This is a genomic window from Carnobacterium sp. FSL E2-0243 (assembly GCF_038003605.1).
GTDB classification, from domain to species: domain Bacteria; phylum Bacillota; class Bacilli; order Lactobacillales; family Carnobacteriaceae; genus Carnobacterium; species Carnobacterium maltaromaticum.
In genome coordinates this window covers 634,386-749,728 of sequence record NZ_JBBOPM010000001.1, presented here as the reverse complement: position 1 = coordinate 749,728, position 115,343 = coordinate 634,386, and the positions used below count along the sequence as shown (strand labels likewise).

At 34.1% G+C, this 115,343-nt stretch carries 109 protein-coding genes, 4 pseudogenes and 2 other annotated features (2 of these 115 cut by a window edge); of the genes and pseudogenes, 35 read left to right on the top strand and 78 right to left on the bottom strand.

Annotated features, from left to right (window positions below; genetic code table 11):
- Positions 1 to 586, top strand: partial view of a helix-turn-helix domain-containing protein gene (locus MHI00_RS03410; protein WP_341111096.1) — the final stretch only. It extends 887 nt beyond the left edge of the window; the window shows 586 of its 1,473 coding nt (coding positions 888-1,473); its start codon lies beyond the left edge, outside the window; the stop codon is at positions 584 to 586.
- Between the two features lie 133 nt (positions 587 to 719).
- Here MHI00_RS03410 and MHI00_RS03405 read toward each other — a convergent pair whose 3' ends face one another.
- The 6 genes from MHI00_RS03405 to MHI00_RS03380 form a co-directional block, all read right to left on the bottom strand.
- Positions 720 to 1,142, bottom strand: a complete 423-nt coding sequence (locus MHI00_RS03405) for a methylglyoxal synthase (RefSeq protein ID WP_010051348.1) — start codon at positions 1,140 to 1,142, stop codon at positions 720 to 722.
- Positions 1,143 to 1,777: 635 nt separating this feature from the next.
- On the bottom strand, positions 1,778 to 3,007 hold the full coding sequence (locus MHI00_RS03400) for an MFS transporter (RefSeq protein WP_010051347.1): 1,230 nt from the start codon (positions 3,005 to 3,007) through the stop codon (positions 1,778 to 1,780).
- Positions 3,008 to 3,062: 55 nt separating this feature from the next.
- Entirely contained in the window at positions 3,063 to 3,824 is a 762-nt protein-coding gene (aroD, locus tag MHI00_RS03395; RefSeq protein ID WP_119906859.1) for a type I 3-dehydroquinate dehydratase, read from the bottom strand.
- A 32-nt stretch (positions 3,825 to 3,856) separates the two neighbouring features.
- On the bottom strand, positions 3,857 to 5,062 hold the full coding sequence (locus MHI00_RS03390; protein WP_010051345.1) for an MFS transporter: 1,206 nt from the start codon (positions 5,060 to 5,062) through the stop codon (positions 3,857 to 3,859).
- 81 nt (positions 5,063 to 5,143) lie between these two features.
- Complete coding sequence (locus tag MHI00_RS03385; RefSeq protein WP_057001280.1) at positions 5,144 to 6,013, bottom strand: shikimate dehydrogenase; 870 nt, start codon at positions 6,011 to 6,013, stop codon at positions 5,144 to 5,146.
- Between the two features lie 138 nt (positions 6,014 to 6,151).
- Positions 6,152 to 8,188 (bottom strand): oxidoreductase, encoded by a 2,037-nt coding sequence (locus tag MHI00_RS03380; RefSeq protein ID WP_341111088.1) that lies wholly within the window; start codon positions 8,186 to 8,188, stop codon positions 6,152 to 6,154.
- Between the two features lie 165 nt (positions 8,189 to 8,353).
- Here MHI00_RS03380 and MHI00_RS03375 point away from each other — a divergent pair, with 165 nt between their 5' ends.
- Complete coding sequence (locus MHI00_RS03375; protein WP_010051342.1) at positions 8,354 to 9,265, top strand: LysR family transcriptional regulator; 912 nt, start codon at positions 8,354 to 8,356, stop codon at positions 9,263 to 9,265.
- A 50-nt stretch (positions 9,266 to 9,315) separates the two neighbouring features.
- Here the strand turns inward: MHI00_RS03375 and MHI00_RS03370 are convergent, their stop codons facing one another.
- Positions 9,316 to 9,762, bottom strand: coding sequence for a GNAT family N-acetyltransferase (locus MHI00_RS03370; RefSeq protein ID WP_341111086.1), 447 nt, complete (start codon positions 9,760 to 9,762; stop codon positions 9,316 to 9,318).
- Entirely contained in the window at positions 9,749 to 10,063 is a 315-nt protein-coding gene (locus MHI00_RS03365) for a MerR family transcriptional regulator (protein WP_016356603.1), read from the bottom strand. Before MHI00_RS03365 ends, MHI00_RS03370 begins: the two co-directional genes overlap by 14 nt.
- Positions 10,064 to 10,413: 350 nt before the next feature.
- On the opposite strand from MHI00_RS03365, the gene MHI00_RS03360 reads away from it, so the two are divergent.
- Complete coding sequence (locus MHI00_RS03360; protein WP_229252221.1) at positions 10,414 to 11,001, top strand: hypothetical protein; 588 nt, start codon at positions 10,414 to 10,416, stop codon at positions 10,999 to 11,001.
- An 84-nt stretch (positions 11,002 to 11,085) separates the two neighbouring features.
- Here the strand turns inward: MHI00_RS03360 and MHI00_RS03355 are convergent, their stop codons facing one another.
- From MHI00_RS03355 to MHI00_RS03315, 9 genes are all read right to left on the bottom strand, one after another.
- A complete protein-coding gene (locus tag MHI00_RS03355) occupies positions 11,086 to 12,015 on the bottom strand; it encodes a D-ribose ABC transporter substrate-binding protein (RefSeq protein WP_010051340.1) in 930 nt (309 codons plus the stop codon).
- A gap of 22 nt (positions 12,016 to 12,037) precedes the next feature.
- Positions 12,038 to 13,006 carry an ABC transporter permease gene (locus MHI00_RS03350; protein WP_087115393.1) on the bottom strand — a complete coding sequence of 323 codons (969 nt, stop codon included), beginning with the start codon at positions 13,004 to 13,006 and terminating at the stop codon, positions 12,038 to 12,040.
- A gap of 2 nt (positions 13,007 to 13,008) precedes the next feature.
- Positions 13,009 to 14,490, bottom strand: coding sequence for a sugar ABC transporter ATP-binding protein (locus MHI00_RS03345; protein WP_229252220.1), 1,482 nt, complete (start codon positions 14,488 to 14,490; stop codon positions 13,009 to 13,011).
- A gap of 107 nt (positions 14,491 to 14,597) precedes the next feature.
- On the bottom strand, positions 14,598 to 14,993 hold the full coding sequence (gene rbsD / locus MHI00_RS03340) for a D-ribose pyranase (protein WP_010051336.1): 396 nt from the start codon (positions 14,991 to 14,993) through the stop codon (positions 14,598 to 14,600).
- Positions 14,968 to 15,873: a ribokinase gene (gene rbsK / locus MHI00_RS03335; protein ID WP_229252219.1), complete on the bottom strand. Its 906-nt coding sequence runs from the start codon at positions 15,871 to 15,873 to the stop codon at positions 14,968 to 14,970. The genes rbsD and rbsK overlap by 26 nt, the downstream gene beginning before the upstream one ends.
- Positions 15,870 to 16,850: a LacI family DNA-binding transcriptional regulator gene (locus tag MHI00_RS03330; RefSeq protein ID WP_056999374.1), complete on the bottom strand. Its 981-nt coding sequence runs from the start codon at positions 16,848 to 16,850 to the stop codon at positions 15,870 to 15,872. Before MHI00_RS03330 ends, rbsK begins: the two co-directional genes overlap by 4 nt.
- A gap of 187 nt (positions 16,851 to 17,037) precedes the next feature.
- Positions 17,038 to 17,652, bottom strand: a complete 615-nt coding sequence (locus MHI00_RS03325; protein ID WP_341111075.1) for a hypothetical protein — start codon at positions 17,650 to 17,652, stop codon at positions 17,038 to 17,040.
- Between the two features lie 67 nt (positions 17,653 to 17,719).
- Positions 17,720 to 18,709, bottom strand: a complete 990-nt coding sequence (locus tag MHI00_RS03320; RefSeq protein ID WP_341111073.1) for an alpha/beta hydrolase — start codon at positions 18,707 to 18,709, stop codon at positions 17,720 to 17,722.
- Positions 18,710 to 18,733: 24 nt separating this feature from the next.
- Positions 18,734 to 19,312 carry an alpha/beta hydrolase gene (locus MHI00_RS03315; RefSeq protein WP_332481444.1) on the bottom strand — a complete coding sequence of 193 codons (579 nt, stop codon included), beginning with the start codon at positions 19,310 to 19,312 and terminating at the stop codon, positions 18,734 to 18,736.
- Positions 19,313 to 19,354: 42 nt separating this feature from the next.
- Here MHI00_RS03315 and MHI00_RS03310 point away from each other — a divergent pair, with 42 nt between their 5' ends.
- From MHI00_RS03310 to MHI00_RS03300, 3 genes are all read left to right on the top strand, one after another.
- Positions 19,355 to 20,329, top strand: a complete 975-nt coding sequence (locus MHI00_RS03310; protein WP_341111068.1) for a VOC family protein — start codon at positions 19,355 to 19,357, stop codon at positions 20,327 to 20,329.
- A gap of 5 nt (positions 20,330 to 20,334) precedes the next feature.
- Positions 20,335 to 20,874 (top strand): DUF924 family protein, encoded by a 540-nt coding sequence (locus tag MHI00_RS03305; RefSeq protein WP_341111067.1) that lies wholly within the window; start codon positions 20,335 to 20,337, stop codon positions 20,872 to 20,874.
- A gap of 124 nt (positions 20,875 to 20,998) precedes the next feature.
- Entirely contained in the window at positions 20,999 to 22,267 is a 1,269-nt protein-coding gene (locus MHI00_RS03300; RefSeq protein ID WP_341111065.1) for an MFS transporter, read from the top strand.
- 82 nt (positions 22,268 to 22,349) lie between these two features.
- On the opposite strand, the gene MHI00_RS03295 is transcribed toward MHI00_RS03300, so the two are convergent.
- Positions 22,350 to 22,481: a hypothetical protein gene (locus MHI00_RS03295; protein ID WP_015077345.1), complete on the bottom strand. Its 132-nt coding sequence runs from the start codon at positions 22,479 to 22,481 to the stop codon at positions 22,350 to 22,352.
- A gap of 219 nt (positions 22,482 to 22,700) precedes the next feature.
- Between MHI00_RS03295 and MHI00_RS03290 the strand changes: the two genes are divergently transcribed.
- On the top strand, positions 22,701 to 23,438 hold the full coding sequence (locus MHI00_RS03290) for a helix-turn-helix domain-containing protein (protein ID WP_010051320.1): 738 nt from the start codon (positions 22,701 to 22,703) through the stop codon (positions 23,436 to 23,438).
- 464 nt (positions 23,439 to 23,902) lie between these two features.
- Positions 23,903 to 25,117 carry a chloride channel protein gene (locus MHI00_RS03285; RefSeq protein ID WP_341111060.1) on the top strand — a complete coding sequence of 405 codons (1,215 nt, stop codon included), beginning with the start codon at positions 23,903 to 23,905 and terminating at the stop codon, positions 25,115 to 25,117.
- A 126-nt stretch (positions 25,118 to 25,243) separates the two neighbouring features.
- Here the strand turns inward: MHI00_RS03285 and MHI00_RS03280 are convergent, their stop codons facing one another.
- The 4 genes and pseudogenes from MHI00_RS03280 to bsh form a co-directional block, all read right to left on the bottom strand.
- A complete protein-coding gene (locus MHI00_RS03280) occupies positions 25,244 to 25,606 on the bottom strand; it encodes a hypothetical protein (RefSeq protein WP_010051317.1) in 363 nt (120 codons plus the stop codon).
- A gap of 1 nt (position 25,607) precedes the next feature.
- Positions 25,608 to 25,958 (bottom strand): annotated as a pseudogene (locus MHI00_RS03275) (helix-turn-helix domain-containing protein); the annotation flags it as partial.
- A 392-nt stretch (positions 25,959 to 26,350) separates the two neighbouring features.
- On the bottom strand, positions 26,351 to 26,977 hold the full coding sequence (locus MHI00_RS03270) for a DNA alkylation repair protein (RefSeq protein ID WP_341111057.1): 627 nt from the start codon (positions 26,975 to 26,977) through the stop codon (positions 26,351 to 26,353).
- 28 nt (positions 26,978 to 27,005) lie between these two features.
- Positions 27,006 to 27,980, bottom strand: a complete 975-nt coding sequence (gene bsh / locus MHI00_RS03265) for a choloylglycine hydrolase (protein WP_087115382.1) — start codon at positions 27,978 to 27,980, stop codon at positions 27,006 to 27,008.
- A 323-nt stretch (positions 27,981 to 28,303) separates the two neighbouring features.
- Between bsh and asnA the strand changes: the two genes are divergently transcribed.
- The 4 genes from asnA to MHI00_RS03245 all read left to right on the top strand — a co-directional run bounded on the left by asnA (position 28,304) and on the right by MHI00_RS03245 (position 34,245).
- Positions 28,304 to 29,308: an aspartate--ammonia ligase gene (gene asnA, locus MHI00_RS03260; RefSeq protein ID WP_087115381.1), complete on the top strand. Its 1,005-nt coding sequence runs from the start codon at positions 28,304 to 28,306 to the stop codon at positions 29,306 to 29,308.
- A gap of 601 nt (positions 29,309 to 29,909) precedes the next feature.
- The gene (licT, locus tag MHI00_RS03255; RefSeq protein WP_010051309.1) at positions 29,910 to 30,761 is read left to right on the top strand and encodes a BglG family transcription antiterminator LicT; all 852 of its coding nucleotides are present in this window, start codon (positions 29,910 to 29,912) and stop codon (positions 30,759 to 30,761) included.
- Positions 30,762 to 30,884: 123 nt separating this feature from the next.
- Positions 30,885 to 32,783 (top strand): beta-glucoside-specific PTS transporter subunit IIABC, encoded by a 1,899-nt coding sequence (locus tag MHI00_RS03250; protein ID WP_010051306.1) that lies wholly within the window; start codon positions 30,885 to 30,887, stop codon positions 32,781 to 32,783.
- A 28-nt stretch (positions 32,784 to 32,811) separates the two neighbouring features.
- Positions 32,812 to 34,245, top strand: coding sequence for a glycoside hydrolase family 1 protein (locus MHI00_RS03245; protein WP_341111052.1), 1,434 nt, complete (start codon positions 32,812 to 32,814; stop codon positions 34,243 to 34,245).
- Positions 34,246 to 34,487: 242 nt separating this feature from the next.
- Here the strand turns inward: MHI00_RS03245 and MHI00_RS03240 are convergent.
- The 12 genes and pseudogenes from MHI00_RS03240 to MHI00_RS03195 all read right to left on the bottom strand — a co-directional run bounded on the left by MHI00_RS03240 (position 34,488) and on the right by MHI00_RS03195 (position 46,542).
- A pseudogene (locus MHI00_RS03240) lies at positions 34,488 to 35,775 on the bottom strand (tyrosine-type recombinase/integrase).
- Between the two features lie 241 nt (positions 35,776 to 36,016).
- On the bottom strand, positions 36,017 to 36,724 hold the full coding sequence (locus MHI00_RS03235) for a tyrosine-type recombinase/integrase (protein ID WP_341111050.1): 708 nt from the start codon (positions 36,722 to 36,724) through the stop codon (positions 36,017 to 36,019).
- A gap of 18 nt (positions 36,725 to 36,742) precedes the next feature.
- The gene (locus tag MHI00_RS17705; RefSeq protein ID WP_445662550.1) at positions 36,743 to 36,973 is read right to left on the bottom strand and encodes a hypothetical protein; all 231 of its coding nucleotides are present in this window, start codon (positions 36,971 to 36,973) and stop codon (positions 36,743 to 36,745) included.
- 231 nt (positions 36,974 to 37,204) lie between these two features.
- On the bottom strand, positions 37,205 to 37,597 hold the full coding sequence (locus MHI00_RS03230) for a DUF3173 family protein (RefSeq protein WP_341111048.1): 393 nt from the start codon (positions 37,595 to 37,597) through the stop codon (positions 37,205 to 37,207).
- 1,123 nt (positions 37,598 to 38,720) lie between these two features.
- On the bottom strand, positions 38,721 to 40,421 hold the full coding sequence (locus tag MHI00_RS03225) for a DUF262 domain-containing protein (RefSeq protein WP_341111046.1): 1,701 nt from the start codon (positions 40,419 to 40,421) through the stop codon (positions 38,721 to 38,723).
- On the bottom strand, positions 40,421 to 41,377 hold the full coding sequence (locus MHI00_RS03220; RefSeq protein ID WP_445662549.1) for a restriction endonuclease subunit S: 957 nt from the start codon (positions 41,375 to 41,377) through the stop codon (positions 40,421 to 40,423). The genes MHI00_RS03225 and MHI00_RS03220 overlap by 1 nt, the downstream gene beginning before the upstream one ends.
- 59 nt (positions 41,378 to 41,436) lie before the next feature.
- The gene (locus tag MHI00_RS03215; protein ID WP_341111044.1) at positions 41,437 to 43,386 is read right to left on the bottom strand and encodes an HsdM family class I SAM-dependent methyltransferase; all 1,950 of its coding nucleotides are present in this window, start codon (positions 43,384 to 43,386) and stop codon (positions 41,437 to 41,439) included.
- 124 nt (positions 43,387 to 43,510) lie between these two features.
- Positions 43,511 to 43,738, bottom strand: a pseudogene (locus tag MHI00_RS17700) (DNA methyltransferase); the annotation flags it as partial.
- 237 nt (positions 43,739 to 43,975) lie between these two features.
- The gene (locus MHI00_RS03210; RefSeq protein ID WP_341111042.1) at positions 43,976 to 44,245 is read right to left on the bottom strand and encodes a hypothetical protein; all 270 of its coding nucleotides are present in this window, start codon (positions 44,243 to 44,245) and stop codon (positions 43,976 to 43,978) included.
- A 19-nt stretch (positions 44,246 to 44,264) separates the two neighbouring features.
- Complete coding sequence (locus MHI00_RS03205) at positions 44,265 to 44,576, bottom strand: hypothetical protein (RefSeq protein ID WP_341111040.1); 312 nt, start codon at positions 44,574 to 44,576, stop codon at positions 44,265 to 44,267.
- A complete protein-coding gene (locus MHI00_RS03200; protein WP_341111038.1) occupies positions 44,573 to 45,202 on the bottom strand; it encodes a DUF4767 domain-containing protein in 630 nt (209 codons plus the stop codon). Before MHI00_RS03200 ends, MHI00_RS03205 begins: the two co-directional genes overlap by 4 nt.
- A gap of 116 nt (positions 45,203 to 45,318) precedes the next feature.
- Positions 45,319 to 46,542 (bottom strand): LysM peptidoglycan-binding domain-containing protein, encoded by a 1,224-nt coding sequence (locus MHI00_RS03195; RefSeq protein ID WP_341111036.1) that lies wholly within the window; start codon positions 46,540 to 46,542, stop codon positions 45,319 to 45,321.
- A 156-nt stretch (positions 46,543 to 46,698) separates the two neighbouring features.
- Between MHI00_RS03195 and MHI00_RS03190 the strand changes: the two genes are divergently transcribed.
- The 6 genes and pseudogenes from MHI00_RS03190 (at position 46,699) to MHI00_RS03165 (ending at position 50,040) form a co-directional block, all read left to right on the top strand.
- Positions 46,699 to 47,022 (top strand): helix-turn-helix domain-containing protein, encoded by a 324-nt coding sequence (locus MHI00_RS03190; protein ID WP_341111034.1) that lies wholly within the window; start codon positions 46,699 to 46,701, stop codon positions 47,020 to 47,022.
- A 303-nt stretch (positions 47,023 to 47,325) separates the two neighbouring features.
- The gene (locus tag MHI00_RS03185; protein ID WP_341111032.1) at positions 47,326 to 48,303 is read left to right on the top strand and encodes a phage/plasmid replication domain-containing protein; all 978 of its coding nucleotides are present in this window, start codon (positions 47,326 to 47,328) and stop codon (positions 48,301 to 48,303) included.
- Positions 48,304 to 48,331: 28 nt separating this feature from the next.
- Entirely contained in the window at positions 48,332 to 48,604 is a 273-nt protein-coding gene (locus MHI00_RS03180; RefSeq protein ID WP_341111030.1) for a hypothetical protein, read from the top strand.
- A 108-nt stretch (positions 48,605 to 48,712) separates the two neighbouring features.
- Positions 48,713 to 48,847: pseudogene (locus tag MHI00_RS03175) on the top strand (DUF3173 family protein); the annotation flags it as partial.
- Complete coding sequence (locus MHI00_RS03170) at positions 48,840 to 49,037, top strand: Arm DNA-binding domain-containing protein (RefSeq protein ID WP_341111029.1); 198 nt, start codon at positions 48,840 to 48,842, stop codon at positions 49,035 to 49,037. The pseudogene MHI00_RS03175 and the gene MHI00_RS03170, both read left to right, overlap by 8 nt.
- Before the next feature lie 25 nt (positions 49,038 to 49,062).
- Positions 49,063 to 50,040 (top strand): tyrosine-type recombinase/integrase, encoded by a 978-nt coding sequence (locus MHI00_RS03165; RefSeq protein WP_341111028.1) that lies wholly within the window; start codon positions 49,063 to 49,065, stop codon positions 50,038 to 50,040.
- Between the two features lie 75 nt (positions 50,041 to 50,115).
- Here the strand turns inward: MHI00_RS03165 and MHI00_RS03160 are convergent, their stop codons facing one another.
- The 3 genes from MHI00_RS03160 to coaA form a co-directional block, all read right to left on the bottom strand.
- Positions 50,116 to 50,892, bottom strand: coding sequence for a toll/interleukin-1 receptor domain-containing protein (locus MHI00_RS03160; RefSeq protein ID WP_341111026.1), 777 nt, complete (start codon positions 50,890 to 50,892; stop codon positions 50,116 to 50,118).
- A gap of 114 nt (positions 50,893 to 51,006) precedes the next feature.
- On the bottom strand, positions 51,007 to 52,545 hold the full coding sequence (gene guaA / locus MHI00_RS03155) for a glutamine-hydrolyzing GMP synthase (RefSeq protein ID WP_179206359.1): 1,539 nt from the start codon (positions 52,543 to 52,545) through the stop codon (positions 51,007 to 51,009).
- A 132-nt stretch (positions 52,546 to 52,677) separates the two neighbouring features.
- Positions 52,678 to 53,601 carry a type I pantothenate kinase gene (gene coaA, locus MHI00_RS03150; RefSeq protein ID WP_015077363.1) on the bottom strand — a complete coding sequence of 308 codons (924 nt, stop codon included), beginning with the start codon at positions 53,599 to 53,601 and terminating at the stop codon, positions 52,678 to 52,680.
- A 383-nt stretch (positions 53,602 to 53,984) separates the two neighbouring features.
- Between coaA and mvk the strand changes: the two genes are divergently transcribed.
- The 5 genes from mvk (at position 53,985) to MHI00_RS03125 (ending at position 59,344) form a co-directional block, all read left to right on the top strand.
- Positions 53,985 to 54,932: a mevalonate kinase gene (gene mvk / locus MHI00_RS03145; protein ID WP_341111023.1), complete on the top strand. Its 948-nt coding sequence runs from the start codon at positions 53,985 to 53,987 to the stop codon at positions 54,930 to 54,932.
- 1 nt (position 54,933) lies between these two features.
- Positions 54,934 to 55,923: a diphosphomevalonate decarboxylase gene (gene mvaD, locus MHI00_RS03140; protein WP_101702413.1), complete on the top strand. Its 990-nt coding sequence runs from the start codon at positions 54,934 to 54,936 to the stop codon at positions 55,921 to 55,923.
- Complete coding sequence (locus MHI00_RS03135) at positions 55,923 to 57,011, top strand: phosphomevalonate kinase (protein ID WP_010051294.1); 1,089 nt, start codon at positions 55,923 to 55,925, stop codon at positions 57,009 to 57,011. Before mvaD ends, MHI00_RS03135 begins: the two co-directional genes overlap by 1 nt.
- Positions 57,012 to 57,017: 6 nt before the next feature.
- Positions 57,018 to 58,082, top strand: coding sequence for a type 2 isopentenyl-diphosphate Delta-isomerase (fni, locus tag MHI00_RS03130; RefSeq protein WP_229251721.1), 1,065 nt, complete (start codon positions 57,018 to 57,020; stop codon positions 58,080 to 58,082).
- 263 nt (positions 58,083 to 58,345) lie between these two features.
- A complete protein-coding gene (locus MHI00_RS03125; protein ID WP_341111017.1) occupies positions 58,346 to 59,344 on the top strand; it encodes an oxidoreductase in 999 nt (332 codons plus the stop codon).
- Positions 59,345 to 59,367: 23 nt separating this feature from the next.
- Here MHI00_RS03125 and MHI00_RS03120 read toward each other — a convergent pair whose 3' ends face one another.
- The 3 genes from MHI00_RS03120 to MHI00_RS03110 are packed head-to-tail and all read right to left on the bottom strand — an operon-like array spanning position 59,368 to position 61,412.
- Complete coding sequence (locus tag MHI00_RS03120; protein WP_051926737.1) at positions 59,368 to 60,027, bottom strand: Type 1 glutamine amidotransferase-like domain-containing protein; 660 nt, start codon at positions 60,025 to 60,027, stop codon at positions 59,368 to 59,370.
- Positions 60,028 to 60,048: 21 nt separating this feature from the next.
- Positions 60,049 to 60,831 carry a GNAT family N-acetyltransferase gene (locus MHI00_RS03115; RefSeq protein ID WP_056999392.1) on the bottom strand — a complete coding sequence of 261 codons (783 nt, stop codon included), beginning with the start codon at positions 60,829 to 60,831 and terminating at the stop codon, positions 60,049 to 60,051.
- Positions 60,832 to 60,851: 20 nt separating this feature from the next.
- Complete coding sequence (locus tag MHI00_RS03110) at positions 60,852 to 61,412, bottom strand: acyl-CoA thioesterase (protein ID WP_010051282.1); 561 nt, start codon at positions 61,410 to 61,412, stop codon at positions 60,852 to 60,854.
- Between the two features lie 168 nt (positions 61,413 to 61,580).
- On the opposite strand from MHI00_RS03110, the gene MHI00_RS03105 reads away from it, so the two are divergent.
- On the top strand, positions 61,581 to 62,138 hold the full coding sequence (locus tag MHI00_RS03105; protein ID WP_057001398.1) for an SGNH/GDSL hydrolase family protein: 558 nt from the start codon (positions 61,581 to 61,583) through the stop codon (positions 62,136 to 62,138).
- 140 nt (positions 62,139 to 62,278) lie between these two features.
- Here the strand turns inward: MHI00_RS03105 and MHI00_RS03100 are convergent, their stop codons facing one another.
- The 11 genes from MHI00_RS03100 to gpmA form a co-directional block, all read right to left on the bottom strand.
- Entirely contained in the window at positions 62,279 to 62,506 is a 228-nt protein-coding gene (locus MHI00_RS03100; protein ID WP_010051280.1) for a hypothetical protein, read from the bottom strand.
- Between the two features lie 26 nt (positions 62,507 to 62,532).
- Positions 62,533 to 63,000 carry a hypothetical protein gene (locus tag MHI00_RS03095; protein WP_317912474.1) on the bottom strand — a complete coding sequence of 156 codons (468 nt, stop codon included), beginning with the start codon at positions 62,998 to 63,000 and terminating at the stop codon, positions 62,533 to 62,535.
- On the bottom strand, positions 62,984 to 64,453 hold the full coding sequence (locus tag MHI00_RS03090) for a helix-turn-helix domain-containing protein (protein WP_015077371.1): 1,470 nt from the start codon (positions 64,451 to 64,453) through the stop codon (positions 62,984 to 62,986). The genes MHI00_RS03095 and MHI00_RS03090 overlap by 17 nt, the downstream gene beginning before the upstream one ends.
- Positions 64,454 to 64,551: 98 nt before the next feature.
- The gene (locus MHI00_RS03085) at positions 64,552 to 65,652 is read right to left on the bottom strand and encodes a DUF916 and DUF3324 domain-containing protein (RefSeq protein ID WP_341111000.1); all 1,101 of its coding nucleotides are present in this window, start codon (positions 65,650 to 65,652) and stop codon (positions 64,552 to 64,554) included.
- A 75-nt stretch (positions 65,653 to 65,727) separates the two neighbouring features.
- On the bottom strand, positions 65,728 to 66,468 hold the full coding sequence (locus MHI00_RS03080) for a WxL domain-containing protein (RefSeq protein WP_010051276.1): 741 nt from the start codon (positions 66,466 to 66,468) through the stop codon (positions 65,728 to 65,730).
- A gap of 57 nt (positions 66,469 to 66,525) precedes the next feature.
- Positions 66,526 to 67,305, bottom strand: coding sequence for a WxL domain-containing protein (locus MHI00_RS03075; protein ID WP_010051275.1), 780 nt, complete (start codon positions 67,303 to 67,305; stop codon positions 66,526 to 66,528).
- Positions 67,302 to 67,661: a hypothetical protein gene (locus MHI00_RS03070; protein ID WP_015077375.1), complete on the bottom strand. Its 360-nt coding sequence runs from the start codon at positions 67,659 to 67,661 to the stop codon at positions 67,302 to 67,304. Before MHI00_RS03070 ends, MHI00_RS03075 begins: the two co-directional genes overlap by 4 nt.
- 282 nt (positions 67,662 to 67,943) lie before the next feature.
- Positions 67,944 to 70,340 (bottom strand): lectin-like domain-containing protein, encoded by a 2,397-nt coding sequence (locus tag MHI00_RS03065; protein ID WP_341110995.1) that lies wholly within the window; start codon positions 70,338 to 70,340, stop codon positions 67,944 to 67,946.
- A gap of 335 nt (positions 70,341 to 70,675) precedes the next feature.
- Entirely contained in the window at positions 70,676 to 71,005 is a 330-nt protein-coding gene (locus MHI00_RS03060) for an AzlD domain-containing protein (protein WP_010051269.1), read from the bottom strand.
- On the bottom strand, positions 71,002 to 71,712 hold the full coding sequence (locus MHI00_RS03055; protein WP_187958816.1) for an AzlC family ABC transporter permease: 711 nt from the start codon (positions 71,710 to 71,712) through the stop codon (positions 71,002 to 71,004). The genes MHI00_RS03060 and MHI00_RS03055 overlap by 4 nt, the downstream gene beginning before the upstream one ends.
- Positions 71,713 to 71,881: 169 nt before the next feature.
- Positions 71,882 to 72,565, bottom strand: coding sequence for a 2,3-diphosphoglycerate-dependent phosphoglycerate mutase (gene gpmA / locus MHI00_RS03050; RefSeq protein ID WP_015077378.1), 684 nt, complete (start codon positions 72,563 to 72,565; stop codon positions 71,882 to 71,884).
- A 169-nt stretch (positions 72,566 to 72,734) separates the two neighbouring features.
- Here gpmA and MHI00_RS03045 point away from each other — a divergent pair, with 169 nt between their 5' ends.
- On the top strand, positions 72,735 to 72,941 hold the full coding sequence (locus MHI00_RS03045) for a pyrimidine-nucleoside phosphorylase (protein ID WP_229251714.1): 207 nt from the start codon (positions 72,735 to 72,737) through the stop codon (positions 72,939 to 72,941).
- A gap of 51 nt (positions 72,942 to 72,992) precedes the next feature.
- Here MHI00_RS03045 and MHI00_RS03040 read toward each other — a convergent pair whose 3' ends face one another.
- From MHI00_RS03040 to MHI00_RS03025, 4 genes are all read right to left on the bottom strand, one after another.
- Positions 72,993 to 73,751, bottom strand: a complete 759-nt coding sequence (locus MHI00_RS03040) for a formate/nitrite transporter family protein (protein WP_010051262.1) — start codon at positions 73,749 to 73,751, stop codon at positions 72,993 to 72,995.
- A 1,289-nt stretch (positions 73,752 to 75,040) separates the two neighbouring features.
- Positions 75,041 to 76,480, bottom strand: a complete 1,440-nt coding sequence (locus MHI00_RS03035) for a hypothetical protein (RefSeq protein WP_341110981.1) — start codon at positions 76,478 to 76,480, stop codon at positions 75,041 to 75,043.
- Between the two features lie 56 nt (positions 76,481 to 76,536).
- Positions 76,537 to 76,583, bottom strand: a sequence feature (sodium ion sensor (DUF1646 type); this cis-regulatory element may regulate processes involved in with the transportation of sodium ions).
- A gap of 187 nt (positions 76,584 to 76,770) precedes the next feature.
- Positions 76,771 to 78,597 carry a bacterial Ig-like domain-containing protein gene (locus tag MHI00_RS03030; protein WP_341110979.1) on the bottom strand — a complete coding sequence of 609 codons (1,827 nt, stop codon included), beginning with the start codon at positions 78,595 to 78,597 and terminating at the stop codon, positions 76,771 to 76,773.
- A gap of 54 nt (positions 78,598 to 78,651) precedes the next feature.
- Positions 78,652 to 78,870, bottom strand: coding sequence for a hypothetical protein (locus MHI00_RS03025; RefSeq protein ID WP_057001405.1), 219 nt, complete (start codon positions 78,868 to 78,870; stop codon positions 78,652 to 78,654).
- A gap of 113 nt (positions 78,871 to 78,983) precedes the next feature.
- On the opposite strand from MHI00_RS03025, the gene MHI00_RS03020 reads away from it, so the two are divergent.
- Positions 78,984 to 79,124 (top strand): recombinase family protein, encoded by a 141-nt coding sequence (locus MHI00_RS03020; protein ID WP_267495074.1) that lies wholly within the window; start codon positions 78,984 to 78,986, stop codon positions 79,122 to 79,124.
- A 66-nt stretch (positions 79,125 to 79,190) separates the two neighbouring features.
- A complete protein-coding gene (locus tag MHI00_RS03015) occupies positions 79,191 to 79,331 on the top strand; it encodes a hypothetical protein (protein ID WP_229251711.1) in 141 nt (46 codons plus the stop codon).
- Positions 79,332 to 79,737: 406 nt separating this feature from the next.
- Here MHI00_RS03015 and MHI00_RS03010 read toward each other — a convergent pair whose 3' ends face one another.
- The 8 genes from MHI00_RS03010 to MHI00_RS02975 all read right to left on the bottom strand — a co-directional run bounded on the left by MHI00_RS03010 (position 79,738) and on the right by MHI00_RS02975 (position 84,026).
- The gene (locus MHI00_RS03010; RefSeq protein ID WP_229251710.1) at positions 79,738 to 79,914 is read right to left on the bottom strand and encodes a hypothetical protein; all 177 of its coding nucleotides are present in this window, start codon (positions 79,912 to 79,914) and stop codon (positions 79,738 to 79,740) included.
- Between the two features lie 310 nt (positions 79,915 to 80,224).
- The gene (locus tag MHI00_RS03005; RefSeq protein WP_341110971.1) at positions 80,225 to 80,377 is read right to left on the bottom strand and encodes a hypothetical protein; all 153 of its coding nucleotides are present in this window, start codon (positions 80,375 to 80,377) and stop codon (positions 80,225 to 80,227) included.
- Positions 80,378 to 80,413: 36 nt separating this feature from the next.
- Positions 80,414 to 80,593 (bottom strand): hypothetical protein, encoded by a 180-nt coding sequence (locus MHI00_RS03000; RefSeq protein WP_057001407.1) that lies wholly within the window; start codon positions 80,591 to 80,593, stop codon positions 80,414 to 80,416.
- A gap of 357 nt (positions 80,594 to 80,950) precedes the next feature.
- Complete coding sequence (locus MHI00_RS02995; RefSeq protein WP_341110967.1) at positions 80,951 to 81,370, bottom strand: acyl-CoA thioesterase; 420 nt, start codon at positions 81,368 to 81,370, stop codon at positions 80,951 to 80,953.
- Between the two features lie 99 nt (positions 81,371 to 81,469).
- Positions 81,470 to 81,895: a DUF3887 domain-containing protein gene (locus MHI00_RS02990; protein WP_057001408.1), complete on the bottom strand. Its 426-nt coding sequence runs from the start codon at positions 81,893 to 81,895 to the stop codon at positions 81,470 to 81,472.
- Positions 81,896 to 81,989: 94 nt separating this feature from the next.
- Positions 81,990 to 82,637, bottom strand: a complete 648-nt coding sequence (locus MHI00_RS02985; RefSeq protein WP_341110965.1) for a permease prefix domain 1-containing protein — start codon at positions 82,635 to 82,637, stop codon at positions 81,990 to 81,992.
- A 130-nt stretch (positions 82,638 to 82,767) separates the two neighbouring features.
- Positions 82,768 to 83,091, bottom strand: coding sequence for a PadR family transcriptional regulator (locus MHI00_RS02980; protein ID WP_010054592.1), 324 nt, complete (start codon positions 83,089 to 83,091; stop codon positions 82,768 to 82,770).
- A 110-nt stretch (positions 83,092 to 83,201) separates the two neighbouring features.
- Complete coding sequence (locus MHI00_RS02975; protein WP_341110964.1) at positions 83,202 to 84,026, bottom strand: LssY C-terminal domain-containing protein; 825 nt, start codon at positions 84,024 to 84,026, stop codon at positions 83,202 to 83,204.
- Between the two features lie 147 nt (positions 84,027 to 84,173).
- Between MHI00_RS02975 and MHI00_RS02970 the strand changes: the two genes are divergently transcribed.
- Both MHI00_RS02970 and MHI00_RS02965 read left to right on the top strand, forming a co-directional pair.
- Complete coding sequence (locus MHI00_RS02970; protein ID WP_341110962.1) at positions 84,174 to 85,001, top strand: AraC family transcriptional regulator; 828 nt, start codon at positions 84,174 to 84,176, stop codon at positions 84,999 to 85,001.
- A 12-nt stretch (positions 85,002 to 85,013) separates the two neighbouring features.
- Positions 85,014 to 85,427, top strand: coding sequence for a DUF2000 domain-containing protein (locus MHI00_RS02965; protein WP_229251707.1), 414 nt, complete (start codon positions 85,014 to 85,016; stop codon positions 85,425 to 85,427).
- A gap of 79 nt (positions 85,428 to 85,506) precedes the next feature.
- On the opposite strand, the gene MHI00_RS02960 is transcribed toward MHI00_RS02965, so the two are convergent.
- The 3 genes from MHI00_RS02960 to MHI00_RS02950 all read right to left on the bottom strand — a co-directional run bounded on the left by MHI00_RS02960 (position 85,507) and on the right by MHI00_RS02950 (position 91,116).
- Entirely contained in the window at positions 85,507 to 86,637 is a 1,131-nt protein-coding gene (locus tag MHI00_RS02960) for a 5-methyltetrahydropteroyltriglutamate--homocysteine S-methyltransferase (protein WP_341110959.1), read from the bottom strand.
- 74 nt (positions 86,638 to 86,711) lie between these two features.
- Positions 86,712 to 86,981: a binding site (T-box leader), on the bottom strand.
- A gap of 87 nt (positions 86,982 to 87,068) precedes the next feature.
- Positions 87,069 to 88,187, bottom strand: a complete 1,119-nt coding sequence (locus MHI00_RS02955) for an AI-2E family transporter (RefSeq protein ID WP_332635290.1) — start codon at positions 88,185 to 88,187, stop codon at positions 87,069 to 87,071.
- 262 nt (positions 88,188 to 88,449) lie between these two features.
- Complete coding sequence (locus tag MHI00_RS02950) at positions 88,450 to 91,116, bottom strand: cation-translocating P-type ATPase (protein WP_010054583.1); 2,667 nt, start codon at positions 91,114 to 91,116, stop codon at positions 88,450 to 88,452.
- Positions 91,117 to 91,496: 380 nt separating this feature from the next.
- On the opposite strand from MHI00_RS02950, the gene MHI00_RS02945 reads away from it, so the two are divergent.
- Positions 91,497 to 91,958, top strand: coding sequence for a DUF6884 domain-containing protein (locus MHI00_RS02945; protein ID WP_056999976.1), 462 nt, complete (start codon positions 91,497 to 91,499; stop codon positions 91,956 to 91,958).
- A gap of 123 nt (positions 91,959 to 92,081) precedes the next feature.
- Here the strand turns inward: MHI00_RS02945 and MHI00_RS02940 are convergent, their stop codons facing one another.
- Positions 92,082 to 92,522: a DUF3955 domain-containing protein gene (locus tag MHI00_RS02940; RefSeq protein ID WP_010054581.1), complete on the bottom strand. Its 441-nt coding sequence runs from the start codon at positions 92,520 to 92,522 to the stop codon at positions 92,082 to 92,084.
- A 545-nt stretch (positions 92,523 to 93,067) separates the two neighbouring features.
- Here MHI00_RS02940 and MHI00_RS02935 point away from each other — a divergent pair.
- Positions 93,068 to 94,009 (top strand): peptide ABC transporter permease, encoded by a 942-nt coding sequence (locus MHI00_RS02935; protein WP_341110955.1) that lies wholly within the window; start codon positions 93,068 to 93,070, stop codon positions 94,007 to 94,009.
- Positions 93,996 to 94,844, top strand: a complete 849-nt coding sequence (locus MHI00_RS02930; RefSeq protein ID WP_341110953.1) for an ABC transporter permease — start codon at positions 93,996 to 93,998, stop codon at positions 94,842 to 94,844. Before MHI00_RS02935 ends, MHI00_RS02930 begins: the two co-directional genes overlap by 14 nt.
- Positions 94,845 to 94,936: 92 nt before the next feature.
- Here MHI00_RS02930 and MHI00_RS02925 read toward each other — a convergent pair whose 3' ends face one another.
- The 3 genes from MHI00_RS02925 to licT (MHI00_RS02915) all read right to left on the bottom strand — a co-directional run bounded on the left by MHI00_RS02925 (position 94,937) and on the right by licT (MHI00_RS02915) (position 98,625).
- Positions 94,937 to 95,623: a histidine phosphatase family protein gene (locus MHI00_RS02925; RefSeq protein WP_010054577.1), complete on the bottom strand. Its 687-nt coding sequence runs from the start codon at positions 95,621 to 95,623 to the stop codon at positions 94,937 to 94,939.
- 90 nt (positions 95,624 to 95,713) lie between these two features.
- Complete coding sequence (locus MHI00_RS02920) at positions 95,714 to 97,597, bottom strand: beta-glucoside-specific PTS transporter subunit IIABC (protein ID WP_010054576.1); 1,884 nt, start codon at positions 97,595 to 97,597, stop codon at positions 95,714 to 95,716.
- 194 nt (positions 97,598 to 97,791) lie between these two features.
- The gene (gene licT / locus MHI00_RS02915; RefSeq protein ID WP_010054573.1) at positions 97,792 to 98,625 is read right to left on the bottom strand and encodes a BglG family transcription antiterminator LicT; all 834 of its coding nucleotides are present in this window, start codon (positions 98,623 to 98,625) and stop codon (positions 97,792 to 97,794) included.
- A gap of 447 nt (positions 98,626 to 99,072) precedes the next feature.
- Here licT (MHI00_RS02915) and MHI00_RS02910 point away from each other — a divergent pair, with 447 nt between their 5' ends.
- Positions 99,073 to 99,699 (top strand): type 1 glutamine amidotransferase family protein, encoded by a 627-nt coding sequence (locus tag MHI00_RS02910; RefSeq protein ID WP_332489876.1) that lies wholly within the window; start codon positions 99,073 to 99,075, stop codon positions 99,697 to 99,699.
- Between the two features lie 113 nt (positions 99,700 to 99,812).
- Here the strand turns inward: MHI00_RS02910 and abc-f are convergent, their stop codons facing one another.
- The 4 genes from abc-f to rlmN all read right to left on the bottom strand — a co-directional run bounded on the left by abc-f (position 99,813) and on the right by rlmN (position 105,577).
- Positions 99,813 to 101,384, bottom strand: a complete 1,572-nt coding sequence (gene abc-f / locus MHI00_RS02905) for a ribosomal protection-like ABC-F family protein (protein WP_341110948.1) — start codon at positions 101,382 to 101,384, stop codon at positions 99,813 to 99,815.
- A 324-nt stretch (positions 101,385 to 101,708) separates the two neighbouring features.
- Positions 101,709 to 103,100 carry a dGTP triphosphohydrolase gene (gene dgt, locus MHI00_RS02900; protein WP_056999983.1) on the bottom strand — a complete coding sequence of 464 codons (1,392 nt, stop codon included), beginning with the start codon at positions 103,098 to 103,100 and terminating at the stop codon, positions 101,709 to 101,711.
- A 167-nt stretch (positions 103,101 to 103,267) separates the two neighbouring features.
- Positions 103,268 to 104,389 carry an alpha/beta hydrolase gene (locus MHI00_RS02895; protein WP_341110945.1) on the bottom strand — a complete coding sequence of 374 codons (1,122 nt, stop codon included), beginning with the start codon at positions 104,387 to 104,389 and terminating at the stop codon, positions 103,268 to 103,270.
- A 117-nt stretch (positions 104,390 to 104,506) separates the two neighbouring features.
- Positions 104,507 to 105,577, bottom strand: coding sequence for a 23S rRNA (adenine(2503)-C(2))-methyltransferase RlmN (gene rlmN, locus MHI00_RS02890; RefSeq protein WP_341115050.1), 1,071 nt, complete (start codon positions 105,575 to 105,577; stop codon positions 104,507 to 104,509).
- Positions 105,578 to 105,868: 291 nt separating this feature from the next.
- Between rlmN and MHI00_RS02885 the strand changes: the two genes are divergently transcribed.
- On the top strand, positions 105,869 to 108,502 hold the full coding sequence (locus MHI00_RS02885) for a cation-translocating P-type ATPase (RefSeq protein WP_056999986.1): 2,634 nt from the start codon (positions 105,869 to 105,871) through the stop codon (positions 108,500 to 108,502).
- A 618-nt stretch (positions 108,503 to 109,120) separates the two neighbouring features.
- Here the strand turns inward: MHI00_RS02885 and MHI00_RS02880 are convergent.
- From MHI00_RS02880 to MHI00_RS02865, 4 genes are all read right to left on the bottom strand, one after another.
- Positions 109,121 to 111,037: an ABC transporter permease gene (locus tag MHI00_RS02880; protein WP_341110939.1), complete on the bottom strand. Its 1,917-nt coding sequence runs from the start codon at positions 111,035 to 111,037 to the stop codon at positions 109,121 to 109,123.
- Positions 111,034 to 111,807 carry an ABC transporter ATP-binding protein gene (locus MHI00_RS02875; RefSeq protein ID WP_341110937.1) on the bottom strand — a complete coding sequence of 258 codons (774 nt, stop codon included), beginning with the start codon at positions 111,805 to 111,807 and terminating at the stop codon, positions 111,034 to 111,036. Before MHI00_RS02875 ends, MHI00_RS02880 begins: the two co-directional genes overlap by 4 nt.
- Before the next feature lie 130 nt (positions 111,808 to 111,937).
- Complete coding sequence (locus MHI00_RS02870) at positions 111,938 to 112,144, bottom strand: hypothetical protein (protein WP_135056790.1); 207 nt, start codon at positions 112,142 to 112,144, stop codon at positions 111,938 to 111,940.
- A gap of 298 nt (positions 112,145 to 112,442) precedes the next feature.
- Positions 112,443 to 113,765 carry a MucBP domain-containing protein gene (locus MHI00_RS02865; protein WP_341110933.1) on the bottom strand — a complete coding sequence of 441 codons (1,323 nt, stop codon included), beginning with the start codon at positions 113,763 to 113,765 and terminating at the stop codon, positions 112,443 to 112,445.
- A 443-nt stretch (positions 113,766 to 114,208) separates the two neighbouring features.
- Between MHI00_RS02865 and MHI00_RS02860 the strand changes: the two genes are divergently transcribed.
- Positions 114,209 to 115,343, top strand: partial view of a helix-turn-helix domain-containing protein gene (locus tag MHI00_RS02860; protein ID WP_015077414.1) — the 5' portion only. Its footprint extends 377 nt past the window's final position; 1,135 of the gene's 1,512 nt are visible here — the first part of the coding sequence; it begins with the start codon at positions 114,209 to 114,211; its stop codon lies off the right edge, out of view.

Genomic DNA, 115,343 nt, shown 5'->3' with positions numbered 1-115,343 from the left:
TTCAAAAAAATTAGCTATTAATTTAACAAATCAAGATGAACTTGTTTTAAACCTTTATAATCTTGACTCTCTTTATTATGGAAAAACTTATATTCTATACGATAAATACCAATCATTTCTTGAATCTGTTACACACGATTACTCTGACTTTTATCAATTTATTCAAAATGAAATTAACTTAGATCCCTATATTAAGAAAAAAAATTGGTCGCAGGATGCGATAAATTCTTTTTTCTATATGTTAATCACTCACTGGCCTGATTTAGCCAATGAAATTGAAAAGAGTATTAAGGTTTTCTCCGTTGGAGTCTTCTTTTCTTCTGATATTGAACATACAAAAATGCTTTATGATCAACTTTCTCATTTATTTCAAGATAGATTAAATTTCACTATTATAAATGCACTAACCGTTAACGAACTAAAAAAACAAGCAAAAAATTATGATATTCTTCTAACCGATTTGTTTAATGTTTATATAAAAGATACCGTCACTATCGTACTCCCACTTGCTCCACACCCCTCTGAATTCAAAAAAATTGATACTGTTTATCGAAATTTACTACGTCAATCAGAAATAAATTCATAAAAAAATGTTCTAAAGTCATCATCAAATAAACACAAAAATGAAGCAAAGAAATTAGGCTCTTTGCTTCGTTTGCGCTTTATTAGCTATTATTTTTTTATTTTTAGAATTTTTTTCTAATGACTTTCTCTATATATTAGATATCTAAAATTTCACCTTCACTCTTATTTTTCAGATTACGCCAGTCGGCAAAACCGGATTTTAGCCCTCTTAGCAATATTTCAGCAGTTCCAATATTCGTTGCCAATGGAATCTCATAAACATCACTTAAACGAATTAGTGCTGTAACATCAGGCTCATGGGGCTGCGCTGCTAATGGATCTCTTAAAAATATAACCATATCCATCTTATCTTCAGAAATAAGTGCACCAATTTGCTGATCACCACCTAATGGACCAGATTTAAACCGATGCACAGGTAAACCCGTTGCTTCTATCACACGTTTACCGGTTGTTCCTGTGGCATATAAAGTATGCTCTTTTAATATTTCACGATAAGCAATTGCAAGCTCAATCATTAATTCTTTTTTTCGATCGTGGGCAATTAATGCGATATTCATTAATTTTCATCTCCTTATTGAAAGCATTTTCTTAATCATACCATATTCTCTCCTAAAAGATGTAGTCTAAATGCTGCTTGATTAAATAGTTATTTTTAAGCATTTAAAGGTTGATAAGACAATCATTATACTCCTACATTAGAATAATGTTAAAGTAAAGAAGCTCACTTATCATTAAATTATCACCAAATTTAGTGAAAAAGATTATGCTGTTATCATTCTCTTATCAGTAAAAGACGCTATACTACATAAGTAGTCCAAACTAAATCTTTTTTATTTTTATACTCTTTTCTCCCCCTATTGAAAAGAGTCACTCCCCCTAGCTACCTCTTTTGAGGTAGCTTTTTTTATTGAGATGTATTCTTAAGAATTTCGCTACTTTTTCATCACACTTTCTTCATATTTATTGAGTATAGTATACATATACCAACAACAACCAACTTTTTCATTTTTCATTAACCGTCAATCTCCTCCAAAGTTTAACGGTTAACCAATCAAAATAGCTTAGTCTATTTTGACTTCACGTTTTAAGTAACGTGACCAACTCCTTTTAGCCACTGTTTACGCAGTGGCTTTTTTTGTTGCTAAAAAAGAAACTCGCTAAAACCAATAATGATTTTAGCGAGCTTCTTTTCTTAAATTTCTTGAAAAACTGATGGAACTTCTACTGCTTTTTTTAGATTGGTTAACTTGCGGTATCGAATAGCAACTAGTACTGCAACAATCACACTTGCTAAAGTAATACCACAGTTAAAAATGAAGACATAAAGAATATTTCTTTCACTTAAATTCCCTGTAATTAACGGAATCAACATCACTGAAAATGAGGTCATTAACGTATAATAGCTAGTCATTCTGCCTTTATTTTCTGGGAAAAACTCCAACAGAATCGCCAAGGCAAGCTGCCAAATACCACCTGATGAAAAGATACCAATACCAAAAGCTGCGATACTACAACCTAATGGTGTTGGAAAAAGGATTACTAGGATTAAAACGATTAAAGAAGCAATAGAACAACTCAGAATCATCGTAATAGGTTGCATCCATTTTTTAATCAAAAATGCCGTAATAAAAACAGAAATCATGGATCCTACACTGTATAAACTCACCAACATTAGTGAGCTAGATTTTGCCATTCCGGCTAACTCTTCTGCGTAACGTGGCAGCCACAATACAATAATATTAAATGTAGAAACTGAAGTAAATCCAAATATAGTTAGGGCTAATCCTTCAACTAAAAAGACTGGTTTTTGGTTAAATTTAGTAGCTTTTTGTTCTTTTTCAACTGCTAAACTAGTCTGGGATAGTTTTGGAAACCGCCTTTTTTGCATAAAAAAGATATTCGCAAAAAGTGCAACTAAACAGAGGATAAAGCTATACCCAAAATAAAGATTATTTGCGATCAAAAAACCAACGACTATCGGTAAAATTAATTGACCTAATGAAATAAAAGCCTTATTTAAGACACTCATAAAACCATTTGCTTCAGGATATGCTTCCATTAAAGCTGGGTATGTACCGGTATCCAAAAGAGCATTGGCAAAACCAGCAAACAGTGTGAAAAAGGTTGCCATCCACATATTTTGGCTAATTAGAATTCCACCAAAAAAAATAACATAGCTAAACATACCTAACCAAACAATCTTTTTTCGTCCATAACGATCAGACATTCGACCGGCAAAATATAAAATTAGAATTCGACCAAAGCCAATACCAGAGATGACGATTGAAATGCCCGCTGCATTTGTATTTAATTGCCCCATTAATGGCACCATATTTTGGGCCAATATGATCGCCGCCATTCCTTGTAGTATATAATTAATATACAGTGCCATCACTGTTGAAAAATAGGAATTTTCAGACATTTTTCTTCATCCTCTCTGGTAACTTTAGTTTCATTAAACCTACGAATAAAACGGATTATTTACTTTTATGCAATAAATCTAATACTGAACGTAATTCTGCTATCGGAACTTGCCCTGGTGCTGAAGCTTTTTTAGCTGCTCCAAAAGTCATCGCTGAACCGAAAGTTTCACCTGCTAAACGACTAACAACACCTAAACCACCCATCGACATCGTCACAATTGGGCGATCCGCAAATTCAGCTTGCATGGTTGCTGTAGCATCTAACAAAACCACCACATCTTGAGATGAGTTAGGCATAACAGCAATTTTACAAATATCTGCATTCAACGTTTGCATTTTCTTCAAGCGTGAAATAATTTCTTCTTTATCTGGTGTTTTATCAAAATCATGGTTACACATCACCACTTTTACATCATGTTGGTGCGCCCAATCTACTGCGGCTAAAATAGCTGTATCTCCCATAAATAATTCAATATCGGTTAAGTCAACTAATCCACTAGCCATCATTTTTTGATTTAACTCAAAATAATAAGTTTCCGAAATTTCACGTTCGCCACCTTCTTTTAAAGTACGGAAGGTAAATAAAATCGGTTTTTGCTTTAAAATAGTTCGGATTTCTGTTGCTGCTTCGATTACTTTTTCTATCTCTTCAACATCGTTAAAAAAATCGACACGCCACTCAACAATATCTAAATCAAGTCCAACTAACTCCGTTGCTTCTTCTTTTAATTCGGTCAGCGTCTTGCCAACCATTGGTACACATATTTTAGGTGCACCCTCGCCTAAAATGACATCTTTAACAGTCACGGTCTTCATTATATCGCCCCCATAGTCTCATACTTATCTATTTAATTTAGTTCATTTGATTTTGTGAATACTTTATTATATCTTACGTAAATCACTAGTGCTAGTAAAAATCCAATAAAAGCAATTCCAACATCAAAAAGAATAATGTTCGCAATATTTGTTTTTGATAATTGTCCTGTAATTAATGGAATCGTAAATGACGCAATACTTCCAGCTGTATAAAATATTCCCGTAACTTTTCCTTTTCCAGCCGGGAACATTTCGGCCATGACTGTTAAGCCTAACTGTAACACTCCTCCTGCTGCTGAAAAACCAATCACAAATGCGGCAATAATACAGACTAAAGGTGTTGGGAATAACCAAAGAATTAGTAATGCTACAAAGGAAATAAAGGTATAAATAACTAAAAATTGAACAGGTTTGTATTTCTTTTTAACTAACGCTGAGGTAAAGAATACACAAACTAAAGAACCAATACTATAGTAACTAATTAGTGCTCTAGACGCCGCATCTCCCATACCTGCAATCTCATTTCCATACTTAGTCAACCATTGGCTAACTAAATAAAAAGTTGCTTGAGCGATATACCCATATAAAATAAAACACACGCCTTCAACAGCAAATTTTACTTTACGAACTGGTTGAGCTAGATTGGCTGATTCTTCTGGTTTATCTGAGATACTCGCCTCTTTATCTGGAAAAGGCTTGTTAAATAGATAGATACCATTTACAACAAAAATTATAATAGCTAAAATAAAGGTCCATCCGTACCACATATTTGTCGACACAATCAATCCAACCATTAATGGCAAAGCAAATTGACCGGCAGAAATAAAGGCCTTAATAATAATATTGGCTGTTCCTGGTGATTCTGGGAAAGATTCCATCAAGGCTGGATAAGTTCCCGAATCTAAAAATGAGTTTGCAATTCCTGCTAAAATACCAAAAATGTAGGCAACAGCAATACTGGGACTAAACAAAATTCCCGCAAAAAACAACGCATAGGTGAACATACCTAGATAAACAAACGGTCGTCGACCAAATTTGTCTGATAATGCTCCTGAAGCCATTAAAACAATCAAACGTCCAATTCCTAAAGATGAAATAACAATGGCAACACCTGCACTGTCCGTTCCCCATTGTTTCCCTAACGCATCCATATTTTGAGCTAAAATAATAACTCCCATTCCATGAACAAAGTAATTAATATACAAACCAATTGCCGTGGGCATATACTTATTTTTCATTATTACTCTCCTTTTCAATTGCGTATTTATTCACAAATAAGTTTCTTACTAGAGAATCGATATTCTCTAGTAAGAACATTTTTATTTTTCAAAAAGCAACTCTCGAATATATTCAACAGGCATTTCTTGTCCCGTCCACATTTCAAAGGCAGCCGCACCTTGCCATAACATCATTCCTAAACCATTTACCGTTTTACAGCCTTGCTCTTTGGCTAATTTCAGTAATTTAGTTTCACTTGGTACATAAACAACATCTGCTACAACTAACTCTTTACGTAACATAGTTGGATCTGTAATCAAACTTTCCTCTTGTAAAGGTTTCATTCCTACACCCGTTGCATTTGTAAAAATAACACTTTCAGCAATTTGCTGACGTAAGCTCTCTTGATCTTTTAAATCATATAATGTCGCTTTACAATCCGTTTTCTCATTAATTAAGGCAACTGTTCGTTCTGCATTTTTAAAGAACTCATCTTGTCGATTAAAAATAGACAACTCTTTCACGCCATCTAAAGCTGCTTGGATACAGATTGCTGTTGCTGCTCCACCTGCTCCACAAATCGTCATTTTTTCGCCAATGATACTGACGTCAGACTGTTTTAAACCACGCATAAAGCCTGTACCATCTGTAATGTGTCCAGTTAAAATACCATTATCATTCACAATTGTATTAACGGCACCGACCATTTCAGCAGCTGGGGATAATTTATCCAAATACTTAGTAACGACTTGCTTATTAGGCATTGAAATATTCGAACCACGCATACCTAACGCACGAATCGCTTGAATTCCATTTTCTAGTTGATCCGTTCCAACCTCAAAAGCTAAATACGCATAGTCTAAACCTAATTTTGCAAAAGCTTCATTGTGCATTGTTGGAGATAAACTATGTCGAATCGGTGTTGCCATTAAACCAATCAATTCTGTGTGTCCTGATAATCTTTCTGTCATTTTTCCAACTTCCTCTCATTTATCGTTTACTCATTCATTCTAATTGCTTGTGTTTAAGATGATAATTCTAGCTATATTATTCCCTAAGAGGTGAGATAAGGTGGTTGTGTACCCCTTAGAGAAGAATAAATAAATTAGTTAAAAATTTCCAGAAAATAGTTTTAATTGACTTAGAGGTTTGCTTCGATCCACCTGATGAATCGTCGTTAAAATGTCACGAGCTTCCCTAGTTCCTTCAATAATTCTGCGAGCCACTTTACTATCGCCAATATTAACAACAGCAGTGTCTGTTGCTTTTCCGTATTCAAGTAAGGCTTCCATCATAGGACTATCCCCACGCATACCTAAGCAAACAAACCCAATATCAAATGGAATTTCACTCTCTTTTCCAGCTTGTTTTACTTTGAAATGATCTTGGCAAACTTCGGTTAAAGCTGTTTCAGTATATTCTTGGACACCATGACGCTTTATCATATCCATCATCGAAATACGAGTAATCAAATCTAAATCTTTGCCAAGTTTTTCTTGCATTTCAACAATAGATACTTCAGCAGCCCCACGTTCTGCATAGTACTCCACAACATCCAAACCAACTGCTCCACCACCAATAACGGCGATGCGTTTGCCCTCAAACTCTTCAAAATTCTCCATGTTGTTTAGTAAATCAAAAATAGAGAATACTTGACGATTTGGATTTTCTAGTTGTTCTTTTAACCCCTTGATTGGTGGCAGTAAAGGTTTTGCTCCAGTAGCATTCACAATAATATCTGGTGCTAACATTTCAATGGTCTTTAGATCTGCTCGTGTATTTAAATGAATGGTTAGATTAGGTAATTGCTTAGCTCTTTCTTCCAAGTATACGACATAATCGTCAATGCGTTTTTTATCTGGTAAACGGGCAATTTCACGTGCCAACCCACCTAGATAGCTTTTCTCTTCAAATAAGGCCACTTGAACGCCAACTTCTGCTGCTGTTGTAGCCGCTTCGAGAGCAGCTGTTCCACCACCAATAACCACCATACTTAGATTATTTTTAACTTGGTTTTGCTTAAAGGCATCTTCATGAATCACATCTGGATTTACAGTACATCGTAATGGTCGAGATTTCGCAATTCGATGATCTGCACACCCTATATTACAGGAAATACATTTACGCAATAAGTTTTCTTGTCCGTTAGCGACTTTATTGACCCAATTCGGTTCAGCGATTAAGCCACGTCCCATTGCTAATAAATCGGCATCGCCACGAACTAAAATATCATTGGCTACTTGAGGGCTCCGAATATTGCCTGATGTAATTGTGACTTTACCAAATTTTTCTTTAACTGCTCGAGCCATGTAAGAGCGCCAACCATCAGCCAGATTCATTTGATCAATTTGATACTGAATACTATCATTTAAAGCAGCTGATACATTTAGAATATCGACTTCCTCTGAAAAATAAGTTAATAATTCTAACGTATCTTCTAAACTATTTCCGCCTTCTAAAAATTCATCTGCACTAATTCGAATACAGATTGGGAAAAAAGGCCCTACTGCTTGTCGAACTTCAGCAACAACTAATTGAGCAAAGCGAGCACGATTTTCTGGACTTCCACCAAATTCATCTTGGCGCTTATTATAAAGTGGCGATAAGAATTGACTAATTAAATAAGAGTGCCCCGCATGAATTTCAACACAATCAAATCCCGCTCTTTGGGCTCTATTGGCAGCCTCACCGTATTTTTTTACAATCTCCATGATTTCGTCTTTTTCTAATGGTCGTGGAATTGCATTTCCTGTTTTAGAAGGAATATTTGATGCTGATACTGGCTGTTGTCCATTTAAACGCAAGCCATAAGCTGAAGCACCTGCATGGTTAATTTGAACCGATGTGCAGGCTCCATATGCATGCATCACTTCATTAAAGCGCCATAAACCTGGCAAATATTGGTCATTATCAATGCGTAATTGAGTCGTTCCATTCGTTCCCATTGGAAAATCAAGACACGCATTTTCTAAGGTAATTAACCCAGTCCCACCTTTGGCACGTTGTTCATAATAAGTAATATGCTCATTGTTAAACGAGCCATCCAAATTAGCAAAGTTCGTTCCCATTGGAGGCATCATCACTCGATTTTTCAACGTCATTCGTTTAATTACTAAAGGTTCAAATAAAGCTGCATATTGTTCCATTTTATCTCCTCCACTTTTTTTAATTCGATTTACTATATACATTCGATAGATTGCTCTTTATTTCACAATTTCAGTATAAACGGAAAAATCATATAATTCTAATGCATATTTTTGTATTTATTGATAGAATAAAACTATGAATCGAAATAGACTGGAGGAATTCCTATGAATTTAAAACAGCTTTATTATTTTAAAATGCTAGCAAAAACAGAACATATGACGCAAGCAGCTGAACAATTATCCATCACCCAGCCTAGTTTAAGCCATTCAATGACTGAACTTGAAAAAGAATTAGGCACATTTTTATTTGAAAAAAATGGAAGAAATATTCGCTTAACAAAGTATGGGCATTTCTTCTTAAGTTATGTAGAACGTTCTTTAAATGAACTGGAACATGGGGAAAAAGCATTAAAAGAATTAGTTAGTCCTGATCGGGGACATATTGACTTAGCTTTTATTTATACCTTAGGACCTTATTTTGCGCCACTTTTGTTAAAAGAGTTTCAAACAATTGATGCCCATCAAAATATTTCTTTTTCTTTTTATCAAGGGAATACTAAAAATATTATCAAAAGTTTGAAAGCTGAACAATCCGATATCGCCATTTGTTCGATGATTACTCCTGATGACCAACTCCATTTTGAACCGATTGCAGAAGAGGAAATTGTTTTAATCGTGCCTTTGGATCATCCATTAGCCTACTTTGATGAAATTGATTTAAAAAATACGGCTGGCTATCCCTTTATTTCATTTAACAAAAAAAGTGGGATTCGTCCGATGATTGATGCGATGCTAGCCGAAGTTAATGTTGTTCCATCAATTGTTTGCGAGGTGGAAGAAGACCATACGATGGCGGGCTTTGTTGCCTTTGGTCATGGCATCGGTATTGTACCAAGAATTGCAGCTTTAGACTATTACAAAGTTAAAATTCTCCACATTACCAACCCTACTTACCAACGTACTATCTATGCAACAACCTTGAAAAATCATTATCTTTCACCAGCCACTCGGTTATTTAGAGACTTTATTGTTGACTATGGGCAACAACACTTTTTAGCTTCTGGTAAAAAGATTTAAAAAAAATAAAAGCACAGTAAGTCAGAGTTAAAAAACTGACTTACTATGCTTTATTTAGTTAATTCTAAATGTAAAATTGGATAGGCTCTACCTTCACTATCTAATTCGTCTCTAGTAGCTATCTGAAAACCATTTTTTAAATAAAATGTCACCGCTGCTTCGTTTTGCTCATTCACGTCAACTTTAGTAACCTCGAAAGCTGATAATAATTCTTTTAAGATTTGTTTGCCATAACCTTTTCCAATTTGATTAGGACCAATAAATAGCATTTCTAGAGTGTCTTCACTAACAGCTGAAAAACCAATCATTTTTTCCGACTGGCTCCAAACTTGAACGTTCATTTTAGGTAACCAATAACGAATTTCAGCCTCAATACTAGACATATCTTTTGGTTTTAAAAAATGATGTGTCGCTAAAACTGAACGTTTCCAAACTTGAATGATTTGAGCATAATCCTTGGGTGTCGCTTGCTGATAATTAATTTCATTTTTCTTCATTTTCTATTCTCGCTTTTTCTAATTTTTCAAAAGCTTCTGCTAGATTTTTCATTCGGACTTCAACTTTTTCAGTCGCTTTTTCTAACGTGTACCCCTCATCCAGTAGTTCTTTAATTAAAATTATTTTTTTTATTTCATAATAGTCAAATTTTCTGGTTTTATTTACGCCTTCATCAACACTTTTAATGATATTTTTACTCTCCCAATACCGTAGTTTTCTAATTGGAATTCCCGTAATATTTGCTGCTTCACCTATATTAACAGACATTTTTTTTAATAATTCAATATCAATGATATCCATGTCGTCCTCCCTATTTTCTGTCTATATTAGTATAACTCAAATTTAAACTATTGACAATTTTTGTAGATGATATATACTAATTGTAGATTATCTACAAAAAGAGGTGGTTTTTATGTGCTAGTAATGAGTACTTTTACATTTTTACGATTATCTACGTTTATTTTTTTGAAACTAGAAATATTAGGTATCGGATGTGATTTATTATTAAAAAGAAACTAAAAATTAGTTTAATTATTGTTGCGTTACTTTTTATGTCCTTCACTATTTATGCTGTTACTAGTAACTCGATAGGTATGAATCAAAAAAACAGACTTCCTCTCAAGGGAGAAAGTAAAAAAGGAGAAAAAAATATGAACACTCAAACGAATTCCTTAGATTTAAGAAAGCAATACTCGGATATTTTCAAACTTGTAGAACAAACGTTGGAGATACCAGAGGGATATAAATTAGCCTCTATCAAAGATACAATTCAACAAAATGGCAAGCCTGTATTATTAATTAGATACACGCCAGAAAGTAATAAGACTGATTTATACGGTGAACATTTTTCTGTAACCGTTGAAAAAGAAACCAATTATATTCTAGGTTTTACCAACATGAATAGAAAATTCAACTTAATAGATAACAAACTATTATTAACTCATGAAGAAACAGAACAAATAGCTAAAGATTTTTTAACTAGATTAGAACCAGGTTATTTTGAAAAGTTAGAAAATTTGTGGATTGATCAACATGATGAGGAAATTATAATCAACGATAAAAAAATGACAATCTCTGGCATGAAGTATAAATGCTATCTACCAGAAACAGAAAATTATACTTGGGTTATCGTTGGAAGCGATGGAGATATAGTTACTTTTGAACGTGGAATTATTTGGGTAAATAGTCGGGTAACTGAAAAGTGGTTACATGATTCTTATTTAGATGAGCAATTCTAATTTAATCTAGCACTGCGTTTAATTAAAAAAATAGAAATGCAGTTAAATTAAGGCTTTATTCCTTAATCCAACTGCATTTTTAGTTTATTTTTTTATTAATTCTAAAGGCGAATCAATCTTAGACTCAACTTTTTTTCCTGCAAAATGATCAAAAGCTGCTTGTAGAGCTAATTTGCCCATTTCTTCAGGTTGTTGAGCAACAGTTGCACTCATTTTTCCTGCTTTAATAGCCTTCAATCCATCTTCTGTACCATCAAATCCAACAACCGTAATCGCATCCGTTTTACCGGCCGCACCAATGGCTTCAACTGCACCCAGTGCCATTTCATCATTTTGAGCAAAAACCGCTTGGACTTCTGGATTCGATTGCAACATATTTTCCATAACTGTTAGCCCTTTAGCACGGTCAAAGTTAGCCGCTTGTTGAGCGATAATATCTAATTTACCTTTGGCATACTCATCGAAACCTTTTCCACGTTCTCGTGTTGCTGAAGCTCCTGGAACACCTTGTAATTCCACAACTTTCGCTTCCGAACCGACAACTTCTTCAATATATTTAGCTGCCATTTTTCCGCCTTCGATATTGTTAGAAGCAACTAAACTCAACAATTTTCCGCCTTCACTATCACGATCAATCGCAATAACCGGGATATTGGCTGCATTTGCCGATTCCACTGCTGGAGTAATTGCAGATGAGTCAACTGGATTGATTAACAAAATATCAACCCCTTGTTGAATTAAATCATCAACATCATTGCTTTGTTTAGCCGTATCATCTTGTGCATCAACAATTTTTAATTTTGTCCCTTTTTCATCCGCTAACTTTTGAATTCCATTTTCTAATGATACAAAAAACGGGTTATTCAATGTCGATAAAGATACTCCTACAACTAATTCTTTTTCTTCTTTCTTGACAACCTTATCGCTACTTGAATTTTCTCCATCTAATGTTGCTGCTCCACAACCTGCCATTAATAATAATGATGCTCCTAATAAAAGTACCAGTTTTTTCATTTTATTTCTCCCTCTTATTAATTTATTTTTTCTTGCGATCTAATAAAACAGCGATGATAATAACGATTCCTTTGACAATTTGTTGATAAAAACTTGAAACACCTAATAAATTCAGACCATTATTTAAGGTTCCAATAATTAGTGCCCCAATCAAGGTTCCAAAAATACGACCACGTCCACCAGATAAACTTGTTCCGCCTAAAACAACCGCAGCAATTGCATCCATTTCATAGGCTTGACCTGCATTTGGTTGGGCTGAATTCAAACGTGAGGTAATAATAATCCCACTAATTGAAGCCATCATGCCTGACAAAGCATAAATCATAGTTTTCACACGATCAATTTTGATTCCTGCCACAAAAGCAGCTTTTTCATTGCCACCAATTGCATATGTTTTACGACCGAATGTCATTTTATGCAAGACTAAGAATAAAATAGCAAAAGCCACAATCATTAAAATAACTGGAAACGGAATCCCAAATAGGTAGCCACGCCCGACAAATTTGAAAATAAAGCTATCGCCAATTCCTGTAATTGGATTGCCATCTGTATAAACTAAGGTAGCTCCCCGAAAAATAGTCATTGTTGCCAATGTCGCAATAAACGGAGCCATTTTACCTTTTGTAATTAATAATCCGTTAATAGCACCAAGAATTCCTCCAATCATGACGCCAATAATCATTGCTAATAAAGGATCAATTCCAGACGTAATCATGCCTGCAACCAAAGCCCCACTTAAAGCTAAGGTTGAACCAACTGACAAATCAATCCCGCCAGTCAAAATGACAAAGGTCATTCCAAAGGCAATTAACGCATTGACTGAAACTTGACGAAGTAAGTTCAATAAGTTAATTGGGGCAATAAAACTTGGATTCATAGCTGTCACAATAATAATTAAAACAAGTAAAGCTAATAATGGACCTAGTTTTCCAATCAATTCTTTACCAGTATATTTCTTTTTAGGTAACTCCACTTTCAATTCATCCTTCATAACTATTTCCCTCCTGTAGCAAGATTCATTATTTTTTCTTGCGTCGCTTCTGTCCGATTAAGTTCTCCAGCAATTTTGCCTTCATGAACGACTAAAATCCGATCACTAACACCTAATACTTCTGGTAAATCACTCGACACCATCACGATTGCCACGCCTCTTTCAGCTAGCTCATTCATCAACTGATAAATTTCACGTTTAGCCCCAACATCAACACCACGAGTAGGTTCATCTAAGATTAATACTTTAGGTCCAATCCCAATCCATTTTGCTAGTACAACCTTTTGCTGATTCCCACCAGAAAGGCTGCCAGCTGAGATATCTTCGTTTTGCGCTTTAACTGTTAGCCGTTTCATTAACAACTGAACAAATTCATCTTCTGTTTTAGTATCAATTAACCCTCTAACTCTAAACTCATCAATACTTGGCAAACTAATATTGTCTTTAATTGAAAAATCTAAAACTAAGCCCTCTTCTTTTCTATTTTCTGTTAAAAAACCAACACCAGCTTTAATAGAGGTACTCGGATTTTTCAATTGAACTTTTTTTCCTTCAAGAATTATTTCGCCTTGACTGATTGGATCTATTCCAAAAATCCCTCGCATTATCTCAGTTCTGCCAGCACCCATTAAACCAGAGAAACCGACAATTTCACCCGATTTAACCGAAAATGAAATATTCTCAAAACCACTAGTGCCAGATAGATTTTTGACTTCAAAAACCGTTTCGCCAATTTCAGCATTCTTCTTAGGGTAATAATCGCTAATTTCTCGACCAACCATCTTACGAACGACATCATCCACATTGGTTTCTTTCGTCAACGTTGTATCCACCGTCATTCCGTCTCGCATCACTGTGATTCGATCACTAATTTCGAAGATTTCTTCCATTCGATGAGAAATATAAATAATGGCGACTTCCTTCGTTTTCAAATGCTGAATAATTTTAAATAGCATCCGGATTTCACGATCCGTTAAAGCAGCTGTTGGCTCATCCATAATCAGTACTTGGCAATCAGTCATCAGAGCTTTCGCAATCTCAATCATCTGCTGTTGCCCGACAGAAAGGGTTTGAACATCTGCATCTAAATCCATTGTAATGCCTAATTCTTTAAACGTTTTTAATGCTAACGTTTTCATTTCTTTCGAACGAATAAATCCAATTTTATTTTTCATTTCTTTGCCGATAAATAAGTTCTCTAAAACTGTCATCTGTGGCCAAGTATTCATTTCTTGATGAATAAAACTAACGCCATGCTCTTCAGCTTCTTTTGGATTTGTGTAACTATGCTCTTTTCCATTAATTAAAATTGTTCCCTGATCTTTTTTATGCATACCCGTTAAAATATTCATCATGGTTGATTTACCAGCACCATTTTCGCCCATCAAGGCATGAATTTCACCACCATGAGTATCAAAATTCACACCTTCTAAAACAGCATTTGTTCCAAAGGCTTTATAGATATTCTTCATTATGACTTCCATATTTTGGACCTCCCTAGTGTAGTATGCTCATTGAGCCGTTTAACTCTGCTGAAAAAAGCTGAAATCTTCTGCCAGAGTTGGCTCATAAGAGCCAGTCTAAGAAACTATTAAAAAATAACTCCAGCTTGTAAAATAACATTTGAATAAGGAGTGGCTTCACCTGTACGGATAATAACTTTAGATTTCTTCGTTTGTTCCTTAAACTCTTCATGACTAAGGTAATGAATTGGAATCATTGGGGCTAGCTCTTTTATTTGCTTAAGTTGCTTTTGATTACTAACTCCAATTTCTTTGGCTAACACCATCTCTTCAACAACCATATCTTCTAGTACTAAGCCGAAAACTTTTATAAATTCGGGATCTGATAAAGCTAAGGCTAAATCAATTTTTAAAACTCCCTCTGGAACAGGCAAACCTGCATCGCCAATTGTAATTTGATCTGTATGTCCTAAGTCGCTTAATACTTTTGAAATATCACTATTTAAAATTCCATGTTTTTTCATATCCAGGTTGCTCCTTCAATTCCTCTAGTTTTGGCATACCACCTTGTGCCCCAAATTTTTGAATGGAAAGAGACGCCGCTAAATTTCCAAATCGGATACTTTCTGCAACACTTAGTTGATTCGTTAAGGCTACGGAAAAAGCTCCATTAAATGTATCCCCGGCACCAGTTGTATCAACAGGTGTCACTTGGTAAGAAGGCACTAAAATTTCTTCTTGCCCATTATTAAAGAGCACACCTTTTGATCCTACTGTAATAATCAACTTATTTGGGTATTTCGCTAAGCCTTCCGACACCGTTAATTGCGGAAATAACTCTTCAAATTCATGCTCATTTGGTGTTAAATAGGTCACTTTATCAATTACATTTTGACTAATTGAACGTGCTGGCGCTGGATTTAAGACAGTTGGAATCTTATGTTGATAACAAAAATCAACAATCGCTTCGACTGTTTCGCTAGGAATTTCTTGTTGCAGTAACACTAAATCACTAGTTTTTATTCGTTCTTGGTTTTTAGTTAGTTGTTGGATATCAACAGCATTATTGGCTCCCGATATCACAACAATACTATTATCGCCATCTGCTAAAGTAATATGTGCCGAACCACTAGGTAAATGTGTAACGGGTTCCACACCGCTGACAGAAATCTGATTTTCTTTTAAATTCGCTATGATTTCTGTTCCAAATGAATCTGCTCCAACTTTCCCTATCATGGCAACATGACTGCCTAATCGTGCAGCAGCAACTGCTTGATTCGCTCCTTTTCCACCAAAAGTTGTTTTAAAATCATTCCCAATAATTGTTTCACCAACTACGGGGCGTTTATCTACACTCACAACAAAATCTGTTGCTAAACTTCCAATAACAGTTATTTTACTCATTCTAAAACCTTCTTCCTTAAAGACTCTCTAATTTTTATTTTTACTGGTAACTGAATCGTTTTTTCTTTCACCAGTTTATTTTCAATTCGATCACATAATAATTCTGCTCCACGGAAGCCAATTTCATATGCTGGTTGGGCAATCGTCGCTAAACTAGGAAAAAGCATCTGGCTAAACGGAATATCATCATACCCAATGATTTGAAGCTCTTCTGGCACTTTTATGCCACGGCGCAAAGCTTCTTGTAAAATCGATAACGCATGAACATCATTAGATGCAATGATGCTATCCACTTTTGGAAATTGTTTAAATAATTCATCTGTTGTCGCTTGGGTAGCATCAAATTGGAAAGAACTCGTTTCCAATAAATGATAGTTTAACTTGAAATTATTTAAAACTTTTTCCGTTCCTCTTAAACGTTCCAATGAGCCATGAATGCTTCTTGGACCAACCATCACGACGATTTCTTTTGGATTGCGTTCTGCAATTGCTTGAGCTGCTAGTTGACCGCCTTCGAAATCATTTGAATGCACGCCATACTCTTTATCTGTATCCACACGATCAAGCATCACTAAAGGAATATTTTTCAATTCTTTCGTGCCACCATTAATCGCTGATAATACACCAGCAACGTTATTTTGAGCAAAGGCTTTTAAGTATTCTTTTTCTTTGTCCATATCTTCTTGCACATTACCTAAAATAAGTTGATACCCCATTTGGTTCATCTTATCTTCGACACCTTTAGCAAGTAAAGGAAAGAATGGGTTTGATATATCTGGCAACAACAATCCAACAAACTTAGACTTTTTTTGGAATAATGATCTAGCAACTTCATTCGGATAAAAATTAAGTTCTTTAATTGCCAACTCAATTTTCTTTCTTGATTCTACACCAACATATCCACTATTGTTGATTGTTCGTGAAACAGTCGCTACTGAAACACCTGCATGCTTTGCTACATCTTTAATTGTTGTCATTATCTCACCACTTTTCTTTTGTGTAACCGATTACACATTTATAATAGCACGGCTACTTTTGAATTGCAAGAAGAATTATTTCGTGAAAAAAAAGGAGTAAACCCAATTTTATATCCTCTGGTTTACTCCTTAGTATTCATTTTTAAACGTTAGCTAATTGAATTCAGGCTTAGGTATCAACTACGTCTTACAGGCTATTGATTTTTAAGTCTTTAAAAAAGCCTTCTGTTCCAATATCAACCCAAAGACCTATGCCGCCTTTTTGCATTGCTCCAAGTTTAAGATCATTAACAATCAAGACTGGTTGTTCTGCATTATTTAGAAATAGTTTTGCTTTATTTTTTTCTACTTCAATTTTCATATCTATCCATTCATTCAGACCGATATCAGCATATGATTCATACATACCTGGATTTTCCTCTCGAAAACGGTCATACTTAAAATCAGGATATGAAAAATATTGGACAGAGCGATTTCTTCTAACTTGATCCTCTGAACGACCATTGGTAGGTCTTATATATATCCCTTCAAAATGACTATTATTCTCATCAATCCGAAAAGACACTCCGATAAAACCTCTGGCGTGATCAGGTGCATCTGGCAAAAGACGACTTAGAACTTTAACTTCAATCGTTCCGTTATAAAATTCAAAATTTTGAAGCCTAGCATATGTAGCTTCATCATCCGCCAGAATAACAGGATCTTTAATGACGCGTAACACATCTTCGCCATCTAGAGTAGTATCTGCGCTAAATACATTATTGTCTTGGAAATATTCTTTTCTAACTGTTATTTTTTTCATATTCAGAACTCCCTTACTATTATTTTTTTAAATAATCTATACTTTAGTACCCATCTAAATTGAAGCCTTACTTTTGATATGCCTTTAAAAAATTCAAGGTATCTTCAAATGCTATTTTTCCAGGGGGCGTCTTTAATTTAAATTGGTATTCATGCCGCGTTTCGACCTTTTTTGAATCAAAAAATCTTGTTTTTATAGGTACTCCGACTTCTTCTAATTTACTTGCAAACTCTCTTCCCTGTTGCTCAAAAGAAGACGTATTGCCATCCGTTATAAAGGTAGGTGGAAAGTCTTTGTTAACGTAATTTGGTACAACTGAAAGCTTCGCTTTTTCTGAATTTTCCCAGTTACGTTCATCAAAATAGCTCCAGCCAATTTTATCAAAGGAAAAACTAACAATCTGTGAAGTCGAGTCCTCAACAATATCGATTAAGTTATATGGACCACAATACAGCAATGCTCCTTGAATTTCCTTAAGCGTTGGAACAGTCTCTACCTGAATTTGTTTCCCATATGCTGGATTTGTTTGAGCAGCTATAAATTGACTGGCTATTTGAGCACCTGCCGAATCACCAGCAATAAATAAATTGGCCATATTGAGTCCATATACCTCTTGATTAGCCTCGAGATGCTTAATAAATTCACCTACTTGTCTAACTGGTATTGGGTAAGTAGCTTCAGGAACAAGTTCATAGTTCATAACTGCAACAGAATAGCCATTCTCAGCTAATTTTGTAGCATATTCTTTTTCTTCCAGTTTATCTCCGCCAATATATCCACCACCGTGAACCCAAGCAATCGTTGGTTCATTGGGTAATGGAATGTCGGGAAGATATAAATCAAACGTGCTTTGTTTGTATTTTCCAGTATAAGACTTGTTCGTTAAAACCGTTACACTGCCTTCTGTATATTCTGGTTTTCGCGTATCAGTGGGCACAGAAAACAAAACCTGGCGTGCGAGACTGATCATAGGTAGTGGCGTTAGATTAAACACAATTGTCAGTCCAATTGATAGGAGAATTATCAGTCCAGCTAACCATAAAAAAAACTTCTTCATTTTTCCTCTCCTTTAACAATCTATTTAGTGCTGATTCAAAAAGTTCTTAATTGTTTTTACTTCAAGATCGGTTACTTCATGACCTGAATCTAATAATTTCGCTTCTAATTTTGGGAAAAATGGCTTCATTTGATTCGCTAATGCGAGCACATCGCCTGGTGGAACCATGTAATCATTTGCTCCATAGGTTAGTAAAATAGGTGTGTTCGTTTGTTCTTTAAATGTGTACCCTAAATTAGCGGGATGCATCAATATAATCTTATCAGCTATTTCAGGAGCTTTTTCAAGGATGCCTAGTAAAAAATTAGCACCATTAGAATAGCCAATAAATGTTAGTTTAGCATTTTGAGGCTTGATTTCTGTCCAGGTATCTAAAAAGGTCGCCACATTTTGATTAAAATCAGCTCGATCTAGCGTACCTTCAATCAACGGATTAAAGAAACGACGCGTTGTTCCTGTTCCAGAATTTCCTAAAAAACTAATGACTCCAGCTTCGGGATTAAGGTCCCCACTAACAGAAAGTAGTGAATATTCATTTCCTCCTGTACCATGAAACAACACAAAAAATTCCTTATTATTCTTATCTGTGATAAAATAATTCATATAATTATTCTCCTAAAAATTGTATTTGAAAGGAATCAAACTATGAAAAACACACTTATTCATCATGTTTCAGTTATTAATCGCGATATTCAGAAATCCTTCCATTTTTATCATAATACACTCGGTTTAAATTTACTACTAAAAACAGTCAATCAAGATGATAATGAAATGTATCATACTTTCTTCGGAGATACTGCTGGTCGTCCAGGAACTGAATTTACCGTTTTTGAAATGAAAAATGGCGTCGATCATAAATTTGGTACCAACGCTATTGATCGAACTGTTTTTTTAGTCCCATCTGAAAAGTCTTTGCTTTTTTGGGAAAAACGCTTAAACAGCCTTGGTATCTTTAATTGTGAGATTGAAAGTTACAATAATAGTAAAATTTTGCGCTTTGAAGATTTTGATGGCGTTCAATTAGGTTTTATGCCCTTAACTGAAAAACAAACAACCCATTATTTACCACGTGTTACTGACGAGATCAGTGGAGAGAATGCTATTTTAGGCATCCACTCAATCCATTTAAGAGTTCGTTATTTAGAAGCAACGAAACAGCTTTTCAAGAAATTCTTTGACTGGACACTTCTAACAAAATTAACGACAGAACCTACTCCAATTGCCATTTTAGGGAATCATAATGAGCTTTTTTATCAAGAGGTTCATTTAATTGAAGACAAAAAAAGTCCTTTAGAGGTGATTGGGATTGGAGGGACTCACCATGTTGCCTTTTCAGCTAAAGATGAGCATGAGTTACAAGAAATTCAAGAAGAAATTAGTCTAAAAAACTTTTTAAATTCTGGCATCAAAAATCGTGAGTTCTTTAAATCCCTCTATTTTAGAGAAGCGAACGGTATTCTAATTGAAGTCGCTACTTTAGATACGCATTTTGTTAAAGAAAACTATGAAGGTCTGGATTTAGATCAAGTACCTTTGTATTTACCTACTTTTTTAGCTCCTAAACGTAGTGCAATTGAAGCAAGTTTAGCCAGTAGTCATCCACAAACAGAAAGTAGGTAACTAAAATGACTTATCAAGATATTTTAAACTTTTGGTTTAATGAGATTGATCAAGAATTATGGTTTAAAAAAGATGATGCTTTTGACCAAGAACTTTTACAGCGTTTTGGCACCGTTCATACGCAAGCAAAAAATGGCGAATTAAGTCAGTGGCGTGATTGTTTAGAAGGATGTCTAGCTGAGATTATTGTATTAGATCAATTTTCAAGAAACTTATTTCGCGATAAGCCTGAAGCTTTTGCCTATGATGGTATGGCTTTAGTTTTGGCTCAAGAAGCCATACGTCATTTTAATGTTTCGGACTTATCTGTTGAACAACAAGCCTTTCTTTATATGCCTTTTATGCACTCTGAATCTTTAGTCATTCACGAAGAGGCTCTGACGCTTTTTGCTGGTGAAGGCTTGGAAAATAATTATTCTTTTGAATTAAAACATAAAGTTATTATCGAACGGTTTGGTCGTTATCCGCACCGTAATCAAGTTTTAGGTCGAGAATCTACTCCCGAAGAGCTTGAATTTTTAGCGGGACCAGATTCATCCTTTTAAATAAAATAGGCAGCCCTTTTAGTTTACTTATGTGTGGTTGCCTGTTTTTTTATATCAGCTAAAATCAACTTATCTAATAATCTTATAACAGCTAACCCACCACTAACTATTAGGAGTGCTGATTATGTCTAAAACTGAAAATTCATTTGATCTGACTCATTGGCGAAAAAATTTTTACCTCTTTCTTTCTGGCCAATTTTTATCTGGTATTACGAGTATGGTTGTCCAATATTCAATTATTTGGTATTTAACTAAAACAACTGGTTCAGCAACCGTATTAAGTTTCGCAACCATACTTGGCATGCTTCCAATGGTTATTTTAAGCCCATTTGTCGGTTCATTTGTTGATAAATGGAACAAAAAAACATTGTTAATTGTGACTGATATCATTGTGGCAATTTTTGCCCTAATTTTAGCGATTACAGGTACAATTGCCTCAGATTTCCCATTGTGGCTCGTTTTCGTCTCCTTATTTATCCGTTCAGTTGCCCAAACTTTTCAAATGCCCACTATTCAATCAATTTTGCCAACGATGGTTCCAGAAGAAGAGCTAACTAAGGTAAACGGACAGTTAGGCATGGTCCAATCCGCTAATTTTATTATTGCTCCTGCATTAGGAGCCTTACTTTTCTCCATTGTTCCAATGAATCATTTAATTTTACTAGATGTCTTAGGAGCCCTTTTTGGAGTGGGCTTATTACTATTTGTGACAATTCCTCGGATTCTTTCAGAGGGAGAAACAATCCATTTATTAGCTGACAGTAAATTCGGTTTAAAAAAATTAACTGAAAATAAAGGTCTTTGGTACATTACAATTGTAGGAGCCATTTTCACGTTAATTTTTATGCCTGCAGCTAGTCTTTACCCTTTAATGACGATTGGCTATTTTAATGGAACTGTCGGAGAAGCCGGACTTATTGAAGTCGTATACTCGATTGGTATGTTACTGGGTGGAGCTGTTATCGGGATTTTTGGCAAATGGAAAGATCGGATGAAACTAGTCTTTATGGCCTATTTCGTCATCGGAATCACTATCGGATTGAGTGGTATATTACCCCCAACAAGAACAGGATTTTTCTACTTTATTATTCTAAACTCATTTGCTGGATTTGCTACACCCTACTTCAATACTCTTCTGATGGCAATGATTCAACAAAGCTACGAGCCTAACGTTCTAGGACGAGTACTAGGAGTATTAAATTCCCTAATGAGTATTACTGGTCCTGTTGGTTTAATCTTTGCAGGTCCTTTAGCGGATAAGTTTGGTGTCGAAAAAATATTTCTCTTTGCAGGAATCGGTACGATCATTTGTGGAATCATTAATTTCATGATTCCGGTAGCGAGAAATTATGATAAACAATTACAAAAAAAATTAGAAAAACCTTCAAAATAAGAAAGTAACCTTCTACAAAAAACGCAAACAACTTACAAGTCCTCTCTTGTAGGTTATTTGTGTTTTCTATTTATTTCTTTTTTTAATGCCTTGCTTTAATTTGTTGCAGGCTTTCTTCATCTTGATCACTGTGGACTCCCCAGCAATAGCTTTTCGTGTAATCTTCTGCAACTGCAATAAATGTGTTACTATAATTCGTGGTATGTCGCTTCATATTTTTACCTCCCTTAGCTTTATTAAATTTAATTTTGTTAACTATATGCACTACCTTCAAATAAATTTTAAAGTACTTATTTTTTAGTTTTATAGTCTAGAAACACTGATAAATCAAGATGATACAGATTGTATCACTAGAAAAATCAATAGTGATACGAATAATGGCTACCCTTAAGAACCGCTTATCGAGATAATGAAAAGGAAGGAGATGATACTCATGAACATTGGAGATAAAATTAAAGAGCAACGATTAAGAAAGGAGCTTACACAAGAACAATTAAGTGCCTTATTAAATGTCTCTCGTTCAACTGTTTCTAGTTGGGAAGTTGGCAGAAATTATCCTGATTTGGAAACGATTGTAGCGATTAGTGATTTATTTGGTATCTCTCTCGATAACTTATTGCGGGAGGACACAACAATGACAAAAAATTTATCAAACAAACTAAGATGGAATGGACGTTATAAAAAAATTCTTTTAGTGATAGGCATACTTTTCTTGATTTATGCTGGCTTTAACCTTAAATTAAGACTGGATGAAAAACGATATTTAACAAATATATCGGCTCATTCTTGGAAAAATGATGACATTCGCTATTTAGGAGGATATGTTCTCAAAGAAAAAGATATTACCTATTCGACTTACATTATGGAAAATGGCTTTAATCCGATTCCCTTAAAAGAAAATAGCCCTTGGGTTATTGCTAGAAAAGACCCACTTGTGGTTAAAGTTAAACAAGGAAATAAACTCTATATCGTCATTTCAAAAGCCAATGATCCAAAGGTAACGTATGATGCGACTGTGGAAGTTGATGCGCAGGTAAATTTAGTCAAAATTGACCCAAAATGGTCTGCTGAAAACCAAAAATCTCTTGAAGATTACCTAACAGAGCATCAAAAAGAGTATAAAGATTTATTAGACGGCGCCATAACTAAACGGCTCGATATTATTAATTAAACAGCTTGTAGCCATTTATATAAGAAATACAATCAAGAAGATTGTCCGCTTTTTAATTCTGGGATTGAGCACCCTATCTTTTTAATAGAACCTAATCATCAAAACCAAAAGAAGCAAGTAACAATGTCGTCTCGTTACTTGCTTCTTTTGGTTTTAAAATTAGTCTTTCCTTTCTTTTGGAATGACAAATATAATTGAAATAATGGATAAGATACAAAATATTAACAATCCAGTTACAGAAGTGTCGTATATTAATTGTGAAACCAGAGTATATCTTCATCAAAAAAAAGCAGTTACAACTTAAGAGTGCTTGGATGAACAGCCTAGCAGATTTACATTAGATAAAAAATGCATTCTTATTTTTTTATGGTAAACTAATAGAAGTGTAATAAAAAAAGAGGCTTATTTATTATCAAGAGTTACTTTAGAAATTATTTAGAACAGATACAGAGGAGATACAGCACATGAACAAATTAGCTTTAAGCATTCGGATTATTCTTTATGGAGCGTTATTAAGTACATTTATTGGGGCCATTTCATTTGCTTTTATCTATTTAGAAAGTAACATTTCACATTATTTATGGCACATTCTATTAACTAATAATACCTTTAAAACGCTGACCATCTTATTATTTTGCTTACTGGGTGGTTTAATTGTGGGGAGTTTACGTGGAAAATGGGGAGACTATCCACAAACAGCTCATCATACAATCCAACAATTAAAAGAGCATAAAACGGTGAATTATCGACCAGTCTTTAAAAGCTTACTGACTGCCTTGCTGATCTTAATTTTCGGTGCGGGTGTTGGACCTGAGGCGGCCTTGCTAGGTGCTATCGTTATGTTATCCGTTTGGCAAGCAGACAAAATTAGGTATCTTTTTTTCAACCGAGAAAGTTTTGCGGCGCTAAAGCCACTGGAACGATTAGGCCATATGTTCCATCCGACACGCTATTTATTAACTTATAACCCTAAAAATACCAATGAAAAATTAGCTGCAACTAAAAAATATGTCATTATTTTCTATATTCTGAATGGCCTATTTGCTTTTATCGTATTGATGAAGTACACGAATCAACCCTCTTTTATCAGTAAAATGGGGATGACCTATTGGGAGTTAAAAGATTTCTGGTTATTTGTTCCCCTAGTTGTTTTTGGAGTGCTAGCTGGCAAATTATATAATTTGTTCAAAAGAAAAATGGCAGATTGGATGAATTTTTGGTCTGACCAACCTATAAAAAAAGCACTAATTGGATCTTTTGCAATCTTCATCGTTGGAATGTTTACACCAAACTTACTTTTTTCAGGTCAAGTAACTCTTGGAGCTGTTCCTAAAGAATATCTGCATTTTTCCACCTTACTGTTAGTATGTGTTGTTATTATCAAGCTTGTTTTTTTACAAGTTTGTCTAAACACTGGTTGGATTGGTGGCGATATTTTTCCAATTGTCTTTTCAGCGATTCTACTTGGTTTTGGTCTATCACAACTACTTCCTAACTTTGATACAGTTTTTATTGTGGCAACAGTCGCTACTGCTATGACTATTTCAATTTTACAATCTCCACTTGCCCTAGCCATTTTTATAGCATTATTTTTCCCAGTTCAAATTTTACCAATCATTTTATTGACTGCTTTATTACTAAAAGTAATTCAGACAAAAAGAGGAAAACAAGTCGTATGATTTACCATACGACTTGCTTTCCTTTTTATTTTATTTCAAGTTCTTGAAAATTGGTAGACTAGTCAATCTAAAACTATCATCTAATAAGTATCCCACTCATCATCAATTACTGATTTTTAATAAAAATTATTCTTCTGCAACTATCTTCGACAGGCTATTAATACTTTCAATCTTAATATATACTTTTAGGTGCTTTTTTTTCCTTAGCGTTAAAACTTCAACCCAATCATCATCAACCTGACTAATTTTTGCTTTTATTTCACTAGACCCATTTGACATATAAATCAAATCAGAACTTTTTATTCGACATTCTGATCCAATCAGTGCTCTTAATTGTTGCGTAATTTCTTTTCGCTCCTGCTGATGCTCGTATTGTCGTTGTTCCACTTCTTTTTGATAATCTGGACTTTTGCTTTTAGAAAGTTCAATTATGTCATCTAATCTAGAGAAAAGCATATAGGCAATAATTAGTAAAACAATCCACCACATCCTAATCGGCCTCCTTTTCGAAACCTAAAATATCCTTAATAAAAATCAAATTTTCGACTTGTTGATTTTTATCTTCCATCCTAATTCGAATACTAGTTGGATTGACTTCAATAATTTTGCAGTTTTTGATTTCTGTTCTTCCAATAGACAAGAGGACATCCGTAACTGGCGTTAAATATAATGTGACGACTTGGTTTAATAAACTAAGTAAAATTCCGCTTGCTTTTTTAGTCTTATTTTTAGAACGTCCAATTAGTTCATCCATGGATACATCAAATACATTCGCCAACTCAATAACCTTATCAATTGTTGGTTGGGCTGTACCTGTTTCCCAATTAGAAATTGTTTGCCTAGATACTTTTAATTCTTATGCAATTTCTTCTTGCGTAAAGTTATTCGCTTTTCTCAGCGCATAAATTCTTTCATTAAATTTTGTCATTTTGATTCCTCCTATTCATTTAAAGATATACGAAAACCTCCTTCTATTCTATCAAATGTAATTATCAATTGCGCAAATGATTGTAACATTTCGAATCTAATTGCTTTTATGTAGCCTTTTCCGTTCATTTTAAGAATATTGCAAACAAAAAAAGAAACATATAAGCTTTCCAAATTGAAGTCAGTCAAATCAACTTACTCAAAAGGGAGAAACTTATATGTTTCATTTTTAGTAAACCTTACTATAGAATGGAAGTGACCTTCCGATTGAAAAACAGTCTAACCTGCTTGCCATGAATATAAAACCTAATCCAAAATTAGTAGTTTTTTATTTTTTAAAATAAGCTTTTTCACCTGTGATTCGTTCTTACTAGTTCCCCATTTCGAGATTTCATGAAGAACCTTTTCTGGGAATTTTTTACTAATATCTCTTAAGGCATTGCCACAAGATTTTCTGACATATTCACTTTCATCATTTTTCAATAAAGCTAGCAAGTGAATAGCCACCTCTGGATTTTCTTTAAAATACGGTCGACTTGTCCAAATTCTTAGTCCCTCAGATGCCGCCCTACGTGTGTGCAAATCTTCAGCTGTGAGCCAACTTTTAATCGTGGCTAAAGATTCTTCATACCCAGTATCTTTACAAAAATTGTCAAATGCCATCGCAAGTATTTCCTGAACTCGCCAATTTTCATCTTTGGCAACTATCTCTTGCAAAAAGTTTAAACTATCCGCATCTTTTGCTGCCAGCTTCCCAAATAAAAAGACTGCCACCATTCTGATTTGATAGTCTGTTGATTCAAACAACTTATGAGCCAACACTGCAAGCTCTTTATCTGTATGTTGATTTGCTAAACGGTCAGCTAATTCCTTCATAGGTTTAAAACCATTTGATACTTTAACAACTTCTGCTAATTGTTCCGATATATCCATTTTATTTTTCTCCATTCACCTAGTTGAGCTAATTCACAAAATTAATTTGCTGACCAGAAACTAATGGATAGTTGACGAGTTTAGTACCATCTAAATTCTCTTTGTGCATATCAACCCCAGTAATTTGACTGTTTTCATAAGTTGTATAATAGTAAATTCCTTTATCCATATTGCAACAAGATGAATAAATCGTATATTCATACTTGCCATCTCCAACATCGCATAAGCCTCTTTGTTGAGTAACTGAACCTAATATTTGGAAAAACTGGCTAATACTTTCTGATTCTGATGTCCCTGAAACTGAATTTAATTTTGTAAAAGCAACTTTAACAAAACGTGAGGCAGATGAAAGATCTCCAGGTAAACCAATTCCACCCATCCCTCGACTGTAAATATCTAAATCAATTTCCTTGGAAAACAAATTATTTGGTGTGATTGGTGATACATGACGATAATTATTTAAGTTGAAAAGTTGATAATCAAACGTTGGATTGTTTGTCATAACTCCAACAGGATTTTCATAAATCGCTAAGCCATTTTTTGTTTGTTCCACTACAATTGACTCCTGCTGATCTGTAATCATCCAGTGAAGCGGCGATAATGGAAGTTCTTCACTAAAATTAGTATTGACTAAGTTTATTTTTTCTAAAAGTTCTCTAACTTCTTTTATAGTCCCACATTGTCCTAACAACCAAGGAATAAATTCAAACGGAGCAATGTTATCTTTTCCTGTAGCTTCTGGGAAATAGACAGCATTTTCAGGAAAATTCAAACCAGCCATACTCAACCCTTTTTCATTGGTTGCATCATAATATAAAGGATAGTTATTCACTACCGTTGCCATCCCAATTATGGCATAGTGCTGGGATATATCAGATACATGGCGGTAAGGAAACACGAAGTTTCTTGGGGTAATTGTCACCGTTTCGTTATAAGAAAAATCTAAATCTAAATTCCGGCCAAAATAATGATCATTTGTTACATAGGTAACTGCTGTACACATTTTATAACCTCCATCTCGAATTTTTTTATTCTTACAAATTTAGTATACTCTTCCTAACTATAATATGCACATGATACAAATATTGATATCAGTTATTTAATTCTAACAATAACAGAATTTAGGAATTGATTTAATGTCCAAATTAGAGTACCAACTTATGTTCTATAATTTATGTATGCCTATCTTTTTATAGATAAAGTTAAACCATTGACTGGTACAGCAAGATATAGTTATTTTAACCCCATCTAAAAAATATCCTCCTCCTCTAATCTTTTTTATGGTAGAATAATGAGAATACAATTAAAAAAAGAGGTGCATGTCTTATCAAAAAAACAATTATTCCAACAAACTATGAATCTGTCTTAAATGTGTATGACACACAAACTGCAATTGGTTTTATCAAACGTTGCTTTGAAGAAGCTTTAACAGGTAGCTTAAAACTAAAACGAGTTTCAGCTCCACTTTTTGTTCATCAACAATCTGGCTTAAATGATAATCTAAGCGGCGTTGAACGCCCTGTTCAATTTGATGTGCCTTCCTTAAAAAATAATGGTGAAGTTGTACATTCCCTTGCTAAATGGAAGCGCGTGGCACTAAAACAATATGATTTTCACGCTGGAAACGGATTGTATGCCGATATGAATGCGATTCGTCGCGATGAAGTCTTAGACAATCTGCACTCAATCTACGTGGATCAATGGGATTGGGAACGAGTGATTTCAAAAGAGCAACGCACAATTGATTACTTAAAAGAGGTTGTCCAAGGGCTAGTTAATGCGATGGCTGAAACAGCAAGCCGCTTGCATACTAAATACCCTAGTGTGAACATCCCGATTCAAACAGAGGTTTCATTTATTACAAGTCAGGAATTAGCAGACCTGTATCCGGGACTCAGCTCAAAAGACCGAGAACATGCTTATGTAAAAGAGCATCCAACAACCTTTATTATGCAAATTGGGGCGGCGTTAAACGATGGTGAATCTCATGATCATCGAGCACCTGATTATGACGATTGGTCACTTAATGGCGATTTATTATTTTGGCATGAACCTTTAAAATGTGCGATGGAGCTTTCTAGTATGGGAATTCGGGTTGATGACAAGTCGCTTTTGGAACAGCTTGAAAAAGCCAATGCAACAGATAGACTAGCTTTTGATTTTCATAAACAAGTAGCAAACAACGAGTTGCCTTTAACTATTGGTGGCGGGATTGGCCAAAGTCGGATGTGCATGCTTTTACTAGGCAAAGCACATATTGGTGAGGTTCAAGTTTCCTTGTGGGATGATGAAACAATTGAAGCCTGTGATGGGAAGATTTTCTTACTATAGTGCAAATTTTACTACGCAAAAAAGCGTAAAGACAGTCAAAATGACCAGTCTTTATGCTTTTTATTTTAGCTTATACTCTGTGCCTAATTTATTCTCGGTTAAACAATTAAGCCAATGATAAAGTGCCATAATTGTGTCTTCTATATTTTCAGTTAGATGATTATTCCTTTAATTTATTGTATAATCGTAAGTTTAACTGTACTATATACTCAGCTATTTTATTATAATTACCATACCACATTAGTGATATATATAATTTGTAGATGTATGATTTATAAAAATAGAGGCAATATAGAACAGGAATCTATTTCTGACTGACTTCATGGTTAGCCACTATTCAAAATAACATTATTAGCGGAGAGCATGGTTGTTAGGTACCTAGGGATTACTAGAATTTAGCAGGAGTGATTAGTTAAATTCGACAAAAAAACGAGATAGTTTTATTGATACCAGAACAAAGAAAGCGTTGACAATTAATTCTATTTAGGATATCATAACCATGTTAGAAGGATGGTTATTATTCAGTTAAGCTAGACCTAAACAAACTCTTCAAGGGGTTTTTTTAGGTCTATTTTTGTCTAATAAAAAAGGGGGAAGTGTTTTGAAAATTATCAAAGTACTAAATAACAACGTGATTATTGCTCTCAATCAAGAAGATGAAGAGGTTATCTTAATGGGTAATGGTTTAGGCTTTCAAATGAAAAATGACTCCCCCATTCGTACTGAAAAAATTGAAAAAATATTCAATTTAAAAAACAACGTTGAACGCAAACAAATCGAAAAATTATTTACAGAAATACCAGAAGATATTATTCGTATTTCTTATGAAATTATTAGCTATGCTACAAAAAAGCTGAATAAAGATTTAACAGACTCTGCTTTTATTGCTATAGCTGATCATCTACATTCCGCTATCCAGCGTGACAAAAAAGCTCTCCATGTCAAAAATTTTTTATTGTGGGACATTAAGCGTTTTTTTCCTGTGGAACTGATGATTGGACAAAAAGCAATTGATATTGTGAATGAAAAATTCAATACTACGTTACCAGAAGATGAAGCTGGTTTTATTGCTTTACATATTACCAATGCTAGCCTAGACAGTCAATCTGATGACGCGGTTAGTTTGACTCAGTTAATTGAAGAAATTCTAACTGTGATTAAATATACATTACAACTTACTTTTTCAGAAAATGACATTTATTTCCAACGATTTATTACACATTTAAAATTTTTCTCTCAACGAGTATTAACCAATCAAACTTATCCAGATGGAGAGAATCAAGTTGAAAATGAATTATTTAAACTTGTGACAAAACAATATCCTGAAGCCTTTGAAGTGACTAAAAAAGTATCTGAATTTTTAAAAACTAGAAGAAACTATATTATTTCAAAAGATGAACAAGTATATATTACGATTCATCTGGCAAGGATTATTGATAAAACAAGGAATTAAGAGATTTCTCTTAAAATATAACTTTAGTAGAAAGGAGTAAGTAAACCTGCCTGTGGAAAGGACTGGATCGTGACATTAAGTTGGCGAAACCTTTAAATAAAAAAACTATTTGGAGGTATTAACATGGGTAAATACGAAGAACTAGCAAAAAATATTGTCAAAGAGGTCGGTGGAAAAGAAAACGTCAATTCATTGACTAACTGTATCACTCGCCTTCGCTTCAAATTGAAAGACGAAAGCAAAGCAAATACGGATGTTCTAAAAAATATGGATGGTGTGGTAACGGTCATGCAAGCTGGCGGTCAATACCAAGTCGTAATTGGGAATCACGTTCCTGACGTAAAAAAAGACGTGGATGCTGTTTTAGGTGTGTTAGAAGCTCCTACTACGTCTGGACCAAAAGGCAATTTATTCGATCAATTTGTTGATATGATTTCAGCTATTTTCCAACCGATTTTAGCTCCCCTATCTGCCGCTGGTATGTTAAAAGGCGTTAATGCGATTTTAATATTCGCACTAGGTGCTGGATTTGCAGATTCACCAACCTCAGCAGTTTTTAATGCAATGGGTGACGGGTTATTCAAATTCTTACCGATTTTCATCGGGTACACAGCCATGAAAAAATTTGGTGGTTCTCCATTCCTTGGCATGTTAATCGCATCAAGTTTAGTCTATCCGGGATTTTTAGAAGGGGCTGCGACTGCTCAGTTTGCTGAAGCCGGAGGTCTTAACTTCTTTGGTATTCCATTCTCTATTCCGCCAGCAGGTTACGGTTCAACTGTCATGCCGATTATTGCAGCTGCTGCCTTTGCTGCCTTTTTAGAAAAACAATTACGCAAAGTGATTCCTGACGTGATTAAATTATTCATTGTGCCATTTTTAACAGCACTTGTAACGATTCCTCTAACCTTCTTAGTTATTGGACCTATCATGAATATTGTTTCTGATGCTTTAGGTAATGGCTTGCTTTCTCTTCAAAGTTTCAGCCCAATTTTATTTGGTGCTATCCTTGGTTTCGCTTGGCAAATCCTTGTTATGTTCGGTCTACATTGGGCGCTTATTCCATTCGCAATTATCGCCTTATCTCAAGGCGATCCAACCTCATTATTAACACCATCGGGTAGTGTTGGTTTTGCGCAAACTGGTGCGGTATTAGCTGTCATGTTGAAAACTAAAAATGCTAAATTAAAAGAATTATCAATTCCTGCTTTTATTTCAGGTATCTTCGGTGTCACTGAACCAGCTATCTACGGTATTACGTTACCTAGAAAAAAACCTTTTTGGGCATCTTGTATTGTTGGTGGTGTGACTGGTGCAATCGCAATGGGATTAGGTATGCAAAGTTATCAAATGGGTGGTTTAGGCATATTCCGTTACCCTAGCTCAATCTCGCCAGATGGTGATGTTAAATTTGCGATTTACGCCATGATCTTAGATGTCTGTGCCTTAATTGCTGGTTTTATAGTTGCTTACGCTCTTGGATTTAAAGACGATGAGCCAACGATTGCAATCTCTAAAGAAGAAGCTAAATTAGCTACCACTGGTCAAAGTAAAAAATTATCAAAAGAAGACATTTTTTCGCCAATCGCAGGTAAAGTATTGCCATTAAGTGACGCTAAAGATGGTGCATTTTCTGACGGAATTTTAGGTAAAGGTGTTGTAATTGAACCTGATAATGGTGAAGTTGTTGCTCCCTTTGACGGAACAGTGATGACGCTCTTTCCAACTTACCATGCAATTGGCTTAATTTCAGAAAATGGCACAGAAGTCTTAATTCATATTGGGATTGATACTGTTCAACTTAATGGAAAAGGCTTTGAAGCTTTCATTAAACAAGGCGACACAGTGAAAAAAGGACAAAAGTTAGTTCAATTTGATATTGATAGAATCACAAGTGAAGGCTACAGTACACAAGTTCCAATTATTATTACCAACACTCCGGACTTTGTAGATGTTATTTCAACTTCTGAACCCACTATTAAAGCTAATGATTTATTAATTACCACCGTCATTTCAGATTGAACAAGTATAAGAAAAGGAGTAGATACGTATGAGTTTTCCAAAAGATTTTTTATGGGGCGGCGCAACAGCGGCTAACCAGTGTGAAGGTGCCTGGAATGTGGATGGCAAAGGCGATTCTATCAGCGACCACAATCGTGCTGGTAGCCGTACATCAAGCACTCATCGCACATTTGATTTAGAAATTTCTGATAACTATTATTACCCAAGTCACACGGCCATTGACTTTTATCATCATTATAAAGAAGATATTGCCATGTTTGCTGAGATGGGTTATAAAACCTATCGTCTGTCGATTAACTGGACCAGAATTTTTCCAAAAGGTGACGAAACGACACCTAACGAAGCTGGCTTAACATTTTATGATAAGGTGTTTGATGAATGTGCCAAATATGGTATCGAACCGCTAGTAACTATTTCTCATTTTGAGTTGCCTTTTCATTTAGGAAAAGAATATGACGGTTTCTTAAATAAAAGAGTAATCGATTTCTATGAAAATTATGCCGTGACGTTATTCCAACGATACAAAGATAAAGTAAAATATTGGTTGACCTTTAACGAAATTAACTTTGGAACACTGCCCCATGGTTTACGTATTAATGGCTTATTTAACCGCAAATACACTGAGTCAGAGCAATATCAAGCATTGCACAATGTCTTTTTAGCATCTGCTCGTGCCGTTGTTGCTGGGCACAACATCAATCCAGAATTTAAAATTGGCTGTATGTTAGCCTACATTACAATGTATCCAAAAACATGTAAACCTGAGGACGTGCTAAAAACACAGCAAATGAATGACAAACTCAACTTTTTCTGTGGGGATGTTCAAGCAAAGGGTAAGTATCCTTACTACATGAAACGTTATTTTGAACAAAATAATATTCAGGTGGATATCACACCAGAAGATGAAAAACTATTGCAAAAAGGTACGGTAGATTACTATACATTTAGTTATTACATGACGACTTGTATTGCAGATGACTTAGATAAGCGTGATGATAAATCAGGTGGTAATCTATTTGGTGGTGTATCCAATGAATATTTAGAAACAAGTGACTGGGGTTGGCAAATTGATCCCGTCGGATTACGTTTCACATTAAATCAAATCTATTCTCGTTATGAATTACCACTAATGGTTGTGGAAAATGGATTAGGTGCCTTCGATGAACTCACAGCTGAAGGAACCATTGAAGACGATTACCGAATCGATTACTTCAAGCAACATATTATTGAGATGGGGAAAGCAATCGATGACGGTGTGGATTTAATTGGATATACACCTTGGGGCTGTATTGATTTAATCAGTGCAGGAACTGGGGAAATGAGTAAACGCTACGGATTTATTTACGTAGATCGTGATGATGAAGGAAACGGCTCCCTCAAACGTTACCCGAAAAAATCATTTTATTGGTACAAAAAGGTGATTGAGAGTAATGGTGAAGACTTAGATTCTATTGAAGGATGATTTTGAACTTAGTGAAAAAGATGATTTTTTCCACTTCCATTCCATTAGGTAATTTAACTCAAGAAGAAAGGTTTATAGAGTCAAAAAATAGTGCTCATCCGAAATTGGGGTAGCACTATTTTTTTGGGGACAGTTAATTCAAACTAACCTACTTTTTAAGTTGTTTTATACCTCTACAAACGCCTTAAAAACCTTTGATTCTATTGAACCTTATGATTTTTGGTTATTCCCACTCAATGCTGTCACAATACATTTAAAACCCTTGGTATAACAGCATTTCTAGAGTTTTCTTTTATTTTTGGAGACACTTTTGGAGACAGTGCCCTTTATTGCTTGATTACCATTGAAATAGAAAAATTTCTGCTGAGCTGTCTTTATTGCAATTTTTCCTGTCATATCAAGTGCTAGCTCCCTGTCAGCACCTGCCCACATATGGGCGTAGTGTTTTAAGGTAATATCAGGTGAAGAGTGTCCTAAACGTTTTGAAATCACTAATACATTGGCATTCAACTCATTAATAAGGTAACTTGCATGTGAATGTCGTAGCCCTTTAGCTTGAATCTATGGAACACCAGATTCTTTAGCATATTTCTTAATGTTTCTTGAAATCGTTGATTTCATCATAGGAGAGCCATCGTAGCTGAAAATGAAATCTTTTGTAATCCCCATCTCAAGCTGTCGTTTTTTCCAGATTTTTAAGATTTCAATTGTATCATCATCTAACGTAATAATACGACTTCCAGCTTCTGTTTTTGTGTAGTTTTGACGATGCCAATTCGTTTTCGATTTAAGCTTTAACATATGACTAACTCGCAGTTCCTTTTTTTAAAAGTTAACATCTTTCCACCACAAATCACAGCCTTCATTTACTCGAACACCAGTATTAAAGTAAACCCATAACATCACAAAGATAAGATGGTCGTAGAAATCCTCTATATAAATAGTAGTAATGACTTTTTCAAAGTCGTCCTTTATCCAATATTCTACATGAGCTCTACTTTTTGGGATAGCTTTCACTTTACTTGCAACGTTTACAGTCAAGTAATGCAGATTTACAGCAAATTCTAATGTTTTCTTGAATGTTCCGTAAGATAAGCTTGCATAGGCTTGTGAGTAATTAGCACCTTTTTTAGAAAGAAGCCATGTTCTATAGTTTTAAGCATCTTGAACGGTTAAGTCCCGAAGTGTCTTCTTTCCAAAACGTCTTACAAGTACATCTAACATAGATTTTCTAGATTCAAAGGTACTCTCTTGAACGTCAGACTCATAAAATGGAATATAATCTTGTTCCATGAATTGACCATAAGTTATATTGTAGTTTGAAAATCCATTATTTTGCAAGTAAAGGTTCATAATCCTAGTTGCCTCAGAATATGCTTCTTTTGCAGTTTCAAACTTTCTTCCGTTTTCAAAGTTTTGAGACTTTGCCTTTACTCGTTTACCAGTAATTCTATCAATTCCCAAACTAACCTTATAATAAAATAGTCCATGGATATTTACGTATACACCTTTAAAATTTGTTTTTGCCATATCTAAATCACCCTCCGATTTAGATAACGTTACACCTAGAATTGATTTTAACAACTGACTAAATATAGCCTAGTCTATACTATTATATAATGGAATCCAGAAAGTTACTATAGCTGGTTTCTTCTTTGTTATGATAGCTAAAAAGAGTACCCCTTGAAAAATCAAAAAGAACTACTTAAGTATTTCTGAAAACTTGATCATGTGAACCTGTTACAAGTAACCATATTTCTTTTTTACTGTTTTAGATTATTTTTTTATTTGAAGTAAGAGAGGAATTGATAGAGTCATCAATCTTTTGTGCAACTTCAATATTTGGATCATTACGATTTTCTATATAGTACCTGAGTAAAGTGGTTATATCTTTATGCCCAAATCGCTGTTTAATATCTTCTAGGTCTATTTTAAGGTCACGGTACAAGTACGTAGCATTAGAATGACGAAGTCTTTGTAATGGGATTTTCTTAACACCTGCATTTTCAGCAAATACGTTCATTTTTTTAGCAATTCTTTGAGAATACAAAGGTTTCCCTGTATCACTAAATACAAAATCAGAGTTAATTCCATGATTTTTTTGTCGTTCTTTCCATTCTTTTAGAAGTTCAATTGTGAAAGAATTTAATGGAATTATTCTATTTCCAGCATCAGTCTTTGTGTAATTCTGTCTGTATGTTTTTTTTCCTTTTTCTTTGATTAACATATGATTTACATGAAGTTTTTTTTTATCAAAATCAATGTCTGTCCAACAAGTGGCAGTTGCTTCATTAACTATAAGTCCTGTATAAAAATAAAAATGAATCATAGTATATACGAGATGGTTAAAGTAGTCCTCTTTGTTTATCTGTAGAAGGACACGTTTTACTTCATCTTGGGTCCAGTGAACATAGGTAGGCTTCGTTTTAGGAATAGAAAAGTTAAGAGCTACATTCTTATATAAGTCATCATTACTCACAGCAAACTCTAGTACTTGTCAGAGAGTTGAGAGTATAGTTGCAGCGTAATTTGTTCCGTAATCTGAATTTTCAAGGAGAAAATGTTTGAAGTTTTTCACATCACGCTTAGTAACTTTATTTAAGGGAGTATTTCTAAATCTTGCTATTAAAATCTTAAGCAGATGCTGTTTAGTGTTAAAAGTACTAACTCTTACATTCAATTTGTAATCTGGTATAAATTCTTGCTCTAGATATTGGTTGAAAGGCATCGTAGATTCAGCTTGATAATCATTTTGATGATATCCATTTCTACTTCTAATTGCTTCTTCATAGGCAGCTTTAGCAGAAATAAATTTATTACCATTTAAGTCCCTGCATCATTTTGCTTTTATTCGTCTCCCTGTTACGCGGTCAGTTCCTAAGCTAACCTCATAATAGTATACTTTTTTTGATGTTTATTGTCGCAATGAAAGGATACACCTTGGAATTTTGTTTTATAACTACGCATGGGAGGTACCCTCCTTTTCATAGGAAATACCAGTCAGTCTTTCTACCATTTCCTTAGGAACACACCCTAAGCGTCTGTTTGAATACAATTCAAAGCCTTCCTGAACAAGACGCAGTTTGGCGATTCTAATAATTCGTTGACTACTAGATTTACTGTAATCCAACTCTTGTAAATCTTGTGCTGTAATAAAGTTTTCTGGAATCAATTCAGTGCCTAGAATTTTTTCAACAGATTTATAGGGGACCCCTATCTGTTTTTTATTGTCGTAAATTGTATATCCATCCTCTACCAGTCTTAGCTTTGCAGTTTTTATAACTCCAGAAGCTGTATATTCTGGAAACCCAAGCTTTTGTAAGTCTCCTCTTTTAATTAGTTTTTTTTTCATGTCTTTGTTCCCCCATTAAGGTTATTTGAAAGGAGAAATCACGTTCTATTGCTATAATAATGAAAAAACAACGGATTCCCTGCAATTCATATAAAAACCCATTAGGTAAATAACTTCGTTTTTGTTGCAGAGAAGACGATTTAGTTTATATGCCCCACCTCACTGGAATTATTGAGTATTTAAATAAGATAAATAGTTCTTCTACGTCTCTTTCTTGTACACAGAATTATTATTAATTCGTGGCTGATATCTTATATAAAATGATGAATCAAGAATTACAGTTATTTATGGTTTTCTTACAAGTTAAGGGGGTTATCTACAATCAAAATCCATTTGGATAATGTACATGTAATTAGAGTTACGATATTTTTTTGATATGTACTAATTAGGAATGATAAATACTATAGGATGGATAGAAGTTAGAAGCGTTTTTCTTTCGTTCTAATCGGGAATTTAAAGGTGTTTTACTGAAAAATAAAAGTACCTCAATTTAAACTAAACAAAAAAGAGTACCCTTTGATAATTTCAAAAGGTACTCCTTCGTAATTTCTATTAAATTGAAAAGTATGAGTGTTTAGATGTTTTCATCAAAATAAGCTTATTAGAGAAAGCTTTTCAAGTGAAGCTAGAAGTATAATTCTGTTCTTTTAATTTTTGAAATTGACATGAAAAATACCAATACAAGAGCATATAAACCACTTCCAGTTAAAGCTGATTTGTTGTAGTTATCAGATGAAATATTTTCATTTTGAGGATTCATGGGGTGGTTATTCAATTTTTAACGAGTGAAAGAAATAGTTGGATGAAATGAGTTCAGAGAAAATATCGTGTAGTTTTGCGTGTTTTTGAAGATTTAGATTATGATTGTACAATATTAAAAACAAAGGAAAAGTTCACTTTTTTTTAAGTGCAGTGTTTGAGTATTTCTTTTTTTATTAGTAGCAATAATTTGAAATTTTGAGAGGAGATTGATATGGATATTTAGCTAAGAATTGAAGAATTGAGTAAATAAATAAAGGTTTTATCTTGATAATTTTTATCCTTGAAAAGTTTAAAGAGTAGCAAATTGTATAATAATAGAATACAAAAAACCGCCCTTGACTGTATCAAGAACGGTTATCAATTAGTATTTTAAAAGTTTAATCATGTGCTCAAAGAATTCTTGTGCAAGAGCTTCTCCCCGTAAGTCAATACTCTGTATATCAAATTCAGAAGCTTTCCATGAGTTTACTCCTCCCCATTTTGAAGCTCGTCTAAGTGTTTTGTATAGAAATTGTCTCACTTGTGGATATACGGATTTTTTATAACCAATTATTTTATCATCTATAGGTTTATCTCCATATAAGTTATTTAGAGTCTTCTCCCATACCATTAAATTCCCTATTTTGTATTGGTTATCTGTTTGCTCAAGTGCCCCAGACTTTGGGACGATATGTTCTATACTATATTCATCATCCTCAGATGTTCGTTCTACGACTGTACCTGTGCCTCTTGTTAAGTCATCTAACCAATTAGCTAACGTATAGATTGCATAGGTGCTTAACATTTTTTCCTGATTGAGCAAAGAATCTGATTTATCACAATGTCTCAAATTTGTAAATAGTATCTGGAAGTCATCAGAACTCGGTAGAGTATCAAACATGGTTTGTTTCAAAACATCAATTGCCTGAGTAATAGTCATTTCATTTGATGAATTGATTAGTGAGTTTGAAAAACTTATAAATGATATATTTATTATCTCAAAATCAAAATCTATTTTTAAAAGATTCATTCCATTATCTTTATTATAAGTGATTAAAGCTCTAACAAATTCATAGACCGTTAAAACTTCAATTAAGCTTTTTTTAGACTTTTTAGAGAATGTTGTGTCCACGATGCTTATTAGAGCGATTAAAGCATGTTCGTCAGCTAGTCTTAAAAGCCATTTTAAATTTCTTCCCATACCATTGTCATTTCCGTCATTATTATTTCTCAATTCATTCAATCTATTCAAAGTAGCGAGTACGTTATCAAGAAATTTAATGTAATCGTTGGATACTGTGTTTTTGAAGCATTCAAAAAGTGAATCGCTACTGGAAAATGTATAATGACTTTTCCACCATATAGGAATAAAACGGTCTATAGTAAAGTTAATTAAGGAAGAAGCTTCTTGGATATCATGCCATTTTTGTAATGCAATATCATCGTTTTGCTTTCCTGCATCTTTTTCAACTTGTGAAAAAATCCAGTACTTAATTAGATCGACTTGAGTTAACTCAAGCCCCCGGGTATTTAATCGGCTAAATAATAAGTTGCTTTCCACCTCATCGTCTACAATAATAACAGAAATAATCGTTTCATATAAAAAATTTAGTATACTTTTCTTGTCTTTATTTTTAATTTTTGTATCAAAATAATTTTTAGCTCTAAACATATTATTTCGTTTTTGAGTAGGATTCAGTTTTTCTTTTGATACTAACTTCATAAATAGTTCATTTTGCTCTTTATCAGAAAGTGACAAAGGTAATTTGCCATCTACTTCAATTTCAGCTCCAAGAGAAAGTTGAAGAAGTAGTAGTGTTATTATTCGTTGTTGACCATCCACTATTTCATAGATATTTTCTTTTTTGCATAATAGTATGGAACCCCAAAAATCAATATCTAAATCTTTCTTTTTCCAAGAGCGTAATATATCTTCTAAAAAGATGCCCCAATGTTCGTCTTGCCAACTGTATATCCTTTGAAAACGGGGGATTGATAAAATTTTTTTCTTTCCTAGTAATGAATTATTAGCATTACGTCCAAATAAGTTTTCAACTGTATGTTTTTTTATATCAATATTCATTATATCAACCTCGAATTTGATATTGATTTAATATATTCTTCCATGAATTGCCAATTAGGAGAGTTATCAGTAGTTACTGGCAACATTATTTTCTGCCTTCTTAATCGTTTCCCATTCAATTGTGTTCCGTAGGATGCTTTTAAGAAAGAATTTGACTCGATCATAGTCATGATAAAAAGGCCAATTTTTTTATTAAGGTATTTGCTCTCTAGTACATTAATTGCGGAACCAGCACCGCCACGACCTACAAATTCATAAACGTGATAAAAGGTTTTCCCTTTTATCGGGTCAATTGTGATTACATTCCTGGGCGTAGTCACATTTTTGTCAGCAGAAACATAGCCAGTTAAGCCGTTATTTGATGCTGATGTTGTAATGTATGGCATTGTTCCACTTTGATAACTATCAATTGTTTTGCCCTTTACAGAACTAATTCTATCAAATAAATGTTCGATTTCAAATTCTTTCCATTTTACAGAATTTAAATCTACAGTACTTGCTTTAATAGGCTCTACTGTAGGTAGATTAACGTTTTTCATTAAATTCACGATGTATTGCTCCATATAATCCCAGTTAGGAGAACCTTGAGTCATTACAGGAAGCATAATTTTTTGTGCTTTCATTCGTGTTCCGTTGAACTTATATCCGTAGGTATATTTGTTTTTTTGTTGTAATAACAAAGTTTTGATAAATAGATAAATCTCTTTATTAGCGCTAGTTGAACTTTTAAGTCTCAAACGTTTGACGTCATCTGAAAATGTGGCAGTATATGGATGATAAAATACTTCACCTACACTTCCGTTATAGTTAATGCCTAGTACGTTCTTATCAGTGGATGCATTTGTGTTATTTGTCCAGTTTGTAATTCCATTATTTTTATCTGTTGCTCCTATAAAAGGAATATTACCATAGGTCATATCCTCTGAGGTGAGTCGTACCCCGTTAAGAACACTCATTAAGTCACTAATCCTAAATTCTTCCCACTCTACTTCACTAAGCTTTTGTAGAGTGGGTTCTATTTTTTTGTGGATTCAATATCCTCACTAAACAAGTAACTTCTGCCGTGAACAGTTTGATCGAATTTAAAAGCTAAATAATCTTGAACAGTTTTTTCAAATGCTTCAGGGGTTGGGATAGAATCATTAAAGTAGAAATAGCTATGGAGCCACTCATCTTCGGAAGTAATAGATGATTTTACCATGAATTCTGTCTCAGCATCAGTATCATGAAGTAATACATCAATTAAATTTTTTCTTTTCATTTCAGCCGTACCGTCATCAACCAATCCTAAATGTTTACGTACCATCCAGCCATCATCTTTAAAATTGATAAATTTCACTTGTTTTGGTTTAGGATGTGGTTGTTTAGCAGTAAATATTGCAATCACTGGTTGTACACCAGCCCTTTGACCATGAAATGTAGTAGTATTCAACGTTACAACAGCTTCTAAGGTATGAGTTTCAAGTATAGATTTTTTGGCTTCACGTTCTATTTTACTTTTACCAGTCATAGTTGATTGAGGAACTATGACCGCTAGTTTTCCGCCTTGAGTAGTCATGTCTAAAGCATGTTTAATAAAGTTGATTTCATATAAATCAGGGTTTCCTTTTGAACCTTGACTATACGGAGGATTCATCAGAACTTTTGTAATAGGCGCTTTGATGTTCTCGCTGATGAAATCATCTTCAGTTTTAGAAAACATGTTAGCTAACATAAGATTAGATTTTCCATCACCTCTTAGAATCATATTGGTTGTTGCTACTGTATACATTTTTTCTTGCATTTCAATACCGAATAATTGGTGTTGTTTGATGTGAGAATTAGTATAAGTTGAACCTTTTGAAAGCTCATCTTTCATCATCCTGTTCATGGCACTAATTAAAAATGCTCCACTACCGGCTGTAGGGTCTAGCACGTAGTCATTCCGTTTAATCTGAATCATTTCTGCCATTAAACTGGTAATATGTTTTGGAGTTAAAACGATACCTAGCCCATTTCCATCACTATCTCCATATTTTACAAATTCACCGTAAAAGTTTCCAAGGATATCGTATTCAATGTTGTTTTTAAAATGTTCTAAAACATTGTTTTTCAATATTGAAGCGAAATATCTTATGGGGGTCATACCTAAATCTTTTCGTTTCTCATTGAGAGCGACACTAGTTTTAATGAATGCAAATTTGTTCATAACCACTTCAACTTTAAATTCAGGAGAAATCTCATTATTGGTCATATAGTCTTCGATTGCTCTGTAAATGAGCATACCATCATTGGGTTTTTTTCTACCAGTGAGACTGTTTATATTGAAAGAAGGCTCATTTAAAGCAAGCAAAATAGCACTAATAACTGTGGCTTTATTTTCACCTTCAAGACTTGCATAATTACGAAGGTCTTCATGCAGTCCAGCAGCAATTTTTTTCAACTCTAACTCGTCTTTTTGCTCTTTCGAAAGATTACCTAGGACATTTACACCGTACCATTCATCAAAATTGATAGGAGTCAAAACTTGCCAATCTGTTAACTTGCCCACTTTATTAATTGTAGTTTCCTCATTATCATTTTGCACATGATAAACTAGTACCCCTCTTGCATCACTGGAACCAGTGGCACCAATTGCTATTACATCTTTAAAATTGGTTGTTTTCTCGACGATATGTTTTGCATAATGGACAGCTCCATTAACAGCATAGTTCGCTGTTGCTTTTGGAACAGTCAAGTCAATATCTCCGAGATCGTTCAACAGTTCAAGTTCAGAAGTGGATGGCTTATCTTCTACAACAATCAAGGTATCATTAACAAGAAATACAAATTCAGGATGTCCCGATCCGGTTCCCCCTTGTTTACTTGCATTTTTTAAAGCGGTTTTTACTTCTTTAATATTGGAAGTCTGTTCTGTATAATCAATGTCAAGGTTTTCGATTTCTCCTCTAACCCATTGGTCGACTCTTGTCTTCTCATTCGGCATCGTTAGCTCACCTATATTTCTTAGTAGTTTTTTATAAAATCAAAATTTATTCTATCTTTCTGATTGTACCATGTGAAATTCAATAGGTAAAACCTTATTTGATTCTTTTGTATCATCGAAAGGACTAATAGATTACCCCTTGAATCTGTTTAAAAGTCTCTAGGTCTTTCTCATAACCTATGAAGTTTCTCCTTAATTTTGAAGCCACAATGCCAGAAACGCCACTTCCTAAGAATAGATCAATGACTAAATCATGAGGTTTGGAATGCCTATTTATCAAGTCTTCAATTAAATATTTAGGTTTTTGGCAGACGTGGACACGTTCATTATTGGTTACTCTGGGATACTTATAAACCCCATCATGGTATTTCTCGAAAGGGGAGAGTTTGAAGTATGGCTTTTTTCCTTATGGGTCAAATAAAAAATGTACTCTCTGCCTTTTGTAGTATAGCCCCGTGTACGGATGTAAGTGGGGATAACTTTAGGTTTCTGACAAATTAACAGGTCTTGAAGCTCAAAATCAAACTGCTCAACGAGTTTAGTCAGCAGTACCAAATTTTGCGGAAAGTTGAATAAAAGAATGATACTGTTAGGCTTTAAAATCTTTATTTTCAGGTTTCGCTAGTTTTACTAACGCACTAAATGTTTGAATATCATCTAAAGATTCATAGGAACCTATAAAGTAATTATCCTCAAAATATAAATAGTCATCAAAACCTATCTGGTCCTCACTGTTTTTTCTAGTCCATTCCCAAATACCATTGATGTCTTTTTTATCCCTAGAATCATCACAGCCAGCCAACAGTAGCATAGTTGCTGTGAGAATAAAGAAGTTTTTAAAAAAATTATTCAGTTTCATTTGTATTTTTCCTCCAATATTAAAGTATCTTAATCCATTCATCACGACTAGTGCTATAAAATCGTTGCTTAATTGACCCGTCAGTGTTTACTCTAAATTGTTTCCCACCTTGCATGACTATTCCTTGATGGTCGTTAGTATTAATAACGATGTCATAGAAATCTCCTAGTTCATCATTTCTAAGTGTTTGAAGATTTTCATTAACACTATAGACCTCAATAGTATCAGCATTAACTTCTGCGTACATCCAATAAACTTTATTGTTTAAAACATGGTTATACGCATTATTAAAATTAATTATTGTGGCGTTTGATTCAGAGCTGTTGCTCACAATTTTTTTGCCGTTCCTTGGGTACTAATTTCATTAAATCCAGTTTTTAAGGCTTCATTTTGAGTCTCGTTAAAATAAATAGGTTGCGCCTCGTAGTTTCCTTGAAGTAGAGTACCACTAAGCACTCTAGGCTCACTATTATATAATGTAAAGAAGTAAATATGTTTTTCCATATCAGATTGCGTGTCTGCATCTGAATAGACTGTCAATAATTGATACGTGTTTTGAGCTTCTTTTCCACTTGTATACCACTCCAAAAGAACTTCTTCTTTATCTACTTCAAAAAAATCAAAACGGTTCTTTTCAAAAATGTCTTTTGGTAATTGCATATAGTAGTAGGTAACATTTTCGCCCTGTTCATATTCTTGGCACTTTTGACCCATGACAATCTCCCACTGATTCATGTATGTCTTAAGCTCAAATGATTTCTCTTTATTCCATAACGCATCATTAGCTTTTGTATTTTTTGGGGTTTCTTTTGATTCTATATTTTCACCAGTCAATTCAGTACTATTTTTTATTGTTGATTCAGTTTTAGGTGGTTTATTTTTAGAAATTTCATTTCCGCAAGCTGATAAGCCAAATAGGCAAGTCCCTATCAAAAAGCCCTGTATAATTTTGTTCATTTAAATACCCCCTCATTTAATATTCTGTGTCTAACTTTTTAATTTGTTAAAAAACGCTTAAACAGGAGTACCCCATTTAAGCGTTCCAATTAATTATTTGATTAGTTATTGGTAGATTAGTTCACGTTTAATGATTCTACTGTTACAGTTACGTAGTATTTACCGCCACCGCCGAATGCTGATGGTTTAACTGCGATGTTGTTTGCATATCCAAAGTCGAACCATTCAGTAGAAATTTCCCACATGTGAGTGTTAGCTTCTGCTGATGTTGCGAATGCTTTAGAAGTGTATAGCACTTGTCCTACATAAAAGTCACTTGGTGGTGTTACTTCATCTTTCTTCCAAGTTTTAGTAGTTGTGTAGGTAGTTACTGTGTTTCCGTTTGGTAATGTTTCAACACCGCTTTGAGTTGCTTCAGAAACGAATGAGTACCCCTCTACACTATTTAAAACATTTCCGTTAGTATCTACATTGATAATTACGTATTTGTTTTCATTGGTTGGGTCTGTTGGATTGCTAGACTCTTTCCAAGTTTTTGTAGTTGTATAGGTAGTTACTGTGTTTCCATTTTCTAAAGTATCAACTTTTTTATCAGTTGCTTCAGAAACGAACTCGTAACCGGATGTTGAATCAAGTACTGAACCATTTTCATCAACGTTTACTGTTACATATACGTCTTTGTTAGTTGGAGTAGATGGCTCTATAGGTTTCTCTGGTTCTATTGGATTCTCTGGATCAATAACTGGAGGTATAACAGGTATCTCAGGTTCAACTGGGACTTCTGGAGTTACAGGATTACTAGGGTCTGTGTTTCCACCAGTATTTGGAGCTGGTAATTTACCAGTGTTATCTGGAGTGCCTACAATATCAATGTTTGAAGCTTTTCCATCTGCGACATCTTTAGATATATCAGTTCCAATTGGCTTGTTAGCTACAATTTTGTTGCTATCATTAACTTTCACACCATTATTAATAGCTTGACCATTTGAGTTAACAGCTTTAATTTCAGATTCGCTGAAATGAATAACAGTTCCTACTGGCATTGTGAATTGCTCACCGTTTGAAAGATTGATGTTGTTGATTGATGCTAAGGTATTAACATTAACGTTGATTTTCATTACGATTGCCCAAAGTATATCGCCTTGCTTCATTGTATGAGAAGTAGCTCCTTGTTCAATTGAAATACTTTCTGGTGCGTTTGCTGACCATTCAGATGCAAAAGCAGGAGTAGCACTCATCAAACCAATCATACCAAATGCTGATAATATGCCTAACTTAGCCATTCTTTTCCTTTTCTTGTTAATTTCTAAACTTCTTCTGTAATCGATTCTTTTCTTCATTTTCTTATTACTCCTATACTTATACTTACAGCAATTATTTTAACATTTAGTTATCTGTTAGTAAATTTTCTGTCTTATAAGAACACAACTGTTTATATAAAAAAAGAATGAATTATATATACAATTGTATATATGAGATTAAAATGGGGTGGAGTAATGGAGCAAGATATTTTGAGTAATCTTGGAAGTGAGGTTAGGAAGCTAAGAGTCGAAAAAAGAATGACTCAGCAAGAACTAGCTGAAAAGTGTGAACTTAGTTTGCCGTTTATTAACTTGATTGAAAATAATAAACGAAACGTGTCTTTGGAGACACTAGTGAAGTTACTGTCTGCTCTTGAAGTTTCTCTGAGTGATTTTTTCCTGCCATTTTCACAAGTAGTTGAGAGCCTAGCAGTAGTACTTCTATTGCTTCAAGAATCACCAAAAAAAGCTCAGTATATTGAGCTTTTCACTCAAACGCTGAAGCTTTCAGAAATATAAAAACTCTGCCTAGTAAAAATTTTGGCAGAGTTATTTTTTTGGAGACAATCTGGGAGACAGTTCAAGTCGTTTTAACTGATTTCAATCAATTCTAACTGAATCAAAATGCCGTTAAATCAAGGGTTCTAGGTGTACGTTACCCCTAACTATTATTCCCACTCAACTTTAATACAATACTTAATTTATTACAGCAATATCTGCCACGGCGGAGCCTAGTGGCAAGTGGGCGTGATATTGCTGTATTAAATTTTAGTAGTGTAACGAACACAGTGAGTTTTAAACTAATAGTTTGGGGGAATGAAATTGAGTGAAGAAAAAGAACTGGCTCATTCTAACAGCCAGTTAGAGTATCATAATTCGAACCTCAAAGTTAAAGTTGAAGAAAATTCAGTGCAACTTTCAGATTACATAGTAAAATTTGGTTATCTTGGTTGTTACATTGATAGATTGACGATTGTTGGTAATTTAACGGATCAGTTAGAAAGTATTTTATTGGATTACGATTCTGAAATTAATTATTATCATTCGAATTTTTTTAAAGGTCAATTGTTTGCTAATAGTGAAGGAAACTTTTTTATTGAACATGATTTAGAAAAAGCTCGTAAAATGGGAATTAGAGATTTTCGGTTAGAATTTAATCCGAGGTTATCTAGACATGAACAAATGGAGTTTATAGAAAGATTTGTTATACCTAACCTAAATAATGTATCTATATCTCGAATAGATATAGCCTTTGATTTTGAAAGAGATTTATCAAATTATGTAATTGATAAGGCGATTAGTAGGCGAGTATATTTTGGTAAGGATAATAAAGTTGAAACAATTTATTGGGGTTCACCAAAGAGTGAGTATCAAATCCGTATTTATGATAAGTACAAAGAGAGAAAGAAAAAAGGAACTGATTACGACAAATTTTACTATGGAAGTTTTGATTGTTATTGGAGAATGGAGTTTCAGTTGAATGGTTCAAAGTTTATTGAAAAGCAAATTAGAAATGATTTTCATGTGTTGCAAGAAACGAAAATTACTAAAAGAAATTATGCAGTTCAAGATTTATCAACACAAGAACAAATTTTTTTGTTTGTTAAAGATAAATCACCAGAATTATTTTCTCAGTTGGGAAAAGCTTCTAAGGCTAAGTATAACAAATTGGCAAAAGATATTAGTGAAGTAGATTTAAGTGATGGGTTTAGATTAGCAATTCAAAACATTGAATATTGTTATGATGTACCACAAAAAGTAAGTTTAGTAGATTTTTGCAAAAAAATATTAGAAGATTAGCGTTGAAAAAGGAGTAGGGGATTTTTAGATGAAACTTAAATATATTTGTGAGAATTGTGATAGAACGGAAATATTTGATAACCCTCAAGTTGCATTTGATTTAGGTTGGGATTATCCACCTAAAATGTATGAGTTTAAAATGATAAGCCCTAGAACATGTCCGAATTGTTCTATAGAATCGACTATTTGGTGGGCATTAATCCTTGAGAAGAAAACTTTAGATGAACTTTCAGATAGACAAAAAGTATGTTTAAAAAGAATATTGAATGAACCAGAGAGTATTATTGTTAAAGAAAACTAGTAGTTCAAAATAATACAGATAATTAATAAGAAAGTGGGGTACTTATGTATGACTACAGTAACTAAGGATGATTTGATAGCGTTAGGTTATCCATAGTCTACAGCTCAATCGATTATAAGACAAGCAAAGGTAATGCTTGTAACAGAAGGAAAAACACTTTATTTAAACAAAAGGTTAGGTGTAGTGCCTAGACAACAAGTTGAAGAAATTATTGGCGTGAAAATTGGAAATTTAAATGAGTAAAAAAGAACAAATTAGAAAAACAAAATATACAGGTGTATATCAAAATTTAAGTAATAAAACATTTGGTTATAGGGTAAAGTTAGGAACCGATAGAGCGACAGGAAAAGCAATCACTGAACATCGTAGAGGATTTAGAACAGCAAGCGAAGCCCATGAAGCAAGAACATCAGCATTGAAAAAAAAAGCATGATTTAGGCGCATTAACGAATGCTCATATGCTTTATGAACAGTTCATGGATAAATACTATATACCAGAGTATAGAAACGGTGTGGAGCCTTCTACGTGGAAATCTAGGGAAGGTGTCTTACTTGAATTAAAAGAAGTTTTTGGAAAAAAGAAACCTAGAGATATTACGACATTAGATATTTTAGATTACAAAAATAAGCTTCTTGAAAGGCATTCACAAAATTATGCACGTTTGAAATTTGGAATGTTTTCACGGTCTTTAAAACATGCGAAAAAGCATGGATTGATAAAAGAAAATTTAGTTGAAATTGTGGAAGGAATACCAAAAAAGAAGCCAGAAGTTGATTTTTGGACAAAAAAAGAATTTGAAAAGGTAATTGAAACGTTTAATTTAAATGATTTTTACGAGCATATGTCATTTTCTATGATTTTCCTCTATTACATGACAGGTCTAAGAGTGAACGAGTTGACTGCATTATATTGGAGTGATATTGATTTAGAAAATGCTCAAATTAGAGTTTATCATAATTTAGATTTTACTAATAGCGATATTTGGACGAGAAAAACAAAAATGAAAACAGAAGCAGGTCGTAGGATAATTTCACTAGATGAAGATACCATATCTGTTTTAAAAGAATGGAAAAAACATCAAGAATTTATAGGGAAATATGATTTTGTTATTTCTTATACGGGTGCACCGTTAGGGAAATCAACAATAAACAGGATTGTAAGAAGGCATGCTAAATTGGCAAAGGTGAAGGAAATACAGCCGAAAGGTTTAAGGCATAGCCACGCTAGTTTGTTAATTAATGAGTTGAATGCTAATCCTTTAGCAGTTCAAAAAAGACTTGGACATTCTGATATACAAATAACATTAGGAACGTATTCACATCTATATCCAACTATTGATAGAGAAGTTGCTGATAATCTGAAAAATATTATTAAGATTAAAACATCTAACGAATCATTAATAAAATGGAATGGAAATCAAGCATATAAAAAATAATGATAAAGTGACACAGTATATTAAAAACAGCCAATAGAAAAATTAAATTTATTGGCTGTTTAAGTATATTTTTATTTAAATATATTCAATAGGTAACGGTTGCCATTGATTTTCTCCTACTGCGTGAAAAACCCCAACCAGTTTTAATTCAGCGCTAGATATTTTATCAATATCAATACCGAAAGGAAAGTTTGGGACAGTAGCTTCAGAAACTCCAATATACCAACCATTACAGACTGTATTAGGTATATCAAACACATTTTCGTGATATCCTGTTTGAGACATGCCAGGTGCTCTTAGATGAACATTAGCTTCATTGTTGTTATTTGATAAAGCAATGATAAAAATAGATTTAGGTTCCATAAAATGTTTAGCAACTATATCAATAGTTATTTTGTCAGTTGTTGGATTTACACGTGCAACTAAATTTGAAAAATCTGAATTTTCTCTAGTATAAGTATTTCTACCTTCGATTACATCTACAGCTTGTTTCAAAGTAGTTTCTAGACCGTTTGTAAATAAATCTAAAAAAAGTGTTTGTGTTAGTATTGCAGGCATTATCGAACCATCAAGTCTGATGGGAATTAATTTAACATCATCTTGTGCGGAAAGCATGATAGCGTTTTGCCATTCCATAGTGACCATTTTGCTAGCAAGGCTATTTTTGGAAACAAAGAAAAAGAAGAATTTACACTTTTGTAAACCTTGATTCATTTTATCTATTATTCCTTCTCCTGGTTGAATAGACCATGAGTCATAAAATACATTCTCTTGTCCATATACATCACTTAGTCTTACGGCCAGTTGTTCAACTATAGGCTTATCTTTAGAATTATGAGAAATAAAAATCAATAAAAACACTCCTTTATTATTTGAATAATTATAGATGGTTACCAAAATGGTTACCAATATAAAAATAAAAGCCTAGAAAAGCTGATTTAACAACATCTAGGCTTTATATTTAATCTATTCCCACTCAATCGTAGCTGGTGGTTTACTTGTAATATCATAAACAATACGGTTTACGTGACTCACTTCATTCACGATACGGACTGAAATCTTTTGCAGAACATCCCATGGAATGCGGGCAAAATCTGAAGTCATACCATCAATTGAGGTTACAGCACGGATACCAACTGTATAATCATAGGTTCTGCCGTCACCCATTACTCCAACACTGCGGATGCCTGGTAAAACGGTAAAGTATTGCCATACATCACGATCAAGACCTGCACTTGCAATCTCTTCACGTAAAATAGCGTCACTTTCACGAACAATTTCAAGTTTTTCTTCGGTTAATTCACCAAGGACACGAATACCTAAACCTGGTCCTGGGAATGGTTGGCGCCATACAAGTGCGTCTGGCATGCCTAATTCTGTCCCTAAAGCACGAACTTCATCTTTAAATAATGTATTTAAAGGCTCGATTAATTTAAATTGCATGTCCTCAGGAAGGCCACCTACATTATGATGTGATTTGATTGTTTGAGCAGTATCTGTTCCACTTTCAATCACGTCTGTATATAGAGTTCCTTGAGCTAAGAAATCAATACCTTTTAATTTAGTTGCTTCGTCATCGAAAACATATACAAATTCGTTTCCAATGATTTTACGTTTTTGTTCTGGATCGCTAACACCAGCTAATTTGTCCATGAAACGTTTCTTCGCATCAACACGAATAATGTTTAGGCCAAATTTGCCTGATAGGCTTTCCATTACTTGATCGCCTTCGTTTTTACGTAGCAAACCATGATCAACAAAGATACATGTTAATTGATCGCCAATAGCTTTTTGTAAAAGCACGCCGACAACACTTGAATCCACTCCACCTGATAAAGCTAATAAAACTTTTTTATCGCCAACTGTGTTGCGGATTTTTGCGATTTCTAGGTCAATAAAGTTCGCGATTGACCAGTTACCTGCAGCGCCACAAACGTTGAATGCAAAGTTTTTCAAGATTTCATTGCCATGAACAGAATGACGTACTTCTGGATGGAATTGAACAGCGTGGAAATTTAATTCGTTATTATACATGGAAGCGATTGGACAATGTGCGCTCGTTGCTGAAATCGTAAATCCAGCTGGAACTTCAGTAACTAAGTCACCATGACTCATCCAAACTGTTTCTTCTTTTTCTAAGCCAGCAAATAATGGTGCGGAAGCATCTTCGATAACGATTTCGGCTTTACCGTACTCGCGGTTATTGGCAGGTTCAACTTTCCCACCTAATACGTCAGTCATTAATTGCATGCCGTAACAGATTCCTAAAATTGGAACGCCTAATTCGAAAATTGCGGGATCAACGCGGAATGCTCCTTCGTCGTAGACACTGTTTGGTCCACCAGAAAAAATAATTCCTTTCACGTTCATGCCTTTAATTTCTTCAGCTGTAATCTTGTGAGATAATAGCTCAGAATAAATTCCGAATTCACGGATGCGTCTTGTAATTAACTGGTTGTATTGACTTCCAAAATCAAGCACAATAATTTTTTCAATCGTTGTCATATCAGTAGCATTTGCCACTCAGCTCACCCCATCTTATTTATTTAGACACGTCTTTTCGTGCCTACTTATTGGTATATTGTAGCGATTCTTTTGCCATTGGTCAATATCTGACCCTCATTTTACAAGCATTTTCTAATATTTTCTTAAAAATAACCGGTCAATTCGATGATTATCGGTTTTATGAATGATTAAATCTGCTCGATTGCGAGTTGGTAAGATAAATTCTTCTAAGTTCGTGAGATTGACTGTACGCCAGACGTTTTTAGCCATCGAAAAGGCTTCTTCACGGTCTCCAATCGCAAATGAATAATAGTAGTTCGTCGGATCTTTAAAGGCGGTCTTTAATAAGACACCAAAACGATCTAAATACCATTGCTCAATCAGCTCTGGATCAGCATCAACGAAAATCGAAAAATCAAAAAAGTCGCTGACATAAATTTGTTCGTTTTGTGGCAGTTGTAAGACGTTGATTCCTTCGACAATTAAAATATCAGGCTGATCTAAAACTTCGTATTCACCTTCCACAATGTCATAAACTTCATGGGAATACACTGGCGCTTTAACTGCGGAAGCACCATTTTTAACATCACCAAGGAACGTAATCAAACGGGCCATATCGTAACTTTCTGGAAAACCTTTTTTATCCATAATCCCACGTTCTTCTAAGATTGCATTAGGATAGAGGAAACCATCTGTCGTAATCAGCTCCACTTGCTTGTCTTTATAAACACGAGACAGCATCATTTGTAGCAAACGAGCAGTTGTACTTTTCCCAACTGCTACACTTCCAGCAATCCCGATGATAAAGGGTTTCTTTTGGACTTCTTTTTTTAAAAAGCGCAATTTTTTTTCTTGTAAAGCTTCATATTGTGTTAAGTATATATCAAATAAATGAGCAATTGGAATATAGACATCTTCCACATCTCGCAAAGAAATCTGGTCATTTAACCCTTTAAGCTGCTCCAATTCTTCCTTTGTTAAAGGAGCCACGCTATTTTGGTAAAACTCCATCCATTCTTCCCGCTCAATAATATGATAGGTAGCCGATTCTTTCATAAATGGCAGATCCTCCTAGGATTTCAACTTCCTAACTATTGTACCAAAAAAAACTCACATTACCTAGCTTTCATGTGAGTTTTTTCATCTTTTAAATGGATTAGAAAATGCACAAACACATCCATATCCTTCTACTTAAAAAGGCTTTTTTTATAATTTAAATGAATATCTTATGACAAATTCTCAAGAAAGTGTTAAATTTAAAGGAATTAGATTTACTATTTGGTCATAATTCGCTAAAATAGTTCTTTGGGAAACAATTATTATCATTGTGCTTCCCAATTTTTTACTTATTTAGCAAAATTTGTTACAACTTACCTACTCACATAGATGTGTTACTTTTGTTGGTGCACACCCTTATTCCAAAGAAACGAAGTGAAAAAATGACAAAGTTAGATTCAGTTGGTTATGGAGTTGCCACTGGTAAAATTATTTTAATGGGCGAACATGCCGTGGTTTATGGAGAACCGGCAATTGCACTCCCTTTTCCTGCCGTACGAATTAACGCCAAGGTAGAGAAAATTGCTCAATCTATCGTAGAGCTAGATTGTTATTTTTATCAAGGTCCACTGACAGAAGCACCACAACAATTAACTAATTTAATAACAGCAATCAAAGGATCTTTGGCTGTTTTACAACAACCTCAGCAAGGATTTAAACTGTCGATTACTAGTACGGTTCCGGCTGAACGCGGTATGGGATCCAGCGCTGCTGTTGCAGTGGCTACTATTCGAGCTTTATTTTCTTACTTTAAACAGCCTCTAACAGATTCAGTTTTGTTAGAGTTAACCAATCAGGCTGAAAAAATTGCTCATGGCAATCCAAGTGGGCTAGACGCTGCAATGACCAGCGGTTCGGTTCCTCTTTATTATGTGAAAAATCAACCTTTTGCGCCTATTTCTTTGAATTTAAAAGCCTACTTAATTGTGGCTGATACAGGCATTACTGGACAAACGAAAAAGGCTGTTGCCGATGTGGCTGCTTTGTTAGAGAGTCATCCGCAAGAAATAGGTGACAAAATTGTCACTTTAGGCAACTTAGTTAAACAAAGTAAACATGCTATTGAAGAAAATAATCCGGTTTTACTAGGTGGCTACATGAATCAAGCTCAGCAAATTTTAGTTGATTTAACTGTCAGCAGTCCTGAAATTGATTTACTTGTTGCCGCTGCTAATCAAGCGGGTGCTCTTGGAGCAAAATTAACCGGTGGCGGACGTGGCGGTTGTCTTGTAGCCTTAGCTACAACTAAAAGTGCTGCAGAACAAATTGAAGCGGCTTTAATTGAAGCTGGTGCAACTATTACATGGATTTATCAGATTGGAGAGAAATAATTTGGCAAACACAGGAAAAGCTCGTGCTTATACCAATATTGCATTAATTAAATACTGGGGAAAAAAAGATGACGATTTAATTTTACCTATGAACAGCAGTCTTTCTTTAACGCTTGATGCTTTTTACACTGAAACAACTGTGCATTTTGATGAAACGTTAAAAGAAGATCAATTTTATTTAAACCAAACTTTACAAAATCCTACTCAAACAAAAAAAACAACACGCTTTTTAGATTTAGTCCGACATGAAGCAGGAATTACAACGCCAGCTATAATTGAAAGTACCAATTATGTACCGACAGCTGCTGGTTTAGCTTCTTCAGCTTCTGGCTTTGCAGCATTAGCAGGCGCAGCTAGTTTAGCAAGTGGCTTAGAACTTGATTCACAGGCGCTCTCGCGCCTAGCAAGACGTGGCTCTGGTTCTGCTACTAGAAGTATCTACGGAGGCTTTGTCGAGTGGCAAATGGGCTCTAATGACCTTGATTCTTATGGGGTACCGATTGATGATGCTAGTTCTTGGGATTTAGCGATGCTTTTTGTGGTTGTGAATCAAAAAGAAAAAGTTATTTCTAGCCGTGATGGCATGAAACAAACAGTCGCAACCTCGCCTTTCTATTCCGGTTGGTTAGAAAGTACAGCCAAAGATTTAATTACGATTAAAGAAGCGATTAAAGAACATGATTTTCAAAAACTTGGGGAAACCATGGAAAGTAATGGCTTGAAAATGCACGCAACGATGCTTGGTGCAACCCCACCTTTTACTTATTGGGAACCAGACTCGATTCAAGCCATGCAATTTGTCGCTGAACTTCGGCAAGAAGGAATTCCTTGTTATTTCACAATGGATGCTGGACCGAATGTTAAAGTACTTTGCCACAAATCGGATTTACCAAAAATTAAAGCAAAATTTGCAACTATTTTTCAAGAAACTCAGTTGATTACTGCCTACCCTGGTCCTGGAATTCAGCTATCTAAAGGAGATTTTTACTAATGATTGAAGCTTCAGCACCTGGAAAACTGTACATCGCTGGTGAATATGCCGTCGTTGAGGCGGGCCATCCAGCGATTATTGTCGCCGTTGATCAATTTATTACGGTCAGCTTGGAACAAAATGAAGAATATGGTAGCATTCGCTCGTTTCAATATGGTGAATTGCCTATTCTTTGGACCAGACAAGACGGTCAACTGGTTCTCGATAAACGAGAGAATCCTTTTCATTATATTTTAGCTGCGATGGAATTAACTGAACAGTACGCGCAGGAACAAGGGAAAGAATTATCTTTCTATGAACTTTCTGTCACAAGTGAATTAGATAATTCCACCGGTAAAAAATACGGTCTTGGCTCTAGTGGTGCAGTAACTGTCGCAACCGTTAAGGCTTTATGTAAATATTACCAACTAGATGTTACGAAGAAACAAGTCTTCAAATTAGCAGCTTTAGCGCATTTATCTGTCCAAGGAAATGGTTCTTGTGGAGATATTGCGGCTAGTGTTTATGGCGGCTGGATTGCCTTTACAACCTTTGAACGTCAATGGGTTGCCGATAAGTTTAAAAACGAAACCTTGACGACTTTACTCGCTTTAGTTTGGCCTGAGTTATCGATTCAACCTTTAACACCACCACGTGATTTGCGTTTGGTCATCGGTTGGACTGGCTCACCTGCTTCAACTTCTAGCTTAGTTGATAAAGTCACTAAACAACGCGAGATGGATCAAGCTTCTTATCAACGCTTTTTACAGGATAGTAAAGAGTGTGTCGAAGCACTAATTCAAGCGTTTGAAGAGAACGATATTCCTGAAATCCAAGAAAAAATCCGTTTAAATCGTCAATTATTGCTAGGTATGAGCAAGAAAACCGGTGTCGTGATTGAAACCCCAGCTTTAAAAAAACTGTGTGATTTAGCTGAAACTTATCACGGAGCAGCGAAATCTTCTGGTGCCGGTGGTGGTGATTGTGGTATTGTCCTTTTCCGTCAAAAAGAAGGAATGTTGCCGCTAATTACAGCTTGGGAAAAAGAAGAAATTACCAATTTACCTTTACATGTTTATTTTGATAAGGAAACCGAACTAGGAGGTTAACGTGTTATGACTATTGAAAATCGTAAGAATCAACATGTCGACTTGGCTGAATCCATGTTTCACCAACCTAAGCCTTCTGACTATGATGCTTTACGTTTTGTGCATCATTCATTTCCAGAAATGGCTGTTTCAGATACTAGTCTGGCTACTAGTTTTCTAGGTTTAAACTTAACCTCTCCCTTTTATATTAATGGGATGACTGGTGGCAGTGAGCGAACAAAAATTATTAATGGCGATTTAGCTTTGATAGCTAAGGAAACTGGCTTAGCTATGGCAACTGGTTCGCAAAGTGCCGCAATTAAGCAGCCCGAATTAACAGATACCTTTCAAATTATTCGTCACAACAATCCAAATGGCTTAATTTTTGCTAATTTAGGCACTGGAAACTCTGTTGAAGCTGGTAAAAAAGCTGTTGCAATGTTAGATGCTAACGCCTTACAAATTCACGTCAATGCTCCACAAGAATTAATTATGCCTGAAGGAGATCGCGACTTTTCTAACTGGTTGACTGAAATTGAAAAAATGGTGCAGGAAATCGATGTCCCTATTATCGTCAAAGAAGTTGGCTTTGGAATGAGTCGTGAAACCATTGAACTCTTAATTGAGCGTGGTGTTCAAGCTGTGGATGTTAGTGGTCGAGGTGGAACAAACTTTGCGGCGATTGAGAATATGCGTCGTAAAACAAGAGAATTAGATTACTTAGAAACTTGGGGACAATCGAGTATCATTTCGCTTCTTGAGGCTCAACCTTTAAGTCAATCCATTGAACTTCTAGCTTCTGGGGGAATTCGTAATCCTCTTGATGTGATTAAAGCATTATCATTAGGTGCCAAAGCGGTTGGAATTTCTGGCCTATTTCTGCATTTACTTTTGGAAAATGGCGTTTCAGCAACTATTACAGAAATTCAACGTTGGCAAGAACAAATGCAAACGATTTTGACATTACTTGGTAAGACTACTATCGCTGATTTGCAAAAAACTGATTTAATTATTGGTGGAGAAGTTAGAGAATGGTGTCTTGCTCGTGAGATTCCTTACCAAACATTTGCAAAACGTTCTACAAATGGATAGAAAAATAGAATTCAACTAGAAAAACAGGCCAAGTTTATCATTACTTAGCCTGTTTTTCATTTAAATTTCTATACTATTTTTTTAATCTGTTGTAGATAGTCAAGCAGAAAAATTCTCAGTGATTCAATATTTAGAAGAAAATGATCCTCGATTTTTTTTAAAATATAGTTAAAGCTAGCCTCCTGATTGCTAGCTTTTTTTAGTATTTAAGCTTATGATAGATAATGACAAATAAATTTCAACTTACGATTGGAGTCCTAACAATGACAGAATTTTTTAATGCTCTACAAGTGGATTTAGTTGATTCTCTAGCAACTGCAACAGTAGAAAAATTAACTTTCGCTGATTTACCTGAAGGCGATATCTTAATTGAAGTCCATTATTCTAGTGTAAACTACAAAGATGCTCTAGCTTTTCAAACAAAAGGTGGAGTCGTTCGTACGTACCCAATGGTTCCTGGCATTGATCTAAGTGGGATTGTGAAAGAATCCACGAACCCAAAGTTTAAAGCGGGAGACCCCGTTCTTGTGACTGGCTATAAATTAGGTATTCAGCATTTTGGTGGCTATAGTCAGTTTGCTCGTGTCCCTAGCGAATGGGTTGTTCCTTTACCTGCTGGACTTAGTTTAAGAGAAGCGATGATTATTGGTACAGCTGGATTTACTGCAGCTTTATCTATTCATCAATTGGAATTAAATGGTTTGACCCCTAGTGGTGGAGATATTTTGGTGGTAGGAGCAACTGGCGGAGTTGGAAGCATGGCGATTGCCCAACTGAAAGCATTAGGCTATTCCTCTATTACGGCTGGCACAAGAAAACAAACTGAATCTGACTTTTTATTCTCAATTGGAGCATCACAAGTTTCTCCACTTTCAGAAATTCAATTGGATCCTAAGAAACCCTTAGCAAAACAACGTTGGCAAGGTGTTGTTGATCCAGTCGGCGGAGACTTATTGCCTGACTTATTTGCTCAAATTAATTACAATGGGGCCTTAGCTTTAAGTGGCAATGCTGGTGGAATTAACTTTTCAGCTTCTGTTTTTCCATTTATTTTACGCGGAGTCAAACTTTTAGGAATTGATTCAGTTGATTGCCCTTTCCAATTAAGACAAGAGCTTTGGTCCAAATTAGCTACTACTATGAAACCTGCTAACTTGGAAGGCATGCTTGATAATGAAATTAGTTTAACAGAATTGCCATTGGCTTTAGAAAAAATTCTAGCAGGAAAAATGCGCGGTCGAACTCTCGTTAAATTAAACTAATCAAAAAAGATGGAAGCTAGTTCTCAAGCTTCCATCTTTTTGATTTCATGATTATGTTCAATATAAATTGTGCCAAAATAACGTGGTTGGTTGTCTTCAAAGACTAAATAGCTATCATCATCAATTCCATACCCTACTGAAACACCAGCTTTTTTTAGTCCTGAACGTAGCATCCGATGTTCCCGCCATTTTGAGTAATGAGCACTAATAACAGTATCTTTCAATAGTCCTAACCCTTTTTTCACTCGAATACCAAAAGGATTATCTTTATAAGAAATCAGCATCGTTTCGGGCATAATCAAACTGCCGGCTGAAAATCCCATCAAAGGAACCCCTTGATGATAAGCTTTTATCAAGGCCTCCTTAACACGACCTTTAACAAATATTCGCGCATATTTCAATGTAATTCCAGAACCAATTAAAATTAAATCCGCTGATTTAATCCCTTTCAGCAGTTCTTTCTTACTAATTCGATTGCCTATAATTGTCTGAACATGAAAAAATCCAGCTGCATAAAATTGTTCCCGAATCTGTTTTTCATACTTTAGTGCCCCACCATGGCGAATCGTTAAATAAACAATCTTACTTGTAGGCTTTAACCCTTCAGTTGCATAGGCGACAATTTCTGAGCTAGGTGGTGGCGACCCGCCACCTAAGATAATTTTTTTCTTTTTTTTCATCATTTTAGTCGCCCACCTTCTTTATTATTTCGCTTGCATTAAAACCCAGCGGTCCAAATCAACAAAACCTAAACGATGATAAATACTACCCGCTGCTGGATTTGTAAAAAAGAGACAGGCTGATTTTTTCTGATTATGGCAATGTTCTACAAGACTGGTCACTACTGCCGACCCATATCCGTTTCCTCGAGCTGATTCTAGTGTTGCTATCCCAATAATCATACCTGACGATTGACTTTCAACTGCAATTTTACCACCAGAAACAAGTTCTCCTTGTTGATTTTTTATGACTTTAATAACAGCACTGCCACTAGCAATTTCTTTTTCTAAGTCATCAATTGTTACAACGGAATGATTAAAAGCTGCTTCTTGCAACGCAATATATTTCGGGATATCGGCTACTTCTAAATCTGTCACGTAATCGGTTTGCAAAGATTTCATTCTTAACTTTTGGCATTCAGCAAAATAAGATAAGTCTTTTTTGAACTCTGGAAAAGCAGTTGCATACTGATCCAGCGCCTCTTTCCGACCAGAGATAAATCGACTATTTTTTTGTTCTTTAATACAGGCAATAAACGCTTCTAAACCTGAAAAATTAGCTTCATGAGCTGGAATGATATTATTTTTATAGCGTAATAGCACGCCACTAATTTTATGATCATCCTCGCGGTAGCACCAAATGTCTTGGTCCTCTGAATCAAATCCATACGTTTCAATATCCCCAATGATAAATAAATTTAAAGCTGGTCTTGAACTTAAATAAGCTAAAATTTCTTCTTCATCTTTTGCGGTACATTTGACAAACATCTAATCACCCTACTTTCATTTTAATCAGCAAATGCGCTCCAATCTTTGGTCATCCATGGAACAGCTAATGTCACTGTTTCAGCAAATTCTTCATTAAATGCCCGAGTTTGAACTCTCTTTCCTCGGCGTTTTTCGTAGCCAGCACACACCATGCGTTCTTCTAGTGTTTCCGGCTCTACTAAAGGTACTAAAATAACAGGTTTTTCTTCTGTTGGTAAAGCGACAAATGTCATAAAACTTGTTGCAGCTAAGTAACGTTCTCCTGTTAATAATTCTTCTCCCATTACTTTAGCAAAAACTTCAATTGATGTTTTCCCAACACCAGTTACATAAGTTTCCACACAAACAGAATGATCTTCATGAATCGGGTGTAAAAAATCTAATGAGTCGGTTGAAGCTGTCACACAAACTTCTCGACTATGACGTGTGACTGAGATAGATGCTGTATCATCAATTAAACTCATTAACTTCCCACCAAATAAGGTTTTATGTTGATTTAAATCATAAGGGAATACGCGATGTGTTTGAACAACCCGTGACTCACGACATTTTTTAACTTTACGCTTTTCTTTATTCTCCATTTGCTTTCCTCCATTGTATCTACTAGGTTCTTATATCCTTATTATATCATAGCTTCTTTATAATCGTACTTCACAATGATTCATTTATTTTAGGATAGAATTAGTAGTGATAAATGGAGTATACTAGAAGATAGATAAATCCACAGATTGAATAGATTCGGAGGAATTATGTTGAAAAAAATTGTATTATTTGGTGATAGCATCACTGCCGGCTATCTAGATGGTTATGTATCTAAAGCTTTAACAGACAGACTCGCTGACTTCTTACCTGAAGATAAAATCATAAATGTTGGGATTCCTGGGGATACAACGAACGGTGGATTGGAACGTTTTGAGCAACATGTTTTAAAAAGAGATCCTGATTTAGTCACAATTTTATTCGGATCTAATGACGTTACACTGGCTGAAAATATTTCACTCACTATGTATAAAAATAATATTTTAACGATGATTGAAAAAGTTGGAGCTGAAAAAGTCTTATTAATTACACCCAGCTTTTCGAATCCACTTGTGCAGCATGACGAGCGACCAAATAGTCGCATTCTAGCATATGGAAATGCGATTCGTGAGTTAGCTAAAGAACATCAGACTTTATTAGCTGATTTACAAATTGCTTTTTTAGATAGTCCTAATTATGTCGATTTTTTACAAAAAGATGGATTTCATTTAAATGAAAAAGGCTATGATTTATTAGCTGAGTTGATTGCCCATACACTTCAATCTTAACAGAGTCGATGAGGTTAAGGTTTCTTTTATAATTTTTAAGGAACCTTAGCCCCATGTCCAACTCGGTTCTCCCCTACTGTTACACTCGCACTCATTCTATTTACCACCTCACTATAAGTCTTAGCTCTCTTCTCAATGACCTATCCAGCTATAGTTTTTCCATGTAAATACAAGCCTTCATCAATTTCATCTAATCTGGTTATTTCTAAAACATGATTAAATCTATTCTTAATGTTTGCTTTGATTTCATCAAGCGTTAATTCCGCCGAAAAAACCAATAATTTATGAAGTGTTCGAACTTCTTTATGTCCGACTTTAATTTCAACTTGGTATACAACAACGTCTGTCCAATGGTCCTCAATTTGCATCTACTTCACTCTTCCTTCTCTATTTATTAACATTCATTATACCTTGTTCCGAATAAAACTGTGCCTGATAATTGAAAACACAATTCAGCTAAATAACTCGTTTCTTTTGGGTCTTTGTCAGAACCACCACTATCATTTCCAACGACTATCGCATCTGGCTGATTTAGGGGTTGATTTCCTTGCTTCTCTTTTCTTCTTTCAGAAGAAACTAAGTACTCTTCAGTTCCATCTGGAATGTTTTCCAACTCTTCAGGCTCATCTGAATCCTCAAACGAAATTGTTAAATTTAGATCATCGTCTTCCTCAATCAAAACTGGTTCAATTAGGATAGCGGGATCTAAAGGGTCATAAGATTGACTAATCGTTTCATTTGGCTGCTTGGGTTCATCGGCTTGGACTATTTCTGTGTAGAACAGATAAAAAGTAACTAAACAACTGATTAGCAACAATTTATTGGTTAATTTATACGTTTCTTTTTTATCCAATCGTGTCACTCTCATTTCTAATTTTGATTAATATATTGGCAACATTTGCCCAATCTTTTGGCGACGGTGGCGCATTCCAAACTAAATAGTTGAGGCTATCGCTCTTTTTTTTAATAAAATAGTCCGTTAAAAGTAAATCTGTTTTTTTAGTTAGATGGTGCTCAATTTTCAAGTTGAGATTGGATAAATTTTTTAAATTTTGAGATATTAGTCGATTATAATGAAGACCGTTTGAAAAATCAATACAGACAGTAATTTCATCCATAAAAAAAGAAACTGGTAGAAATGTTACAATTAAAAATAAATATTGATTAAACAAATACTTTTTATTTGCTTGAATTAGCTGCCTTTTTTGAACATTCTTTGAGTTTTCAATAAATTTTTCGCAAAAAATAACAATTTCTGGATAGTTTTCTTGAATAAAAACCACGTTTACAATCTCATCAAAAATAGAATCCACTTTTTCAAAATAATCTGCCTTAAAATGAATAATATCTAGTTCATTCTGAAATTTAACCTGATCTTCTAGCGTCAATTTCCTAGGAAAATGTTGCTGAAACTCATCTATAAACTTTGTCGTTAAATAGTTCGTTCTAGGCTGTGAACTAAAATCAGGCAGAACATCAGACAGGATATTTTCACAAATAATAAACGCCATGATAAAAGTGACTTCATTGTCAATACTCTCAAGAGGTTTTATACTCTTACTCGTGAAAAAGGACTTGATAGCATCAGCCATTTTATTCGCTCTTTGACTTTTACTAGCTAATGCTAAAGGCTTTAAATCATTATCACACATTTTATTTTTTTGCTTCTGTCTAAAAAGAACAATACTAAAAAAATAGAATAACTTTGTTTTCATCGTTTCAGCTATCGGGGACGGTGTATTTTCCATGACAATTCTCACCAATTTTCTGGCATCTTTATATAAAAATTTAGAGAATGGATAATCCATTTGATTAAATAAACAATAATACATATTGAAGAAATAACCTCTAATTTTCGGCTCGCTCCCGACTAGCTGAAACTTCGATGATAAATGAATTCCATGAGAGCGCAATTCTTCTTTTAATTTTTTGATCCATTTATAAACACCTGCACGACTTAAAAAATTCGCTTCAGCAAAATCCATCACATTCACAAATGTTCCGTGAAAAATCTGATCCAATATTTTAAAAGCAGGAGATTCCATAATATAAATATGCATTAATAGTTTTGAATTTGCTTCACCATTCGTTATTAATTGAATTTCAGTGTCGCTTTTTTTTATCTGAAAATAAGAAGTTACATCATATGTTTCAAAATCCAAAGCTAAAGATTCTACAACACTCGCCAATACAAATGATGAGATATTCAGTTCTTTTTCAATTCTTAAAATTGAAACCTTTTGTTGATAGCTATCCTCGATGTACTTTAGAACAGCTAACTTCCTACTCTCTAATTTATCTATAAAATGTTCCAAAAATTCTCCCTCCACTTGCAGCCGTTATCCTGATTACTATTGAATTTTATTGAGGTCCTAAATTCATGGATAACGAAAAATAAACTACATTTTCTCATTTAAGTCTTTTTGAGGTTTTCTTTTTGTGCTTTATTTCTATTTTGTCTTTTCTTACGAAGTCTCGCTTTTTGGCGTCTAATTTCTTCTTCTTTTTTCTTTTTTCGTAAAATTAAAACTAAAGTAATAATTGCCAAAAGTAAAATAAGCAATACACAACCTACTAATAGATATAACCATGTATAGTTACTTTCAATTGAAACATCTTTATCATTTAATTCCTTGGCCGTTTTCGAATCAATGGTAAATTCTTTCTCAAAGTCCCACTTATCATCCTTGGAAGTCGCTGTCGCTTTAAATACGTAAGTACCAGCTTCTAATTTTTTCCCGTTCAACGCGACTGGAAAATTAAAGTTCGAATTTGGAGCCATTTGCATGCCTTCCTTATCTTCCTTAAATAAAACCTCTGAATTGCCTTTGCGAGTAATTTGAGCTTTTACACCCAACTTATTAATAAAACGTGCAGTTGGATTTTGCAAATTTGCTGTTATGACATTTCTAGCATTAACTTGGTCTGGTTTGACATTTTGTAAAGTCATTTGAGGGGCAATTTTCTCCTCTGATAAACGCAAGACTAAACCAATCACATAAGCATAACGATTTTCAATCGCTAATCCCTCACCATTTTTAGCATCTTTTTTTCCATCGCTTTCTTTTTCCTGCAATGTAATTCCGCCGGCCAAAATTCCTTTAAAACTCTCTTTAGGCATTGTAATCGTTAACGGAACCGTCACTTCACTTTTAGCTGGAATCGCGACTTCTTTCGCTACACTGACCATATCTTTTAGATTATAAAGTAAGGTGCTATCTGCTTTATCTTTTACTTTTCCGTACTCGACAACACCATTGATGTTTGTCGTTGCTGAGTTTACGCTAGGTTCAACAATGACTTCTTTATCTGTATCGTTACGTAATTTCACCTCAATAGTTTGGCTTGTATTTTCTTTCATGACTAAATCAAAATAAGTTTTTTCTTTATTTAATTGATTTTCTGGAATTGTAGGGATAGCTGCAAAATTCAGTTCCGATGCCTGAACTGTTTTACACTCTACTAGTATACTTAAAAATAATATTAAAGTGATAATTATGTTATATTTTCTCATTTTAGGCTCCTAACTAATAGAAAATTGAAAGCATTGATTATTCACCAATGCTTTCAACTTCATATTTAACGTATTTTATGCTTCTGGATCTGGGTCAACTTCATTTGTTGGTACATCTGATAATGTCCAAGTTAAATTGGTTTCATAGGTACCTTTGTATTTAGTTGTTTTACCTGGAACAGCTAATTTCACACTATTTGCTTTCGTTGTATCATCTCCAGCACGGTATAATTGAGTACCCGCACCTTCACCTTCAGCAGCTGTCATAACGACTTGGTCTGCACCTGGAACTAAAGAGAATGTTTTAGTCACAATACTTGGGATTAGAGATTCTGAATCTGTTACTGCTGTTCCATTTTCAAATGAAATAGCTGCACCTGTTAAGATATTTTTTTCAGCCGTTTCAAATTGAGCATTTTGTTTTACTTGTAATGACCAACCTAATTCACCACCACGTTTATCCGTTACTTGAACATAGTTTGGACGAGTTTCACCACCAACAATTGGTTGTGCGTTAGCAGGATAAACTTGATCTTTAGGAGATACTTTTTGTTCGCCAAAGTATAAAGGTGAAGCAAAATCAATACTTAAAGGTCCAGGAGTACCTGGTTTAATTGGTTTTTCTGGATCAGTTGGATCAACTGGAGTCACTTCTTCGCCTGGATCTAATGGATCTACTGGAGTTGTGATGTCTGTATCCGTTACAAATTTAACTGTTCCACCTGTTGAATAAGTTGCAGCTGATGCAATCGCTCCACCTAATACCAAAGTACTTACTGCTACCATTGCTGTTGTTACTAATTTTGTCATTTTCATTTTTCATTCTCCTCTGATTGTTTAATTTAGTTGTACGATTTGTCTAATTCATTCGTCTTACTCTTCTTCTGTTGGAATGTCAGACAAGATCCAAGTTAATTTTGTACTATATTTAACAGCATCTTTAGGAGTCGCACCTGGAACACTTAATGTGACAGCTTTATTCACTGCTACAGTTTCATTTTCTTCTGGTGTTTCCCCTGCGATTTCCATATTTTCTACCGTTCCATAATAAGAAGCCCAAGTTCCCCAACCACTACCTTTTTCAGCACTCATAACCACTGAAGTAGCACCTGCTGGATCTAATGTTACAACACTTTCAGCAATTGCTGCTGGTGAAGTTGAAGCACTATTTGCTGTTCCAGAAGCTAATTGTAAAGTTGTTCCTGTTAATGTTTTATTTGTTGCTGTAGCATTTGAAAATTGGCCTTCTTGTTTAACAGATAAGTTCCAACCTAAGTTCCCAGTACGAGTATCCGTTACTTGAACATAGTTAGGTCGGTGGCTACCATCTTTAATTTTTTGTGCATTGGCAAAGTACGTTTCATTTTTGTTTGAAATCTTATTTTTACCAAAAGTTAAGCTTGAAGCATAGTCAATACTTAAAGGACCTGGAGTTCCTGGATTTGGACCTTCTGGATCAGTTGGATCGATTGGGTCAACTTCTTCACCTGGATCAGTTGGGTCAATTGGTTTTGTAATATCATTACTTTCTGTAAATTCTACAATCCCGTTGCTTTCATAACTAGCTTTTTCTGCAGCAAGTACACTGCTACCGTTCAAGGCTAAAGCACCTAAGATAATTGCTGATGTTGTCATTTTTGTTGTTAATTTCATTGTGTAATTCCTCCATTTTTTTGTTTTTTATTATTAGAATTGTATAGCAATGTTGCCAATACAATTGTGAATAAACCAGTTAATAAGGTCGTTAGATAAGCTTTTTCTCCTGTTTGCGGAAAATATTTTTGCCCATTAGTTAGTGGCAGTTTTACAGTCCCAGTACCGGTATTTGGATGTGTCTCAGTCCCAGGGAGTTCATTTTCTGGTTCGGTAATTTTTTCATAAACGCCATAAAACGAAACTTCTCCATTAGATTGATACTGAGCCTCACTTCTTGCTTCAGAAGCCTCACCCGTTCCACTAAAACCTACTAGAAAAAATACAGCCATAAACAGGAAAATCCATTTCTTCATAATTTTCCTCCTTTATATAAAAAGCTCGTTGAGCCGGTTAGCTCTGATAAGAAAATAGAAAAAATTGATAGGACGCTTTTTGTCCTCTCGAATTTTTATCTTTTTCTAGAAGAGTTGGCTCATAAGAGCTGGCCTAATAAAAAGCTCGTTGAGCCGATTAGCTCTGGCCGAAAAATAGGGAATGGGAGGAATGACGCTTTTTGTCATTTTTACCATTCATCTTTTTTCCGAAGAGTTGGCTCATAAGAGCTAGCCTAATAAAAAGCTCATTGAGCCCTATCCTTACTCATTCGCCGGAGTATCTAATAAGGTCCAGCTAATTTCTCCACTGTAAGCCTCTGGAAACGCAGCACCCGTTTTTATTTGCAAACTCAGACCTTCTTCGCCAGTCCATTCATCTGAAATAGCTAAGACATCATCATTTTGACTAAGACCGTCATAAACGGAAATCGCTTCTGCACCCAGCAACTGATTCTGACTGCCATGCCTATAATAAATCGCATTTTTCAACGTGTGACCAGAACTGCTTTCTAGGAACTTACTCATTTTTGCCGTAATGCTCCATTTTGATTTAACTGTTCTTGTATCTTGAACAGCTAAAGAACCTGTCATTTCTGAAATTGGATAAACTTCAGATTTTGTTGAAATTTTTAGGGATTCACCAAAACTAATTTGCGATGGAGCCGAAATAAATTTAAGTTGCCTTAGTTCATAGCGATACGTTACACTAATCGGTGCTTCAGTAAATGTTCCATTTTCATTACTAGGTATTTCCACTAATAAATAATCAGGGAACTCTTTTCTTTCAGCCGAGTAAGACTCTCCTAGATATCCAGTTTTACTGATACTTTCAGCAATTGGTTGATTCGATTCATCTACATAATTAAAGGTAACTTGACCAGCTTTCTTTTCTGCCAAATTGGCAATTGTCTGCTTGTCCTGGATCGTAGCATTGTCTCCAATAGCTTCAAAATTAGTCGTCAACTGTTTGGGACCATCTGCTCCAGTAACCTTTCCACGAAAAACAAGTTTCTGGGTTAATTTATCAAAAGATAATGTTGCTTTCGGGAAAATCATTGCGGTACCGTCAGTCGTAATTTCTTGATCTGAAATCGCTACTCCATCAATAATCGCTGAATTCACTTCATAATCAATACCTGCTGGCAAAGTAGCATGTGTTGCAACATTATCCCAATCTGAAGCTCCAAAAACTTCTGATAGATATTTATTTGTAACCTGATACTCTACAATATCGCCAGTATTGACATTAATTTCAGAAGAATATTCTCCATTTTGTGTTACATTTTTCATTAGGACTTCTTGATCTGCCTCTAATTCTTGTGGCAATTCAGAAATAGCAATTGCATTTTGAGCCCAGTTTCCGCCTGTTGAAGAGGTAAATCCCCAATAAGCTTCTTGCCCTTTAAATTCAGTTTGCGGATCAATTGGTGCACTAATTTGGTCAAAGCCCTCTAACTGATAGTTTAATGTCTTCGTTTCTGCATTCCAGGACACAGTAAACGAACGCCATTTCCCATTAGAAAGATACCCTGGAGAATATTGAACATATGAATGCTCGCCAGTATAGTTATTATTATTTGCTTTAGGACGCACCATCGCAATATGTCCATAATCACTATTTCTATTTAACTCTCGGTCAACTCTATTGCTCGAACCATTATTATAGTAGGTATCAAATTCAATTGATAAGGCGTTATGCACGTAGTTGGCTCCACTTTTAGAACTATAAGCCCCCATAGCAAAACCGCTACTTCCAATAACAGATTCAGGATTAGTAGCCATTCGCTCATCATTTTGGAGCGTAAAAGTAACACCATCACCAGCACTTTTCCCTGAATCTCCCAGATAAATATAAGATTTCAAAGAAAAATCTTGCGTTAAGTCAAGCTTATTTTTTGACCAAATACTTCCAGTTTGACTTTTGGTTTTACTTAACTCTAAAATAGTTGGCTCAATAAAATTCGCACCAGTTCCAATTGGATCTCTGAATTTTTCATTAATGATTAACCTTTTTTGAGGCATATTATCGTTGATTCCTCTAGTTACAGCGCTGCGACTTTGAATCTTACCAATATTTTTTATTTCTTCAACTGCTTCTATAGAAGGTGTTTCCGTTTTTTCATCCGCTTCAGAAGTAGTATCTTGTTCTAACTCTACTTCATCACTCTCTTCCACAATTGTGACAGTTTCACTATTCGACATGCTTTTAACGCCATCTTGGAATGTTTCAGCCACATACTCAACTGTTCCAGAGTGTTGAATACTTACATTTAAAGTCACAAGATTGCTACTTAGAGGTTGTTCTGACTCTTCGTTAATCATTTCATCAGTAGGAATCTCTGGCTGAATGATTAATTCTGTAGCAGTACTCGTAATTGAAAATCCATTTTGATTGCTTTCATTTAATGAATAATCAATTAACTGACTGTTATCTGTAATCGGAATTTTAATTTCAGAAGTAAAAGTACTTGGAATCTCTAAGTCTAGCTGAATACTATTTTTTTCTGAACCAACTTTTGACGAGAGCACTAGTTTCGCTTCGTTATCAAAAGCCTTAATTGTTTGATCTTTTTTTAAACTTGTATTCAGCATTGTACTAAACAAAAATAAAGCACAGAATAGTAAAGTTAGCTTTAACCCTTTTTTCCTTTTAGCCATTTTTTCTCCTTTCATAACTAATTTTTGAAGTCCTCACTCTCCCTCCGTCAATTAGAATAACAAATTCAGCATTTGGTTATGTCTCTACAATTTTATTCTAGAATACATTTTTCAAAAAAAACGGGTTTTATGGCTAGTTATACCTAGCTTTTTTTCAAGATAGCTATTCGTTATTTTTCTTATTAAAATGAATGAATTAGGTATGAGTAAACTAACACTGACTTAAATAAAAGCAAAAAAAAAGAAACAAAACTATGACTACTTAGTTTTGTTTCTTGAAATTCTATAAAATTTATAAATCGTTATTCAATTCCTCTTACTTTATCTTGAACCTTTTAAAACCACCAAACCATCAACGAAATTCCAACAACACCAAACACAATCGACCACATAATATTTTTCGTTTTATACGCTATAAAAAAGACTACAATAGCAGGAATAAGTTTTAAATTTTCAAGTGGATTTATCGAAAATTGGTTCTCCCAAAAAAAGATATCTGAAAAAATTAATGCTGCAAAAATGGATACTGGAATAAAAGACATCCACCTCACAATTTTTTCAGGGATTTCTCGATTATTTAAAAGTAACATCGGTAGCATCCTTGGCAAATATGTGACAACTGCCATTCCAAGAATTAAATACAATTGTTGACTCGTTAAACTCACTGAGAATCAACCCCCTTCTTATCTGGCTTAGACAGAATATATTCGTCTACCAAAAATCCAATAATTGACGCGATTAATGCCCCTAACACTAAAGCAATATTATGCTTTAAAAGAATCATCAAAATAACAGATAAAATACCTGATAAACAACCTACAAAGATAAATAATGGCGAGACAAACTGCATAACTAGTAAACAAATAAACATAGCAACTAAGACATAATTCATAATCGTTGTATTTACAGTCAATTGGCTTCCTACTATTCCACCAACAATTGTGCTAAGTCCCCAAGTAACATAGGGAATAAAGGTAGTTGCCATTGCATGTTTTTGATCCCATTTATGATTTAGAAATTGATTGTAATTAACAGCATAACTTTCATCTGCTAATGAATGGGTAAAAATTAATAAAAATGGCACTGAACTTTTCTTAAAATAAGTAGACATACTTGAACTCATTAACACATGCCGTAAATTTAAAAAGAACGTCATGATAATCATAGCTGGCACGGTCGCACCCATAACCAACATTGAAGCCACCATAAACTGCGAAGCTCCTGCGTAAACTAAAAAACTCATTAGTCCAATCCCCAAAGGACTAAATCCTGCATCGTAGAGCACCATTCCACAAGCAATACCTAATGGAATAAAACCTAAAGTAACAGGATATACAACCTTAAAACTATCTAACCAAACTTCTTTTTTCACACTTTCATCCCCTTAACTTTAGCCTATGTAGAATAACTAAATAGTAAGAGTTATTATAGCATACTCTCATCAAATTGTAAGATTTTTTCAGAAAAATAATAAGCTAAGAACCTAGTAAAACCAGGTGCTCAGCTTATTATTGATTTAAAACTACATTGAGTCGTTTATTTTATAGATAATACTTAGTTTTAACAGTTAAATCTTCATCTAATTCGTAAACTAATGGTTGCCCAGTTGGAATTTCTAAGCCCATAATATCTTCATCTGAAATACCTTCGATATATTTAGCTAGCGCACGCAATGAATTCCCATGTGCTGCAACTAAAACTGTTTTATTATCTAAAATAGCAGGGGCAATTTGATCTTCCCAAAAAGGAATCACGCGTTCTAAAGTAACTTTTAGATTCTCGCCCATTGGAACACGACTCTTTTGTAAGTTCGCATAGCGACGATCATGAGAAGCCGATTGTGGATCAGTTGGATCCAATAATGGAGGCAATGTATCATAAGAACGACGCCATAATTGAACTTGATCTACACCATATTTTTCTGCTGTTTCTTGTTTATTTAACCCCTGTAGAGCACCGTAATGACGCTCATTTAAACGCCAAGATTTTACTTCTGGCACCCATAGTTGATCCGAGCCTTCTAGTACAATATGACAAGTTTTAATTGCTCTTTTTAAAACAGAAGTAAAGGCAAGATCAAATTCAATACCCGCTTCTTTTATTTTACGGCCCGCTTCTTCGGCCTCGGCTAAACCAGCTTCACTTAAATCAACATCCACCCAACCAGTAAATTGGTTCAAGGCATTCCAGTCACTTAATCCATGACGTACAAATACTAATTTCATTAAAATCCCCACTTTCCTATATCCTTATACATTTATTGTACACCTAATTAAAAAAATTGCACACTAAAACCCATCGCTTTTAAAGAAAATTTAGTTTATACTAATGAGGAAGATAGTTGTTTATTTTTAGTAAAACCAATTGATATAATGAAGGGTCTGACTATTTAATATGTTAAAGAGAATTGTATATGGTAGCTGGTTTGTCAGTTTAGTTTATTTTATTGTTTATCTAACCATGCCTTTTTTAGAAAAATCCGTTCGTAGTGGTGGCATTATGGTTTATATTCACGTCTTTATGGATTTAATCTTTATTGGCGGTTTATTCTTCATTATTGTTTCGATTATTCGGTATTTTTTTGTAGATCCAAATAAATAAAAAAGAGAGAAATGAGCTAAACGATAGCCCATTTCTCTCTTTTTTAACGTTTTAGTGTTTTAACGCTTTATAATATAGACCAGAAACAAAAACAGCTCCGCCGACAATATTGCCTAAGTAGACCGGTACAAAATTTTGTAAAAGTTCTAACCAAGTTGCTTGACCTTCAAAAATAGCAGCTGGGATAACAAATAGATTCGCCACACTATGTTGGAAACCAATCGCTACAAATACCATAACTGGGAACCAAATACCTAAAATTTTGCCACTACTTTCCTTCGCTCCATAACAAAGCCATAATGCAATTCCTACAAACCAATTACAGCCAATGCCTGAAACAAAAGCCTGAAGCGGTGTTGCGGCTATTTTGCCTTGAGCTAAAGTAATTGTTTCATGTAAATAAACACCTGAGCTAGTTAATCCAACAATATGACCAAAGAAATAAGCCACAAAAATTGCTCCAACAGCATTGGCTAAGGTAATCGTTACCCAATTTAGTAATAGGTCTTTTGTGTTAACTTTCTTATCAAACCAAGCTGCGGCAACAGCCATCATATTACCTGTAATGAGTTCACCACCACCTAATAATATAACAATTAGGCCCACAGGAAAGACACATGCACCAATAAAACTGGCAATACTGCCCCAATCTTCAATCATGGAAGAAGCTACACGAATATAGGCTAAGTAGCCTAATGAAATCATAGCTCCACCAACAAATCCTAATAATAGCTTAGAAACGAATGGTTTAGCAATTTTCTTTGTTCCCATGTCAATCGTGATATCTAAAATCTCGTCCGGTGTATACATTGTTTCACTCCTAAATAAAAAGTTTGTTGAGCCGTTTAGCTCCGGCAAGAAAATAGGAAAAATTGATATGGCGTTTTTTGCCATCTCGAATTTTTATCTTTTTCTCGAGGAGTTGGCTCATAAGAACTAGCCTTGATAAAAGTTTGTTGAGCTGGTTAGGCCTGGCAGAAAAATAGGAAATTCCAAGAAAAGTGATTCTTTACTTTTTTGGGAATTTATCTTTTTTCCGAAGGACTGGCTCATAAGAACTGGATAGGATAGCATGTGCCTTATTTTTCACAATCAAAAAGCAGCCTATCTAATATACTCGAATTCTATTTTACTTCATTTTGTGAAAATTTTCACCTATTTTTTTGTAATTTAACTAAATATTTCAACTTTTTTAGATTTTTCTCATTTCCAATAGTAAAAATGAGTAGGGGGATACTTAGCATTGCACAATAATATTCCTCAACATACCAAGGAAGGGGGACAATATCTTTATTTATTAATTCTTGTACTTTTTCTTTTTTTCAATACTATTATATCCAATTTATAGAGCAGAGAAAGCAACGCACGTTACTGACTTAAAAACAACATATAACCTATTTTAAACGCTTTTTGAATTGAAATCCTGTATTATGACCATTGATAGTTTGTTTCTCAATAATTTGTAAAACCAAGTCACTATAAATTTGTAATCTTAAAATCTAAATAAAAAAGGAAACGGTGCTAAATCAGCGTTTCTTTTTTTATTGTAGAGCATACCGTAACTTTACGTGAAGCTGCTATGTTGCAATGTATCTTATTCAACTTTCAGGAAAACTGAAATTTTTATGAAAATTAAAAAGCATACTTACACCCAAAAGAACTTACCATAATATTTTAATTTCTCCTACCATATCGTTCAAATTTTTTTATCATTTCTTTTTTTGGTCCCAAGTGCGCAAAAGGAACCCCACTATTAGCATATGCCTTTTTAAAAACCAATCAAACGAGAAGAATTAAACAAATACGGTTTCAAAAGCAAGGTGGAACCTGTCATACAGCCCATAGGTTATCCAAAAAATTACCACAACATTAAAAGAATACACTCTATTTTTGGTTATCAAAATCCTGATGAAGTTCTGCTTCCAAAAAATCAACCTATCTTTTAGTTCATAAAAATCTTGCATTCCACATGCTGGACACATTCCTAATTGAATGTCTCATCATAAAATATTGTCATTTGAAATCCCTGCATAAGTTTAGTGTAGTTTAAATCTATTTGAGTTTATATTTTTAGATTACCAGATCATTTTATCGCTAGACTAGATTAACTCATATTCTTGTAATCCCATAATAATATCTTTTCGAAGGGTCTTAAGGTTTACATTTATTGATTTTTTTTCGTTACAATAAAACTTGTCATTTGTACATACTATTAACTCATTTTTTGATATATTTTTCTCGATTGCTTCGGATAAATTATAATAGGTTTCTGTTTCTATAATAAACTCACAAGTACACTCTTGTGAGTTTATACAATCCTTAATTGCTTGATACTCAAAATCTGATGAGGCTACAATCTTAACCCAGTACTGAATCTTATGATTAAGAATAAAGGAAATTCTATTTGTTAATTTATCTATGCATTTATCTCTAATATGAAACTCTTCTTTCAAGCATTCTTGTATCCATAATTTTATAACGCTAGATACCCTATTTTTTAAAACTACATCTTTTTCTTCAAACATTTCTTCTTGCTCTGGAAGAAACTCTTGGTAATCAAGTGTCATAGAATCGATATAGGTAATGATAGATTTATAAAATATTAAAGTATCTATGTTCTTTTCCCCAAATTCTATGCAAAATCGATTTATTAAATCTTCATATTCAGGTATATTTTCTAAATAGTAGTTATTTATTCTACTAAATTCCAGTTCAAAAACATCCATATTAGTAGTAATATATGGAAGTTGTATGAATAATAAAGTAATTGCCACAATTTCATCTTCACTATCTATAATAGTATCTAAACCATTGTCTCTTAAACTTTTTTTCACTATTTTCAAAATAGGAAAATGAGTTAAGTCTTCCTTCAATCTTTGTGGCATTTTCAATGGATACTTATTGGTAATTTCATCTATGGCAATAAACACTGCCAACTCAATATATTCCCAGCTTTCTGAAGAATATTTTCTTTGTAATTTTAAACAAGTCCTGTTGATAAAACTATAGATATTAGTTGAATAACGGTTATAAAAAGATCCATCAATAAAACTTAATTCCACACCTGTAAGAAAAAATAGGTACGTTTTCAACATTCTATAAATGTTTTCATCATTCATATGGTGTGATAAGACATTTTCTTTTCCAATAGCAACCAAGTATTCATCTAATAGATTTTTATAGCGATAACAGCTTGCTAATGAAAGATAATTCTTATTACCAATATCTTCTATAGTATTCCCTTCAAGATAGCTACAAACAAACTTGAGCCACTTTGAACAACTATATATTCTTTGACATAGCTCAAATAGAATAACATTTTCTTTTCCAACAAGAGTAATTTTTCCTTTTTCATACTTAATAGTTGCTGCATCAATTGAGATTAACTCTTCTATTTGAGATACATAAGCCACCACAGTATTTCTACTTATTTTAAAATGATTCACTAAATCATTTACATTAAGTGTTCCATTTTTAAAAAGTAACTTTGATATCATTATTTGTCTATAAATATCTTTTTCTACATATTTATCTATCATTTGTACACTCTCCTTTACTTATATTAGTTCAAAAAAAGACACAAACAATCAAAGTATTCTCCTCACCCTTGGAGAATAATGCCTTGAAAGCTTGCGCCCAACCTGTTATGTTTATTTAACTAAATTATAGCATTTTTTTAGGTTTATTTCCAAATGTACTTTTAAAGTGAATTTTAAATTTCTTCTCTACGTTCTAATTAATTGTAAATTAAAAATTACAGTTGTCGAATAGTAAAAATAGAATGAAATCAATTTTTATGAATACTGATTTCATTCTATTTCTTAGTTCATTAATTTTTCCTTTTTCTTTTACTTGCAATAAACGTCACTAGACTTAATAGGGATAGACCTAAAATATTATATGACTGAACCTCTCCAGCTTGTGGTAAACGCTGGCTATTTCTTGTTTCTTTATCATTTTCCCCACTAATACTAGTTGAGTTCATACTTGTTTTATTTTCTTTCACTGTAACAAGAATCTCTTTTTTTACTACACCATTCGTATATGTGATTGGATACTCTCCTGCTTTTGTCGTATCTACAGAACCACTTACCATTGCTGGATCGAACACAACTGGATTTCCCGCTTTATCTGTCGCTGAGACAAAGTTGTCCTCCTCATTCCATTTATCTCCTACATACATACTTGAATTCTTGGCATCAATACTTGTTTTATTTTCTTTCACTGTAACAATAATCTCTTTTTTTACGGCACCATTCGTATATGTGATTGGATACTCTCCTGCTTTTGTCGTATCTACAGAACCACTTACCATTGCTGGATCGAACACAACTGGATTTCCCGCTTTATCTGTCGCTGAGACAAAGTTGTCCTCCTCATTCCATTTATCTCCTACATACATACTTGAATTCTTGGCATCAATGGTTTCATTCCTTTCCCATACGTATATTCCAGGAGATTTTCCATCATACTCCTTCATAAAGGAGGTACTATCTTTATAACTATTGGTCATTTCAGAATTAACCCAACCGCCTGTGTATTCATTAGAACTATCAATATTAGGTAAACCTTGGTTATTTTGTTGAAACGTACTCAATGAACCTAATTTAATTTGTTTTAAATTATTACAATCTTGGAAAACATTGTAGTTACCTACAGCAGATGAGACTCCAGAGTTATCAATATTTGATATATCTAGACTTATTAAATTACTGCATCCAGAAAACATGCTGCTTACACCACCACTTCTAGATAGTTTTGGCGTCACAAAATTTGAAATATCTAGTGCTCTTAAACTAGTACAATTTTGGAACATTCTCCACATATGAGTTACATTACTTGTATCAAAATTTGTAACATTTAATTCTGTTAGACTACTACAGTCCTCAAACATCGAAAGCATCTGCCTTACATTACTTGTATCAAATTGTGTAACATTCAAATTGATTAGACTTCTACAGTTCTGAAACATATAAGACATATCTGTTACCTGTGACGTGTCGAAGAATGTTAGATCTAACTCTGTTAAACTACTACATCCTGAAAAACTACGCACCATATTAGTCACATTACTTGTATCAAAATTATTTAAATTTTCAATACTTTTCAAATTAGATAAATTCTCAAATATCAGCATTGATCCCCTGGTAGCAACAACTTTACCGGTGAATATAATTTTTTGAACTTGCTCTTTAGAAATAGCCGCTGGTAATGCTTTATTATCAAATTCTCCTGAAGAAAAAGTTAAGGTTCCTTCACTATCAAGTATCCAAGGGCTGGTTCCAAATGTTCCAGATGCTTTTACCCCGGCAGACACTGGTATTTTTTCTTCTATTGGTGTTACAGAATTAATAATTTCTGTTTCGGTAGAAGCTTCCGTAATAGGTTCTTTTGTATCTTCTTCTATAACGTCTACATCTTCTATCAGATTGGATGAGTCAATTAACTCAGAAGGTGGCGCTGGATTAGGTTCATTAGATTCTACTAAATCATTAGCACCTCCATTTTCCTCTACTATATCTTGTATCGGTAATACATTACTCTCGACAGGTTGATCTGATTCGGTTCCATAAACTTTTAACAAGTTTGGAATAAATACATCTCCCAAACATAATCCAACCACTGTTAAGGCTACTATTTTCTTTGTATTCTTCATGTAATCTCTCCTTTAAAATTGATAAATCTGGATTTGAATCATTCTCTATCTTACTCAAGATAACTTATAAGAAAGGCAGCTCTCTACTTCTTCTAAGTGTATTATTTTTAATACTGAATTGAATTTCTTTCTTATAATATTAGAAATCTCATCTTCACTTAGTATTTCGGGAAAAATCAATGTCTTACAAATTTTTTTTTCTAGTGAATCAATTAATACAAGGAATTCTACATAATAAATAGTCGTATCATCCCAGTAATCCTCTATTTTCATATTTACACCTCTAATTTAACTTATTTTGTTTTTATAGAATAACATTTCTAAATTAATTTTTTTTTTTAGTAATTGAATTTTTTTTTAATGTTTTTATCAAAATTAAAGAATAAATGACAATTAAGTCTCCAAAAAGTAAGGTAGACTTGATAGAAAAAATGGACACAACCACACCAACAGGAAAAGCAATGCTTCAAATGATGAGTGTTTTTACAGAATTAGAACTTAATTTATTGGCTGAGCGGAGCGAGTAAAAGAAGGGATTCATCCAAGTCGAAGACGTGGGACAGCAAATTCCACAAGAGAAGCTTAACCTAGCTATGCGAATGGATAAAAGTGGTGAATACTCAATTAAAGCGATTCTTGAATCCAATACGATCTCGCAAGGAATACTTTATCGTGAAATTAGCAAGCTTAAATCGGTAACAATTGATCAAAAATGCTGGTTATTGGAACAATAACTAGTATTAAAAGAAAAGCTCTCTTTAAAACCTTACATTTTTAGTATTTTATATTAATTCGTAATACATCATTTTCTACTTTTATATAAATTTCATAGGATTGAGTCATTGTATCAAGTTCATAAATATATTTTTTTACCAACCACCCTTATTCAATAGTTATTTTTTAAAAAAAAGTTACTCTTATACCATATTTTCTATAAACTTAAGAACATTTAGGGTTAATTTTTCTCATTTAACTTACTTTTTCGGAAATCCTTTCCCTTCTCCTTATGTACAACATCTAAACCATAAAAGGTAGCCAACAACTAAAAAATAATTGTTGACTACCTCTATTTTAATTTACATTGTAGGGGTGCTTTTCATTCATCTTCATGAAAAGGAAGAAGTTTATAACCATTAAAAGCTAACCTAGCATAACTAATCCGTTCAATTTTTTATCAGTTGTCGGAAAATCACCTTGACCTTGGGCTTTGTTATCAGTCAATGGATTTTCTGGTGCAACTGGGGGAGTCGTTGGAATTCCCCCACCAGTTGTATCCACTTCAAATGTTATTCCAATTCTGGTTTCTCCAGTATCCATTCCATGTGCTACAACTTGTCGGGTATTGATTAAAAACAAATTTGTGTTAATAGGTATCTTATAAGCAAAAGTAAAAAATATGTTGCGATAGTGATTCAATATAGTTTCCGATTCTCTTTGAAATGTGAAGTAATTTTTTCCATTAGTCTTTTCTCCTATAAATTGTATTGCTAACGATTTAATAATTCTATTGTACATCTTTTCATTTAATTGAAAGCTACTTCAAAAGAAAATGATAGTGCTTAATGTCGTAGGAATTAGCCACTATTATATATGCTTGTTTGATTGAATCCATTTTTAAAATGATAATTTATTGATTCATACAAATTAAACAAACTTCTATCTGATATAATCGCAGATTTTTTTCATACGTGTCTCCACCCAACTCGTCCATTTCTTTTTTAGTCTGCTCGATCTCGCTTAATTCAGAATACAAACCACCAGGCATCGCTTCATTTTTCAAACTTTTTTCAAAATAATAAAGCTTGTCTCCTTCAAATCATTGATAATCCAATAAATTCCTTTTAATAGAATCTAATTCTGATTCAATATGTCTAAATCGTCCGGACAATTCTTTTATCCGTTCGGGTGTATACAAAATTTGTTCCGCACTCCCATTTTTAAATGCTGAATAAAAATCTGTTGAGTTAAAAACAGCTTGGATAGGAGCATTCATCATATCCTAAAAAAGTTCCCTGTTTTCTTTATGTTGTTCTTAATGTATCGTTTCGTGCCGATTCGTGGACCTGGAGGGGAAAATGGAACAACCTAGGAATTTTTATTTTTCAAAAACTTTGCAGCGCAACCAAATTTACCATCAACAAAAAAATTGACCTCGAACCTGCTTTTAGAAATTAAAGATTTATTTAGGTTTCATTTGGCTCTCTGTTTGAGGAAAACAGCAAGCAGACAATGAAATTAAGTTTGAATTAATCATTGCAAATTCAAGAAAATATAGGCTAAATAAATCAGTAAACAAGGATCATTATCCCACTATTTTATTTGTCTTAGGATTTAAGTTTTATTCTCTTTTTATTTACTTATTTTCCTCTTTTAATTGTTCTAAAGTTTGATACAACACAGGATATTGGCGTTTCAAGGAAATTATTTTCCCAGCTTTATTAATAAAGCAATGGGTGGTTTCACCACTTGCTGCTATCTTATCGCCATGCAAAACTAGATAGTTAAATGTTAAACGAGCACTAGAATTTGATTTAACACCAATACGAATCGTTAATTCATCATTAAATCGCACCATCGTTTTATACTGGCAAGCAACATCTAACACAGGACTTCCTAACTCTTCTTCCTCTAAGAAGCCACTGCCGTAACCAAGCTGATCTAATAAATCAAATCGAGCTTCTTCAAACCAACGAATAACATTTGAATGGTGAACAATTCCCATCTGGTCCGTTTCATAAAAAAATACTTTGCGGTAATAAGGTTCAAGCTTCATTTATACGCCCTCTTTTCTACTCATTTTTAAAATTTATAAAAAAACCAGAAGAAACTTCACCACCTTATTTGATGAAATAACTTCTGATTGCTTCTTGAATTATTTAACTAAAAAATTAGTTAGCTCACCTTGTTCATTGATACTAATCATATAATTCAAACTGCCTTTTTGATACTCAACTGGAAGAATAGTCGTTGCCACTTCACCATCGCCAGTAGTATTCTTTTCATTTCGCATCGTTGTTTTACCAAATTCTTTTAATTCACCTTTGTCTGCTACAAATTTTTCAAAGGCTTTTTTAAAGCTATCTTGGCTCATTTCCTTTTGTAAATCCTCGGGAAATAATTGGATTAAAGCTTGGTAGTCTTGATTATTGAACAGTTCTATTGCTGTTTCTGCTTGCTTTTGAACTTCTTTTTGATCAAATTTATCTGATAGCACGTCACTACTTGTACTTGTGCAACCAACTAATAATAAGATGACCAAAGAAATCACTAAAGCCAATCCATTTCTCTTTTTTAACATGAAACAGTCTCCTTATCTTAAACTAAAATTAGGTTTACATTTCTCACTACCTATTATAAAGTATACGCTTTTTAGAGATAGACGGCAATTTAATTTAAGCTTCTTCTTCCCCAGCAAGATAGTGCAGATAACTATTAATGCCGGTCGCAACTAGGAATATTAACCAACCAGGATGCCACAAATTAAATAAAAAACCCAATACGAGGTAAATAAGCGTTGCAGTAGTCCAAATGATACTTTGTAGAGCTTCCGATTTTTTCTGTTTAGGGCTTTTTTGTCCATCTTCTCGAAACTCATCTTCATGTTGAGCTTTCTTTGCTTTGCTCCCTCTAACACCCCAATAAATCAAATTAGCAGTTGCCAGTGCAACAATAAATAGACAACCAATAATAGCCATTGTTTCACTAATATTCTGCCAAATCAAGTAAACTATCGGAGAACTAATATAGAGAAAGATTGAAAAAGCAATCCCAAATCCTCTATTTTTAGTATCAACCAATTCTGCCTCTTTCTCTTCAAGCTCAGTTGGTTCTATTAACTCTAATTCTTTTTTTAAATCCTCTGCCGAACCGATTGAACGGATAACGGTCCCGATTGCTTCATTTTCGCCGACACCGTCAGCTAGCAATTCTTCGTACTTTTCCGTCATGTTCTCCAGCATTGTTAAACGCATATCCACAATCTCTTTAGTTCTTGGCAACTCACTAAAAATGGCTTCTATATAACTTCTAATCTGGTCCATTTTAAACACTCCCTTTATATAAAAATTTTGTTGAGCCGGTTAGCTCCAGCAAGAAAATAGGAAAAATTGATAGGACGTTTTTTGTCCTCTCGAATTTTTATCTTTTTCTCGAGGAGTTGGCTCATAAGAATTAGCCTTTTACAAATTGATCAATAATTTGCTTAATGGTTTCCCACTCTTTACATTTCTCATGATAGTACTTCAATCCTGAATTTGTGATTTGATAATACGTACGCCGGCGCCCATTGGTTTCATCTCCATGATAAGAAGCAATATAGCCATTCTTCTCTAATCGATTAAAGCTAGAGTATAAAGTGGTTTCTTTAATTTGATACATATTTTCTGATCTCAAGGCAATCTCTTTTGAAATTTGATATCCATAGGAATCTCCTTTAACTAATATAGCTAAAATAATGGTATCGTTATGTCCACGGATAACATCACTACTAATCATACTAATGCCTCCAATCTTTCACCATATTACTACGACTGGTGTAGTAAAAGTATAACATAATTACCACGACAGGTAAAGTAATTAATTCTAAAAAAAGAGAGCATGAATGTTCATTCACTCTCTCCCTTCATTATTTGATGTGATTGGATAGTGATAAAAGGTAACGCTCCATCTGTATGAATTCGATCCCCACCCCCATTACGACTATGGTAGCTCGTAGTAAAATGTTCCGCAAGATAAATATCTTTAATACAACCACTAGTTTGAAGTGTTTCAATTAAGAAATCACGTTCTTTGTCTACATTTGCATCGATTTTATGCGTGATTTGACCCGTAAATAAGGACAGCCCAATATTTTTATCAAATGTGGCACCGCCAATCCAATCCGCCTGTTTCCCACCTGGTAAATGCCAATCTTCTGGTGTTTTCCATAAACGGACATGGTGTCTTTTACGAGGGTTTCCATCAATTTCCCGCTCAAAAGCCAAATCTTGTTGCTGAGCACCAAATAAATAAAGAGAACTTACAGGTGCTTTTTCATAAGATTTTCCAAAAACACTTGATGTGACGATTTTTATTGAAGATTTAAGAGTAAGAGGATCCGCTTGATGCCAGCCAGCTTTTTCAAAGGCTACGAGTAAGTCTTCTTCACTGCCATAAAAAGCTAAATTAATTGGATCACCTAACAGGCCATCACTAGTTTTAGCACGACCAATAAAATAATCTGGTACATAAAATCGAGCAAGAAGTCTATTTAACCTTGGTAAGACAACATACGCACTAAAAAACCAAAATAAAATATACGTAACAATATGGATTTCTTTCGTTAAAATTGTAGCAAATAGAGCTTGATAAACAACAATTGCTAAAAAAATTGTTAGACAAAATTTTACTACATAAAAAACAACATGCAACCAATTTTGATACCACAACATATCCTCACACTCCACCTTGAATTTACCTCTACTATAACAAATCTAAGGCTGAGTGAATAGAAATAACCTTTAGAAAAAGATCATTCGCAATATTTTACAATCTTTCTTAAACATAGTACGCTATCATTAAAAACAAGGAGGTATTAGATGGATATTGAGAATCGAAAGATTATCTATGATGATGACTTAGATATTGAAGCGTATCATTTTGAAGGCATTATTCAAGCATTCCCAGCCCATTTTCATGACTATTATGTCACGGGTTATACTGAATGTGGTAAACGCCAGCTTTCAGTTAATCAACAAGATTATCGTTTAGAGACTGGCGATACTTTATTATTAAACCCACTAGATACTCATGCTTGTGAAACGCTTGAAAATTATCAACTGAATTATCGGGCGCTGAATCTAAAAACTGAGGTCTTGCAAAAAGCTGTTTATGAGATTACTGGCAGCTATGAATTGCCGATTTTTCAACATTCAATTGTAAAAAATGAACAACTAGGTGAACTACTTAGAGATGTTCATATCGCTATTTTCCAAAAAAAGAGCAGCTTTGAAAAAGAAGAGTGTTTTTATTTTTTTATTAAACAACTTCTTTCAGCATCAAACCTAACTCTTTCACCGATTCAAGCTAATGAAGCACCTACAAGTCCAGAAAAAATGAAGCATGTTCTCGCTTTTATAAAAGAGCATTACGCTGAAACCATCCATCTTGAAGATTTAAGCACCATTGCAGACTTGAGTAAGTATCATTTTTTACGTAATTTTACAAAGAGTCAAAACTTAACTCCTTTTCAATATATACAGACTGTTCGAATTCAGGCTGCTATTCATTTACTTAAAAAAGGGATTCCTTTGGTTGAAGTTGCAGGATTAACTGGTTTTCATGATCAAAGTCATTTTTCTAATACCTTTAAAAAGTGTATCGGATTAACACCTAAACAGTATCAAAATATCTTTAAACTTAGCTAAGGATGTGTTTATTTGGAAAATAAAAAATGTGTTTTATTAATTGATGAGACGTTACCTATCGGATTAATTGCCAATACTGCAACGGTTTTAGGTGTCTCATTGGGAAAAGAGCTCCCTTCAGTGGTAGGAGTAGATACACTAGACGCTGTTGGTGAAAAACATGCTGGAATTACAGCATTGCCCTTTCCAATTTTAAAAAGTACCAGTGAAGATATCAAAAAACTTCGTCAGAAAGCAACTGAAATGAGTCCGGATTTACTCATTATTGATTTTACAGATGTTGCTCAAACGGCATTACACTATCAAGATTACATCGAAAAATCAAAAAAAACTTCTACCGATGATTTTAATTATTTAGGGTTAGCCTTGTATGGCGATAAGAAGCAAATAAATAAATTAACTGGTAGCTTGGGGTTACTTCGTTAATGCTATAACTAGTAAAAAGTATGGAGGAACAAAATCTCCATACTTTTTATTTGAATCCATGATAACCGCATCATACTTTTTATTTTCCCCATACCTCTTCTGAAATTTCAACAACATGACGTAATTTAGCCCATTGATCTTCTTCACTAATCTTATTTCCTTCTTCAGTTGAAGCAAAACCGCACTGTGGGCTTAGACACAGATTTTCAAGCGGCACATATTTTGTGGCTTCTTTAATTCTAGCTTTAATCTGGGATTTATCCTCTAAAGTCGCTTCTTTTGAAGTAACTAATCCCAAGACAATTTGTAAATCAGAACGCGTAATGTGGCGCAATGGAGCAAAATCTCCTGACCGTTCATTATCATACTCTAAAAAAAAGCCATCAACATTAACACTGAATAAGGATTCTGCAATTTTTTCATAACCACCAGAATAGACCCAAGATGACGCAAAATTTCCACGACAGACATGCATTGTCACTACCAAGTCAGCAGGTTTATTGGCTAACGCACTATTTAATGTCGCTGCACATCTTTTAGCTAATTCAATTGGATCAACCCCATTTTTTTCAAATAGTTCTTTTTTATTTTCAGCAGCTAAGAGAGCCCAATGAGTATCATCAATTTGCAAGTAACGGCAACCAACATCGTAAAATGCTTGAATGGCTTTTTGATACGTTTTTGCCAAATCAGAAAAATAATCGTTAATATTAGGATAAATGGCTTCATTACGAATTCCATCGTGGATCAACATATTTGGACTAGGAATGGTTTGTTTCGCTGTACCCTCTGATCCAACAGCTTCTTTTAAAAATTTAAAATCTTCTAAAAATGAATGATTTGGATTAAAATCAACTTTCCCAACTACTCGAATGTTATAAGGACGGACTTTGACGCCATTAAAATCATAGCTTGTCTCTGATTCGTACCCTTCAATCCCGGTTAGCTGTTCTAAAAAGTCAATATGCCACCAACTTCTTCTAAGCTCACCATCAGTAATCGATTGAATTCCCGTGGCTTTCTGTTGCTCGACTAACTGAATAATCTCAGCATTTTCAATTGCTCGCAGTTCTGTTTGAGTGATTTCTTGATTGCTAAAAGCTTTACGAGCTTCTTTTAAACGTTGTGGACGTAAAAAGCTTCCAACGTGGTCGGCTCTAAAAGGTGGACTAGTTCGAACTAAATTTTTTTCTTCGGTTAAATTGGTCATTCTTATCTCCTACTTTCTCTTTTATGCTTATTTAATCAAAAAAACTTCCGCCCTTAAGACAGAATTAGATTCTGCTTAAGGACGGAAGTTAAATTTTTCCGTGTTACCACCTTTTTTTATAAAAGCATCACTGCCTTTACCTCTATCAGTACTTGGAAATTGCCATCCGTCATACTGTGGCACGCTAACGGGTGCTCCCGTAATAACCTAAAGTAGTTCACTACAGTTCAGTTATTCTCTGCTCGAAGGCCATTTTCAAACTTAATCCCCTTACTCACTTTCAGCATGCATGAGTTCTCTAATGAAGGTTTATTAAATTATACTTTCCTTGTCTTTGCATTTTAAATTTAATTATTTTCATTTAGTATAACTGCTTAAATTAAAATAATCAACCATTTTATCATTTCTTTATCATCTAAAACTCATTTAACTTATATTTCTTCAATTTCAGAGCGATTTAATTGCGGGATGCCTTTTTTATCATCCACAGCTCGATAAAGATGATGTAAAATAATTTTTATCACAGCATAAGCTGGTATTCCAATAATCATTCCAACTAAACCAGCTAAATTACCTGCCACTAGCAAGATAAAAATAATCGTTAACGGATGCATATCTAATGATTTCCCCATCACTAGTGGATAAACTAAATTAGATTCACCGATTTGAATGACAATAATAATCACAGCCACCAAAAGAGCCTCTAAAGGAGAACGAGTTAACGCAATCAAAATAGCTGGTGCAACACCTAACCAAGGCCCTAGATAAGGGATAATATCCATCACCCCAGCAATCACACCTAAAAGTAGTGCATAAGGCATGCCAATCACTAAATAACCAATAAAAGCGCAGGTTCCTACATATAAACAGACAAGCGCTTGACCACTAATAAAAGAAGCTAGAGTCGAATTAATATCAGAAATCAAATCCAAGACTCTTTGTTTATAACTTTTTGGAACAAAGCGGACAATCGCATTTGGTAATTTATCACCATCTTTAAACATATAAAATAAAACAATCGGAACCGTAACAATCACTAAGGTTACACTTGAGATAACCCCTATGATTGAAAATACGCTACTAGTAAAGCCATTCACTACTCCAGTAACTAATTTTGAGGTCGATAAATTTAAATCATTAATGTACTCTTGCATATCAATATTTTGTAATTCTGGACGTTTAGCGAGTAAATCCAATTGATTTTGCCCTTCTTTTAACATACTAGGAAAATTTTGAGCAAATTGTGAGACTTGATCAATTAGACTAGGAATAATTGTGACAACCAAAAATGACAGCAAAACAATCAACACAATAAAGATAAGTATAATCGCTAATGAGCGTTTAATTTTAAACCTTTCTAGTAAATGAACCAGCGGATTCATCATATAATATAAAAATCCAGCAACTAAAATTGGTGCAAATAACGTTGAAATTAAAATCCCAAATGGTTGAAAAAGAAAACCAATTTTGGTGCATACATATAACAGCGTTGCCAAGGTTAACAACTCAATTGACCAGAAAAAGAGCCTTGATTCTTTTAGTTTTCCCATAAACATTCCCCTTACTACTTAATAAAAATATCGTTGAGACGGTTAACTCTGGCAAGAAAATAGGAAAAATTGATAGGACATTTTTTCGTCCTCTCGAATTTTCATCTTTTTCTCGAGGAGTTGGCTCATAAGAGCTAGTCTAATAATCGATTTTTGTTGTCTAAAGTGTACCAAATCTATGAAGCTTGTACAACTGATACGAATAAAAAAAGCTGAGACATCTGTGTCTCAACTTTTTTTATTTAAAATGAATAGATTAATTTTAAGCAGCTTTGTATTTTGTTTTTCTCAAAACAAATTTAACACATTCTACAATTGGAATAATTGAGAATGCTGCAGCTACAACAACACCCCATTGGTGACTATCTAAATGAGCAACACCAAACACATCATTTAAACCAGGTACAACAATGGTTGCTGCCAATAAGACAAACGACAACACAATCGCATAATTGAAGGTTTTATTTTTAAAGATTCCAACCGTAAAGATTGATTGATGAATCGACTTCACATTAAATGCATGGAATAATTGAATCAAACCTAAAGTTGCAAAAGCCATTGTTTTAGCATCTAAATGCATTGCTACATCGTTGGCATGAACTGGATACGTAACGGCCCACCAATAAACAAACAAGGTAATTCCACCTTCTAATATCCCTTGGTAAATCACGCTACCTAAAACTCCATTAGAAAAGAAATTGGAATTTCGACCACGTGGTTTGCGCTTCATCACATCTTTTTCAGCAGGTTCTAAACCTAACGCAATCGCTGGGAACGTGTCTGTAACCAAGTTAATCCAAAGAATATGAACAGGAGCTAAGATAGACCAACCTAAAATAGTTGCGATAAATAACGTTAATACTTCTCCTAAGTTAGCCGCAAGTAAATATTGAATGGCTTTTTGAATATTTGAGAAAACTTTACGTCCCTCTTCAACTGCCACGACAATCGTTGAAAAGTTATCGTCCGCCAAGACCATATCACTGGCGCCTTTTGATACTTCTGTTCCAGTAATTCCCATCCCAATTCCAATATCGGCTGTTTTAAGTGCTGGAGCATCATTAACTCCATCCCCTGTCATCGCAACAATCTTACCAGCCTTTTGCCATGCTTTAACAATCCGAACCTTGTGCTCTGGCGAAACTCGAGCATAAACGGAATAATCCTTAACTTGTTTGGCAAAATCTTCATCTGAAATTTTATTTAAATCGGCTCCTGTAATTACAGCAGCATCATCACCCTCAGCGATGATTCCTAAACGAACTGCAATAGCTTCTGCCGTATCACGGTGATCACCAGTAATCATAATTGGACGAATACCAGCTTCTTTCGCTACTCGAACAGCCTCAGCTGCTTCTTTACGCTCTGGATCAATCATACCAATCATCCCTGCATAAATTAAATCTGTTTCAACTGTCTCTGTCGTTAATTTTTCTGGAACAGCATCAATAAATTTATATGCCATCGCCAAGACACGTAAAGCTTGTTTAGCTAAAGAATGATTCGTTGCTAAAATCGCTGCTCTTTCAGCTTCCGTCATCTCGATTACTTGGCCCGCTTTATCAATTTTCAGACAACGTTTTAATAGTTCATCAGGCGCGCCCTTAGTTGTCACTAAAAAGCGACCATCTGCTAATTTCTGAATCGTTGACATTAATTTACGTTCTGAATCAAAAGGAACTTCACCAACACGCGGTTCTTTCGCCAACTCAGCCTTCACATCTAACCCTTTATCTAAAGCATATTGAATCATAGCCGTTTCCGTTGGATCGCCAATTAAACTGCCATCGCTGGAAATTTGCGTATCATTACTAAACGTCATAATGCGCAACACTGGTTCAGTTAAATCTAATTGCTCCTTAGCATCTCTAACTTCACCATTATAATAAATTTTTTCAACTGTCATCTGATTTAATGTTAACGTACCCGTTTTATCTGAACAGATAATTTCTGTACTCCCTAATGTTTCAACAGCAGGTAATTTACGTACCAACGCCTTACGTTTCGCCATTTTTTGCGTTCCTAAAGCTAGGATAATTGTGACAATCGCTGGCAAACCTTCTGGAATGGCTGCAACTGCTAGTGAGATTGAAACCAATAGCATATCAAGCCATTCGCGTCCATTGGCCATACCAATCCCAAACATTACGACAGCAATCACTAAAATCGCAATCGTTAAATACTTTCCTAGTTGATTCAAGTTCTCTTGTAACGGCGTGATATTTTCATCCGTTGCTTGCAACATTCCAGCAATCTTTCCAACTTCTGTGTTCATACCGGTTCCAACAACAACACCAATACCACGTCCATAGGTCACATTACTGTTCATATAAGCCATATTTCTGCGATCGCCAATTCCAGCTTCCCCATCAGGTAAACTTAAACTTTTTTCAACAGGAACAGATTCACCAGTCAAAGCCGCTTCTTCAATTTTTAACGAAGCTACTTCAATTAAACGTAAATCAGCTGGAATCACATCTCCGGCTTCTAGTAACACAATATCACCAGGTACTAATTCATCACTCTTTAATGAAACAACATGATCATCACGTCTCACACGAGCTTCTGGCGAAGCCATTTCTTTTAAGGCATTAATCGCTTGTTCCGCCTTAGCTTCTTGAGCCACACCTAATATAGCATTAATAATAACAACAACAAGAATAATAACGGCATCAGCAATATCACCAAATGCGCCAGAAATTAAGGCTGCTGCCAGCAAAACAATAATCATAAAATCTTTAAATTGCTCAAGAAATTTAACAAATAGACTTTTCGTTTTTCCTTCATCTAATTGATTTTCGCCATATTCAGATAACCTTTTTTCTGCTTCAGAGCTAGTTAACCCTTTTAACGAGCTACCTAATTTCTCTAAAACCTGATCTGTTTCTTGCGTGTAAAAAGTTTCCTTTAGCTGTGCTTTTTTATCCACTATCCCGTCATCTCCACTTCATTATAATAGTAATCGATATTCCCATAAAAAAAGAGACTTATGCATACTCGTTTACTAAAAACGGCATGCATAAGTCTCACTATTTAAGACAACACCAGTAGAATGGATTTAAAAACTACTTGTTGGTGACGTTGCCACAGCAATCTGCTGCCAGTTACTCCCCTATGAGAATATTCGATTTGTTCCTTGTAAATGATTATATCCGTTTAACTAAAATAAAGCAAGTATAAGGTGTGAGAGGCGTTGGGGCTGCTCCTATTAAATTGGAAACATTTTAACGATAGATTCTGTGGTATACTAAATTTACTCTAGTATATAAATAAAGACTGTGCAAAATTCAACAGGAGGTTACATAATTTATGATCATTATACCTAGTGGGAAGCCTAAAATTTGGGATAAATCACCTGACATTGGTTCAATTTCAGCAAATCAAGCCTACACTGGTACCTTCCACAAACTTTGTCAGGCCTACGCTAAAGAGTTTGACTCTGATTACTTAATTTTATCGCCCTATTATGGTTTTTTAAAGCCTGATGACTTCATTTCTGAGACTTATGATGTTCGCTTTACATTAAAAGGCGTTAATCAAAACACAATCCAATTAGCCGAATTAAAAAAACAATGGCAGCAACTAAATCGCCCCGAGACTACTCTAACTATTTTAGGTGGAAAAAAGTTTCAAGCTTTACTTAGAGAAATAGTCGGGCCTACTCTACTATTAAATTTCCCTCTAGCTGAAGCTGGCGGAATCGGCATCATGCAAAAATTCTTAAAAGATGCAGTTGCAACTAAAACAGAGCTACCTATAATTAAGAAATGAGCATAATTCAACTGATTCTATAACTAAATACTTTAAAAATAAAACAACACGATAGAATCAAAAAAATGACCACTCCTTTTTGGAATGGTCATTTTCAATAGCAAGAATTAGCCTAAATAAAATTTATTTTTTTCTATTTTTTATTAGAGTTACAACAAAAATAATGATGCCAACTGCCACAAGTAAGTATCCCAAAGGCAATAAGACAAATGGTTCGTGTAAGACTCCATCTTTACCGACTTTTGCTCCAATAATAGATTTAGCAGTCAGGCTGAGTACCCCTAATAAAAAAAGAATAACGCTGACCATATTTATTTTAGCCTTTTTCACTTCACTAGAATCTTTTACTAATTTTTCCCTCATAATATCGTCTCCTAAAATAAGTTGATCAAGGGAAATATTAAATAATTTAGCAATACTGACAACCATTTCCAAATCAGGAATATTTCTATTGTTTTCCCAACTTGAAATAGTTTGTCTGGAAACATTTAATTGCTGAGCTAACTGTTCTTGAGTGAGCTGATTATCTGTTCGTATTTTTTTTATTTGTGCACTAAATTCCATATGATTCCCCTTGTCCTCTTATTTATAACTCCTATTTGATAGGAATGAAAGATTGTATCACTAGCAACCCTAAATCTTTAGGACTAGAGTACAAGCATTGAAAAATAGTTAAGCTCGTTGTGCAAGCAATGCTGTTTTACCAAGGTTTTCAGTTTGATTCAATGAATAAATCACAAAAAACAGAATGACTATTTAGTGTCTTATATTTTTAGAAAAAAACTGAACTTCACTATCCCTATATTATTTTTTCTGCCATTAAGCCATCCCTTTAATCAAATATAATTTTAGCATTTAAAAAATTTTTAATCAAATGGGTATTTTAAAAGATCAAATATTTATTCTTCAGCTACTATTTTAGATAATAAAAAGCTAGTTGAATCTCTGAAAAATAAAAATAGAACTGACTATTTTTAACGCTGAAATCAGCTCTATTTTTTATACTGAACGATTGACTATTACGACTCTTTCAACTATTGTAAGTTTAGATATAAAAAAGCTCATCAAACATTAGGTAGCTCGAAAAAATTAATTTAATGGAGGTTCAAATGAAAAAACATAAACTGAACTTAATCCTTTTACTTAGCTTCTTAGCCATCTGTTTACTCATAAGTTTTTTGTATGAACCCGTACTATCTAACTGGATGACAGTTAGAGTTCCAAGCTTAAAAAGTCAGGATGGAATTAGTTTCCCTCCTTATTCGCCAAATACGGTTAAGCCATTTGGAACAGATTTAGTTGGATTTACTCTGCTTTCTAAATTAATTCAGGGCTTTAAGTATACCTTTATCATTGTTTTTTTCTTAAGCCTCGCTCAACTAACTATCAGCTTTATCATTAGTTCTTTCACTTTTAAGTATCAAAAAAAACGTTGGGTTGGCTATGTACTTACTTATTTGGATAAACTATTAACCTTATTTCCGAAACCCTTTTTATTATTGCTCTTAATTATACCTATTTACTTCACTACTATTTTTAATACAGAACCTAACCCTAGTTCCAATCAAGTACTATTAATCAAACAACTAATCGTTCTACTGCTTATCAGCCTCCCTAATTTAATTCAATTATTTCATAATGAACTTATTTATTTATTTCAGACAGACTATGCAAAAGCAAGTCTCGTTTTAGGCAGTACTCCTCGTCGAATGATGTTAGTTGCTTTACGCCCGCAACTCACTATTCTAAGCTTTGCTTTATTTTTTAAAACTGTTACTCAAAATCTAGCTCTATTTGTTTATCTTGCCTATTTCAACTATTTTTTAGGTGGAACATTATTAATCGAACTGGACTTAGGTACCCAATATTACCTACCATTATCTAATGAATGGAGTGGGATTATTGGGCAAAATATTCAATATTTAGCTGTAACGCCTTGGACACTTTTAATTCCCATGGCTGCATACTGCCTATTTATTTTTATTGTTGCTCAGATTAATCAGAACTTAAAATCTATTCTAACAGGAGTTGAAGCCAATGAAATTATCTAAATCGTTGATTAAACAGTCCTTATACTCAATTTTGCTTATTCTTGGAGTAATTGCTTTGGTTTGTTATTTTTTAAATGCTAATCAACTTGATTCAAACTTTACTGTCTCTTTTCAACAAACGATTCAGCACCTACTCTCTTTTAGCTTTTGGCAACTATTCTTTCAAAATTATCAAACGGCTGGACAAAATTATACCTTACTATTAATCAGCAGTAGCTTGCTTTTTGTTGCACTATTTTTTATTAGTTATGCTTATTTCTATCGCTTTTTAAAACCAAAGCAGCTTCATTTTTTACAGAAATTTTTCGCTAACTTAGAAACATTGCCAGTTGTTACTTTGGTCTTATTTTTACAGTGGAGCTTTATTAGTTTACATAAAGCTACTGGCATTCGCCTATTAACAACTATCGGTACCCCAAGACAACCTATCTTTCTTGTTCCTTTTTTTATTCTCACTATTTTTCCCTGTATTTTCTTAATCAACTATCTGACACCTTATATTAAAGACGCTTATCATTCTAATTACTTTCTATTTGCTCGTTCATTAGGTTTTTCACATAGTCGACTCTTTGTTACTTATCTTTTACCAAATCTAATTCGTCCATTAAAATCAGTTATTGGTATTGTCTATCTGGAAATGGTTTCTGTCATGATTTTTATAGAACTACAATTTAATACTGGTGGTCTAATAACCAGTATTTATAGGACTTTATTAGATTTTCCGAGACCACCAGATGCCTATGTTTTTGTTTCGGCTTATTTAATCGTTCTTTTACTACCTTATGTAGTGCTCAAAACTGGGTTTACGTTCTTAACCCTTAGAAGAAGCACCTAAAAATACTAGTATCTAAATATGTTATAAAATAGATAGCTTTATCCTTATTACAAAAATAAAGTTTCTTTATCATAAGAGCAGAATATCTGCTCTTATTTCCAATAATCCATCGAGCCCATTTCTTTGACACTAAATTCTCCAGCCTCATAATAAAGCTTCGTAATACTAGCATTTTCAACACCAAAAATAGGAGTATCTTGCGTTAAACCTGCTGTTAATGCAACAATTGACATACCATGGCTAACAACAAAAACATTGCCGCCCCCATTTTGGTCAGCTTCTTCTGCTATTTCACTAAAGGCTTTTTTTAAGCGATTTTGTAATGTTGGAAAATCTTCAGCAATCCCTAAAGGATCAATTTCTGATACAGCATTCATCGTTTTCTTAAACCCTTCAACATTCATTTCAGCCATCATCTCTTCTGGCGTTTCTAAGCCCACATGTTGAGCCATTGCCGTCCACATATTCTCATCTGTATCACCTTCAAAATTACCAAAGCAAGCTTCCCTAATATCTTTTCGTTCTTTTAAGCGTAAATCTTTTCCCTTTTTATTTGCAGCTAAAACAATTTGGGCAGTTTCTCTAGCACGTCCTGAATCACTTGAATAAGCTGAAACAAAGTGATGGTCCGCTAATCCTCGACCTAATTTCTCTACTCCTTCGATGCCTGCCGGTGTTAAAGGCGTATCACTCCAGCCTTGCACACGTCCCATCGTGTTAAACCAAGTTTGTCCATGTCTAGCTAAATAAATAATTGTTGGTTGCTTTTCTCCACTCATATTAAAAACCCACCTTTTTATTTTTTGTAAGAAAAAGCACTTGCAAGTTGCAAGTGCTTTCTTGATACTTCTATCATAAACTTTTTGGCATTAGATTACAACTGTCATTAGATAATCTTTTGGCTCAACATCTTCTTTTTCAGTTGTTAAAACATCTAAGAAATCTTTCGAATTTGTAATAACAATTGGCGTCACAGTTGGAAAACCTGCTGCTTGAATTTTTTCGATATCAAAGCTGACTAAGGATTCACCAATTTTCACATGTTGACCTTGTTTTACATGGGTAGTAAATCCTTCACCATCTAATTGAACAGTATCCATACCGATGTGCATTAGAATTTCTGTTCCATCATCTGAAATAATTCCGATTGCATGTCCTGTTGGAAAAACAATAGTCACAATTCCATTAACTGGTGAAGTTAATTCACCAACACTTGGCTGAATCGCTAAGCCTTTACCTAATGCTCCTGATGCAAATGCTTCATCTTTGACTTCAGAAAGAGGAATAATTTGACCTTTTAATGGACTTTCAATTACTTCTTTTTCAATATACGTTCCTGCGTCTCCAGCTTGTGGTTCATCTTTTTTAGCAACAGGAATACTTGTATTGTCTTCAGGGACATCTTCAAAACCTAAAATATAAGTTAAGACAAAACCAATTACAAAGGCAATAATTGTACCAATAATAGCCATTGTAATACTTGACGATACATTTGGATCTGTACTAATAAAGCCTGGTAAACTTAACAAACTAACCAGTCCAAAAGTGAAGTTTTTAACCCCAGCAAATGCCACTACAGCACCACCGATTGCACCACCAATACAACCAGCAATAAATGGTTTTTTCAATTTTAAAGTAACACCGTAAACAGTTGGTTCAGTAATTCCGAATAAAGCTGTAATGGTTGAAGAACCTGCTAAAGCTTTCATTTTTGTATTTCTAGTTTTAAAGAAGACTGCAGCTGCTGCTCCACCTTGAGCTAGCACTGCTGGTAATAACATTGGAACCATTGTATCAAAACCAAATTCAGTTAAATTGGTCATCATAATTGGAACAAAGCCCCAGTGCATTCCAAAGATTACTAATACTTGCCAGAAACCACCCATAAATGCACCTGCGATAATTGGGCTAAAGTTGTAAATTCCGCTATAAACCATACCTAACCATGTTCCAAACAATCCGCCTAAAGGTCCAATTGCTAAAAATGTTACTGGAACCATAACTAGTAGTACACATAGTGGAACTAAAATAATTTTAACAAATTCTGGTATGAAAGAAGTAAAGAAGCGCTCTACATAACTTTGCAACCAAATTGCTAAGATAATTGGAATAACCGTTGATGCGTATGATGCTGCTGTAAACGGAATACCAAAGAATGTTAGACGTGCACCTTCTGCAATTGCGGCATTAAAGACTGGATGCATCAATGCTGCAGCAATCGCTACTGCGACATACGGATTTGTCTTAAATTTCTTAGCTGCTGTAAAGGCTAAGAAAATTGGTAGATAATTAAACACTCCATCTGCTGCTGCAAATAAAACCATATACGTACCTGATTCAGGTGTTAACCACTCCATCACAATTGCTAGCGCTAAGAACCCTTTTAGAACCCCCGCTCCTGCCATTGCACCTAGAAACGGCGTGAAAATTCCTGAAATAACATCAATTAAGGTACTAACTACGGAACCTTTTTCTTTAGACTCTTCTTTTCCACCAGTGTTTGTATCTAAACTAGTGATTGCCATTAATTCTTTATAGACTTCATTTACATGGCTTCCAATTACAACTTGATATTGTCCGCCACTTTCAACAACTGTAATCACTTCATCATGCGCTTCTAAACCTGCACGATTCGCTACACTTGAATCTTTTAATTTAAATCGTAACCGCGTTGCGCAGTGAACGACTGAGTTAATATTTTTTTCGCCACCTACTAATTCTAAGACATCTTGAGCAATTTGCTTGTTATCCATAATTCTCTCTCCCTGTTTGCTTATTATTTGTTTTTATTTTTATAGTGATACAACCAAATCAAGCCAACAGACTTAACATTTAAAATAAAAAACCTAAATTGATAGTATAAATCTAGTGCCTGATAGGTCTAGACTTTTACGATCAACTTAGGTTTTGCCTGCATCACCAGTAACAATCCAATTTTGTGATAGTATTAATTTTCTGTAACACGATGAATATGAATGGTTAAATAAACTTGTTCATCGATTGATAATTCTTTATGATGCGCTTTTTCCAAATACTCGTTAATTTTAATTGAACATTCAAACGCTTTTTTATACTTTAGTTGAACTTGCTCGAACAAAAAATCATCCCCGGTATTAGGAATTTCTTCATTTAACATTCGTTGTGCAAAATATTGTAAATGGGTGACAAACCGCGTATAGTTTAAAGAATTTTCATCGTAGACTAAACCGAAATGCAACCGGACAATATTTAATATGTCCTGCACGATATGAGTGATTTGGTAGGTTTTATTTAAATTATATCCCCCTTGTGAGGCGTTTACAATATGTAACGCAATCACAGCTGCCTCATCAATACTCAACTCAATGCCTAGTTTTTCCTTAACAATCTGAATCGCTTGAACGCCAATTTGATACTCTTTTTGGTAAAATTTCTTAATTTCCCAAATTAGCGGGTTCTTTATTTCTAGCCCCTCTTTTGTGCGAGTAATGGCAAAATGAATATGATCCGTTAAGGTTAAATAAATATTATTGCTTAGTTTATTGTCAATTTTTTCTTGGGCTATCTTGATAATTTCATTTGTAACTTCAATTTCTTCAGGCGGGATTTCACCAAACAGCTCTGCTAATTGATTGGTTATTTCCTTACCTTCCATTACAAAAGTCTTCTCAATATAAGTTGGATCAATCTCATCCCCCACCTTTTTCTTAAAGGCGAGACCACGTCCCATAACAACCATTTCTTCTTGATGTTCGGTCAAGGTTAAAACGACATTATTATTCAATATTTTTTCAATTATCAAACTTAACTCCCCCCGATTCATCTAAAAAAGAAAAACCTAAACTCATTCCAAACTCACGTATACAAATACTAGCGTGATTTCGAATCAATTTAGGTTTTGCCTGCTGTTGCAGTAACAATCCTTCTCAATTACAAACTAACTATATCATGGAAGTTTATTTTTCGCAACCGGTTTCTTATTAATTTTTTTACTGCTATTTAAGAGTTTGAACAAGATAAGACAAATCATAAGTTGTTTACTGGTTTTTCCTTTTTATAGAAGAAGTACGAACAGATCGCTATAATTTAAGTCCGTAGATTTTAACTGATTTAGTCACACGAGCCTTTATTTGCTTGCTTTTTAAAATTAATTAAAACCCAATCGTCATTTCTGACTAGAATACTGACATACAGCTGTCACCATTCTACTGGTAAACTAGTTTTAAATAAGAAAGAAGGTTGAATTGTAATGAAAAAAATTATTTATGTTTATCTTTTAGATACTATGGCTGACTGGGAGCTCTCATATGTTCTTTCTGCTATTAATATGCGAGGAATGCAAAATAAAATCTCACATAAATATACGATTAAAACAGTTGGATATACCAAAGATTCAATTCAAACAATGGGCGGTTTGACGGTCACGCCAGATTGTTCTATTGCTGAAATTGATTCAAACCAAATGGCGGCACTTTTACTTCCTGGAGCAAACACTTGGGATGCCCCTCAGCACCAAGCGCTTCTAAAAGAGGTTCCTGATTATTTAGAACAAGGAATCTTAGTTGCAGCTATCTGCGGGGCAACTCTAGCACTAGCTAATTTAGCTGTTTTAGATACTCGTAAACATACGAGTTCCGCCCTTGAATTTTTGACTGGCTTTTCACCAACCTACCAAGGACAAGCTCTGTATCAGCAAGCACTTTCTATGACGGATAATAATCTGATTACAGCTAGCCCTGCTGGTGCTTTACTTTTCGCTAAACAAATTTTAACTGCTCTCGCTGTTTTCCCAACTCCAATGATTGAAGCTTGGTACAACTACTATCTAACTGGTGAGGTAGATTATTATATGGAGTTAGTTGCGTTATCCAACTAATAAAAAAAGAGAAAAGCCAAAACTAAAATGACTTAGTTTTGGCTTTTCTTGCTTTATGAGTTATAACTAGATTTTCTTACATATTCACTACAAGTCTATGATCCTCAATTCTATTACTTTAATTTTTGAGTTAACTCTTGGTATTCTTTTTCTAGTTCAAGTACATTATCTTTCTTACTTGGCATAGAAATTCTTCCTAATAAAGCAGATAAGCGGTTTTCAATAAGCATTTTTTCTTCCGAAGTTAATAAAGTTGCTCCGGCATCCTGCACTAATTCTGGACTAACTTCCAACGTTTCTGGTTCCCACATTTTTATTTTTTTATCACTTATCTGCCAATAATGTGTCGCTATATTTTCAACAAATTGCGAATCATGAGAAACAAATAAAATGGTTCCTTCATAAGATTTCAAAGCCGATTCAACTGCCTCGATTGAAGCCAAATCTAAATAATTTGTTGGTTCATCAAAGATTAATACATTAGCGGAACTAACCAATAATTTAGCCATAGAAACTTTATTTTTCTCACCACCGCTAATTACCGCAACCTTCTTGTAAACAGCTTGCCCTTTGAACAACAACCGAGCCAATAGCATCCTAACAAAATCCTCTTCATGAATACTCTCTTTCATGACATTTCCTAAAATACTCTGTGATTCATCTAAGCCATCTAGCTTTTGGCTAAAATAACCTATCTCAACATTTTTAGCTTGCTGGATGTGTTTATCTTGCTCAATAATCATTTTGATTAATGTTGTTTTCCCAACTCCATTTGCTCCAATCAGAGCCGTTCTAGAATGGTTATATAAAGTAAATTCAGCATTTTCTAGTAGTTGTTTCGTGCTAAAACCTTTCGATACTTTGGAGCCAGATAACACGATTTTTTGGTGAATCTCACGTCCCTTATCCAGCTTAATTTTAATCGGTGCCAGTTCAATAGGTTTTGTTTTCACATCAAGGTGCTGGAGTCTTTGCTCCACATTCTTTACATTTTCACCAAGTTTCTTTTTAGCACGTTGATCGCCCATCTTATGAAGTCTTGCTTCAGAGTTTCCCATACGACTTGGCGCTTTTTTCACTTTGGCCGCACGTTTTTCTGTTGCCTCGGCCACTTTCTTTAGTCGACGTTTTTCTTTTTCATAAGTTATATATTCACTTTCTACAGTCATTTTTTCAATTTCTTTTTGTTCACGATACGCATCGTAATTCCCAGAATAAAAATGAACGACGCCATTTTCAAGTTCGACTATTTTTGTACAAACAGCATTCAGAAACGCACGATCATGAGAAACAATTAAGGCTCCACCTGCAAAATGTTTCAATCTTTTTTCTAAATAAGCTCGCCCATCTTGATCTAAATGGCTGGTAGGTTCATCAGCGAAAAGTAAACCTGTCTCCATTTGAAAAGCTTCTTGAATTCGTTGCTTCGTTTCTTCACCACCACTTAAGGATGTTGTTTCTTGATTTTCTGGTAGTTGTTCAATAAATCCAATCGGGCTATTAATTACAACACTACCAGTATCAGCTTCTTCTTTACCTGCTAAAATAGTTAGTAATGTTGTTTTCCCGGTTCCATTTAAACCGACAATTCCAATGCGCTCTCCTGGATAAATAATCCACTTAGGAATTTCAAATAGGACTTTCTCACCAATTGCTTTTTTTATATTTGTTGCTTCGATTAGCATAAAAAAACCTCCTTCAATATCTGAAGAAGATTGAATTTCAGTATGTAAAAATAGACCTATCCCTAAATTAGGAATTGGGTATTATGACATTCTTGAAATAGAATCCACTTTCAGATTAGTTTTACGCAATTCTAAAGAAACCGTCCCTATAATAGGTTCGTCGTTATTTTTAGAATTCAGTTAACTAAAATCGTGAATACTTATTTCATGTCCTTAATACCTGTACCTCTCTTAGAATGGTCTTACAAGAACTATAATAAATCATCCTGCTGAAAATTTCAAGGAAAAGATAAAAGGCTAAGAAATTTCTCAGCCTTTTATAAATTAATCAATCCCATTTAGCTCTCGATATAAATCACGAGCATAGCTATCTGTCATACCGGAAATGTAATCGGTTACCATTAAAATTCGATGGTATAACTTCTCTTCCTCTGAAAGCTCATTTCCTCTATCTTTACAGTGTTGATAAGTTTTTTTACTACTATTAGAAATTAAACTCATCAATTTTTTATCTGTACTATCTAAGTCCTTAATCACATCATATTTTATTGCTGCTGGTACAAAATGATCCAGCAACCATGTAATGACTGTATTACCAGATAATTCTAGTTTTAAAATTTGGCTGTCATTAAAAACACATTCATAGCTTACTTTTTTTAAAATTTTAATCATTTCTCCATGATGTGTATCGTGGAATAAATCCTTATGAAGGTAATTTCCTTCCATAATGGATTTATAGTCTTTTCCAAAGCGAAAAGCAGCAGAATAAATTAAAGATGCCTGTACATTCATTAGCCATTGATGAATTTCAGATAACTCATCTATTGGATTTTCTAATGCTTTTTCAAGCTGTGAAATATCTTCTTTTATATTAACCTTACTTTTTTCAGTATGTTGTTTCAAGACTTTTAAAAAATGAACGCCACTAAATACCTTCTTTTTCAAAGCATCTTCAATGTCTGCTGCCACATAGGCAATATCATCTGCCGCTTCTAAAATATAGGTCAATGGATGACGTTTACCTTTTGCACCAGTTGCTTTTGTTATAATTTCATATAAATCAGCTTCACTATGAAAATAACCAATTTTTTTAAATTCATTTCCAATTCCCATTTCTTCTGATGAGACAGGGTATTTGACCAAGGTATTCAGTAAGGGCATAGACAAATCCAGACCATTTTTATTATCTGTATAGGTCAAACGATTCACGACCCTTAATGCCTGAGCATTTCCATCAAAATTAACAAAATCTTTTTGATATTTTTCTTCTAATTCAATTCCATTAATATTTAACTTATCCTTATTTTTATAAAACCATTCTTGAATACTTTTTTCACCATAATGACCAAAAGGCGGATTGCCAATATCATGAATAAGCCCTGCTGACATCACAATATCCGCCATCATTTCCAACTCATCTTCGGTTACTTTAAACCGATCTTTCCTTTCTTCTTTTAAAGCATAACTTCCAAATTTTTGAACAATTAATTTTCCAATATAGGAAACTTCTAAAGAATGAGTTAGGCGAGTTCGGATAAAGTCATTCTTCTCCAAAGGAAATACTTGTGTTTTATCTTGTAAGCGCCTAAAAGACTGATTCGTAATAATTTTTAAGTAATCCATTTCAAACTCTGATTGAATCCCTGAAATCCGAATAAAATCATTCCCGACCTTTTTTTTCACTAATAACTTACTCCATTCCATTTGTTCTACCACCTGCATCAACTCCTAATTGCAATTTTAAATAACTATCATAATTAATTATATCATACCATTCCTATTTCGACATTATTAATTTGTTATTATGTATTAAATAGTTAGTTAAACTCCAACTATAACTAATCCCCCAAAGCAATTTGTGCTCTGGGGGAATTAAATTCTCTTTAGAAGATAGATTCTTTAAACGTTTTGACAATTTCATTAGCACAATCTTCTGCTTGTGGATAAAGACCAATTTTATCGATAAATGCATGGAACATTCCTTCATAACAAATTGTTTTCACTTTGACTCCTACTGTTTCCAACTTTCTACCATAATCCAAAGCAAAAGGACGAAGATAATCATAGCTTGCAACAACAATCAGAGTTGGTGGCATCTTTTCTAGCTCTGCTTTTGAAGCATGTCCCGGTGAAAGTAAGGGTGAATGAACATCTAGTTCGCCTGCATAAACGGTACGAATCATTTCATGGGACGCTGCCATTCCAACAAAACCGGGAGCTAATTTGGCGCTTAATGCTGGATTCGCCCCAAACTTCTCAATCGGCCATTGTTTAGCAGCTAACGTTTCTTCATCCAAATATATGGCTGGATAGAGCAAAGCCTGAAAGGCAATCAAATTATTTTCTTGTTGGCGATCCAAATAAGAACAGACTGCAGCTAAATTCCCGCCGGCACTATCCCCAGCCACTGCGATTTGATTTGGATTTATGCCTAATTCACTGGCACACTCATGGGCCCATTTTACTACAGCGTAACACTCATCACTAGCAACTGGAGCTTGAAATTCTGGAGCAAGTCGATACTCGACATTTAGAACAATACCTTCTAATTGTTCAGCCACCACCTTACAAAAATTTTCAGTTACTTGGCTAGTTCCGCCCACAAAACCTCCGCCATGGAAAAATATAATAGTAGGTTTGGTTTTATTTATAGCGCCTGATCGGTAAATACGAATGGGGATTTCACCGTGTGTTCCATTAATTTTTTGAACTTTCGTTTCAATCCCTTCACTTATATCTACATTGGAAGAACCCATTGTTTGACGCATAATTAATGCAAATTGGCGTGCAACTTCGCTATCTGAAAAATCAGGCATGATTGCAGTTGCTTGATCAATAGTTTCATTCGTTCCTGTTTTAGATTCTTTCATTTGGTCCTGAATCACAATCGGGTCAATTTCTCCGGGAATAAAATCAGGATTGTGTTTATTTATAACTTGAATACCATCTTCTACTGACACTGCTTGTTGTGTCTTTAATGCCTTAACAATTTCATTTAATTCCATTAAATTCAACTCCCAAACTTGTAGTTAGTTTAGTTTATCACCTTTTCACTATATTTGTAAGCGAGAACAAAACTATGCAAAAAAAGACCTAGGAAATTCATCCTAAGCCCTTGATCATTATGCTTCTGTTGATTCTTTCTTCATTTGCTTGCTACGTAATTGACCACAAGCTGCATCAATATCGCTGCCTTGTTCTTTACGAACTACTGAATTGATTCCTTTTTTCTTAAGTGTATCGTGAAATGCCAACACATCCGCTTTTTTACTACGGCTATATTGATCATGTTCTGAGACAGCATTATAAGGAATTAGATTCACGTAAGCTAAATGGCGCTTATCAGCTAGCAATTTTGCTAACTCCAAAGCTTGTTCTTTTTGATCATTTACGCCACGTAACATAATGTATTCAAAAGTAATTCGACGATTGGTTTTCTCTAAATAATAATCCACAGCATCCATTAATTTCTCAATTGGGAAATTACGATTAATGCGCATAATGCTTGTGCGAATTTCATTGTTAGGCGCATGTAATGAGATTGCTAAATTAACTTGCAAGCCATTTTCAGCAAATTCTTTAATTTTAGGTGCTAAACCACTTGTTGAAACGGTAATATGACGTGCCCCGATTGATAACCCTTTTTCATTGTTCACGATTCGTAAGAAACTCATGACATTATCGTAATTATCAAATGGTTCGCCAATTCCCATTACCACAATATGACTCACTCGATGGCCAGTCTCTTTCTCATCGAGATACTGTTGCACTTGCATAATCTGAGCGACAATTTCGCCAGCTGTTAAATCACGTTGTTTTTTGAGTAAACCACTAGCACAGAATGTACAGCCAATATTACAGCCAACTTGAGTTGTAACGCAGACAGATAAACCATACTCATGGCGCATTAAAACTGTCTCAATCAGTAACCCATCGTGCAATTCAAATAAATACTTAATCGTTCCATCATTTGATTCTTGCACAACCTTCTGAATTAAAGGTTGAACAATAAAGTTTTCTTCTAATAATTGAATCAATTCTTTTGATAAGTTCGTCATTTTTGCGAAAGAAGTAACACGTTTTACATAAAGCCAGTCCCATACTTGAGTAGCGCGAAAAGCTTTTTGGCCATTTTCTACGAACCATTCAGTTAACTCATCATTTTTCAAACCATAAATAGATGGTTTCATTATATTTTACCCTCACTTTTTTGTTTAAGCTTCGTTACACATATCACAATGGATAGTCTTTAATAATATATACTAAAAAGCGGATGAGAGCAATCATTACTACTAGATTCTAATCACTAATTTAAACTTTGTTCATATTTTGCTAACTTTATATGCAAAAAAAACTTCTATAGTGTAGGGAAAATTTCTTGTAAATTAGTTATTTTTTTGTTACACTTAAAAAGCAAGCAATCACTTGCTTGCAAAAAAAGCGAGCTTAAATAGAACAAAAATCATATTAAAGGAGAGTAATGCATGGATTTCAAAACAAAAAAAAGAAACGACTTACTTGAGCTGTTGAAAACTGATGAGAATAGCGGTTTAACAGATAATCAGGTTGAAAAAGCTAGAGAAACATATGGCTATAACCAGTTTAACGAAGAGGAAAAAGAATCTCTTTTCACCAAAATTATGCATCAACTAAAAGAAATAACAACAATAATACTCTTGTTCGCTGCTGCTATTTCCCTATATTTAACGATTACCATCCACCCAGATGATTTTGCAGAACCTCTTGTCATCATTTCTATCGTTATTTTAAACATCTTTTTGAGTATCAGACAAGAAAGTAATGCTGAAAAAGCCCTAGACTCATTAAAAAGTTTAAATGCACCTCGAGCAAATGTTATTCGTGAAGGTCAAACTGAAGAAATCGATGCACATGAGCTCGTACCTGGCGATATTATTTTACTTGAAACTGGAGAAATGATTCCAGCTGATGCCCGCATTTTAACAAGTAGTGGCTTAAAAGTTGAAGAATCAGCTTTAACTGGAGAAAGTGTTCCTGTTGATAAAGATCCCGAAATGGATATTCCTGCTGATGCGCCACTGGGGGATCAATTTAATATGGTCTTCTCAGGCTGTTTAATTACAAATGGTCGAGCAAAAGCTGTTGTTGTTGCAACTGGTATGGAAACTGAAATGGGTAAAATTGCTGGTTTGTTAAATAGTACGAAAAAAGCAACGACACCACTTCAAATGCGTTTACATGAACTAGGTAAAAAATTAAGTCTAATTGCTTTGTTAGCTGGTGCTTTAATTTTTGTAATCGGCTATTTACAAGGCGAAACAATGGCAGAAATATTAATGACAGCCGTATCGTTAGCTGTTGCTGCAGTACCTGAAACACTTCCGGTTATCGTGACAATCACGCTAGCTTATGGCGTCCAAAATATGGTGAAGCGCAATGCCATCATTCGAAATATCCCATCGGTTGAAACACTTGGTAGTGCCTCGGTTATTTGTTCAGATAAAACTGGAACCTTAACACAAAATAAAATGACGATTAAAGAATTATGGGCAGTCAATCACCAACCAATTAAAGCTAAGGATGACTATAATGAAGACGAAGAACAATTATTAAGACTTCTAAGTTTAGCTAACAATGCCACAATTGAAGATCGTGATGGTTCTGAAAAACAATCAGGTGATCCAACAGAAACAGCGATTATCCGCCTTTTACAAGAACGTGGTCAAGAAAAAACTGAGTTGGAACAAAAATATCCTCGGGTTCATGAAATTCCTTTTGACTCAGAACGAAAACTGATGACGACGGTTCACGAATTGGATGATGGATTTATTTCAATTACAAAGGGAGCATTTGATCGTATCCCTGTTGATTTTAGCAGTCAGATTGGCGAAGAAGCTATTAAGGTCCATGACGAATTTGCAGAAAAAGCCCTGCGTGTTATTGCTGTTGGGTATAAAAAATACGACACCTTACCAGAAGATTTAACACCTGAAGAATTAGAAAGTGGTATTACTTTCGCTGGTATTATCGGTATGATTGATCCTCCTCGTGAAGAGAGTCAAGAAGCCGTTCGAGCGGCTAAGTCAGCGGGAATTAAAACCGTAATGATTACTGGGGATCATATTGTGACTGCCAGTGCTATTGCTAAAGAAATTGGGATTTTAGAAGAGGGAGACAAAGCCATTACAGGTGCCGAACTTGCTAAGCTTTCTGATGATGAACTACAAGCTACTGTTCGCGATTACGCTGTTTATGCTCGTGTCTCTCCTGAAGATAAAATTAAAATTGTCAAAGCATGGCAAGCAAATGGTGAAGTCGTTGCCATGACTGGCGATGGGGTTAACGATGCTCCTGCATTGAAGGCTGCTGATGTTGGAACGGCGATGGGAATTGCTGGTACAGACGTCTCAAAAAATGCAGCTGATATGGTCTTAACTGATGATAATTTTGCGACGATTGTTCATGCTGTTGAAGAAGGTCGACGCGTCTATGAAAATATTCGTAAAGCAGTCTACTTCTTATTAAGCTGTAATGTATCCGAGATTTTCATCATGCTAATTGCTGTTAGTATGGGTTGGGGTGTTCCAGTTATCTCTGTTCAATTGCTTTTAATTAACGTTGTTGCCGATGGAATTCCAGGCTTTAGTTTAAGTAAAGAAAAAGCCGATGCTGATATTATGGAACAAAAACCGACACCTAAAAATGCAAGTATCTTTAGTGGTGGGTTGTTACAAAAAATTGGGGTTCAAGCTGTAATTTTCACAATTATTACCCTAATTGGTTTCTATGTCGGATCATTTATTGATATTAACGGAACGATTACCGCTAGTCATGATGTCGGTCAAACAATGGCCTTTATCATTCTTGGTTGGTCATCTGTTATTCATATTTTCAATGCTCGTAGCAAAGAATCTATTTTCAAAATTGGCTTTATGTCAAATCCATTGTTATTCTGGTCAGCACTTTTCTCAATTGCAATTGTTTTATTCGTTGCGATTGTACCACCAGTAGCAAGTATTTTTTCACTAGTTCAACTAAGTGGAGCTCACTGGTTATTAGCAACTGGATTGTCAATCATTCCATTGGTTGTTATTGAAATCCAAAAAGCTGTCTTACGCAAAATGGGACGTAGCTTCTAATTAAATAAGCATATAACTAAGCCTTGTTGAACGAATTCTATTAAAAGAATTCGTTACTATAACGAGGTACATTCTCCTATTGATTGCATATAATCATACTACTAATAGAATTGAAATTGAAAACAAGAGACAAATTCCATTTAAATATTTTTACTAGCAATCAAAACCTTGAATTAATAGTGGTCAAAAGAAGTCAGCAATTTATAAGTTGCTGACTTCTTTTTTTTAGTACTTTTTATTATGACGCACTTTAATCTCCAGTTGATACTCCGAAGTGATTACATCAAATTTATCGCGTATATTCTCAGAAAACAATTAGTTCTGTTCATTAGTAGCTACAAATACTATGTTACTCTGAAAAAAATAGTTATAAATAAAATAAAAAACATCCCTATTAAAGCTTTTTTCAACATATTAAAATCCTCATTCTCTTTTTTTCTACATTACCTGGACATTTTTCATCAGCCAATTATCTAATAAAAGAGTTACTAAAAAACAATCTGAATAACTACGTATTTAGTTAGAATCCAAAAATTTTGATGATCCTGCTAGTAAAACATAGTAAAGATATCAGCATTAATAAAGTACTTTAAAAAATTTCTTTTATTATATTACGACCTATCTTTCAAGAGGTTTGATAATGGCTATTTTTTTGTAACGATTTACGGTAACTACAAAGTAGAAATAAAAAATCAAAATATAGGCAAGAATTACAATTATGAGCGGCCAATAATGACGGATATTTGTTCCTGAAGACAAATAATTAGCTAAAATCATTAAGACACAATGTAATATTCCAATAAATAAAGGGATAAAAAAGATAATTCTCAGTTGTTTTGAAATAATAATTTTTATTTTAGCTTCGTCCATACCTAGTTTATTCATTAGATTAAACTGATTTATTTGGCTATAGGCCTCGTTTGATTGTTTAAAATATAAGATTGATCCTGTTGCAAAAACAAATACAAAACTAACAAAAAAACTGACAAATAAAAATAATCCCCCTGAAGTTGCTGCTTCATATCTCACTAAAGTTGATGACGTTAAATGGATTGATACTAAACTGCCATTCTTATCTTCGTTAGCCAATAAAATCAGTTGTTTTGCAAGACTAACAGAGTCTGTGTTTGCTTTCAAATCGATCATAGTATATTTATTTACATTGAAATTGGTTAACTTTTTTACAACATCATCACGAACTATGAATAAGTTTTTCTTTGGATTGAATGGTTTTAAAGTTGAAAACTCTTTAATTTGATTTAGTCCTAATTGTTTTCTACTAGAGGATTGTTCAAAGTCTTGAGTCAACTCTTTTTTTGAGGTTTGTTCATTCGAAATAATGGCATAGGTTTCGCCTTCACCAAGCTTTATATCGGAACTAGGTTGTCCCTCTTTTTCTAATAATTGTTCGTATTCTCCTATTGATAAATATTCACTATCATCTTGCCAAAAAGTTCGAACTGTTTTGCTAAAATAAAGATTTCCTTTTGGAATTGCTTCTATTATTTTTGTATCTAATTCTTGAGTTGAATTTGTTAATTGATAGGATGCTGGTATAAGATTTACTGAATTTTTATTAATAGATAAATATAAAGTGCTCGAAAAAGCAACTGCCAACAATGTTCCAGTAATCAATAATGACACCAATGACATTAGATTAATTTGTGATTTTAGATTAAAACGTAAATTTGATAAAGCTATCATATTATTGTTGTTGTAGTATATTTCTTTATTTTCTGATAACTTTCTAATAATAAAAGGTAAGAACATTTTTATTACTAAATAAGTACCTAAAACCAATAAAGTTGCAATGAGAACTGAGCCCAATAGTGTTGAGGCTTTTATTCCCAAATAATTAAAAAGATTAATTTTAGAATTAGGAAGCAACAGCTGAATATAAGTAATGACAATTAAGACAAGTCCTACTATACCAAGAATTCCACTTTCTTTACCTAAATGCTGTATTTTTTTTTCTTCCTTAAGTAGTGCAATAAGAGAATGACGATAAACTATTTTATAGTTACTAATGACATTAAAAACCATTACAATAAGAAATAATAAACTAGTTAAAATCATCCCTGTCCAACTTATTGAAAAACTATTTTCCAAATTTATTTGTGTAATTTTTAAAAATAGATCAATAATAAATTTTGAAAAAAATGCACTAATTAAAAGTCCACTTATTAATGAGATCGCTCCTAGAATAATGGTTTCTAAGGCTAATAGATTTCCCATTTGAAACTTTTTTATTCCAATTAGTGTGTAAATGCCAATTTCTTTCTTTCTTTTTTTGTTCATTAAAGCTGACATGTAACCATTAAAAATAACCACAAAAAGGATTAATATGATACCAGCAATTGATAAGGAAACATAAAAAATAAGTCCATTTTCAATAGCATCTTGCACATTTCGATTCAAAATCAATGAAATAAAAGTATATACAATTACCGTGGTTACAATTTGAGATAATATAAAAAGGAGGTAGTCCTTTAAATTTTTACGAACATTATTTAAAGCTAATCCAAAAAAACTCACGAAACCTCACCACCTACTCGTTCAATTTCTTCCAAGATTTCCTTTAGAAACTCTCCTTTTGTTAAATTTGAACGGCTTAATTCTCGAATTATTATTCCATCACTAATAAAGAGAATACGTTGGCAATAGCTAGCTGCAACAGCATCATGAGTAACCATTACAATAGTCGCCTCTTCATTTTTGTTTAAGCCATCAAGCAATTGAAGTAACTTGCTAGCTGACTTTGAATCTAACGCTCCTGTCGGCTCATCTGCAAATATTAAGGCTGGATTTGTGATAACAGCTCGAGCTGCAGCAACTCTTTGTCTTTGTCCTCCTGATAAATCTAATGGATACATGCTTTCTAATTCAAAAATATCAAATATTTGAGTAATTTTTTTGAATCGCTCTTCTATTTTCATTGTTTTGCTCAAACTTTTTTTCATTCCTAATGTTAAAGGTAAAATAATATTCTCCTTAACAGTTAATGTATCTAATAAATTGTAATCTTGAAATATGAATCCTAATTCGTTACGTCTAAAATCCGCAAGTTCTTTCTCATTAAATGAAGCTAATAGTTTATTATTAATTTTTACAGAACCTTTAGTGGGAGTATCGATTGTTGACAAGATATTTAAGAATGTTGACTTTCCTGCCCCAGATGCTCCCATTATTCCAACAAACTCACCTTTAAGTATTTCAATATCAATTCCATTAATTGCTTTAATGACATTATTTCCCAACTCGAATGATTTAATTAATCCTTTTGCTCTTAAAATAGAATCCCTCACAAAAAATCCCCCATATTTCCACACATTTCTATCTATCTTCACATTCTTATTTGTACTCAACTATATTCTTTACATCTATTAAAAAATCTCAGAAATAAATCAAATTATAAGCAGTAGAATCTCTACATTTTTATCCTTTGGCGCATAGTACTTCTGACATATATTCTACTAATTTGACTTCTTTTACTTGTGCAAAACTAGATTTAACAAAATCTCTTACCCATTCCTCTGGTAATCCCATTGGAAAAATTAATTCTTTTTTTATAACTCTTCCATCTAGTGTTATAAATTCTACATAATATAAAGTGCTGTCTACCCAATAATCTTCAATTAACATTTCTTTATCCTCCAGTCCATAATACATCCATTCTAAAAAAGAAATGATACTACTATCTTACCGACTTCTATTCTAGCAAATTATAAAAACTTTCAGTTTGAGCGTATTCTTAAAATAAATAATTTAACGTTTTTACGATAGAAGTTGTCGCAACTCAATATGGTCTAGTAGTTGGAATCAAATAAACAAACTTTCAACTTCATTATCCTAGGTCGGAACTTTGGTTAAACTGAAAATATAACCCTTAAAAAATTGAAAATTTATATTTTAAAGCAATTCATGTAGGCAATATATCCTTTTAATTAGATACATTTTTATTTTTTGAAATACCAATCATCAAACCAAATAAGCTTAAAATAATGAGACCAAATATAGCATAAGATGAATTTTTTCTTTCCCCTGTTTTAGGCAGCAAATCCCGGCTGCTTATTAATGTTATTTTTTTATTATCCTGGTCATCAAATGATTTTTCCATTGGTTGATCGACTACTCCACTTGTAATTTCTATTTCTTTATACACATAGGTTATAGTTTGACCCGTTTCACCCAAAGTACCAAAGGCGTTTTTTGGCAATTGTGACTCGTCTAAGGTATACCCTTCGATTTTTATCTTGTATTCTTCTGTACTGACATTATAAGCATCCCCTATATTTCCACTAATAAATTGAGGAGCATGAATTTCTAATCCCTCACTATTCAAATAAATCACTCTAATATCCTGTGCTTTGACAGGTATTTCATGGTATATATACCTTACAGTTTGAGGATTTTCGCTCAATATCCCTGTAGAGTTATTGGGTAATTGAGATTGATCTAATTCGTATCCCTCAATCAGTAATTTATAATCATCTGTTCGGCTGTCATAAGCATCCCCTATATTTCCACTAATAAGTTTTGGAGTATGAATCTCCAATCCATCAGGATCCAAATACACAATCTTAACATCCTCAGCTTTGGTTGGTATTTTGTCATACACATACGTCACAGTCTGCGCATCTTCACTTAGTACACCTAAAGCATTTGATGGTAATTGTGACTCATTCAGTACATACCCTTCAATTCTTAACTTATACTCATCCGTACTACTATCATAATTATCACCTACATTTCCGCTAATAAGTTTTGGAGAATTTATTTCTAATCCTCCTGCATCTATATAACGTATTGTTACTGGTGAGGCTGGCAAAAAATTGGCTTGTAGTGGTAAAACATAGCTTGCCTGATTACCTGCCCCATCCTCGTAGGTTAAGTAAACATTAACTTCTCCTTCAACAGTTGGCATTCCTTCAATATCAACATAGCCATATCTAGAATGATCTCCTACTTTTTCTTCGCTGTATCTAACATTAGTGAAAAACATTGTTGCAAGAGAGCCCTCCAAAGATACTTTAACGTTATTTTTTATACCCGATCCACCATTAGGATTATCTTGAAGAGTGAGTGTTTTTTTATATAATTTATTAACAGTAAGCTTTTGAATTGGTAACAATTCTGGTTCTTGATACATATCTTCCATTACATAACCCTTGCTTTCTGATGCTGATATACTTGAAACTGAACAAAAAAATAGCGAACTAATTATTATAACCTCTGCCGTACTTTTCCAAAATTTAATTTTCATAACTAATCTCCTAACACATATAGTTTCACCTTTTGTATCTTTGTTTAAAACAGAATATTATTTGCTCCTTTAATTTTATTTATTACAAAAAGAATAACAAAAAAAGAGTATTAAAAATGCTCAATTTATGCACTTAAAATTAACACTACTTGACAGTTTTTCAAATAGATTAACTACTAATATAAAGATTAAACTAAAAGATAGTCTCTTTTAGTTCAACCTTTTTACCAATCTTTAATCGAAGAATATTATGATAATTTCTATATCTTTTATATTTACTCCCATACTCTTGATTAACACTAAAATTCACTATACGCCTCCAACGTAATCGCAACTCCGCAACTAACGGTGTTTAAATAAAAAGTTATAAAGGATAACAAAATAAGAGACATATCTCTATTGCTAAGCTATAATGATAGAAAAAAAGACTCAAGGAGATAGACATGGAACTTACAAAAGAAGCACGTCGAATTTTAGAGCAAGAAACACTTATTCTCTTAACACTGCTTTTATTGATTAATAAACAAAGAGATTGGATTAGTATCGACGATCTTGCAAAAAAGACTTCTTACGAGCGTCGAACTATCATGAAATACTTATTAAAACTCAAGGAACAAGCTGAAATATTTGATAGTAGTCAAGAATTAATCCAAGTAATCAAAAATAACAAAGTTTACTGCTCATTTAAAGATGAAATTCAGTTAGTTATGTTTATCACGTTTATTGTTGAGCAAAGTATTTCTGTGCAATTATTAAAAAGTATATTTTTTGATGAAGAATTAAATCGTATCAAGTTTTCAACTGAGCATTACATTAGTGAATCTACATTTAGAAGAACCATTCATTTATTTAGGGAACAAATTATTCCATTTAATATACAATTAAAAAGCAAAAAGCGTTACTACTATTTAATTGGTGATGAGTTACAAATTCGTTTTTATGCTTATCTTGCTTTTTGGGCAACTTATCAAGGAGTTTCTTGGCCTTTTCCAATTTCTGAGCAAAAAGTACGAACCACTCTTACGCAATTACTTGGCGATAGCTTTCTTTCCTTGGATCATCCTTATCAAAAAAAATTAAGCTATTTATTCGCTGTTAACTATCATCGATGGAAACTAGGTCACAATCCGGTAATAGAAAATGAGACTCAGAGTGTCTGTAATACTATTTCAAAAAAATACCTTGAAACTATAGATAACACATCTTTTTTGCGCCCTATAAATTGGACTGAAAATGAGGCTATTTTCTTTTTAAGCCAACTTCAGGCTGAGGCATTTATTTATACAACTACTTTAGGCGATTTTTTTATTAAAAACCACCAGTCAATAGCTTCTAATCCTTATTACTCATTAGTCATTCACAAAGAAGAACTATTAAATTATTACTCACTTCGCCTACTTAAAGAAAATGTCAGATTATTTGATACTTATTCTTTAGCTAGTCATATTCATGCTAGCTTTTACAATGGTTTTGTTGGTACTTTGGGAGGCTATGATTCGGATATTATTAGTGCCAATGATTACCCTTGCTTATACCATGAGATGACTAGTTTTATCAGACACCTACAAACCAAGTATC

Bases quoted from the DNA above. Each gene is read 5' to 3' on its own strand.
- MHI00_RS03405 (WP_010051348.1), bottom strand. From the start codon at position 1,142: ATGAATATCGCATTAATTGCCCACGATCGAAAAAAAGAATTAATGATT.
- MHI00_RS03400 (WP_010051347.1), bottom strand. From the start codon at position 3,007: ATGTCTGAAAATTCCTATTTTTCAACAGTGATGGCACTGTATATTAAT.
- aroD (WP_119906859.1), bottom strand. From the start codon at position 3,824: ATGAAGACCGTGACTGTTAAAGATGTCATTTTAGGCGAGGGTGCACCT.
- MHI00_RS03390 (WP_010051345.1), bottom strand. From the start codon at position 5,062: ATGAAAAATAAGTATATGCCCACGGCAATTGGTTTGTATATTAATTAC.
- MHI00_RS03385 (WP_057001280.1), bottom strand. From the start codon at position 6,013: ATGACAGAAAGATTATCAGGACACACAGAATTGATTGGTTTAATGGCA.
- MHI00_RS03380 (WP_341111088.1), bottom strand. From the start codon at position 8,188: ATGGAACAATATGCAGCTTTATTTGAACCTTTAGTAATTAAACGAATG.
- MHI00_RS03375 (WP_010051342.1), top strand. From the start codon at position 8,354: ATGAATTTAAAACAGCTTTATTATTTTAAAATGCTAGCAAAAACAGAA.
- MHI00_RS03370 (WP_341111086.1), bottom strand. From the start codon at position 9,762: ATGAAGAAAAATGAAATTAATTATCAGCAAGCGACACCCAAGGATTAT.
- MHI00_RS03365 (WP_016356603.1), bottom strand. From the start codon at position 10,063: ATGGATATCATTGATATTGAATTATTAAAAAAAATGTCTGTTAATATA.
- MHI00_RS03360 (WP_229252221.1), top strand. From the start codon at position 10,414: ATGAACACTCAAACGAATTCCTTAGATTTAAGAAAGCAATACTCGGAT.
- MHI00_RS03355 (WP_010051340.1), bottom strand. From the start codon at position 12,015: ATGAAAAAACTGGTACTTTTATTAGGAGCATCATTATTATTAATGGCA.
- MHI00_RS03350 (WP_087115393.1), bottom strand. From the start codon at position 13,006: ATGAAGGATGAATTGAAAGTGGAGTTACCTAAAAAGAAATATACTGGT.
- MHI00_RS03345 (WP_229252220.1), bottom strand. From the start codon at position 14,490: ATGGAAGTCATAATGAAGAATATCTATAAAGCCTTTGGAACAAATGCT.
- rbsD (WP_010051336.1), bottom strand. From the start codon at position 14,993: ATGAAAAAACATGGAATTTTAAATAGTGATATTTCAAAAGTATTAAGC.
- rbsK (WP_229252219.1), bottom strand. From the start codon at position 15,873: ATGAGTAAAATAACTGTTATTGGAAGTTTAGCAACAGATTTTGTTGTG.
- MHI00_RS03330 (WP_056999374.1), bottom strand. From the start codon at position 16,850: ATGACAACAATTAAAGATGTAGCAAAGCATGCAGGTGTTTCAGTAGCG.
- MHI00_RS03325 (WP_341111075.1), bottom strand. From the start codon at position 17,652: ATGAAAAAAATAACAGTTAGAAAAGAATATTTCCAAGACAATAATGTA.
- MHI00_RS03320 (WP_341111073.1), bottom strand. From the start codon at position 18,709: ATGAAGAAGTTTTTTTTATGGTTAGCTGGACTGATAATTCTCCTATCA.
- MHI00_RS03315 (WP_332481444.1), bottom strand. From the start codon at position 19,312: ATGAATTATTTTATCACAGATAAGAATAATAAGGAATTTTTTGTGTTG.
- MHI00_RS03310 (WP_341111068.1), top strand. From the start codon at position 19,355: ATGAAAAACACACTTATTCATCATGTTTCAGTTATTAATCGCGATATT.
- MHI00_RS03305 (WP_341111067.1), top strand. From the start codon at position 20,335: ATGACTTATCAAGATATTTTAAACTTTTGGTTTAATGAGATTGATCAA.
- MHI00_RS03300 (WP_341111065.1), top strand. From the start codon at position 20,999: ATGTCTAAAACTGAAAATTCATTTGATCTGACTCATTGGCGAAAAAAT.
- MHI00_RS03295 (WP_015077345.1), bottom strand. From the start codon at position 22,481: ATGAAGCGACATACCACGAATTATAGTAACACATTTATTGCAGTTGCA.
- MHI00_RS03290 (WP_010051320.1), top strand. From the start codon at position 22,701: ATGAACATTGGAGATAAAATTAAAGAGCAACGATTAAGAAAGGAGCTT.
- MHI00_RS03285 (WP_341111060.1), top strand. From the start codon at position 23,903: ATGAACAAATTAGCTTTAAGCATTCGGATTATTCTTTATGGAGCGTTA.
- MHI00_RS03280 (WP_010051317.1), bottom strand. From the start codon at position 25,606: ATGTGGTGGATTGTTTTACTAATTATTGCCTATATGCTTTTCTCTAGA.
- MHI00_RS03270 (WP_341111057.1), bottom strand. From the start codon at position 26,977: ATGGATATATCGGAACAATTAGCAGAAGTTGTTAAAGTATCAAATGGT.
- bsh (WP_087115382.1), bottom strand. From the start codon at position 27,980: ATGTGTACAGCAGTTACCTATGTAACAAATGATCATTATTTTGGCCGG.
- MHI00_RS03250 (WP_010051306.1), top strand. From the start codon at position 30,885: ATGGGTAAATACGAAGAACTAGCAAAAAATATTGTCAAAGAGGTCGGT.
- MHI00_RS03245 (WP_341111052.1), top strand. From the start codon at position 32,812: ATGAGTTTTCCAAAAGATTTTTTATGGGGCGGCGCAACAGCGGCTAAC.
- MHI00_RS17705 (WP_445662550.1), bottom strand. From the start codon at position 36,973: ATGCCTTTCAACCAATATCTAGAGCAAGAATTTATACCAGATTACAAA.
- MHI00_RS03230 (WP_341111048.1), bottom strand. From the start codon at position 37,597: ATGAAAAAAAAACTAATTAAAAGAGGAGACTTACAAAAGCTTGGGTTT.
- MHI00_RS03225 (WP_341111046.1), bottom strand. From the start codon at position 40,421: ATGAATATTGATATAAAAAAACATACAGTTGAAAACTTATTTGGACGT.
- MHI00_RS03220 (WP_445662549.1), bottom strand. From the start codon at position 41,377: ATGAGTGTTCTTAACGGGGTACGACTCACCTCAGAGGATATGACCTAT.
- MHI00_RS03215 (WP_341111044.1), bottom strand. From the start codon at position 43,386: ATGCCGAATGAGAAGACAAGAGTCGACCAATGGGTTAGAGGAGAAATC.
- MHI00_RS03210 (WP_341111042.1), bottom strand. From the start codon at position 44,245: ATGAAACTGAATAATTTTTTTAAAAACTTCTTTATTCTCACAGCAACT.
- MHI00_RS03200 (WP_341111038.1), bottom strand. From the start codon at position 45,202: ATGAACAAAATTATACAGGGCTTTTTGATAGGGACTTGCCTATTTGGC.
- MHI00_RS03195 (WP_341111036.1), bottom strand. From the start codon at position 46,542: ATGAAGAAAAGAATCGATTACAGAAGAAGTTTAGAAATTAACAAGAAA.
- MHI00_RS03190 (WP_341111034.1), top strand. From the start codon at position 46,699: ATGGAGCAAGATATTTTGAGTAATCTTGGAAGTGAGGTTAGGAAGCTA.
- MHI00_RS03180 (WP_341111030.1), top strand. From the start codon at position 48,332: ATGAAACTTAAATATATTTGTGAGAATTGTGATAGAACGGAAATATTT.
- MHI00_RS03170 (WP_341111029.1), top strand. From the start codon at position 48,840: ATGAGTAAAAAAGAACAAATTAGAAAAACAAAATATACAGGTGTATAT.
- MHI00_RS03165 (WP_341111028.1), top strand. From the start codon at position 49,063: ATGCTTTATGAACAGTTCATGGATAAATACTATATACCAGAGTATAGA.
- guaA (WP_179206359.1), bottom strand. From the start codon at position 52,545: ATGACAACGATTGAAAAAATTATTGTGCTTGATTTTGGAAGTCAATAC.
- coaA (WP_015077363.1), bottom strand. From the start codon at position 53,601: ATGAAAGAATCGGCTACCTATCATATTATTGAGCGGGAAGAATGGATG.
- mvk (WP_341111023.1), top strand. From the start codon at position 53,985: ATGACAAAGTTAGATTCAGTTGGTTATGGAGTTGCCACTGGTAAAATT.
- MHI00_RS03135 (WP_010051294.1), top strand. From the start codon at position 55,923: ATGATTGAAGCTTCAGCACCTGGAAAACTGTACATCGCTGGTGAATAT.
- fni (WP_229251721.1), top strand. From the start codon at position 57,018: ATGACTATTGAAAATCGTAAGAATCAACATGTCGACTTGGCTGAATCC.
- MHI00_RS03125 (WP_341111017.1), top strand. From the start codon at position 58,346: ATGACAGAATTTTTTAATGCTCTACAAGTGGATTTAGTTGATTCTCTA.
- MHI00_RS03120 (WP_051926737.1), bottom strand. From the start codon at position 60,027: ATGATGAAAAAAAAGAAAAAAATTATCTTAGGTGGCGGGTCGCCACCA.
- MHI00_RS03115 (WP_056999392.1), bottom strand. From the start codon at position 60,831: ATGTTTGTCAAATGTACCGCAAAAGATGAAGAAGAAATTTTAGCTTAT.
- MHI00_RS03110 (WP_010051282.1), bottom strand. From the start codon at position 61,412: ATGGAGAATAAAGAAAAGCGTAAAGTTAAAAAATGTCGTGAGTCACGG.
- MHI00_RS03105 (WP_057001398.1), top strand. From the start codon at position 61,581: ATGTTGAAAAAAATTGTATTATTTGGTGATAGCATCACTGCCGGCTAT.
- MHI00_RS03100 (WP_010051280.1), bottom strand. From the start codon at position 62,506: ATGCAAATTGAGGACCATTGGACAGACGTTGTTGTATACCAAGTTGAA.
- MHI00_RS03085 (WP_341111000.1), bottom strand. From the start codon at position 65,652: ATGAGAAAATATAACATAATTATCACTTTAATATTATTTTTAAGTATA.
- MHI00_RS03080 (WP_010051276.1), bottom strand. From the start codon at position 66,468: ATGAAAATGACAAAATTAGTAACAACAGCAATGGTAGCAGTAAGTACT.
- MHI00_RS03075 (WP_010051275.1), bottom strand. From the start codon at position 67,305: ATGAAATTAACAACAAAAATGACAACATCAGCAATTATCTTAGGTGCT.
- MHI00_RS03070 (WP_015077375.1), bottom strand. From the start codon at position 67,661: ATGAAGAAATGGATTTTCCTGTTTATGGCTGTATTTTTTCTAGTAGGT.
- MHI00_RS03065 (WP_341110995.1), bottom strand. From the start codon at position 70,340: ATGGCTAAAAGGAAAAAAGGGTTAAAGCTAACTTTACTATTCTGTGCT.
- gpmA (WP_015077378.1), bottom strand. From the start codon at position 72,565: ATGAAATTAGTATTTGTACGTCATGGATTAAGTGACTGGAATGCCTTG.
- MHI00_RS03045 (WP_229251714.1), top strand. From the start codon at position 72,735: ATGTTAAAGAGAATTGTATATGGTAGCTGGTTTGTCAGTTTAGTTTAT.
- MHI00_RS03040 (WP_010051262.1), bottom strand. From the start codon at position 73,751: ATGTATACACCGGACGAGATTTTAGATATCACGATTGACATGGGAACA.
- MHI00_RS03035 (WP_341110981.1), bottom strand. From the start codon at position 76,480: ATGATAGATAAATATGTAGAAAAAGATATTTATAGACAAATAATGATA.
- MHI00_RS03030 (WP_341110979.1), bottom strand. From the start codon at position 78,597: ATGAAGAATACAAAGAAAATAGTAGCCTTAACAGTGGTTGGATTATGT.
- MHI00_RS03025 (WP_057001405.1), bottom strand. From the start codon at position 78,870: ATGAAAATAGAGGATTACTGGGATGATACGACTATTTATTATGTAGAA.
- MHI00_RS03020 (WP_267495074.1), top strand. From the start codon at position 78,984: ATGACAATTAAGTCTCCAAAAAGTAAGGTAGACTTGATAGAAAAAATG.
- MHI00_RS03015 (WP_229251711.1), top strand. From the start codon at position 79,191: ATGCGAATGGATAAAAGTGGTGAATACTCAATTAAAGCGATTCTTGAA.
- MHI00_RS03010 (WP_229251710.1), bottom strand. From the start codon at position 79,914: ATGGATACTGGAGAAACCAGAATTGGAATAACATTTGAAGTGGATACA.
- MHI00_RS03000 (WP_057001407.1), bottom strand. From the start codon at position 80,593: ATGATGAATGCTCCTATCCAAGCTGTTTTTAACTCAACAGATTTTTAT.
- MHI00_RS02995 (WP_341110967.1), bottom strand. From the start codon at position 81,370: ATGAAGCTTGAACCTTATTACCGCAAAGTATTTTTTTATGAAACGGAC.
- MHI00_RS02990 (WP_057001408.1), bottom strand. From the start codon at position 81,895: ATGTTAAAAAAGAGAAATGGATTGGCTTTAGTGATTTCTTTGGTCATC.
- MHI00_RS02985 (WP_341110965.1), bottom strand. From the start codon at position 82,637: ATGGACCAGATTAGAAGTTATATAGAAGCCATTTTTAGTGAGTTGCCA.
- MHI00_RS02980 (WP_010054592.1), bottom strand. From the start codon at position 83,091: ATGATTAGTAGTGATGTTATCCGTGGACATAACGATACCATTATTTTA.
- MHI00_RS02975 (WP_341110964.1), bottom strand. From the start codon at position 84,026: ATGTTGTGGTATCAAAATTGGTTGCATGTTGTTTTTTATGTAGTAAAA.
- MHI00_RS02970 (WP_341110962.1), top strand. From the start codon at position 84,174: ATGGATATTGAGAATCGAAAGATTATCTATGATGATGACTTAGATATT.
- MHI00_RS02960 (WP_341110959.1), bottom strand. From the start codon at position 86,637: ATGACCAATTTAACCGAAGAAAAAAATTTAGTTCGAACTAGTCCACCT.
- MHI00_RS02955 (WP_332635290.1), bottom strand. From the start codon at position 88,187: ATGGGAAAACTAAAAGAATCAAGGCTCTTTTTCTGGTCAATTGAGTTG.
- MHI00_RS02945 (WP_056999976.1), top strand. From the start codon at position 91,497: ATGATCATTATACCTAGTGGGAAGCCTAAAATTTGGGATAAATCACCT.
- MHI00_RS02940 (WP_010054581.1), bottom strand. From the start codon at position 92,522: ATGGAATTTAGTGCACAAATAAAAAAAATACGAACAGATAATCAGCTC.
- MHI00_RS02935 (WP_341110955.1), top strand. From the start codon at position 93,068: ATGAAAAAACATAAACTGAACTTAATCCTTTTACTTAGCTTCTTAGCC.
- MHI00_RS02930 (WP_341110953.1), top strand. From the start codon at position 93,996: ATGAAATTATCTAAATCGTTGATTAAACAGTCCTTATACTCAATTTTG.
- MHI00_RS02925 (WP_010054577.1), bottom strand. From the start codon at position 95,623: ATGAGTGGAGAAAAGCAACCAACAATTATTTATTTAGCTAGACATGGA.
- MHI00_RS02920 (WP_010054576.1), bottom strand. From the start codon at position 97,597: ATGGATAACAAGCAAATTGCTCAAGATGTCTTAGAATTAGTAGGTGGC.
- MHI00_RS02910 (WP_332489876.1), top strand. From the start codon at position 99,073: ATGAAAAAAATTATTTATGTTTATCTTTTAGATACTATGGCTGACTGG.
- abc-f (WP_341110948.1), bottom strand. From the start codon at position 101,384: ATGCTAATCGAAGCAACAAATATAAAAAAAGCAATTGGTGAGAAAGTC.
- MHI00_RS02895 (WP_341110945.1), bottom strand. From the start codon at position 104,389: ATGGAATTAAATGAAATTGTTAAGGCATTAAAGACACAACAAGCAGTG.
- MHI00_RS02885 (WP_056999986.1), top strand. From the start codon at position 105,869: ATGGATTTCAAAACAAAAAAAAGAAACGACTTACTTGAGCTGTTGAAA.
- MHI00_RS02870 (WP_135056790.1), bottom strand. From the start codon at position 112,144: ATGTTAATTGAAGATTATTGGGTAGACAGCACTTTATATTATGTAGAA.
- MHI00_RS02865 (WP_341110933.1), bottom strand. From the start codon at position 113,765: ATGAAAATTAAATTTTGGAAAAGTACGGCAGAGGTTATAATAATTAGT.